This window comes from Nocardiopsis sp. iso_25 (assembly GCF_056173305.1).
The window spans coordinates 3,031,400-3,146,742 of record NZ_CM149667.1; the positions used below are offsets into that span (position 1 = coordinate 3,031,400).

Below are 115,343 nucleotides of genomic sequence, written 5' to 3' on the forward strand. Positions count from 1 at the left end.
GTTGATCTTGCTACCAGAAGCAAGGCCGACATCGGCCTTGCTTCTGGTAGCAAGATTATCGAGAACATGCCGGTCTCGGAAGCATTCGACACATTTCGGCCCGGGTTTGAGGCACTCCAGCTACGCACCCTACTTGCCTGACGACCCGGCTCCCTCGCCTGCTCCTCCGGCTGAACCCTAGCCCACCAGCGCCCTTGCCGCCGCTGTAGCGACGCAAAGAATAACCGGCCATGACATGTCCAGGCGTTGGGCGCAGGTGTGGGGAGGGCACCGGCCATAGGCCGTGTTCGTGAGGCGGATGGATGACAGCACCCTCAGAGCGTGAGACTCCCAGGGCACGGAGTGTGATCAAACTCAGAGCAGACCCTAGGGCCGTGACGAGGGCTCGGGGACCGCGAGGCCGAGCTGGAGGCGGGTGAGCTTGTCGTGGTCCAGGGTGCCCGGCTCCGCGCTGAACACGACCACACGCAGCTCGGTGCCCGGCACGGCCAGGGTCTGGCAGTCCAGGTCGAGCACGCCGAGTTCGCCGTGGTGCACGCGCTTGCGCAGCGTCGCACGCGGACGCACGTCGTGCCGCCGCCACTGCGCCGCGAACCCGGGATCGCGCTCGGCGAACTCGCCGACCAGCCGCCGCAGCGCGGAGTCGTGCGGGCGGCGGGCCAGCGCCTCGCGCGTCTGGGCCGCCGTCTGCGCCTCGAACCCGCCCGCCGACTCCGGCGGCGCCGAACACACCGTTCCGCCCAGGCGCATGGACAGCCGCAGCACATTGCGCTCGGCCGGGGCCAGCGCGGCGAAGTCCGTGATCAGCGCGGACGCCAGGCCGTTCCAGGCCAGGACGTCGTGGCGGGCGTCGCAGACGTAGGCGGCGACCGGGCCGAGCCGCTCCAGCAGGGCGAGCACCCCCGAGGGGACCTGTTCGGCCGGGCCGGGCCGTGCGGGCGGCGCGTGCCCGGCGAGCCGTGACAGGTGCGCCCGCTCCGTCTCCGACAGCGCCAGGGCCCGCCCGATCGCGTCGATGACCTGCGGTGACGGGCGCGGAGCCCGGGCCTGCTCCAGCCGCTCGTAGTAGTTCACCGAGACCCCGGCCAGGTCGGCGACCTCCTCGCGCCGCAGTCCCGGTGTGCGCCGCACGCGCCCGCGCGCGGTCTCGGGCAGGCCGACGTCGGCCGGGCGCAGGGCCTCGCGGCGGGCGCGCAGGAATCCGCCGAGTTCTCGTTTGTCCACGCCTCCAGCCTGCCACGCGCGCGGTCGGCCAACCACGGACCACTGGTCCGGGGACGACGCGGCCGTTCCCCCGCGCGGTGAACCCCGCCAGTGTGGCGGAGGACGGACCGAACGACACGGGCCGGACGAAGCAGACGCAGACGGACCGAACATCCGAAGGGACCGAAGACATGAGCATCCTCGTCACCGGCGGCACGGGCAACACCGGCCGCCCCCTCACCGAGGCGCTGCGGGCCCGCGGCGCGCACGTGCGCGTTGCCAGCCGCGGGCCCGGCCCCGGCGGCGTGCCCTTCGACTGGGCTGACCCCGAAACGCACGCCGGGGCACTCGACGGCGCGCGGGCCCTGTACCTGGTGCCGCCGCCGATGACGCTGGACCCCATGCCGACGGCCGGGCCGTTCCTGGAGGCGGCCCGGGCCGCCGGGGTGCGGCGCGTGGTGCTGCTCGGTTCGCTGGCGCGGCTGTCCGAGGCCTCCGGCGTCGCGGAGCTGGGCGAGGCCGTGCGGCCCTTCCCGGAGTGGGCGGTGCTGCGTCCGTCGGGGTTCATGCAGAACTTCACCGGGGCGCACCCGGTGGCGGCGGGCATCCGCGAGCGCGGCGAGATCCGCTCGGCGACCGGCGAGGGGAAGCTGGGGTGGATCGACGCCGCCGACATCGCGGCCGTCGCGGCGCAGCTCCTCCTGGCGCCGGGGCCGGTGGCCGACGAACACGTGCTCACCGGTCCGGAGTCGTTCGGGTACGCGCGGGCGGCGGCGGTCATCGCCGGGGCCGCCGGTCGGCCGGTGCGCCACACGCCCGCCCCGGCGGCCGAACTGGTCCGGCGCAACCTGGACGCGGGCATGCCCGAGCCCTTCGCCTCGGCGCTGGTCCGGGTGGACGCCGACATCGCCGGGGGCAGCGAGGACTTCGTCACGGACACGGTCCAGCGCCTGACCGGCCGCCCGCCCCGCGCCTTCGCCGACTTCGTCCGGGCCCGCCCGCGGGAGTGGTCCGCGGCGTGAGCGGCGTGGCGGGCCCGCGACGGGCCCGCCCCGCGGTCGGCGGTCCGGTGCCCTCGCCCGTCCCCGGGCCCGCCTCGACCCCGACCCCTCAGGCGGACCGGTGCCCCCGGGCTCGCCCCCGCACGCCGGGGCGAGGCGAGGCCATCGCGCTCAGATGCCCTGGTGTACGTTGTCCGAGGTGGTCGTGTCCGCTGCGGGCCGGTGCAGGCGAAGAGCCCCCGGCGCCGGAGCCCCGCCGGTACCGGCCGCCGCGGGACTCGTCCCGCTCCTCGAACGGACACGAGCGTTTCCGGCCTGACGGCCCTGCGCGGGCATGGCGGACACGCACCGGGTGTGCCCGCCCCGGCCGGGGCGCGTGCGGGCGGGCCCGCGAGACAAGGAGCCGCTGTGGGCGATGGTTCTGGTACTTACAGCGGTTCGGCCGGTCCGTCGGATCGGCACCGCTTCCTCATGGAGGCGCTGGACCGCGTGAACGCGGGCGTGTACGCCGTCGACGAGGGGGACCGCCTGGTCGCGGTCAACGCCACCGCTCTGCGCCTGCTGGCCCGATCGGCGGACGAGATGCTCGGGCACGACGTCCGATCGCTGCACCGGGACGCCCGGGGCCGGAAGGCCGTCGAGGAGGCGGACGACGCCTCCCACGGGAGACCCTCCGGCCCCTTCCCCCGCGCTGGGGAGTCCTGGTTCGAGCGCGGCGACGGCACGCTCCTCCCCGTGTCGTGGTCCGCCGTCCCCTGTGAGCCCGACGGTTCCCGGATCGCGGAACTGGTCTTCTTCCAGGCCGTCGAACAGGACGGGGGGAACCCCGAGCGAACCGCCTTCCCCCGCCGGACACTGTCGGAAACGGAGCGGCTGGCCCTGCTGGCCGACACCACCGCACACCTGATCAACAACGTGGACGTGGAGAAGTCCCTGCTCCGGGTGGTGGAGCTGATGCTTCCACGCCTCGCGGACTGGGCGATCATCGACCTGATCACCGAAGGCGACGAGGTCTTCCGCTCCCTGGTAGTCCAGGCGGACCAGGGCAGGCCCACGGTGCGCGAGGACCTACAGGGTCCGATGCCCCCGGTGCCCGAAACCTCCAGCATGCCCCTGTCCAAGGCACTGCGGGGCGCCGCCTCCACCCTCGTCGACCGTGAGATCTACGCCGGTCCGCCCGACACCGGTATCGCGGTGGAACAGCGCAGGCTGTTCGAGGCGACGGGCATCAACACCGCGGCCATCGCCCCCGTCCGCGGGCCCCGTGAGGTGCTGGGCGCTCTGACCCTGGGGCGCACGGGCTCGCAGCACCCCTTCACCCGCGACGACCTCGCCCTTCTGGAGGACATCGCCCGGCGCGTCGGCCTGGCCCTGGAGAACGCGCGCCACCACCAGCGCCAGCGCCAGGTCGCCGAGACCATGCAGCGCTACCTGCTGCCCCAGCTCCCACGGCTGTCGGGAGTGGAGATGACCGCCCGGTACCTGCCCGCACCGGACGTCTCGCACGTCGGCGGCGACTGGTACGACGCCTTCCCCCTGCCCAACGGCGACACGGCCCTGGTCATCGGTGACGTCGTCGGCCACGACCTGGACGCGGCGGCCGGGATGGCCCAGCTCCGCAACATGCTCCGGGCCTACACCTGGGCCCGGGAGCAGTCCCCCCACCGCACGCTCGAACGCATGGACCAGGCCCTGGAGCGCATCAGCGACGTCCACATGGCGACCCTCGTCCTGGCCCACCTGACGGTCGACGAGGCCGGACGGTGGGAACTGCTGTGGTCGAGCGCCGGGCATCCCCCGCCCCTGCTCGTCCACCACGACGGCATCACCCGCTACCTCGAAGAGGGAAGCGGGGTCCTGCTCGGCACGGGGATGGCGCGACCGCGCGCCGACGCGCGCATCGTCCTGCCTCCGGGATCGACGCTCGTGTTCTACACGGACGGCCTGATCGAAGCCCGGGGGCAGTCACTGGACACGGGCCTCAGCCGCATGCGCCAGCACGCGGCCTCCCTCGCGCACCGACCCCTGAACTCCTTCGCCGACCAGCTGCTGGAGCGCGCACGGCCGAGCGGCAACGACGACGACGCCGCCCTGCTCGCGATCCGCGTTCCGGCGGCCCCGACCGGCGGCTGAAGCGGCGGCCGCCCGGAAAAGGGGGCCGGAACCGGGGCCTCCGTCCCGCACGTGCGCACACCCGCCCGGACCCGTCCGGCATGACCACGCCGCGAGGACCTCCGACGACCCGGACGCCCCGTTCCTCGGCGGACCGGGAGGGAACGGCGTTTCCGAGACCGCGCCCACCGGGTCCCCGCAAGGCCCCCATCGCTTCTTTCGGGTCTCTCGCTCCCGTCCGCGCGAACCCGTTATCCCTCTGCGAAAACCTCGGTGACCTGGTTGTTCCCCGCCGGTTCTCCCCGGTTTAGGAGTACTGCCTTACCACTGATGTCCGTATCTGACCAGACTCTTGACGGGGTACTTCCCCTGCCATAATTTCTACTCAATCACCTGAGGGTTGAATTTGGAGGCCGAAGATTTCCGATCATCCCCCCTCGGCGTCTCCCCTGGAAGCCTATGAAGAGCTTGCCAGTCAATACGACGCGACATCGAGAACTCCTGACTACTACCGATGGATGAACCTGTTCAGTGACCTCCTGAAAGAATTCGACGCTCCCGGAGAAAGGCTGGCCGATCTCGGCTGCGGCACCGGAAACAGTTCTGTGGAACTCCATAAGAACGGATACAGGGTAACCGGAGTCGACCTCTCTCCCGCGATGGTGTCGGTAGCGGAGGGCAAAGAGGAGATGCGGGGGATCGATTTCCTCGTGGGAGGGTTGGCGGATCTCCCCCTGCCGTCCGGGAGATTCGACGCCGTGGTCTCCGCGGGCGAGGCGTTCCACTACCTCTCGGGGGACGAGGAGCTTGACGCGGCCTTCGCCGAGGCCGCGCGGGTGCTGGTGCCCGCCGGACTCCTGGTCGTGGAAGTGAACACCGAGCTGTCCTTCCGCGTGCTCTCCCAGGCTCCCAACATCCGCCGTTCCGACGACGGGTTCATCGCCTTCTCACCGCTGGCGCCGACCGGTTTCGTTCCCGGCGGATCCATCGACCTGGAGGCGGACTCCTTCGCTCGGGTGCGGGGCGGTGAACTGTGGGAACGCTCCATCACGCGGCACCGGCTGCGTCACCTGACGCATGAGCGCATCCTCGAAGGCATCGCCTCCGCCGGTCTGGAGTTCGTCTGCGTCCGGGGCTTCCACGCGGGAGCGCTGGAGGAGGGCCTGGACAACGGGAAACACCCCAAGGCTCTGTACGTCGCCAGGCGTACAGATTCCGCGGACTGACTGCGGAAATCCCCCCGTTGGATCGTGGATCCAACAGCTAAGGAGAAGACCATGATCAAGATCGAGTCCGTCGAAGAGATCACCATTATCATCGTGTTCAGCGCCAGCTAGCACGTGGCCGGAGGAGGTCGGCCCCTCGGCGGGGCCGACCTCCTCGTCTTACAGGGAGCGGTACTGTGAAGTACAGGTCGGCCAAGCACCTCGAATGCTTCTGGGACGCGTCCGGTTTCTTCGTCAAGAACCCGCTGACGAAGGCCAGGATCAGCACCGAACCGATCACCGTGAGCGTTCTCCACAGTTTTTCCGAGTTGCGATCCGTCTCCGATGTCGCGCAGGACCTGGGGCTGGAGGAGGACGTCCTGGAAAGCGCGGTTTCCTCCCTTGCCGCCCTCGGTTTCCTCGAATCCGGGGAACAGGGCGAGGCCGGAACCGGGTCGGGGGGTTTCGATGCCTGGGCGCCCTGGGGGAAGGAGGGGGTCTCATTCCACTTCTCCACCAGGGACGTCCCTTTCACGGAGAGCACCGACGAGGTCCGGGAGGAACTCACGAAGGACCCTTCTCCCCCCGTGTTCAAGGAGTACAGGGACGCGGACAGGATCTTCCTCCCCCGTCACCAGAAGGACCCCGGGCACTCCTACCGCGAGGTCCTCTACCGCAGGAGGACCCACCGGGACTTCGTCGACGCGCCCGTCAGGCGCGAGGTCTTCTCGACCCTCATGGCGATGACCTTCGGAGCGAAGGACTTCATCGACGCCGAGCAGTTCGGCGCCCTCATGCTGCGCACCAGCCCCTCCGGCGGCGCCCGGCACGAACTGGAGGCGTACGCGGTCGTCACCGACGTGGCCGGAATCGCTCCGGGGACCTACCACTACAACGTCCGGGAGCATTCCCTGGAACTGCTCCGGGAAGGCGGGTTCCGGGACCGCCTGACCCTGGCGTGCGACTCGCAGTCAGGGGTGGGTGAGGCGCCCTTCTCCGTGGTCCTGACCTCGGTCGTCTCACGTCTGAGCTTCAAGTACCGCCACCCCCGCGCCTACCGGGTCATGCTGATGAACGCCGGGCACCTCGGCCAGACCTTCGCCCTGACGGCGACGGCGCTGGGGCTGGGCCCCTTCCAGACCGCCGCCTTCAACGACTCGGCAGTCGAGGAGCTGCTGGGCGTCGACGGGGTCCGGGAGACCGCGCTGTACGTCCTCTCCGCCGGTGTCCCCGCCGTGGACGCCGACGGGGAAGCGGTTCTCACCCACCCGCCGATGAGCGTGGAGGGATACCGCAGGGCCAGGTTCGAGTAGGCGCATGGGCACCGACTCCTCACAGGCCGGGGACACCCCGTCGGTAGTGGGACTGGGGGGAGCCTTCCACCGCTTCTGGGTCGGACACACGTCGGCCAACCTCGGCGACGGCGTCCTGTTGACCCTCTTCCCGCTCATGGCCGCCGCCCTGACCTCCGACCCACTCGCGGTCTCGATGCTGACCGCGGCGGCCTACACGCCCTGGCTGCTGTTCGGCCTCCACGCCGGGGCGCTGATCGACCGGATCGACAAGCGCCGCGCCATGGTCGTCGGCAACGTCGTGCGCTGCGTGCTGCTCGGTGTGCTGGCGGTGGTCTCCTGGTTCGGTCCGGTCCCCGTCTGGGGGCTGTGCCTGTTCGTCTTCGCCCTGGCGGTCTGCGAGGTCTTCCACGACGGCTCGGCCCGGGCGCTGCTGCCCGTGCTGGTGGCGCGCGGCCTCCTGGTCACGGCCAACAGCCGCCTTCAGGGGACGCGTGTGGTGGCCTCGGACTTCCTCGGCGGCCCGCTCGCGGGACTGCTGTTCGCCCTCTCCGCGGGGACGGCGCTGCTGTTCAACGCGGGGGTGTACCTGGTGGGGGCGCTGTTCCTGCTCGCCGTGCCCGCCGCGGTGCGCTCCCCCGGCGGGGAGAGGAAGGGGGTGGAGGGCGGGCGGGCGCCGGACACGGAGCGCCACTCACTGACCCGCGAGGCGCTGGAGGGGCTCCGGTTCGTCAGGGACGACCGCGTCCAACGGGGGTTCGCCGCGGCCGCCGCCGTCTCCGGGCTCGCCACCGGCGGGGCGTCGGCCATCCTCGTCCTCTACATCACCCGGACCCTCGGCGTCCCGGAGGCGCTGTTCGGGGTCTACACGATGCTGTCCCCGGTGGGGGCGCTGGCGGCCTCGTTCCTGTGCGCCCCGTTGGGGCGGTGGTGCGGCCACGGGCCCCTGCTCATCACGGCCCACCTCCTCGGGGGCGGGGCCCTGCTGACCATGGGACTCCTTCCCGGCGTCGTCGTGGGAGCCCTCGCACTCGGCGTGTTCGGCCTGGCGGCGACGACGATCGCGGTGAGCGCGGGCTCCATCCTCCAGGCGGTGACGCCGGAGCCGATCCTGGGACGCGCGTCCATGGCCCGCATGATCTTGGCCCAGTCCTCCGTTCTCCTGGGGGTCCTCACCGGCGGCCTCCTGGGAGGGCTCGGGCTCCCGGCGCCCTTCGCGGTGGGAGGTGTCCTGCTGCTGGCCGCGCCCCTGGTGTTCGGCCGCGTGTTCCGGGAGGGAGCGGAGCGCGCCGGGGTGTGAGCGGGCCCCGGCCCGGGCCAGGGGATCCCTGAGCGCCCCGCACGCCCCCGGCGAGCGGGGCGCCGGGCCCGCTGGAGAGGTCCGCCGTCAGATATAGGTAGACTGGTCTACCTAAATACGACACCGGAGGTGCACCATGGCCAACGTCGAGGAGGCCCGGCCGCGTGCGGGCTCGGCCCGGGAGAAGCTGCTCGGCGCGGCGGCGCGGTTGTTCTACGCCCACGGCATGACCGCCACCGGCATCGACGCGGTCACCGCCGAGGCCGGTGTGGCCAAGATGAGCCTGTACAACAACTTCTCCTCCAAGGAGGAGCTGACGCTGGCCTACCTCCAGGAACGGCACCGGGAGTGGCTCGACCTGTACCGGCGCCGCCTGGAAGGGGCCGACACTCCCCGGGAGGGGGTCCTGGCGGTGTTCGACGCCTACGTCGACCACGCCTCGGCCGCCTACGAGCACGGGTTCCGCGGCTGCGGGCTGCTCAACGCCGCGGCCGAACTCCCCGCGGGCGCACCGGGCAGAGCGCGGGTGCGCGAGCACAAGGAGCAGGTCGAGGCGCTCGTGACCGGGCACCTGGAGCGGATCACCGACCCCGACACGGCGGCGCGCACCGCCCGGCACTGCTCCTTCCTGCTGGAGGGCTCCATGGCCCGGGCCGGGCTGGAGGGAGCGCCGGACCGCCTCCAGGAGGCTCGCGCGATCGCCGCGGCCCTGGTGGACGCGCTGTGAACCGCCACCGTTCGCTGGGCATCGCGGCCATCACGGTCACCTCCGTCCTGTGGGGCACCACCGGAACCGCGGCGACCTTCGCCCCGCAGGCCGGGCCCCTGGCCATCGGCTCGGCCGCCCTGGGGATCGGCGGCCTGCTCCAGGCGCTGATCGCCCTGCCCGCGCTGGCGGCGGCCCGTTCCCGTCTGCGGGACAACCTGCCCCTGGTGGCGGTGGGAGCCCTGGCCGTGGGCGTCTACCCCCTGGCGTTCTACGGCTCGATGCACCTGGCGGGGGTGGCGGTGGGCACCGTGGTGTCCCTGGCGTCGGCACCGCTGGCCTCCGGCCTGCTGGAGCTGGTGGTCCAGCGCACACCGCTGAGCCGGTGGTGGATGCTGGCCGCAGCGGTGGGCATCGTCGGCGGCGTGCTGCTGTGCGTGTCCAACACGGCCGCACCCGCCGCCTCGCCGGGCGGGACGGCGGCCGGTGTCGCGCTCGGGCTGGTGGCGGGCCTCACCTACGCCGCGTTCTCCTGGGCGGCGCACACCCTCATGGGGCGCGGCATCGACCGGGCGGCGTCCATGGGGGCGGTCTTCGGCTGCGGCGGCCTGCTGCTCATGCCGGTGCTCGCGCTCACCAGCGCCCCCCTGGTGGCCTCCGGGCAGGCCTTCGCGGTGGCCGCCTACATGGCGCTGGTGCCCATGTTCCTGGGCTACCTCTTCTTCGGCTTCGGCCTGACCCGGGTCTCGGCGAGCACGGCCACCACGGTCACGTTGAGCGAACCCGCGGTCGCGGCGCTCCTGGCGGTCCTGGTCGTCGGGGAGACGCTGACCGGCGCGGGATGGTTCGGCCTGGGGCTCATCGCCCTGGTCCCGGTCATGCTCGCCATCGCACCGGCCCCCGGCCCGGCGGCGCGGCCCGCCGAACCGGCCCGTGCGGCGGGGACGCCGGTGACCGGGGACCGCGAACCGGCGTGAGCGCCGAGTCGCGGGGCCTCACCGCGCCAGGGAGGCGATACTGCCGGTCTCCAGGGCGACCCAGACCGTTCCGTCCGCGGTGACCGCGACGCCATGGGGCTCACGGGAGGGCGCGGGTAGGTCGAACAGGTCGATGTCGCCCTCCTCCGTGATGTGCCCGACGCGGTTCGCGCCCCACTCGGTGAACCAGCAGCCGCCCGCGGGGTCGGCGGCGATGGTGTGGGGGCGCGAGTCGCGCCGGGGGAGGGGGAACTCCCGGATACGCCCGTCCGCGGTGAGGCGACCGATCTGGCCCGCGGCGGTCTCCACGAACCACAGGGCGCCGTCCGGACCCGCGGTGATACCGACGGGCCCCGCCTGGCTGGTCGGGAGGGGATGAAGGGTCACGTCCCCGCCGACGGTGACGCGGCCGACGGCGTCGGCCTGGTTGAGGGTGAAGTACAGGGCTCCGTCGGGCCCGGAGGCGATGAACGACGGGAACCCTCCCCTCGTCGGCAGGGGGAACTCGGCGACCTCCCCGTCGGTGGTGATACGACCGACACGGTCGGCGTTCATCTCGGTGAACCACAGCGCCCCGTCGGGCCCGCTCGTGATGCCGAAGGGCTGGGCGTCAGGGGTCGGCAGGGCGAAGGAGTCGGTCCCGCCGTCCGCGGTGACGCGGCCGATCCTGCCGTCCTTGGTACGGGTGAACCAGACCGCGCGGTCCGGGCCCGTGGTGATGATCGAGGGCGCGCACGCGGCCGAGTCCAGCGGGTACAGGGTGACGGAGCCGTCCGGTGCCATGCGGGCGATCCGGCCGTCGTGGACGAGCGTGGCCCACAGCGAACCGTCGGACCCGGCGGTGAGGCCGTACGGTCCGGAGCCCTGCGCGGCCACGGGGTACTCGCGTACGGAACGCTGCTGGAGGCGGTGTGCCACAGGTGTCCTCCGGTTATGCGGTGGGTCGGGCGCGCACGGTGTCCCAGATGACGTGGGCGAGTTCCCGCGGGCGGGCCATGGGCACGTTGTGGTGCGCGCGCATCTCCACGAGCGTCCGTTCCGGGCGGGCGGCGACGACGGCCCGCACCTCGTCGCGGCGCGCGGCGTAGAAGCCCCGGTCGGGAAGGACGACCGTGAGCGGGCAGGTGAGGCGCTCGTAGACGTCCACGCTGGGGTAGACGGCCGCGTCCGGCGCGGGGGCGCTGATCACCGCGATCTGCTCGGCGGGCGGACGCCGCAGCCACGTGTGCTGGTCCCTGCTGAAGGAGCGCTCCAGCACGCCGCGTACCAGGCCGGGGCGACAGTCCTTGTTGAGTTCGTCCCCGGGGGCCTCCCGCACACCGCGCTCGATGTACTCGCGCGCCTGTTCGGGGGAGGCGGACCACCCGTAGCCGAACCGGGCACGGACCCGCTCCATCGCCTCGGGTGTGGTCCACCGCTCCTGGTTGGCCACGGCCTCCTCGCGGGTGTTGAGGACGAGCCCGTCGACGACGCACACCGCGGCGGGGCGGACCAGCCCGCTGGCGGCCACGGCGGTGACGGCGTAACCGCCCAGCGAGTGCTCGACCAGGACGGGGTCCTCCCAGCCGAGGGCCCGGACCGCGCCGGCGAGGTCGCGCCAGTACTGTTCCGCGTCGTGGGAGTCGGTCCTGGTACGGCCGTGTCCGCGCAGGTCGACGGCGACGACCCGGCAGCGGTCAGTCAGGTGGGCCGCCACGTCCGTCCAGGCGGCCGCGTTGTGCCCGCTGCCGTGTACGAGGAGGACCGGGGCACCCGCGCCGCCGAAGTCCAGCGCGGCCAGGGCCTCGTGGCCGAGGTCGAGTGTGGTCTCTCGGGTCTGCACCGGATCATCCTGGGCCCGGTGCGTCCTGGCCGCAACCGTATTTCCCGTGTCGCGGCGTGGACCGCTGGCTGCGGGGCGCTGGCAGACGTCCCCGCAGGCGCCGTTCAGACCAGGCCCAGCTGCTCGACCACACGGGCCACCCGCTCCCGCTCGGCGGCGGGCAGTCCCAGGATCGGGCGGGGCAGGCAGTTGGGGGCCACCAGCCCCAGGTGTTCGGCGATCGCGGCGATCACGCGCAGGCTGCCGTGGGAGGCGAACAACTCCCACAGCGGACGCAGCCGTTCCGACTCCGCCGCCGCCCCCTCGGCGTCACCGCCCAGCGCGGCGCGGACCAGGGGCAGAGCGGCGGCGGGCAGGGTTCCGCCCACCACGGAGAACCAGGCCCGGCAGCCCGCGTTGAGCCCCGTCGCGGCGACGCCGTCACCGGAGATCCCGATGGTCACGTGGTCGGGGACGGCCGCGCGGACCGCCGCCACACGTTCGCGGGCGGCCGCCGGGTCCGCGGGCACCGGCGGGATCTTGATCGCGGCCACGGCGGGCAGGGCGGCGACGCGCGCGTACAGTCCGGTCGAGAAGGTGAAGCGCGTCGTGCCGGGGTTGTCGTAGACCACCAGGGGCACCGACAGCTCGGCGGCGACGGTCTCGTAGAGCGCGAACACGTCCTCCTCGGTGAGCGGCTGATAGCTCACCGGGGCCAGCAGCACGGCGGACGCACCGGCCTGCTGGGCGTCCTGGGCCAGCGCCTGCACGTGGGAGGTGCGCAGCGCGCCGATACCGACGACCACCGGTGTGCCGTCCGCGTGCTGTACCGCCGTCCGGGCCGCGCGGCGGCGCTCCTCCCGGTCCAGGTAGGCGTAGGAGCCGGTCGAACCCAGCGCGCCGATGGAGTCCACGCCCGCCTCCGCCAGGCGGGTGACCAGCCCCGCGTAGGCCCGCTCGTCGAAGCGGTCGTCGTCCAACGGGGTCAGCGGAAAGGCGCTCAGGCCGGTGAACATGCTGTCTCCTCATGTGTGCGGGGCGGGTACGGCGGCCGGGCGCCCGGCCCCGCCCCCTGCGGGTCGCGGGGGCTCGGCGGCGGAGAACACCTTCCGCACGGTCGTGCTACCGGGACCGCTGTTGCGCCTTCCACGCCCGGTGGAGTTCACGCCGGCGCTCGTACTCCCTCTTCGCGCGGTGCTGCGGATCGGTCTCGGGGGTCAGGGACGCCGGGCCCATGACGTGCAGGAGCGCGTAGTTGATACGGAACCCCGTCCTGTACAGCAACGAGAACGAGTCCTTCCCACGCGGCTTGTCCATCGCCGTCCACCTCACTGTTTCCTGGATCGCGGACGCGCGCCGCGAGAGAGCGGGGAGCCCATCGCCGCGAGAACCGCGGCCCTCCCCGCCCAGCAGCGTATCCGCCCGGTTTCCGCCGCCCCGTCCGACCCGCCCTGTACGGGCACGGCCCCGAACGGCTTCGCGGTTTCCGGCGCCGCGGCATTCGGTGCGGAGAGGCCTCGGACCCGTCGGCCCTCCACCGCGCCCCAGGACCCCGCCCGGCTGGCGGGGCGAAGCCCACCGGATCCTCACCCGGTGGCGGCCGGCCCACGCGGAAACGACCCCGGAGCGATGACCTCCTCGCCCTCACCCTCCGGCGGGTCGAACCTGGCCACGAAGTCCGCCAGCGCCTCCGGCGTGACCGTCAACGCGTTGGCGTCCCGGCGGCGGTTGCGCTCCGACAACCGCCGCAGCAACTCCTCGTGTCCCACGGGGAAGTACAGCAACCTCCACCGCGCCCCCGCCGACTCCACCAGCTTCTTCCACCCGGCCCGCTCAGCACGCCGCCACAGACCGTGGTCCACCACCACGTCACGGCCCTCGGACACCAGCGAGACCAGACGCTCGCGCACCCACTCCACCACCGGGGCCTGGCGCTCGAAGTACTCCCACTCCGGATAGTCCACCCCGTACCGGCCGTGCCGCCGGTGGACCTCCTCGTCCACCGACAACCGCACCACACCGCGCGGCTCCAGCACGGTCCGCGCGTAGGTGGTCTTTCCCGATCCGGTCAAGCCGACCAGCAGGAACACCACGGGGATCCGTCCCACACGTCCTCCCTCCCGGAGCAGCCGACGCACCGCTTCACCCGAGCGACCCCAGGAACCGCCATCGGACACATGCCCAAGATCGTTCCTGTTCAACGGTGCGCGCAACGTCCGAACCGCCGCCCCGGCCGTCGCGGCGTAACGGGATACCGCGGCCCCGCAGGTCCCGGTCTGCCACGTGGTGACGGTCCGTGTGCTTCAAGCGCGGTCGACGCGGTACGTCAGATGCGTCGCGTAGGGCGTGACGACAGCGTCCTGCTGTGTGAGCGGGATCTGCTCCGTGACATGGTCGAACAGTCGCGTGCCCGCTCCCATGAGGACGGGTGACAGGTGGACACGGAGTTCGTGGACCATCCCCATGGCCAACGCCTGCCCAGCGACGTCAGCTCCTCCCATGATGACGACCTCCCCGCCCCCAGCAGCTTTCGTCGCCTGGTAGACGGCGGAAGCGACGCCGTCGGTCACGAAGGTGAAGCCGACGGTGTGGCGTCTTCGGCGCGGAGCCCGATGGGTGACGACGAAGCCGGGCGGAGCCTGGGACTGGTCCTGCTCGTAGCCGTATCCGCGATCGCCCTGCCACCCGTGGGCGCCGTCGACGAAGTCGAAGGTCCTGCGCCCCATGATCACCGCCCCGGTGGCACGGAAGCCTTCCCGGAGAATGGCGGCGTCCTGGGGGGAACGCTCAGCAGACGTGACCCATCCCTGGATGGGCTGCCCGTCGCGGCCGAGTCCCTGTGCGGGGTTGGCGTCCGGTCCGGTGACGTACCCGTCGAGGGACACGGAGATGTCGACGACCACCTTGCTCATGGTCCTCCTGCTTCTGTTCTCTCAAGACCCGGATGAGGCCCGTAGCGGTGCTGAGCAGGACACGTCGCAGACTTCACGACGATGCCTTGCCTGCGGCCCGTCATGGGTAGACCGGACGGGGTGGGAGAAGTCATCGTCGGCGTGTGTCGCGAAAGCAGTGAGGGAAAGCCGACGTTCGTGCCCCGCGCGTTGATGGAGCAGTCGCCGCCCCGTGGGCGGTGCCGGGAACGCCGTCAGGACCTGCGGCGCAGGTGGGAGGTCTCATGGACGACACACTCCTGTTCGACGAGCTCGTGCGCGCACTCGACGCGGACGACGGCTCCGCCGACGGGTTCCCCGACCGGTCGGGGGTCCTGCTGCGCCGGTGGCGGGGCCGTGACCTGGACCCGCCGTACCTGCTGCACGTGGACCCGCCGATGCTGGGGGAGTGCCTGCGGTCCATGGAGGGAGTCGGTGAACTGTTCCCGGACGCCACGGCCGAGGACGGCGCACTGCGACTGTTCCTCGTCCACGTCGAGGAGGCCGTCGAAACCGCTCCGGAGGGCCACACGCACCTGGTGGTCGGCCCGGCCGGGGTGTACGCGCGGCCGGACGCCCCGTCGCGGACCGACGGCGGCGGTTGACGCGGAGCGACACCTCCGGACCGGGCTCCGGCCCCGCCCCGCCCGTCCGGTTAGCGCACCCCGCACGAACCGGGACCGGCGGGCGGCGGCAGTGTTCGGCCCCTCGGCCATGGGGCCGCGGGAGCCGGTCGGGCGAGCCTCCTAGGAGACGGCGTCCGGTGTTCCCGCACCGAGTTCCAGTTCGAGCAGCAACCGGTGCGTCGGATTCGCGAGGGCGAAACCGAACAGTTCCTGGGAACGCCGGACCCGCTTGCGCACCGTGTTCTCGTGAAGCGTCAGCTCGGAACCCACGGCCCTGACGTCCCCGAAGTTCCTCAGGTAGGAGAGGAGGGTCCGCCGGTAGTCGGTTCCGTGCTCGCCGTCGTGCGCGACGACCAGACCGCCGAACCCCGTCCGCAGCATCGGATCGGCCCGGACGGCCTCGAACAGCCGCTGCCGCACGATCTCGCCGTGCAGTTCCCGCGCCGCGTAGCTCCCGGGCCGCGCGCCCGAGTCACGCAGGTGGCTGACGGCGCGTTCCAGGTCGTCGCGGGCCTGGCGCAGCTCCCGCGGGTCCCGGACGCGTTCGCTGCGAACGAGCAGCAGGCCGGTGCGCAGCAGGCGGGTGGCCCGCTGGTGGAAGTGGTCGGCCAGGGTGGGGACGGTCACCGAACGGCCCGGCGCGGTCGTGAGCAGCACGTACAGGTGGTCCTTGACCAGGGCGACGGCCGGTTCGTGGCCCAGGGAACGGGCGTCCAGTTCGAGCAGGCCGATGGCGCGCATCAGGTTCGCCTGGTGGTCGGGGCCGCGGTCCGGGCCCCGCGTCTCGGCGACGCAGACCAGGCTCCCCGGCAGGTGGAGCGCGCCGTCGGCGTGGCCCGGCGCCCGCAACGCCGTCTGGAGGGCGGCGTTGCGTCCCTCCTGTTCGGCGTCCAGGCGCCGGCGGATGGCGAGCAGGTGCAGCGCGGCGAGCTTGGCGGAGGTGGCCAGCACCTGCTCGCAGTCCACGATCGCGCCCTCGTCCGGGAAGACCGCCCACAGCGACCCCAGGACCGCGTCGCCGGCCCGGACCACCACGGCGAGCCGGGGCAGATAACCCTCGCGCCGGATCAACTCCACGGAGTCGCTGCGCCACAGGTCGCCGCTCAGGTGGTGGGGGAGCGCGTGGTCCGGGACCCGGCGGGACAGGATGCCCACCCGCCTGGTCTCGTCGATCGGCTGGTCGGGCAGGTTGGAGTAGGCGACGATCCTCTGCTCGGTGTCCATGATCGCCACGGCGCCGCCGCAGACCGCGGCGACCGAGTTGGCGAAGGAGAACAGGTCGCCGCCGCCCGGGTCGTGGGCGGGATCCCCGCCGGTCGGCTGGGTCGCGATCAGGGTGGAGGCCAGACCGTAGAGGCGGCTCCACGGGATGTCCGGGCTGACCGCCACAACGGTGGCCCCCTCCGCCCGGGCGGACTCCACGACCGGTGGGGGCAGGGCTCCCGCGCACCTGACGGCCAGGGCCCCGGCCGCCTGGGCCGCCAGGCGCAGCGCCCGGACGACGGCCTCCGGCGAGGAGAGGTCCAGTCCGAGGGCGAGGAGGAGGCACTTCGGGGGAACGGCGTCGAGCGACCTGCCGTCCAGGAGTTCCACCCCGCCCACCGCGAGAGCGGCGTCGCCCACCGCGAGCCTGACCACTTCGGGCCGCAGCATGTCGGTGAGGTCTCCCAGCGCCATGGTGGCCATCGTCACGCCCCTGCCCGGTGTGCGGGCCGACACCCCGGAAGGGAAATGAGGGTCGGCCTCGACATTGTTTGCCATGCGGCTTTCGCCCACTGTTGTCCTACTCGGGATTTGTCCGTCCGGCAACCCCCCAGGAGGAACACCGTGACACCCCGCCACGTCGAACCGGAGTCCGGACCCCAGGTGTCCAGACACGGGGCCGACCACCCCCGGACCCCCGGCCCCCGCGGCGGCGGTGGTGAGCGCGTGCCGCTGAACGACCGGGCGGACCACGACGGCACCGACGACCTCGCCGCGGCGGTCGGCGCCGAGAACGTGCTGACCTCGGCCACCGACCTGGTCCGCTACTCCTCCGACGCCAGCCCCTACCTGCAGACGCCCCGCGTCGTGGTGCTGGCCCGCACCGGCGACGACGTCGCCGAGGTCTTCCGCTTCGCCTCCCGCAACCGCAGGCGCGTCGTCCTGCGCGCCGCCGGAACCAGCCTCAACGGCCAGGCCCAGGGCGACGACATCCTGCTGGACGTGCGGCGCCACTTCGACCACGTGAGCGTGGAGAAGAAGGGCGCGATCCTCAGGAGCGCACCCGGTGTGATCCTGAGCAGGGCCAACGCCCGGCTCGCCCCGTACGGGCGCATGCTCGGACCCGACCCGGCCAGCAGCGCGGCGGCCTCCGTGGGCGGGGTCGTCGCCAACAACGCCAGCGGCATGACCTGCGGGGTGCGGGCCAACTCCTACCGCACGGTCGAGTCCCTGCGCATCGTGCTCCCCTCGGGCACACGGGTGGACACCGCCGCCCCCGACGCCGACACCGAACTCGCCCGCGCCGAACCCGAACTCGTCGCACGGCTCCTGCGCCTCCGCGACGAACTCCGCGCCGATCCGCGCCTCGCCGCAAGGGTCAGGAGCAAGTTCGCCATCAAGAACACCAGCGGTTACCGGCTCGACGCCCTCCTCGACGGAGACACCCCGGTGCGGATCCTGCGCGGGCTGCTCATCGGCTCCCAGGGAACCCTCGGATTCCTGGAGGAGGTCACCTTCCGCACCGTCCCCAACCCGAGGTGGAAGACCACGGCCTTCCTCCGCTTCCCGGACCTGGCCGCCGCCTCGGCCGTCGTCCCCGCCCTGATGGACCTCGGCGCCCGCGCCGCGGAGCTGCTGGACAACCTCTCCCTGCGGTCCACGCGCTCGATCGCCGGAGCACCCGAGTGGACGCACGCGATCGGCGCGCACGACGCCGGACTGCTGGTCGAGTTCCGCTCCTCGGACCCGGCCGACCTCGACCGCTTCGAGCGCGAGGCGCGCGAAGCCGTCCGCGGAGCGGCCCTGGGCGGGGAGTTCACCCGGGACAGCCGCGTGTCCAACGGCTTCTGGGCCGTGCGCAAGGGGCTGCTCACCGCACTGGGCGCCAACCGGCCGCCGGGCACCGTCCTGCTCGGCGAGGACGTCTGCGTGCCCCCCGCGCGGATCGCCGAGGCCGCCGTCGCGTTGCGCGACGTCCTCGCCGCGCACGGGTTCGACGCCTCGGTCGCCGGACACGCCTCGGCGGGCAACCTGCACTTCACCCTGGTGTTCGACCCCGCGGACCCGGCCGACGTCGAACGCTACGCGCGCTGCGTGGAGGAGGTCGTCGCGCTCGTGGTGGACCGCTTCGACGGCTCCCTCAAAGGCGAGCACGGCAGCGGACGCAACATGGCGCCCTTCCTCGAACGCGAATGGGGTCCCCGCCTGGCCGGGATGATGCGCCGGGTCAAGGACGCCCTCGACCCCGACGGCATCCTCGGCCACGGCGTGCTGTTCACCGACGACCCGCGCTCCCACCTGCGCGACCTCAAGACCCTGCCCGCCGTGGCGCCCCTGCTGGACGGGTGCATCGAATGCGGCTTCTGCGAACCGGTCTGCCCGAGCCGCGACCTGACCACCACCCCCCGCCAGCGCATCGTCCTGCGACGGGAGATCGCCCGCAGAGGCGGTTCGGACGCGGAACTGGAGAAGGAGTACGGCTACGCCGCCGTCGACACGTGCGCCGGCGACGGGTCCTGCGCCACCGCCTGCCCCGTGGGCATCGACACCGGACACGCGATGAAGGACCTCCGCCACGCACGGCACGGCGCCGCGGCCGAACGGGGCGCGCTGGCCCTCGCCCGCCGCTGGGCGGTGACGGAACGGCTGGCCAGGATGCTGCTGCGCCTGGCACGGGCGTGCGCGGACGTCGTCGGCGACCGGCCGGTGCGGGCGGCCAGCCTCCTGGTCCGACGCATCCTGGGAGCGGAACTGGTACCGGAGTGGCTGGCCGCCACGCCCGGGCCCGCCCCCGCCCCGCGGCGCGGCCCCCGCGAGCGGCCCGCCGGCACCGAGGCGGTGTACGTCCCCTCCTGTGTCAACCGGATCTTCGGAGCACCCCCCGGAGCGGCCGACCCCACCACGGTGACGGCCGCGCTGGCCGCCCTGGCCGACCGCGCGGGCCGCACCCTGTGGACACCTCCCGACGTCGCCGGGACCTGCTGCGGCACCGTGTGGCAGAGCAAGGGCTACCGCGCCGCACACGCGCACACCGCCAACGAACTGGTGGAACGACTGTGGCGGTGGTCCGACGAAGGCAGGCTGCCCGTCGTGGTCGACTCCGCCTCCTGCACCCTGGGCGTCCTGCGCGAGGCCCCGGTGGTCCTGGACACCGGCAACCGCGCCCGGCACGCCTCCCTGACCGTGGTCGACGCCCTCACCTGGGCGCGCACCGAACTGCTGCCCCGGCTCACGCCCACCCGCCGCCTGGACCGCGCCGTCCTGCACCCGACCTGCGCGGCCGGCCACCTGGGCACCGCCGACGACCTGCACGCCCTCACCGCCGCCCTCGCGGAGGAGGTGGTCCAGCCGGTCACCGCCACCTGCTGCGGGTTCGCCGGAGACCGCGGCTTCCTGCGCCGCGAGCTGACCGAGAGCGCCACCCGCGGCGAGGCCGCCGAGCTCGCGGGGACCACGGCCGACGCCTACGTGAGCGGCAACCGCCCCTGCGAGATCGGCCTCCAGCACGCCACAGGACACCCCTACGAATCAGTCCTGGTGGCGCTCGACCGCGCCACCAGACCCCCCAAGGAGAAACGGAGTTCCTCGTGACGAACGCGTCGCCGTCGTCCCGGGCCATGACCCGCGAGGACCGCAGGGTCCTCGCCGGAACGCTCGCCGGGACCACCATCGAGTGGTACGACTTCTTCATCTACGCGCAGGCCGCGGGCCTGGTGTTCGGCCCCCTGTTCTTCGCCCCGGTGAACGAGCGGGCGCCCGGCCTGGCCGTGCTCATCTCGCTGGCCACCATCGGCATCAGCTTCCTCTTCCGGCCGCTCGGCGCGATCATCGCCGGCCGCTTCGGCGACCGGCTGGGCCGCAAGCGCATGCTCGTGCTGACCCTGCTCCTCATGGGTGCGGCCACCACGCTCATCGGCCTGCTCCCCACCTACGAGCAGATCGGCGTGGCGGCGCCCGTCGTCCTCGTCCTGCTGCGCGTCCTCCAGGGCTTCTCCGCGGGAGGCGAATGGGGCGGTGCCGCCCTGCTGTCCGTGGAGCACGCGCCGCGCGACCGCCGCGGGCTGTACGGCTCCTTTCCCCAGATCGGGGTGCCGATCGGGCTCATCCTGGCGACCGGTGTCCTGTGGGTCCTGACGTCGGTGACCACCCCGGAGCAGTTCCAGGCGTGGGGGTGGAGGGTGCCGTTCCTGCTCTCCCTGACGCTGATCGTCACCGGCTACCTCGTGCGGCGCGCCGTGGAGGAGAGCCCGGTGTTCCAGGAGCTGCAGCAGCGCACCAAGACCTCCTCGGCGCCGCTGCGCGACCTCTTCCGGAGCAACGCCAGGAACGTCGTGCTCACGGCGCTGGTCTTCGTGGCCAACAACGCGGCCGGATACCTGCTCATCGCCTACTTCATCAACTACGGCACCACAACGCTGGGCCTGTCCCGGCCCTCCGTCCTGCTCGCCACGGTCGCGGGGGCGGTGGGGTGGCTGGTCTTCACCCTGTACGGAGGAGTGCTGTCGGACCGCATCGGCCGGGTCCGCACCTTCCAGATCGGCTACGCCTTCGTGTTCGTGTGGATGATCCCGCTCTTCCTCCTGATGGAGACCCGCGACATCTGGCTCTTCGCGACCGCCATCGTCGTGCTGACCTTCGGCCTGGGCCTGTCCTACGGGCCCATGTCGGCCCTGTACGCGGAGATGTTCCCCGCGTCGGTGCGCTACTCCGGTGTGGCGATCGGCTACGCCCTGGGCGCCATCCTGGGCGGTGCCTTCGCCCCCACCATCGCCGAGGCCCTGGAGCAGAGCACGGGGACCCCCCTCTCCATCGGCGTCTACATCATGGTCCTGTGCCTGATCTCCCTGGCGGCGGTCTCCGTCGTCAAGGAGCCCGGCGGCACCGACCTGGGACTCGCCGACGAATCCGCCCCCTGACGCGACCGGCGGTGGGCACCCCGGACCGGGGCGCCCACCGCGCGGGGTGACCGTTGCGTGGGTCGGTGCCGCGGGCCTACGAGGTGGTCGGCGAGGTCTCACCGGTGTCCGCATCGTAGCCGTCGGCCCACTCCCCGGTCCCGAAGTCGAAGCCGACCGGTTCGCCCTCCTCGTTGGTGCGCTGGTACCACTCCGTGTAGCTCTCGTCGGTGGAGTCGATACCCGCCCCGGCTCCGTCCCCGGGCCGTGATTCCACGACCTTCAGGGAGAAGTCGTCGCCGTAGCGGTCCACTCCCTCGGTCACGGCGTTGTCCATCGCCGTGTCGATGTAGTGCATGCGCAGGGTGAGGGGATCGGTGCGCAGTTCCCTGAACCACGCGACGACGGCGAGGACCAGCACGAGCGCGAAGGGCACCGCCGTGACGATCACCAGCTGCTGCAGGCCCGTCAACGCCGTCGCATCGCCCAGAAGCAGCATCACGATCGCGATCCCCGACATGACCAGGCCCCAGAAGACGACCACCCACAGGCGCGGGTTCTGGTCCCCCTGCGTGGTGAGCATGCCCATGACCACCGACGCCGAGTCCGCGGCGGTGATGAAGAAGATCGCGAGCACCACGATCACGACGAAGGGCAGCCACTCCACGTACGGCAGGTTGTCGATGAGGGCGAAGAGCACCTCGGGCGCGGGCATGCCCTCGGTGAGACCGGGGGCGCCCTCCCGGTACATCCAGATGGAGGTGCCGCCCATCACCCCGTAGGCGACGAAGAGCAGCGATGACGGGATGATGATCGTGCCGAGGGTGAACTGGCGGATGGTGCGGCCGCGGGAGATGCGCGCGAGGAAGATGCCCACGAAGGGCGACCAGGAGATCCACCACGCCCAGTAGTAGACGGTCCACAGGGACTGGAACTCCTGCGTCTCGGGGCCCCACGAGAGCGATCGGCCCATCATGTCGAACAGGGAGCCGAAGTACTCCATGACCGCTGAGGGCAGCAGGTTCAGCAGGAACAGTGTGGGGCCGAGGAAGAGGAAGACCGCGACGATGCCGATCGTGAGCACGATGTTCACGTTCGACAGGAGCCGGATGCCCTTCGCGACACCCGAGACGGCCGAGACGACGAAGCCGACGGTCAGGACCGCGATGATGACGACCAGGGTGTTGTTGGCGAGGTCCCCGGCGCCCGACACGATGCTGACACCGGAACCGATCTGCATCGCCGCGATACCGAGGGCGGCGGCGGTGCCGAAGAGCGTGGCGATGATCGCGAAGATGTCGACGAGCTTTCCGGCGAAGCCCTCGGTGAGCCGTCGGCCGAACAGGGCGCGGAAGATCGAGGACATGAGCAGGGGACGGCCGCGGCGGTACGCGGCGTAGGCGACGGCCCCGCCGACCAGCGCGTAGATGGCCCACGCGTGGAAGCCCCAGTGGTAGTACATCTGGGCCAGGGCCGTGTGCAGGGCCTCGACCGACTCCGGCTCGTCGGTCAGCGGGGGCGGTGAGATGAAGTAGCCCAGCGGCTCCGAGGGCCCCCAGAACAGGACCGCCACACCCAGCCCGGCCGCGAACAGCATGGCCGTCCAGGAGAACGTGCTGAACTCGGGCCGCTCGCCGTCCTTGCCCAGCGGAATCCTCCCGTAGGGCGAGAACGCTATGCCCACCGTGGCGACGAGAACGACGATGGCCACGACGTTGAACATCCAGCCGAGGTTGTCGGTCGACCAGTAGAACGCCGTCTCGGCGACCCCGGCGACACTCCCCGGCGACCAGATGCCCCAGACGACGAAGGCGACCGTCAGCGAGCCGGCGATCGCGAAGACGAGCCAGTCGACCCGGTAGCTGCGGCGCTGGTCGTCGATAGAGATGCCCGGAACGAGGACCGGGTGTGTGTCGTGGGGGTACGTGGGGTGCTGGTAGTCCAGGCTTCCGAGCGCTGTGTGGCCCTTTCGGCCCGGCGAGCCCGAGGACCGGCCTTTGCCTTTCTCGTCCTCGGGTTCTTTGCCGTGGCGGCTCGTCTGCTCTTTGTCTTTGTGCGGTTTTTCGGGCATGGCGAACACAGCCTCACGAATAGTGGAGCAGGAGCGCGAACCGTGCCCGGGGGCACGAACGCACGCCGGAAAGGTCGATGGAAAGGGCGGGAGAACTGGCGACCATGTCGCCCGGTCCCGGCGGAACTAGCAGCCGATGCCGTTGGATGCGCCACCGCACAGTACGTGTGCCTCTGCGCGCACGCACTGATGTCGGAAAGCTCCGGTCACCGTTTGTCGCGATACCCGTCGGATGTCCCGGAGGGCTCCTGGCCGCGGCTCACCGTGCCTGCCCACGAGCTGTTTCCGGGGCTCGTCGTGTCGGTCGGGTCGCGAGGCGGCCGGGCCGCCGGGCGTGGTTCGGGCCGTAGGTCCTCTTGTGAGCCCGTATCCGGGTCGGCCCTGCACCAACGATGCGAATTTCGACATAAGCGATGACAGTAACTGTGCCGTAGGGAGTTGTCAACTGGAAGGATGGAGATTTGGTGTGGCGTTCGGATTGTGCAACCGCAACTGGGGATTGTTTCCCCTCGTTTACTTTTGTATTAACAGGACCTTGATGCGGGCGGGCCGCACCCTCCTCCGAATTCGTCTCCCGAGCGCAAATCAGGAACCGGAACACCGTCAGCCGCTCCCGCCGAGCCGTTGCCCGGCATGCCATCGCTCAGACATGACGACGCTCGTTGTCCCACACCAGCGCGATCGGCCCTTGGAACGAGGGGGCCCGCCCTTTGCGGACGGGCTTTGGGTCGGCTGTTCCATGCAGCCGTTGGCATGTCCTGAAGCGCCGCATATGTCTGCGCGTTCGTGTTGTGCTTCAACGCGGACTTCCGGTTCTGGATTGCTGGTCTGGTTCAGGTCCGGGTTTTTTCGAATCCGGGTTCGCGAGATGTCAGCGCTGATTGAGGTTGCATGGCAACCCCTTCGAAGCCCGCGCAGACAAGCAACGGTGCGTGCCACCGTGTTCTCCGTACCGGTAATGTTCACAAGCGAACAGGGTTCGGATCGGCAACGTGCCGAAACTGCCGGGACAACAGGGGGTCGCGGTGTCGTGGACAAGTCGGATCGCCGACGCCATCGAGTGGCGTCCGAGGAATATCGACATCGCGTGGGGCGTGATCGAGGCGCGTCTTGGCACGGCGCTTCCCGCCGACTACAAGGAGCTCTGCCGGTGTTTCGGAGTGGGGGAGTTCAGCGGTTATGTGCATGTGTACGGTGCGCCGGGGGCCGCCGACTCGCAGGTGACGGGCCGGCTGGCGTCGTTGTTGCGGACACTGGAAGAGCATCCGTTCACACGGGACGGCTTCGATCCGTACGGTCTCTACCGTCCGGGGGGACAGGGCCTGATCCCCTGGGCCATGTCGGTGACGGCCGTTGAGTTCTACTGGGCCGCTGACGCCGAAGTGCCGCCGGAGGACTGGACGGTGGTGGCGCGCGAGGAGGTCGGCGCCTGGCGGTGTTTGCCGATGTCCGCCTCGGAGTGTCTCTTCCGAGTTCTGACCGACGTCGCCTTCGAGGAGTTCACCATTGCTGACCAGGTGGAACGCCCGTACTTCACGCCGTATGAGGTCTAGCGTTCCCACGGTGCCGCACGCTCGGTGAACAGGGCGTGGGTTGCCGTCGGTGCTGTTGCACGACCTGCACCCCGGAGCGGCGACATCGGCGTTTCCCAGACGGTGTCTGATAACGCCTCGCGAGGTCTTCCACCGATGTGAGCTATCTTCCCTCGCACGGTGGAGAGGCACTCACCTCTCCGGTTTCCCCGGCCGGTGGGAGGTGGTGATCCAGACCGCGGCGAGTAGGACCACCCCGGCCGTGATCAGCGCGAACGCCCACGAGCCCACCGGAGCCATGGCCGTTTCGCACACGCCAACTCCCAGATTGGGCGGTGAAGCACTCCTTCCCCGAGGCGGGCGACGGCACCGGCCCGACCCTGTGGCTGGACTCCATCGAGCACACCGGCCACGTGGGCGGCACCGAGACCCTGCCCAAGGTCACCTTCGGCGGTACCCAGATGCCCAACCGGGTGGACTCACCCACCGACGACATCGCGCCGATGCTGCGCTGGCGCATCACCGAGATTCGCACCGAGCGGAACTTGTCAAGTCAAATGAGACGGTGACCTGGTCAAACGTTCTGTGGCGTGTGGTCCCGGCGGTGGGCTGGATCGTTGATCCACACGGTCTCGGGAACCTGGGGCGGTCGCGGTGGACGCGAGAACCGCTCCGGACGGGCGGCATAGGCCTGGGCCAGGGTGGCGGCCCGCTGGTCGCGGACCTGAGCGGCCGTACCGAAGTGCACCGAGGCCGGGGTGTGGTAACCGATCCCTGAATGGCGGTGCTCGTGGTTGTAGTAGGCCATGAACCCGTCCAACCACTGGCGGGCGTGTGCCAGGGAAGCGAACCGGTCCGGGTAGTCCGACGTGTACTTGAGGGTTTTGAACTGCGCTTCTGAGTATGGGTTGTCGTTGGACTGCTTGGGGCGAGAGTGCGAGCGCTCGATGCCCAGGTCCAACAACAGTTGGGAGACCTCCTTGGAGGTCATCGCCGCACCCCGGTCAGCGTGCAGCACTGCCGGGGCGATGCTGCTGGCCTTGGCCAGATCCGCGATCAGCTCCGCGGCCCGCTTGCCGGACTCGGCTCGCTCCACGGTGTGCGCGGCCACGTAGCGCGAGTAGATGTCGATGATGACGTAGGCGTGGAAGTACGCGCCCCGCCCAGGTCCTTTGAGGCGGGTGATGTCCCAGGTGAAGACCTGCCCGGGCCCGTCCGCCCGTAACTCGGGGACCGTCTTGGGCGGGCTGGTCGGCGCGGACGGGCCGTGTGGCGGGCTCGGTGGAACCCGCGTCGTTGATCCCTGGAACGGCTCTGGTCAGGGCGGTGGCCGGAACGGGGCTATGTCGGGCGTATCGGATGGGCGGGCGGGGGTGTGCACCCATCGGAGGACGTTCCTGCTGAATCCGCTTGACCACCTCTACGAGGTCGAGCGTGGATGCGTGGTACCCCGCCACACGCGGGGCCGTACGCCGTATCCGCGCAGTTCAGAGGTGGTGGCGAGGTGGGTCGTGTGGGTGTGAGTGCTCCGGACACGGCGGTCGAAGTCGGCTCATTGCCGAGGATTGGCGGGTGTGGTGTACGTAGGGAACGAGACGAAGGTGAGGCTGTGCATGGCCGCGCGTGAGGGGTCCACGTTCAAACGGTGCGGATGCCGCGACGAGAACACCGGCAGGGCACTGGGGGTGAGGTGCCCACAGCTCAAACGCCGGACCGGGGGCTGGAACCCGGCCCATGGGGCGTGGGCGTTCCAGTACGAGCTTCCCCCGACCAGTCAGGGTGGGCGCCGCCAAGCCCGCCGCGTCGGCCTGCCCTCCCAGGAACAAGCCCGTAAAGAGCTCGGGCACGTCAAGGCGTTGATCGCCCTGGCGGAGAAGGGCCCCACGGTCGAAGTGCAGATCGCTGACCTGGTCCAGGCGGCGTTGAAGCAACGCCGCCCGCTCCCCGACCTGGAAGAGGTACGTAAACGGGTCGCGATGGCAGTGGACGTACGCACCGAACCCCCCACCCTCGCCGCATGTCTGGGGGAGTGGTTGAAGAGCAAACCCGATCTGGCCGCGGGAACCCGGACCTCCTACGCCGGACACATCCGCACCTACCTCGTCCCGCACCTGGGCCAACTCAGGCTGGACAAGCTCCATGCCCGCCACGTCGAGACCATGTTCAATCTCATTGAGGAAACCAACGCTCACATCCTGGAGTGCCGCGAGTCCGACGACCCCCAAGTGCGGGCCTCGGTCAGGGGACGGCGGGTGATCTCGCTGTCCACCAAGCACCGCATCCGCGCGACTCTCCGGAGTGCGTTGTCGGAGGCGGTGCGCCGCCCGGACCTGCCCGTGTCGGTGAACATCGCCTCGCACGTACGGTTGCCGTCGTGTCCGAGGAAGCGTCCTTTGGTGTGGACACCGGACCGGGTGCGCCAATGGGCCAAGGACGGGGCAGTGCCGGGGGAGGTGATGGTGTGGACCCCGGAGCAGACCCGCACCTTCCTGATACACGCGAGGAAGTACCCGTCGCTGTATCCGATGTTCCACCTGATCGCGGTCAAGGGCCTACGCCGAGGAGAAGCGGTCGGGCTGCCCTGGGCCAACACGAGGTTGACCGATGGGTAGATCGACATCCGCGTCCAGGTCGTACAACTCGCGTGGGAGACGATCACCTCCACCCCGAAAAGCGCGGCAGGCCAGCGCACCATCACTCTGGACACCGACACCATCAAGGTGCTGCGGGCCTGGAAGCGGTTCCAGAACGAAGCCCGTCTCAAAGCCGGAGCGGCGTGGACGGACAGCGGCCTGGCCTTCACCCGTCAGGATGGTTCGGGGTGGCATCCGGGGCAGGTCAGTGACTGGTTCCTACGCATCGCCAGGGCCGCCGGGCTGCCGCCGATCACGTTGCACGGGCTCCGCCACGGCGCCGCCTCACTGGCGTTGGCCGCCGGGACGGACGTGAAGGTCGTCTCAGCCGAGTTGGGGCACGCGACCACCCACTTCACCCAGGACACCTACCAGTCGGTGTTCCCGGACGTGGCCAAGGCGACGGCCGAGGCCACCGCCGCGCTGCTACGAGGCCCGACTCCGGTGACGGTCGGGTAGCCGAACTGGCGAGCACACCAGGAGCCATACGGCGTCACCGACCCCAGGCCAGCGCACGGGTTCACCCCGGCTGGCCTGGGGTTTCCTCATGCCCGGGTCCGGTGACCGATCGGATCAAAGGTCCCCTGGGCGCCGGATTCCCTGCGCCGCCAGTGAACTCTCCTGAATCTCAGGGGAGTCCCGGGGTGTTCCCCTGACACGACCACATGCGGAACCGCCGAACCCGGCACGAGGACGAGGGGCAGCCCGGTGCGTTCGGCGAGGCAGAGACGCCCCGGGCTGTACGAAGGACCATTGCCTTGGCCCGGTTCACCCGGCCCGGCGCCGGGTGAGCCTCGGGCGTCCACGTGCACCGAACGACGCTTCCCTAAGGGAGAAACCAGGGAACACGTGCCCGCATTTCAGTACTGAAAGTATTCAATACTGAAAGTTTGCTACTGTTCGCGCCATGGCAAACACGGACGAACGGCCGCAGGGGCCGATCCCCCGCACACCGCGCGAAGAGGTACGGCAACGGCTGCTGGCCGCCGCAGCCAAGGTCTTCGCAGAACGCGGTTACGCGAACAGCCGCCTGGAGGACATCGCTCGCGAGGCGGGGTTCACCAAGGGGGCGATCTACTCCAACTTCGGAAGCAAGCAGGAACTCTTCGGCTCCATCCTCAGAGAGGGGGCAGACGTCGAGCGCACCGCGGTGATGAACGAGTTCCACACCCGAGGCGATACCGCCACCATGCCCCGACGGGCCGCACGGATCGTCGCGCGACGCATCACCGAGGACAGCGAGAGGGGACAGCTGGGCCTGGAGTTCGCGGCACTCGCCGCACACGACGCCAGGACGAAGGAGGTCGTCACGCCGCTCCGCCGGAGCCAACGAGAAGCGGCCGCCCGATCCATCGCCGAGATCGCGCAGGCGGACGACATCACCCTGGCCGTTGCGCCGGAGCTGGCCGGCCTGATCCTCCACTGCCTGAGCAACGGCCTGTCGATGGAGCACATCGTCGATCCGGAGGCCGTGGACCAGGACACCGTCGAACAAGCTGTTTCCGCCGTGATCACGGGGCTGCTGGCGCTCGCCCCGACTGACCGATGAGGTGTGCCATGGATGACGCGAACACCGCCTCCGAACTCCGTAGCCCCGAACGCCACGGGCGTCACCAGACCATGTGCCTCAACCCCTTGCGTATGCCCGCCCTGCTCATAGCGGTGCCCCTCGTGCTCACGCTCGTGGCCGGTTGCACCTCCTTGGACGGAACGGAACCGGAGGAACGCACCTTCGGTCCGGTCCAGGACCAAGTCACGATCCTGCTGAACAGCGGAGACCTCGACGTGAGACCCGCGGACGTCGAGGCGCTCCAGGTCACCCGGTGGTTCACCGAGGGAATCGGCCTCGGCGGGCGATCGGAGACATCCTGGGAGTTCGACGGCCACGACCTGGTTCTGGACACCGACTGCGCGGTGATCGATCTCGGTGGTTGCCGGGTCCGCTACGAGGTGCTCGTCCCCGAGGGCGTCGCCCTGACGGTCGAGGGCGCCAACGGTGAGATCACGGCCGCCGGATTCAGCACGGAGCTGCGTATCAGCTCCGACAACGGAGGAGTGGAGGTCGACGGGGTCTCGGGACCTTTGAGCATGTCCAGCTCCAGTGGTCGGATACGCGCCACCGCCCTCGCTTCGGACCGCGTCGATGCCGAGTCCGAGAACGGGGAGGTGCGGATCTCCTTTGCCGATGCCCCCGACGAGGTGACCGCGAGGACGGAGAACGGTGCCTTGACCGTGCAGGTCCCCGACGGTGAGTACGACGTCAGCGTCACGACGGACAGCGGCAGTGTGGACTCCGACGTGACGGACACCCCCGGCAGCCCTCATGCGATCACCGCCACCACCGACAACGGATCGATCAACCTGAGAAGGAACGGCTAGGTTCTGTTTTCTGGTTCGTGGTCCAGCCAGAGCAGGGCGCTGACCAGCACGACCCCGGCCCGGTAATGCGTGGCGAGCTTGTCGAAACGCGTAGCTATCCCCCGGTAGTGCTTGAGACGGCCGATGCAGCGTTCGGCCAGGTTGCGGCGCTTGTAGACCTGCCGATCGAAGGCGGGCGGGCGCCCACCGTAAGAGCCGCGCCGATGCCGCCAGGCCTTTTGATCGCTGCGCTCGGGGATAGTGCATCCGATCCGGCGGCTGCGCAGCAGCCGCCGAAGGTCACGTGAAGACGGCGAGGAACCGGACGGCGAGGATTCTCACCGCCCGGACCACACACCTCGGGGTGGGGAGGAGACCACGTCTGGACTGAAAAAGCCTGCGGCGTAGAACGTCTCACGGAGGATGACGTTCTCGGGGCCTCCCGCTTCGGGGAGACCTGCCAGACGGTGTTCCCGGGCGCGGCCAGGGAGGCGGCCGCAGCGGCGCGGCCTCGTCCCGGTCGGTCTGGCCGTGTCCCCCCGGTCGGGGAGGCCTCCGGTCGATGGCTGTACATACTGATAGGTACAATTTGGTCATGGAGACTCGAGAGCGCTTGATAGCCGCGGCCCAGGAGCTGTTGTGGGCGCGCGGCTACGCGGCGACCAGCCCGAAGGACATCCAGAAGGCGGCCTCGGCTGGCCAGGGCAGTATGTATCACCACTTCCAGGGCAAGGAGGACCTGGCGGTCGCGGCGCTTGAGGAGAGCGCCCGGCGCATGCGACGCGACGCTGAGGCCTTGCTGTCCGGACCGGGAACCGCACTGGAGAGGCTGGAGGGCTATCTGCGCCGCCAGCGGGACAGCCTTCGCGGTTGCCGGATGGGACGGATGACCTACGATGCCGACGTTCTGGCGTCCCCGCCGTTGATGGCTCCTGTGACGACGACACTGGACTGGCTGGTGGACGCCGTCGCCGCTGTCGTCCGTCAAGGCATCGAGAACGGTGAGCTGCTCGACGACATCGACCCGGCGGCTCTGGCCTGCACCATCGCCGCGGTCGTGCAGGGCGGTTACGTTCTCGCGAGAGCTCACGGCGACGCCTCGCGCTTCGACGCGGCCGTCGAAGGCGCTGTGGGCCTGCTGGAACGCGCCGCGGCGTGAGCGTCCCCGGCCAAGCGGCGTTCACGGGCCGCGTTAGCGCGAAGGTAGCGCGCTCCGCAGACGAGGGTTCGAGGCCGGTCGCGTACGAGGTCATCTCCGCAGCGGACGTCCGCACCCACTGGCGCGGGTCCGGAGCATGGGGACCGATGGCGCATGCCGCCACGCGGGAAGCCGCGGCCGACGGCGGCACCGCGGTCTGGAACGCACCCGTCTCGGATGCTGCCTACGACGGCTACCAGACAATGATGGGGAAGGGAACTCTCTGATGTATGCCATGCAGTATTCGGTCCCGCTGCCAGCTGACTACGACATGCGAATCATCCGCGATCGCGTCGCTCGAACCGGCCATCTGCTCGACGGCTTCTCAGGCTTGGATTTCAAGGCGTACCTGATCCGGGAGAAGGCGAACGGCGCGCCGGTCAACGAGTACGCCCCGTTCTACGTATGGAACGACATCGACGGGATGAGGGCGTTCTGCTGGGGCGAGCCCGGATACTCCGCGATCGTGCGTGATTTCGGGCGACGCCCGATCCAGGACTGGACCCTCATCGGCCTCGTCAGCGGCCCTCGCCGCCTTGACGAAGCCCGGTCGATGTCGATCTCGACGAGGCCGCTGCCTGCCGGCGTCGCCCCCGTCCACGTGGTCCAGGACCTTACCGGCGGCTTCCTCTCCCCGGCCGGTTCGTCGACCGTGCACAGGGTGGCGGCAGTCGATGTCACGACCTGGACCCTGCTGCTGGCCGAACTGGGCGCCGATCAGCCGACGGTCGACGGAGAGGCGAGCAGTTACGAGGTGTTGCACGTTTCACCCGGACCCGAGAGCTGAGTCGTGACCTTGTCCGGGACGCGGTGCTCACCGACACCATCCTCCGGGTCCACACCGCGTCCAACGGCGTGTACGGGGTGCGGCGGGCGCACGCCGGGCCGACCCCTCCGTCGCGGGACGCGCGTCCGGTACGCGGGCCGTGGCGATGCTGGCGTCCCGGGTCGGCCTTCAGGGCAGCCGCAGGCCGTTGTTTCGTGCCGGGTGAGATGGAGGTGGCATGTACCGGCTTCGGTGGAGCCGTATTTTCGGATTCTCAGGCCACGGTGCTCGGTAGTCTTTTCTCGAACTCTACGGGTGTCAGCCAGCCGATCGCCGAATGCCGCCGTTGCCGGTTGTGGAAGATCTCCAAGTACTCGAAGATCGCGTTGGCCAACTCCAGCCGGGTCCGCCACCTGCGCCGATCCAACAGTTCGACCTGCATGCGCGGGCGTGTTCCTCGGACGGATGGCGGTGTGAAGGACTTCCATCCAACCGGATCGGACACGCCCGCACCGCTGCCCGACTTTGCCGGAGCCCGGGGTCCAGGGCTGATGCCATCAGGTTGTGGCGCGGAAGGTCCCATGGGGTGAGGGGTTTCGGCTGGAGCAGCCATATGCGGTCGATGGGGCGACGGGCGTGTCCGAGGCCCTGGGGTGCCCACGCGGGCGGGTTGGGGCGGCTGCGGGGCGCTGGTGGGCGGACGCGGGTCACTCCAGCGCGGGCCGCCATGGTCACGGGACGGCAAAGTGCTCCGCGAGGTGGGCGCCCACCTGTACTGGACCTTGTACTGGGGAGCACACATGGAGGATTTCAGGGCCCCAACGACGCCGAGGACCTCCTCGGAGATCCTCGCGCACCCCGTCTGACCTGGGGTTTTGTGGCGCACCCGGCAGGATTCGAACCTGTGGCCATCGGATTAGAAATCCGGTCCTTTCGTGCCTCTACGTGCCACAGGGCGCCGTTTCGTCCTTATCCATCCGATCACCGCCATCGTTTCGTGTCAAGAGGTGTCGCCCGGTGTCGTGCCAGTCCGGAACTGCGGAGCACAAACGGAGCACACACCGGCCCCTGGTGGCGTCCGATGGCACCTCGCGAGGTCCTCCATAAGCGGGGAGCGGGACCGGGGTGCTGTGGCGGTTGAAGGGGCTGGCCGAGACCGACCCCGTCCGGCTTCGGGTGCGTATCGAGGCGTTCAACGGGTCCCTGCGCGTTCGCGGCGACGAGGGTCAGGGCGCATGGAAGACGCTCATGCTGGGCGTCGATGGCCTGGGGTCCGGTGGTCTGTTTTTGCTTTCGTCCTCATAAGTGGGATGCGTTCGTCGGGGAACGACATGGGCCCGCGCTGAGCTGCGGTCCTTTGGAGCGCACGAAAGGGGGCAGTCCTGTGAACAGGCTTTTTCCAAGCCAAACGAGAGGGAAGTGGCCGGATGCGGCCAACATGGTGCTGAGTTCCCTATCTGTGGCTGAATGTGCATGTCGTGCACTCGTGTTCCACATGTTGTGACGTGTGACACTCTCGTGTTGTTTCCTTCGGGCTGCTAACTTCCCGTTCGGTCCCAGGACAACCACCACCCGTGCCCCCATGACACGGAACCCCTGCGGTGATCCCCCAACCTGGGTTAGAGAGCTCTGCCATGCCCCGCCATGCGCGAGTACTCGGCGCTGCCCTCACGGCGTCGTTGCTCCTCATGCCTGCTCTGTCCACCCCCGCCTACGCGGACGAGGAGCCCGAGCCCGGCCCCTCCGTCTCGACCGCCGATCTGACCACCGACCGGGAAGCCCTGGTCCTGGCGCAGGAGACCGGCGAACCCGTCGAGATCACCGCCGCCACCACCGAGACCACCCGGCACCTGGCCAACCCCGACGGCAGCTTCACCATGGAGCAGAGCGCCTTCCCGGTGCGGGTCAGGAACCAGGGCGGCTGGACCCCCGTGGACACCGACCTGGCCGTGGACTCCGACGGTCGCCTCCGACCCAAGGCGGTCAGCGCCGACATCGCCTTCTCCGGCGGCGGGGACCAGGCCCTGGCCAGCATCGGCATCGGCTCGAACTCCGTCGACCTGGGCTGGCACGAGGACCTGCCCGCACCCACTGTCGATGGCCCCCAGGCCACCTACGCCGACGTCTTGCCGGACGTGGATCTGGTGCTGACCGCGGGTGTGGACGGGTTCGGACAGGTGCTGGTGGTGCACACCCCCGAGGCGGCCCAGCACGAGGACCTCGCCGAGCTGGAGATGGCACTGGCCACCACCGGTGTGACCATGCGCCTGGCCGAGAACGGCACCCTGGAAGCCATCGGCGACCTGGGACAGGAGAGCGTCTTCACCGCGGTGGCTCCGGCGATGTGGGACTCCGCGGGCACGGAGGAGACCGGCGAGGACCCCACATTGATGGCCCCGATGGGCGCGCGCACCGAACTCCTGGGCGTGGACCTGACCACCGACAGCATCCGCCTGGTCCCCGACGCCGCCATGCTCGACGACGCCGAGACCGCCTACCCGGTCTACATCGACCCCTCGCTGTCGGTGAGCCGGGTGGGGCGCACCTACGTCGACGCCAACTACCCGAGCCAGTCGTACTGGAACTACTCCACCTCCCACGACCCGGGCGTGGGCTACGAACCGAGCGACGGCAGCACCAAGCGCGCGTTCTGGCGCTTCAACGTCGACTCGCGCACCCGCAACGCCGACATCACCCGGGTCACCTTCCGCCCCAGGGTCACCCACGCCTACGGGTGCACCAACGCGCAGATCCAGTTGTGGCGCACCGACTCCATCTCCTCCTCCACCACCTGGAACAGGCAGAACACCTCGGCTTTTTGGAACACCAGGCTCGACACCCGCACCATCAACGCCGGCCGCTCCAACTGCCCCGGGGGCACCTCGCCGACAGTGGAGTTCGACGCCACCGACGGGTACGTGCACAGCCGCGACGCGGGCCACACGACCACCACCCTGGGCCTGCGCGGCAACGAGAGCAAGTCCTCCAGTAACTGGGACTGGCGCCGCTTCGACTCCAACCCGACCCTGCAGGTGGACTACAACAACCCGCCCGAGGTCCCCACCAAGGTCTCGGACTCCCACGGCGGCAGCTGCGCCACCGACCCGGACAACCCGCGCCTGATCAACGAGACCAGGCCCACCTTCACCGCCTACGTGCGCGACCGCGACTCCACCTCGGCCAACCGCCAGAAGGTCAAGACCCGCTTCGCCTGGTGGGTGGACGGTACGCGAACCGGCGAGGTGGACACCTCCTCGACCAACGTGGCCGTGTGGTCCTCGGGCTCCTACCAGTCGGTGCGCTCCGGCGCACTACCCGAGGACGTGCTCATCGGCTACCGGGCCAACGCCCACGACGGCACCTCCTGGTCGGGATGGACCGGCTACTGCTACCTGATGGTCAGCACCGCACGCCCCGACCAGGGCCCCGCGGTCACCTCCACCGACTACCCCGCCGGGGACGAGTTCCACGGTTCCCCCGGCCTGCCCGGGCGGTTCACCCTCTCCAACAACGGTATCGAGAACGCCGAAAGCTACTTCTACGCCCTCAACGACGACTCCTGCGTCACCGAGGCCGAACCCGAACAGCCGGGCGGTGAGGTGACGGTGACCCTCACCCCCCGCCTGGAGGGCCCCAACTGGGTCTACGCGCGCACGGTGGACGCCTTCGGCAACTCCTCCGACTGCGTGCTCGCCTACTCCTTCCTCGTCGCCGCGCCCAGCGACCCGGTCGCCCACTACACCTTCGACGAAGGACAGGGAAACCGGGCCGCCGACACGGCCAATCCCGACCAGGGCGCCACCCTCTCCGGCGGGGTGGACTGGATCCGCGGACGCGTCGGCTCGGTGGACAACCCCGACACCAACCCCACGCCCCGGCTGGAGGGCACCGCCGTCCACACCAGCGGCTACACCAACGGAGATCCCGGCCCCTACGACGAGATCACCGCTGACGGCTCCGCCGTGGACACCTCCGGGACCTTCTCCGTCTCGGCGTGGGTCAAGCTCGACCGCGCCTACGCCCACCACACCGCCGTCGCCCAGGAGGGCGAGCAGCAGAGCGCCTTCCACCTGGGCTACCAGGGCAACACCGGCCAGTGGGTGTTCAAGATGTCGTCCGAGGACGAGTACTGGAACGGCTCCCGGAACTGGGACATGGTGACTTCCGCCGACTCCGCCGAGGTCGGGGTGTGGACCCACCTGCTGGGCACCCACGACCAGCAGACCGGTGAGATGACCCTGTACGTCGACGGTGTGAAGCAGGGCACGGACACGCTCGTCGGAGGGTGGAACGCCACCGGACCGCTGACCATGGGACGCGCCCTCTTCCAGGGCGTCGGCAACTACTACTGGCCCGGCGCGATCGACGACGTGAAGGTCTGGGACCGGCTGGTGCTGAACGAGACGGTCTCCGACACCGAGACCTCCTCCGAGACATGGCGCCTGGCCAACCAACCGGTCGCCGCCCAGGGCCGGTGGATGCTCGACGAGTACGAGGGCGCCGCGGTGGCCGACTCCACCGACCACGGACTCGACGCCGTCCTCAACGCCGACCCGGCCACAGCGTGGAACCTGGCGGAGAACTCCTTCACCGCCTCGCCGGGAGTACGGCTCAACGGCGTCGACGAGTACGTCGAAGCACCCGGACCGGTATTGCGCACCGACCGGAGCCTCAGCGTCTCGGCATGGGTGCGTCTGGACGAGACCGGTGCGGCGGTCAACACCTCCGCGGTGAGCCAGGCAGGTGCGTTCCAGAGCGGATTCCACCTCGGCTACCAGGGCTCGAACAGCTCCTGGGTGTTCAAGATGGCCCCGCACGACGACGAACCCACCTCAGGCTCGACCGGATGGACCTACGCCTACTCCACTACCGCCGCCCGGCTGGGGGAGTGGACCCACCTGGCCGGTGTCCACGACCACACCAGCGGTGAACTGGTGCTCTACGTCAACGGTTTCGAGGAGTCCCGTGTGGCGGTCGACCACTCCTGGCACGCCGACGGCCCCTTCCGGATCGGTAGCGCCCAACACAGCGGTTCGAACACCTACCACTGGACCGGCGATATCGACGACGTCCACACCTACCAGGGCGTACTCAACGACCAAGGCCTGTTCCGGGTGTACGCGGGGGAATTCCCCGACACCCAGAGCTGACAACGCTTTCGACATCCCCCTGCCCCTGTGATCGTCCTTCACCCGACCGGTGGAGGACAGGAGGACTGCTGTGACCCCGCACAGTGACACCCCCACCCGCCCCGGCCCGATCCGCCGCGGCATCACCTACTCGGTCGGCCTCGTCCTCGTGGCCGGACTGCTCAATGCCCTACCAGCGTCCGCCACGGCCTACAACCCGCGCCCGGAGGTGGAGGACCTGTCCTCCGTCGAGGGGCAGGACCTGGTTGCGGAACCCCTTGAGGGAAGCAACGCCGTCGCCGAGGCTGCTGTGGCCGCACCTCAGGAGGTTGACTGGCCCGAGGCCTCGGCCGCCGATGTGGACCTGGGCGGGGGACAGGCGCGGACGTTCGGAGCCCAGGAGCAGTCTCCGGTCACGGTCACGGCTGTGGCGGGAGACGACCTCGCCGACTGGGAGGTCCCCGAGCATTGGCAGGAGTGGGAACCTCAGGTTCCCAAGGACGACATACCGGAGGACGAGCCTTCCGCGTCGGATGAGACACCCTCGGCGGACGAACCACCGCGCGTGGACCCTCCGAAACGGGAGCCCGATGCGGACACCGCCGAGGAAGCCGCGGAAGAGGCGCCGGAGGCCACGCAACCCTCTCCGGACAGCAGTCCGTCCCCCGGCCGCAACGAGATGCGCAGAGAGCCCGTCACCCCGAACGAGCCCGAGGTGGACGCCTTCTCCGTCCCCGAGCCCGTCGAGTCGGTCCAGGTTGAGATCCTGGACCAGGCCGACGCTCAGGCGGCCGGAGTACACGGCCTGCTCGTCAACATCACCCGCACCGACGACTCGCCCACCCTCGCGCCGGTTCAGATGGAGGTGGACTACTCCGAGTTCGCCGCGGCGTTCGGCGGCGACTACGCCTCTCGCCTGCACGTCGTCGAGCTCGACCCCTGCGTCCTGGACGACTCCTGCTCGGCGGAGGACACGGTCGCCTTCGACGCCCCCCAACTCCTGGACAACAACATTCCGGAGCAGAGCCTGTCCGCCGTCGTGGGAGCTGCGCCCGCTCAGGGATCGCTGTTCGCGGTCACCGCCGCCTCTTCCGGCGGCAACGGCGACTACGGTGCCACCCAGCTGTCAGCCTCCTCCAGCTGGAACGTCAACACTCAGTCCGGTGACTTCTCCTGGTCCTACGGGGTCACCACACCACCCGCTCCCAGCCAACTGTCCCCCGCGGTGGGATTGAGTTACTCCTCCGGTGGGATCGACGGCCGTATCGCCACCTCCAACAACCAGACCTCCTGGATCGGTGACGGGTTCTCCTACGCCCCCGGTTCCATTGAGCGCCGCTACGCCGCCTGCGTGGACTCCGGACACGAGACCGGTGACCTGTGCTGGAACACCGACAACGTCACCCTGTCCATGAGCGGACACTCCGGCGCGCTCATCAAGCACGACGACGGCAGCTACCGGTTGTCCAACGACGACGGGACCAAGGTCGAAAGGCTCACCGGCGCCACCAACGGGGCGCACGAGGGCGAGTACTGGAAGGTCACCACCCCTGACGGCACCCAGTACTTCTTCGGCCGCAACCGCCTGCCCGGCTGGTCCAATGGCGACCCCGAGACCGACTCCGCACAGACCATGCCCGTCTACGCGGCAGAGTCCGGGCAGCCCTGCTACGACTCCACCTTCGCCGAATCCTGGTGCCAGCAGGCCTACAAGTGGAACCTCGACTACGTCGTGGACGTGCACGGCAACGTCATGACGTTCTACTACGACGCCGAGACCAACCACTACGGCCGCAACCTCACCAACACCGCCACCCCCTACGTGCGCGCGGCCAACATCGAACGCATCGAGTACGGGCTGCGCAGCGACGACGTGTACGCCACCGCCCCGGCGCGCGTGGCCTTCTCCACCTCCGAACGCTGCCTGGTCACCGACTCCTTCGACTGCGCCGCCGACGAGCGCACCTCCGACAACGCCGAGCACTGGCCCGACGTCCCCCTGGACCAGGACTGCGAGTCCGGTGCCTCCTGCGCGGGCAAGCACTCGCCCACCTTCTGGTCCACCAGGAAACTCGACGCCATCACCACCCAGGTCCACAACGGCGACGAGTACACCAAGGTCGACTCCTGGGCGCTGGAGCAATCCTTCCCCGAGGCGGGCGACGGCACCGGCCCGACCCTGTGGCTGGACTCCATCGAGCACACCGGCCACGTGGGCGGTACCGAGACCCTGCCCAAGGTCACCTTCGGCGGCACGCAGATGCCCAACCGGGTGGACTCGCCCACCGACGACATCGCGCCGATGCTGCGCTGGCGCGTCACCGAGATCCGCACCGAGTCCGGTGGACAGCTCGATATCACCTACTCCGCACCCGAGTGCGTGCACGGCGAGACTCCTGAGCCGCACGACAACACCAAGCGCTGCTATCCGGTCAAGTGGACCCCCGAAGGCGGGGTGGAGCTGACCGACTGGTTCCACAAGTACGTCGTCACCGAGGTCAACGAGGTTGACGGTGTCACCGACCAGCCGACACTCACTACCAGCTATGACTACGTGGGAACCCCGGCCTGGCGCTACACCGAGGCCGACGGCATGGTCAAGGACAAGTACCGCACCTGGGGGGATTGGCGAGGCTACGACCGCGTGATCGTGCGTACCGGCCACGCCAGCGAGGAGCGGACAGAGACCGAGTACCTGTACTTCCAGGGCATGGACGGCGACAAACAGCCGAGCGGAACCAGGGACGTCTCGGTCACCGACTCACGCGGAGTCGAGCACACCGACCACAAGGAACTCAACGGCACCCTGCTCGAGGTCACCACCCGGGATGGCGAGGGCGGCGAGGTCATCTCCCGGGAAATCACCAAGCCCTGGCTGAAGGAGACAGCCGAGGTCACCCACTCCTGGGGCAGCCAGAGCGCGCACATGATCCAGACCGAACAGGTCGTCAAGTTCGCGCGAAAAGAGGACGGGAGCTGGTACCAGACCCGTGTCGACAACACCATCAACGACCAGGGCGCCGTCACCCAGGCACGTGAGCACGGCGACGTGGACGTATCCGGTGACGAAAGGTGCGTCCGTACCGACTACGTCGACAACACCAGTGCGTGGATCCTCAACCTCGCTTCCCGGACCGAGACCCTTGCGGTGGACTGTGAGGAGACTCCTGACCGTCCCGCCGACGTCATCACCGACGAGCGGGTGTTCTACGACGGGGGGACGCACGGCGCGGCCCCGACCACGGGCCTACCCACCCGCACGGAGAAGCTGGACTCCTACTCCGGCGGCGAGCCCGTCTACCAGATGGTGCAGGAAGCCGAGTTCGACTCCTTCGGCAACACCGTCTCCGAGACCGACGCCGCCGGAGGTGTGACGACCACCGAGTACGCCTTCACGAGCGCCGGACTCCCCGAGGCCACCACCGAGACCAATCCCCTCGGACACACCACGACCACACGGGCCGATCCTGCCCGTGGCCTGCCCGTCTCCGAGACCGACGCCAACAACCGCACCATGCACATGGCCTACGACCCCCTCGGTCGTCTGACCAGCGTGTGGCTTCCCGGTCGCGACCCCGAGACGGAAACTCCGACCAGCAAGTTCGAGTACCACATCCGTCAGGACGCGCCCACCTCCATCGTCACGCACTCTCTGCGTACCTCGACCGAGTACACCACCAGCTACGAGATCTTCGACGCGTTCCTGCGTCCGCGCCAGATCCAGAGCCCGGGCGTGAACGGTGGACGACTGATTACCGACACCTTCCACGACACGCGTGGACAGATTGTCAAAGAGCGCGAGGCTTACTACAACACCGAAGACCCCAGCGACACTCTGTTCGTAGCCGCCAATGACGGTGATATCCCTCGCCAGACCAGGACCCTCTATGACGGAGCCGGGCGTTCCACCGACGTCGTCCACGTCGGCTTCGGTGAGGAGCGTTGGCGCACCACCACCGAACACCACGGCGACCGATTCCTCATCACCCCGCCGGACGGTGAAACGGCGACCACCGTCGTCAATGACGCCCGCGGACGGATGATCGAGACCCGTACGCACCACGGTCCCCTCCCGGAGGGCGACTACGACTCGATCACCTACACCTACGCCAAGAACGACGAACTCGCCTCGGTCACCGACCCCGAGGGCAACACCTGGGCCTACAGCTACGATCTCCGCGGTCGTCTCGCCCAGACCGAGGACCCCGTCGCGGGCACCACCACGATGTCCTACAACCAGCTCGACCAGTTGGCCACCAAGACGGACGCCCGTGGTGAGACGCTCGCCTACACCTACGATGCCCTCGGGCGGCAGACGGGCCTGTACGACGACAGCCCCGAAGGGTCTCCGCGTGCACGCTGGGTCTACGACACCCTGGCCAAGGGGCACCCGACCTCCTCCACCCGGTATGTGGACGGCAGCGCTTACACCAGCCGGGTCGTGACCTACGACCAGTTCTACCGGCCCATCACGACGGAGATCCTCATCCCCTCCAGTGAGGCCGGCCTTTCCGGACGCTATCGCTCCTCGACTCAGTACAACTTCGACGGCACGGTCCGAGCGGTGACGATGCCCTCCGCGGGTGCACTCGGCCAGGAGACGGTGGCCTACTCCTTCAACGATCTGGGCCTACCGGTACAGATGTCGGGCTTTTCTGACTACGTCACCAATGTGGTCTACAACAGCACCGGTGAGCTGCGCCAGCGCACCATGGACATGGACGTCTCGGGTACGCACGCGACCTACCTGACCCGGCACTATGACCAGGCCACCGGACGCATGGCCGAAACCACTCTGGTCCCTGAACTCGGCATCACCGGCTCACTCGCACACCAGCACTACGCCTACGACGACGCGGGCAACGTACTGAGCCTGCGCAACGAACCCACCGCAGACCACCTCCAGGCTGACGTACAGTGCTTCGCCTACGACCACATGCGCCGGATGACGGACGTATGGACACCGGACGCCACCGGCGAGCAGGCCTGCGCGACCGAACCCTCGACCGATGACCTGGGCGGTGCGGCCCCCTACTGGCACTCCTACACCTATGACACCCTGGGCAACCGCGTCACCGAGACGCGCCACGACCCGGTGGCCGACACCGTGCGCACCTATGCCCATGGAGGCCAGGAGGGGATAGCCCCTCAGGCCCTGGCGCAGGTGACCGAGACCGGGCCCGCGGGCGACCGGCTGGAACAGTACGCCTACGACGAAGCCGGCAACATGACCGGCCGTACCACCGCTGTCCGGGACCAGGAGCTGGAGTGGGACGCGGAGGGAAAGCTCGCACGTGTGGTCGAGGAGAACGGATCCGCCACCTCCTTCGTCTATGACGCCGACGGACAGCGCCTGATCCGCCACGCCCCAGACGCCTCCACCCTGTACCTGCCGGGTATGGAGCTGCGCTTGGACCGGCAGAGCCTGCTCAAGGAAGCGACACGGTTCTACACCTTCGCTGACGAGACCGTGGCGGTACGTGACAACGAGGGAAACCTTTCGTGGATCCACTCCGATCACCACGGCAGCGGACAGATCGCGGTCAACGCCCGTACCGGAGAGGCCACCCACCGGTACATGACGGCTTTCGGTCAGGCACGGGCTGGTCAGGGCCAGTGGCCGGCTGAACGCGGGTTCGTGAACGGGACCGTTGACGAATCCACAGGGCTGACCCAGCTCGGGGCGCGCTCCTATGACGCGTCGTTGGGGCGCTTCATCTCGGTGGACCCGGTTATGGATGTGACCGACCACCAGCAGATGCACGGCTATACCTACGCCAACAACAACCCCGTTTCCTTCAGTGACCCCGATGGCCTCTTCTTCAAGCAGCTCGCCAATTTCATCGGCAGCACGATCAGGCTCGCGTTGAATATCGCGGCAACGGCGGCACGGGGCTGGGGCTTTGACGTCACCACTCATCCCACGTGGCGGAGCCTCATGGGCTGGGCCAACAGGTTGTCGCCCAGGGGTGGTTCTGGAGGTTCTTCGGGGAGCACTTATCAGGGTCAGCAGTATCAGGCATACCAGGACGCCAAGAGGGAGAAGGAAGAAGCCAAACAGAAACTGATCAAGGCAGCCACTGGGCTGGCCCAACTGGTCGCGGACGAGCTCGGTATCACAGCGGGGCTCGAGTGCTTCACCACCGGTGACCTGGGGGCGTGTGGTGAGACCGCTGTCAACATCGCGCTCATGTTCGTGGGCGGTCTGCCAGCCAAGATCGCGGCGAAGTACGGGCTGAGGTGGGGCAAGGCCGCGGAGTTGGGGCGGGAGATCACCAGGCTCGGCGGTGACCTCATCGACGGTGTCGACGACCTGGTCGATGCCAACAAGAGGGTCGACGGCCTCTGCTCAGGCAGAAACAGTTTTGTGCCCGGCACGGGTGTGGTGATGGCCGACGGGTCGACCAAACCGATTGAAGACGTTGATGTCGGTGAGAAGGTGTTGGCCACCGATCCGGAGACCGGTGAACAGACCGCGCGGACGGTGCTGGCCACCATCATCGGGTCGGGCAGCAAGCACCTGGTGGAGATCACGGTGGACCCGACCACCGAACGCGAGGCGGCCGGTGGGAAGTCTGGTTCTGAAGCTGAAGCTGAAGCTGAAGCTGAAGGTGAGCAGGTCGAGCAGTCGGGTGTCCCTGGCCCGGTAACAGCGGGGGACGTGGTCATCGCGACCGACGGGCACCCGTTCTGGGTGCCCGACCTGGAGCAGTGGGTTGACGCGGTTGACCTGGCTCCGGGGATGTGGTTGCAGACCTCCTCGGGCACCTGGGTGCAGGTCTCCGCGGTCCAGGCCTGGACGCAGGCCGCGACGGTCCATAACCTGACCGTCCAGGGCGTCCACACATTCCACGTGGGTGCGGGATCGCTAGATCTCCTCAACCACAACTGTGAACCAGCCTTTTTGGATGATGTTTCAGAAAAGTATGTCCGTGATAAGCATACTGAAAGTGGGTCAATGAGGGATGAAACCAAAGGCTACTTCTATGACAGTGAAGATCTGTATGAACTGGCAGATCGGTCTGAGTCCTTTGGCGCCGAGGTTCAATTGAATGGTAATTGTGTGCGCGTATGTGACGCCGGTCGGCCGGTTGGCACGGAGGCGCCTACGGACGGCGGGGCTCCTACATCGACCTACACCGTTATATCTGACAAGTGGGGCGGCGTTATTACTATGCATCCCGGGGGGCCCAGGTGATGATTCCTTTTCTCATGGCCGATGTGGAGGTGCTCTAGTTGTCGGTCAGCGTTCTGGTGTGCGAATACGGCGGTGCCGTCGTGTCTCGCTGTGTTCGTCAGAATATTAATGAATTCTTGCGAAAGCTAGATTCGCGCAAAGAGTACCCTATGTTGGGTCATGTGGATCTTTATGGTGATACCATATTCAACTCTCGTCAGGTTGGAGTGGTGCTGGAAGAGCTTTGCTCTGCGTATCGATCCTTCGGGGACGGTGAAATGGCCCCTATGATTCAGGAGCTGATCGAGTTGGCTGAGTTGGTGCCTTTGCGGCCGCATAGAAAGCTTATTTTCTCCGGAGATTGAAAACTTTTGTCCGAGCGTTCAGTCTGAGTGCCTGATCCTGTTGGATCTCTGTTGTTTGGTTGGGCTAGGGGCTTCTCGGTAAATTGTGTCTCCATGTATTGTTGAGGGTGAGGTCGGCTTGGGTGAACTCTGCGATCCTGCTCGGGCTCAAGGTGACGTGCTTCAGTGCCAGCCAGCGCTGATTTAGCTGGAAAGCAGCCCGTTCACCCGGACCAGTTCCGCCGAGCGCATTCACTGCTGCCTCACCCCACCTGGGCAATGTGCCGTTGGAGGAGCTGACCCCAGCCCGGATACAGAAGGCCCTCGAGTAGATCTCGCAGGGCGTGGCGTCTGCATGAGCGCCGTCGCCTGCGGCGACGGTGCAGCGGATCCGCGCCACGTTGCGGGCGGCGTTGAACTGTCTCGTGCCGGGATTGTCTTCTGTCACTCGTCTTCTCTGATCCTCAGGGTGAGACTGGGGCTGGAGGTGGTGGTGATGTTGGGGTCTGGTTCGGTGTTCAAGCGGTGCGGGTGTCGGAGGGCCGGTACGTCGAGGAGGCCCGGGAGTGGTTGCCCGCGGTTGCGCTCCCGTGGGCATGGAAGCTGGTACTTCTCGCTCGAGTCAGACCAGACCTCGGGTGGTCGGTGCCGGGTGCTTCGCTTCCCGTGAGGCCGCACGCGTGGCCCTGCGCAGGGCCCAAGGCGATGAGCAGGGTGCGGAGCCCGGTGGTGTGGACGGTGGCCGCGTGGCTTCAGCACTGGCTGGAGGGGCGGACCCGGTTGCGTGCGCGCACCCGTGTCAGTTACGCCGAGCACATCGACCGCTACCTCATCCCGCACTTGGGCGAAGCGGTTCTGGAGGAGTTGACGCCCGCCCGGGTACAGCGGGCCTTCGAAGGCATCGCCGAACACGCCACGCCCAGGGGCAGGTCAGTGGCTATGGCGACGGTGCAGTGGGTGCGGTCCACGTTGCGGGCGGCGTTGAACACCGCGGTGCGTAGCGGTTGCTGCCCTCCAACCTCGCTCGAGGCCTGCGGTTGGAGCCGGGGGTGGGTACGCGGCCGGTGGTGTGGACCGACCAGGCGGTGGCCAAGTGGACCCATAGCCGGATGCGACCGGCGGTGGCGGTGTGGACGGTCGAGCAAACCCGCGCTTTCCTGGACTTCGTGTCCGACCACTGGCTGTACGCCCTGTTCCACCTGCTGGTGATGATCGGGCTGCGGCGGGGCGATGTGGTGGGTGTGCGGTGGGAGGACATTGACCGGGCCCGGGGCACGATGCGCATCGCCCGGCAGCTCCAGTCGAACCGGGGCCACCGACCAGGCGAGCGTGGAGCACTCCTACAACGGCCGCGGCGACCTGCTCGAAACCGTGCGCACCGACTCGGCCGGGAGCGAGAGGACCACCTACGCCTACGACGCCGCGTTCCGCCTCACCTTGATCACCGACCACACCGGCACCGAGACCACCTTCACCAACGACGCCAACAACCGCCGCACCGAAATCTCGCACCCCGACGGAGCCGTGGAGGAGCGCACCTACGACGACTCCGGGCGCCTGACCGGCATCACCACCACCGGGGCGGCTGGTCAGAGCTTGGTAGAGGCTTCCTACTCCTACGACAACGACGGCGCTGACAGCGACCAGTTGCAGTCGCGCACCATCGACGGTGAGACCGAGACCTTCACCTACGACGGCCTGGACCGCCTGACCAGCAACGGTGAGATCGACTACGCCTACGACGACGCCGGGAACCTGACCAGCGCAGGCGGGGAGGAGTTGGCCTACAACGACGCCGACCAGGTCACCGACGCCCGCGGCGAAGAGGTGGGCCACGACGAGGCTGGGAACATGACCTCCCGGGGCGGCCGGGTGCTGGAGTACAGCCTCACCAACCAGTTCCTCCAGGCGGACGAGGACGCGGACCTGGCCACCAGCATCAGCTACGACACCACCAACCAGACCCAGATGCGCGGCATCACCGACGTGCACGAGGGCGAGCGGGTCGACCGTCAGTTGTCCAACACCGCGCTCGGGGTCACCAACGTCGCCTCCGAGGGTGAGCGCACCAGTTTCGTGCGCGACGCCAACGGTGAGCTGATCTCGATGGTGGCCTGGGACGGACAGGAGCGGTTCCACTTCACCACCGACCACCAGAACACGGTGCTCGCGATCACCGCCGAGGGTTCCGAAGCCGAAAGTCCGGACGTGGTCTATGACTACACACCCTTCGGCGAGCGGTCCGTAGACGCCTCCGGCCAGAGCGGGGCGGCGTCGTTGAACCCGTTCGGGTTCACGGGCGCCTACCAGTTCCAGGACGGCACGGTGCATCTGGGCTATCGGTTCTATGACACGAACACGCTCAACTTCACCCAGCCGGATCCGTCCCGGCAGGAGATGAACAACTACGCCTACGGCATGGGCGACCCGATCAACAACACCGACCCACTCGGACTGATGTCGGCCTCCGAGGCGGGCAACCTTGGCGCGGCGCTTGCCGGGCTCGGCTTCGCCGCCGTTGCGGTCTCCTGTGGCATAACCATCGCATGCGCCGGAGCGATGATGGCAGCTGGTGCTGTTGTCGGCGCCGCAGGAGGAGCCGCAGGCGCTGGTCTAGCAGGAGGAACAGGTGGCCAAGTCGCGCGGTCTGCTGCGTGGGGAGCCGCAGGCGGCGCCCTTACCGGGCCGCTTCCGCCTGGCCCTGGTATGTGGGGTGGGTTGGCTTTCAACCTTCTTACGGCATAGGTACTTCTGGAGTGGGGAGGTTGATAGAAGATTCACTCGAACACCAGCCTCCCCACTGCAGACCTGAAATGGATGCGTATATGCAACAAGAGCGATCAAGTTTCGGTCGTATGATGATGGTGCTCGCTACCAGCCCGTTTCTCACGCCGAAAGCTACTGGTGGGCGCCTAACTGAGAATTCCTCTATGAAAGACGTGCGAAACATGGCTATCATCCCCTTGATGGCTGTACCCCCGCTCGCCGCACTTGGACTGATGTCTGTCTACTGGAGAGACAGCATCGCAGGTGGAGTTCTGAGTGTCATCCTTATTATATTCTGCGTTCTCTTGATGTCCGCCCCGAAGTGGTATCTCCTTTTTGAAATGAAGAGAAGGCGGAGATGATGGCTGGGGCTTGGAAGGCTCCTGCTTTCAGGGCCGACATGGCGAATCCTGGGTGGCCGCCCAAGGGGGCGCATGTCTCGTCCTCGTGAGAAAGTCGAGACGAGGGGCACTGGCTAAGCCAGAGATGCGAACGGAGGGACGCGTGTTCCATCGGTCATCATCTGATTTCGTCGAACAATTGGCCAGGGCCAGGTTTCTCCTTCCTTTGGGGTACAAGGAGTTTCCGGAAAACCCGACTAGTCACGACTGGCGAACTCTCATCGTCGGCTTGGGCTTGGTTCCGCTGATGATGCTCGCGGTGGCTGTGTGGACCGGACTTTCTGGACAGGAGAACTCGGCGGTCGGTTTCACTGTAATGGCTGCCGTTTTCTCTGTTGTCTGGATACTTCCAAAGATCGTTCTCTGGGCGCGTGTGCGCAAGCGCGATCAAGGAGGCGAAAGTGTCGAGTAGCTAGACAGGAGGGTGCTTCGCTCTGGTGTCATCCTGGGCATGCCTTTAGCGGAGGTGCCAGGGCGGAAGCCGCCGCGTGTTTCTTTTGGCGCGGCTTGACGGCCTCTACTTTTTTGTGCTCCTTCTGGTTTCCTGGTCATGTCCGAGATGGTTGATTTAAAAATCCTTCTTGTTTGTAGAAGGGTGGATTTTTTCGTGCCTCTGCTAAGGAATGCAATGGGGAAAACTTTTCCTTCTGGCGTTACAGTCGCCACCGTGGTCGCTTGTGTAGCGCTGCTCCTTCCCGCGGCGGTCAGTGCCGCTCATGCTGGAACCGCTCTTCCCAACGATGTGGACGGTGACGGCTACGCGGACCTGCTCGTCGGCGCTCCCGAAGGGGTCGGTGGCAACGGTGTACGCGGTGGCTACGTCGCGGTGGTCCCCGGTGGGTCGGGCGGTGTGGACACCGGTGCGGGCTCCCAGGTCGACCAGGCCTCGACCGGTGTTCCCGGTACCCCGGAAGCGGGGGACCGGTTCGGGCAGGTACTGCGCTCGGCCGACGTGGACGGGGACGGTTACGCCGACCTGATCGTGGCCGCCCCGGACGAGGACGTCGAGGAGCACACCGACGCCGGTCTGGTTCAGGTCGTCTTCGGCTCCGCGGACGGGCTGTCCGAGACCGCGATCGGTTTGCACTCGCCCCGTCAGGAGCGGGGCGACACCGGCTTCGGCCACGCTCTGGCGGTCGGTGACCTCGACGGCGACGGCTACGCCGACGCGGCCATCAGCGCCCGGGACCACATCGTGGTCCTGTCGGGCCGCGCCGACCTGAGCGAGGCCGACGACCCTTCGGTGAGCGCGTTCTTGGCCACTCCCAGCCCCGGCGACAACGTCCAAGCACTGGAATCCGCCGACATCGACGGTGACGGACATCTGGACCTGGTGGTCTCCAGCTCCCGCCAGAGCGAGGACGAGGCCGGGGACGTGTCGGTGTTCTCCGGTTCGGCCGACGGCCTGACCACCCGACCGCTCAACGAGCCCCTCACCCTGGAGGACTCCACCGCAGTGATCGCGTCCGGAGACGTCAACGGTGACGGCTACGCCGACGTGGTGGCCGTCCCCGGTAGCGGTCATACCGCCCGCGTCCTGGCGGGCTCGGTCGCTGGCCTGACCGAACGGGGCGCTGAACTGGACGAGGAGTGGGGATCGGACTCGGTCGCGGTGGGTGATATTGACAACGACGGCTACGCCGACATCGTGCTGGGCGATGCCACCGTGCAGGCCTCTGACGGCGGCGCTGACGCGGGCGGAGTAGGTGTGCTCTACGGCGGCCCCAACTGGCTGGATGGGCGCGAGCAGTCCCTCACCCAGGACTCCCCGGACGTGGCGGGGGTCTCCGAGGCCGGGGATGAGATGGGCGCGCAGGTGACGTTGATCGACGTCAACGGTGACGGGTACCGGGACCTGGTGGCGGGGGTGCCGGGCGAGAATGACGGCAACGGCGCCGTCACCCTGCTTTACGCCACCGCCGACGGCCTGACCGGGCAGGGCTCGCTGACCTTCGGCGGCGCCACCCTGGGCCTGGACGGGACCGAGGCTGAGTTCGGTCGGGGTCTGTCCCGGTAGGTGTCCATCGTCGGTGTGCGGTGGGCCGTGGTTCCCAACAGGGCCCGGCCCACCGCGCTGGTCGTGGTGGGCCGGAGGTACGCGAACACGCCCTTGACAGGAGGACCAAGGTCACGGGACGGCAAAGTGCTCCGCGAGGTGGGCGCCCACCTGTACTGGACCTTGCACTGGGGAGCACACGGGGAGCATTTCAGGCCCCGATCCGGGCCCGGCGCCTCGTCTGTTCGACTCGCGCACCCCGTCTGACCTGGGGTTTTGTGGCGCACCCGGCAGGATTCGAACCTGCGACCATCGGATTAGAAGTTCGCTGGTTTCGTGTCACCACGTGTGGCTTCGTGTTGTTCTGTCCCGCACCATCCGATCCGTCGTGCCGTCCGGTGCCGTGTGGTGACGCCCGATGTCGCCCCAGCCCAGAACTGCGGAGCACGAACGGAGCACACGCGGGCCGTTGGCGGCGTCCGATGGCACCTCGTGAGTTCCTCGCCGTATGGCCGACGATCTGTGTCTCCGCCTGGAGAGTTCGGAATACCTCAGGAGTAGGGCTGCATGGCCGGATCGTGCCAAGGAGTTCTTTCTGCTGACACGGTCAGTGCTGGAGACGTAGCCTGAGCGTCCGATTACAGAACAGAGGTTGAGAGGATGCGCTCGGTGCCCGAGATCCCCGCCCCCACAGGGCGATCCGTCACCATCGACGACGTGGCCAGGTCTGTTGTGGCTCGTGTCGCTCCGGATGAGATCACCGCTTACCCGCGCGTCCGCGACGAGTACTTCGCGCGTGGTAGAGCCAACCTTGCAGAAGACAACCCGCTGGGGTTCGGCGAGATCGTCATCGGGGTCGTCACCGGCGTTGTGCTCACTGTGCTTCATGACTTGACGGTCGAATCGCTCACCGCTGTGGCCCGGCCGTGGTGGGAGCGGGCCTGGCAGTGGGCGGGACGAGTGCTGCGGCTCCGAAGGCGACCGAAGGTCGAATCCAGTGCCGTCGTGCGTGCTTTGTCCCCGCAAGAGGTCCCGGCCGTTATCGCGTCCGTCAACGACCACGCTGTGCAAGCAGGTCTGCCGCCGGAACAGGCGGAGCGGCTGGCGCAGGCGATCATCGCCGAACTTTCATCCCCGGATCAGCCCGATGGCGGTGCCGGTGCAGACTCCTCTGGCTGAGGCCATAAGCACCGTCCCTGGAAGCCCTCGAGGCTACAATCCGTTCCTGCTGCCCAGCGCGACCAGCATCCGGTTCTCCCTGATCATCCTGGTCGCCGCAGTGAGTTCCATGTACATCGCGTACTGGTTCGCGCCGATCCTGCCGCTCCTCGGCGCGGATACGACGGGCAGCGCCGCCAGAGCAGTCTGTACCGACCAGGCCCGCGCAGGTATTGACCGGCTCTCCGACCAAGCCCTCCTCAACGGCTTTGTCGACTGTGTCGCAGCCGCGGACCGTCAAGTCATGCTGTGGATGGTCGCTCCCGGGCTGGTATGGGCGTTCCTGACAATCGTCGTCTACGCGCTGTACCCGATTCGTCTCCAAAGGCGGCTGCGCCCGATCCGACTCCCGAAGGACAGCGGAGTGCGGGCTGCTCAACGAGAGGTGGATGCCGCTCTGGGCGGTGTCCGTAAGCGGATCAAGCTCCTCCCCACTCAGGGAACTGCGGGCGGGGCACGTGTCTTCGGAGCGTTCGGCCGGTATCGCATAGCTGTCGATACCTCCCTGCTCGTCCTACGGGAGAGCGGAGAACTCGACGAGCGTGCTCTGGCGGTGATTCGGCACGAGGTGGCCCATCTACGCAACCAAGACGTCGATATCGCGTATCTGACGATGTCCTCATGGTGGGCCTTCGTCGTTTTGACCACCGGACCGCTGGCCCTCTACATGTTCGCTGCCCTGTACTCCATCGCTGTGCTCGGCTCTTCGACCATCCTGCTCAGCAACGCACTACCGGGGTTGCTCCTCACGGTCCTTGCCCTTCTACTGCTGCAATCGGCCCGGGCCCGTATCCTGCGCACACGCGAGCACTACGCCGATGTGCGCGCAGCGGAAACCAGTCGAGTCGAGAAGGGTCTACGCGACCTCCTAGCCCGATCGGGGCGAACGCGGTCAGGCCTCCGGTTGCGGAGATGGCAGCACAAGCGACACAGGTACCACCCCTCCCATCGTTCACGGTTGGACGTACTCGACGACCCGAGACGGCTCACCACGGTCAGCGGTGTCGATCTGGCTATCGCGGGTTTGACACTGGGCGCTGCCCACCTGCATTTGAGTGCAGCAGGGGGCATCGGCATCTCCCAAGGTTCGGAAGGGGGAATTTCCACAGCCGTGCTCATGGGCATGCCGGTAGGCGCCCTCATCACAGCGATCGTATGGAATGCGGTCCATGCGACCCCAGATGGCGCCCAACGCTGGGGAAGGGCGGCCACGGCACTGACAGCTGGCATTCTTCTCGGTCTCCTGCCTCCCATTCAATTTGGCCTCTCATGGCTCGTTTTGCTGTTGTCCAATCCCCTGTTTGCCGTGGTCTCAGTATTTGTGCTGTGGGGGGTGTGTCTACTGTTCCTGCGGTGGGCCGCGTTGTGCGCGGGAGCATGGCTGTCCACCGCCCGAAACCAGCAAGCTGCCTGCTTTATGGGAATGCTCTGTGGAGCAGTCGTGTTCGGCTGCGGGTTCGGGATATGGGTCCATTTCAATGGAATTCTCGGGGCTGAAGCCAGTGGAGGCTTAGCCGGCCTGTTGGGAGCCCCGGTCGCTGCCTTCATGGCGAGCTGGCGCTTTCCCGCAGCCGTCGGCTGCGCGACCGTGTTCGCTTTCATCGGTCTGATCCGCGGATCACGCGTGCAGGGGCTGACCCGTCACCCCCTCACACCTTTCGTGGTTGGGTGCGCGCTCACCGGCTTGTACGCGGTGCTGCTCCTGGTCGCGGTCGTTGTGGGCCGAGGCGGAGGGTTCCTGTCTCTCGCCCTCATCCTGCTTCTCGTGCTGCTGGCCGCAGTGGCTGCGAGCATCGCACTGGGGGCATGGTCATCGTCTAGGGGGTATAGCCTCCGGGGCACAGGGACGTGTCTGGCTGCCGCGGTCGTGCTCACACTGTTGGCGTTGGAGCCCCTCACATACGCAGTGGTGTTCGAGGGAATGGTGTGTCTTCTGACAGAAGCGCCATCAGAATGCCCGGGTGTCACGACACGATCCTTTTCGGACGGATATGCCGAGGCGACCTTCAGCCAGGTGAGTCTGCCTGTGTTGCTGCTGCTGTGTGGTATCGGGGCGTCCGCTGGCTCGTGGTTGCGTTCGGTGGTCGGAGCGCGCAGGCACGCACCCGGCGGATTGAAATCCACCGTTCCTTGGCAAAGGAGGCACACTGTCGCGGTTTTGGCAGTGGCCGCGGTAGCCACAGTTGTTCTTGGTTCGGCGGTGGTCACCGTCGCCCAGAGGGAGGCGCCGCGTATTGATATCGGTGCGCGTCCATTTTTGCTCTCTCAGGTGGAACCCAACGCTCTGAGTCGGGACGACACTTGCACAGATACCGAGACCAGCATGAACCTGCGGGTTGACGATAGTGAGTCTGCGCTACTGTCCAGCGACGCCGAGGCCGGAGCTGTCACCTTGGCCTCGAGCAGCGATCAGGTCCTGGCCGCCTTCGGCCGGGCCGCTTTGGGCGAATCCGGCTTTCCCAGTCGACGTCTGTTCGACGCGGTGCGCTCCTACTGTCAATGGAACTGACCGGAGTGGCACGTGCAAGGTTCTGCGTGTGCGGGGATCGCCTCCCGCCACCTGACCTGTGACCTGGACTCCCGGTGAGACCTATAGCTTGTGCGTCGCCTGTGCCGCCGCACATCAGAATCAGAGCACCGTCCCGTAGAACATTCTGAGTTGCGAGAGAAGACAGCCAACGGCAACGGATGCAGACCAAGGCAGGTTCACCTGGCTGGGGTCAGGCGGTGGCCGTCGTGGGTGCGGACGTGGGGGGTGTTCGGGTCCAGAGCGTCCAGGAGGCGGATCGCGTAGACCTCACCCATGTGCGCGGACACCTCGTCGGGGGTGAACCAAGCGACCTCGGTCGACTCCGGGGAGGGACGTTCGCTGCCGCCGGAGGGCTTGCAACGAAAGACCAGGGCGACGACGCCCCGGACCGTGTTCTTGTAGACGCCGGTGAGCCGGTCCACCTCCACGTGGATGCCGGTCTCCTCCCAGACCTCCCGGCACACGCCGTCCTCTGGGGTCTCTACGATTTCCAGGACCCCGCCGGGCAGTTCCCACCGACCGTTGTCGGCGCGGCGGATCACCAGGAACCGGCCGTTGTCGTCGATGACGGCCCCGGCCACGGACACCGAGTGCAGCGGCGTTGACGGCCTGTCTCCGGTGCTGTTACTCATATACAGGAGCATAGGAGGTACGGAAGGACTATGGCGAGCAGTGCAGGGGCGCGGTCCGGTAAGCCGCGGTATCTCCAGATCGCGGACGACATCGAGGAGCAGATCACGACCGGACGTCTGACTCCCGCCGCGGAGATCCCGAGCGAGACGGCGCTGATGGAACGCTACGGCGTCTCCTCCGGCACTGTGCGCAAGGCCATCGCCCAGTTGCGAACCGTCGGACTGGTGGAGACCTTCCAGGGCAAGGGCTCGTTCGTGAAGTCGCGTCCTCCGGTCACCCGCAAGTCCTCCGACCGGTTCCGACGCTCTCATCGCCGTGCGGGCAAGGCGGCCTACATCGCGGAGACCGAGCAGGCCGGGGTGAGGCCCACCGTCCAGGTGCTGTCGATCGGCCCGGTCCCCGTTCCCGCCGAGATCGCCGAGTGCCTGGGCGTGAACAAAGGTGACAAGGTCCTCGCCCGTCGACGCCTCTACTTCAGCGACGGCACGGCCACGGAGGAGGCCACGTCGTATCTGCCGTGGGATGTGGCCCGGGACATCCCCGAGTTGTTTGAGGAGAATCCCGGTGGCGGCGGTATCTACGCAAGGCTTGAAGAACACGGGCACGAGTTCGCCGAGTACACCGAGACCGTGCGGGCACGGCTGGCCACCAAGCAGGAGGCCAGCGCGTTGGGGCTGAGCCCTGGTTCTGCGGTCATCCATCTGACACGCAACGCCGTGACCACCTCAGGGCGGGTGGTGGAGGTGTGCGACACGATCATGGCGGCGGATCAGTTCGTGCTCGACTACCGCATTCCGGCCAGGGACTGACAGGCTTTCGAGCTTCTTCGCCCACAGGGTTGACTCATGTACATGAGTGGGGCAACCTATTCTCAATACTCATGTACATGAGTGCATGGGCCAAACACATGGACATGTGGTGGCTCCTCGCTCGTCACGGCCCCTTGGAGCGTGCGTCATGAATGCTGCTGCCGTCCCGCTGCCGGATCCGACCCCCACGCACGACGGTGTCTCCCCGGCTCCGTCCCCCGTCTCGACCTCCGGATGCGTCAGCAGGGACAACACGAAAGCCCCGCGTGGGTCGAGTGAGTTCGGTCCGTTGCTGTCCCCGCCCCGGGCCGATGACCCGGTGGGGCACGGGTACACGGCTTTCCAGGTGGTGCGGTTGGCGGTGTGGGCGGCCCGGGAATGCCGATGGGTGGACGCCATGGACCCCGTGCACCGCGCGGAGACCGCCTGGGAGGCCATCACCGAGCACCTCCAACTCGCCCCCCAACGCCCGCAGGAGACCGAGCTGATCGCCCTGGGCTGGAAGGCGATGAAGGCCCAGCACTACCAGGACCTCAAAGTCCGCGGACTGGGCGGCAAGGACAAAGCCCTGCTCTCCCGAGCGTTCGTGCGCTACTGGACCAGCGCCTCGGCCCCCGCCCACTCCCACGAGGACCACATCGTCGACCGCCTGGCCCTAGGCACTGTTTTGTAGAAGTGGGTGTGTGGTAGGTCCTGCTCTGACAGGGTTGTGTCATGGCCGGTCGTCATGAACTCTCCGATGCCGAGTGGGCCCTGCTCGCCCCGCTCATGCCCGCCGACCCTCACAAGGGCAAGAAGTGGGCCGACCACCGCAAGGTCATCAACGCCATCCTGTTCCGCGCCCGTACCGGCATCCCCTGGCGGGACCTGCCCGAACGCTACGGCCCCTGGGAGACCGTCGCGGGCCGTCACCGCCGCTGGTCCATCGACGGCACCTGGCAGAGAATCGCCGACCGGCTGCGTATCGACGCCAACAGCGGCGAGGAACTCATCGTCGGCATCGACTCCACCACGGTGCGGGCCCACCAGCACGCCGCCGGAGCGGCGAAAAAGGGGAGATAGCGCGGGACGAACCGGACGGGGCCGAGGCCCTGGGCCGCTCCCGGGGCGGGCTGACCACCAAGGTCCACCTGCTCGCCGACTCCCGCCTGCGGCCCCTGGTGCTGGCCACCACGCCGGGCCAGCGCGGGGACAGCCCGATGTTCGAGCCGTTGATGGCCGCGTTGCGGTTGCCCCGCAGCGTGGGCAGGCCCAGGACCCGCCCGGACCGGGTCCTGGGCGACAAGGCCTACTCCAGCCGCGCCAACCGGGCCCTCCTGCGTCGGCGTGGGATCAAAGCGACCATCGCCCAACCCCGCGACCAGCGCGAGCACCGCAAACGCAAAGGTTCGGCGGGCGGCAGGCCCCCGGCCTTCGACCGGGCGGCCTACCGCGACCGCAACACTGTCGAGCGGTGCATCAACCTGCTCAAGCAGAACCGGGCGGTCGCGACCCGCTATGACAAGCGGGCCGTGATCTTCGACGGGACCGTGCAGGTGGCCTCGATCCGGATCTGGCTTCGAGACCTGACCCGTTCAAAAAACAGTGCCTAGCCCAGATCTGGACCGCACTGAAACCAGCCCACCGCCAGGTCCTCACCGCCCTGGCCGAACACGAGGACCGGCGCCGCGCCGAACGTTCGCTGAACATGGACCCGCCTGCCTTCACCCGCGCGCTGGGGCGGGCCCGCCGCGCGTTCCTGGCCTTGTGGCACGAGGGCGAGACCCCCTCCCAGATGTGGGGTTACGACCGGCCCGGGGCACGGCACCAGAACGTGATGTACCTGGTCCGGCTGCGCAAACGCCGAGCCCTGCAACGCAAGGCCCAAGGAGGCGTCCTCTCCCGCTGACCTCTCCCGCCCCAGGACCTGGAAGTGAACGACGCCTTCGACCGGTCCGGGCGCACGCGTGGCCAGCAGTGACGGACGCCCAGTGAACAGGGGAGGGATGTATTTCGTGGCTGGGGTTGAAGGTGCTCGCCCACCCAAGGGAACATCGACCACCCTCAGCGAAAAAGGACACCTATTCGCTGATCTTTGGATGCTTCGTGACTAATTGTGCGGTGTGGGTGAGAAGCGCAGTTTCGGGGGCGTATGACCTCGGGGCCATTGACACTCACCTGCGGCCGCACAGGAAGAACCGTCCTCGTTCACGAGGCCGCTGACAAACATGACGAAGGGTGCCCCGAACCGGTGCTGAGAACACCGGCCCGGGGCGTGATTCCCACCTGAGTACACCAGGAGGAAACCATGGAGAAGCATAACGGGCGGCACCGCAGGCGCCGCCAGGGTTGGGGCGAACAGGTGCGCTGGGTCCTCGGGGTGGTGCTCGCCGCGCTGTTCTGCGGCCCCACCGGCCCGAGTACACGACTGGCGGCCGAGGTCCGCCCACCGCTGCCCTCGCGGCGTGTGCGGGGAGACCGTGAACCGGTCTCGGTGCGGGCTGCGGCCAAGGGGAGCGCGAATGTTCCTCGGCCCCGGCCCGGAGAGGAACAGCCGAGGGAGGCTCCGGTGCGGGTGCCGCCGCAGCAGACCCCGTACACGGGACCACGTGGGTGGTGCGAGGACGACGAAGGGGTGCGCGGGGTGCGCCCTTACCTCGCTCGGCACGAAGACCGCGTCGTCCGCACGTATGCCAGGGGAGACGTGCGGGCGAACCGAGGTGGGGAAGCGGCGGGTGGTCGAGGCCCGGCGACATCATCGCTTTCTAGCCCTGGGGGCGGTGGCAAGGGTGAGTTCGCTGAACTGGCTCATCTGGTGCGGCGCTGGCAGGCGATCTCCACCTGAGGAGTAAGAACTCACGCCGGGGTGGTGCTGACCGTGATCACGGGTTGGCGCCGCCCCGGCCTCACGTGGCGGAGGTCAGAAGAACCCTGTGTCAGGGCAAGGGCCGTTGAGGGGCCTGTGACTCCGCCGGTGACGGGGCCTTTCCGGGGGCCTGTGACTCCGCCTGTGCCTCCGCCTGTAGGTGGGCCGCTTTGATCGGCCCACCTCGCGGGCGTTATCAGTGCAGGTCAAAGGCCCTGTGGGTGGGCCGTTGGAAAGCCAGACTTATACCCAGTGGGTAGTCCTCTTCACGTAGGCGGGCGGGCCCGCCCCGACAAGCGGGGGCGGACCCGCCCGCCTACGTCTACCGTGGCCCTCGCTCACCTGTGCCTGTCCCATCCCTCCGCTGCGTCTCCTCCCTGATCACCTCGTCTGCCCTCTCTCCCTCTAGAGCCAGACCAGAGGCACGCGAGTTCTGTCACCTGCCACGCGCGGGCTTCCCCTGGACGAAGAAGCCATGGAAGAAGGGCTCTTCTCCTCTCAGATGGCATTCGCGATCCCTTCCCATGAAGAGTTGGCCTGGTGTGGTTGAGGTGGCCGGAGCGCTCTCACCTGCCGTGTGCCAAAGCGCAATTTCCTGTGCCTGTGAGAATTGTATGGGCGCTTTTCCTCCGGATTCCTTGGAAGCGGGGAGGTGGGGTGTGAATCTGCACTGAACCCGAAGTGAACCCCTGGCCAGCGCATGGGCCACTGACTGGGCCAGCGGGTGGGCCACTTTTAGCTGGCCCACCCCTGCTCGTGCTGCTGTGCAGGTCAACGCCCCTGTGGGTGGGCCAACGGGCGTCCAGACTTATACCCCAGTGGGTAGTTCTCGTCACGTAGGCGGGCGGGGCGCCCTCACTCACGGGCGAGCGCGCCCGCCCCGCCCGCCTCCATGGGCGCTCTACTTGTGCGGCATCCCTTCTTTCTTCATCTCTTTCTCGACGAAATTCTTTCGGCTTCATCATGAGATAAGAATTTAATCCCTTGCTCCTGCGCAGGCTCCAAGATCGTCCCACTCTGGGTGTCGCATAACAGAGCTCTTTCCCCACCGGCCGTGCGTTTTTTGTTGTCCCGAGCCGCGCTGCACGCAACCTCGTCTGCCAGCGGTACACGGTGGCGGAGGCCGAGCCGCGTGAGGTTCTGAGGTCGGGTGTCGCATCTTCAGTTGACGCGTCTTCATAGGGGTTCATCAGGGCGAAGAGGCCCGAGACGACGTCGGGGGAGGGCTGTGGCGTGGTGGCGAGGAGAAGCGCCGCTCGGGAACGGGGCGGTTCGCGGCGGGTTCCAAGCCCATGGTGCGGCCCCGGGACGCGGGCGGGCGGTGTGGGGCTGTCAGCGCCCCGACATCGGCCCCACCGCGCGGCAGGGCCCCAGGCGTCCTGGGGCGGGCCGGTCGGCGCGGACGGGCCGTATAGCGGGCTCGGTGGGCCCCGCGTCGCTGGCTCCCGGGTCGGCCCGGGGTGGGGCGGTGGCAGGAAGGGGGAGATGTCGGGCGTATCGGACGGCCTGGTGGGGTTCTGCGCCCATCGGACGACGTTCCTGCTGAATCCGCTTGACCACCTCTACGAGGTCGAGCGTGGATGCGTGGTGCCCCGCCACACGCGGGGCCGTACGCCGTATTCGTCCAGTTCAGAGGTGGTGGTGAGGTGGGTCGTGTGGGTGTGAGTACTTCGGTCGCGGTGGCCGAGGTCGGCTCACTGCCGAGGGCTGACGGATGTGGTGTGCGTGGGAAGCGAGACGAAGGTGAGGCCGTGCATGGCCGCGCGTGAGGGGTCCACGTTCAAACGGTGCGGATGCCGCGACGAGAAAACCGGCAGGGCGTTGGGGGTCAGGTGTCCGCAGCTCAAGCGCAAGACTGGGGGTTGGAATCCGGCCCATGGGGCGTGGGCGTTCCAGTACGAGCTTCCCCCGACTGGTGAGGGCGGGCGCCGCCAAGCCCGCCGGGTCGGCCTGACCTCCCAGGAACAAGCCCGTAAAGGCCTGGAGCACGTCAAGGCGCTCATCGGCCTGGCGGAGAAGGATCCCACGGTCGAAGTGCAGATCGCTGACTTGGTCCAGGCGGCGTTGAAGCAACGCCGCCCGCTCCCCGACCTGGAAGAGGTGCGCAAGCGGGTGGCGATGGCGGTGGATGTGCGCACCGAACCACCCACCGTCGAGATGTGGTTGGGGGAGTGGTTGGCGGGCAAACCCGATCTGGCCGCGGGGACCAGGGCCTCCTACGCCGGGCACATCCGCACCTACCTCGTCCCGCACCTGGGCCGGCTGCGGGTGGACAAGCTCCAGGCCCGCCACGTCGAGACCATGTTCGCGGCTATCGAGGAGACCAACGCTCACATCCTGGAGTGCCGCGAGTCCGACGATGTGAAGGTGCGGGCCTCGGTCAGGGGGCGCCGGGTGATCTCGCTGTCCACCAAGCACCGCATCCGCGCCACCTTGCGCAGTGCGTTGTCCGAAGCCGTCAGGCGTCCGGACCTGCCGGTGTCGGTGAACATCGCCTCGCACGTACGCCTGCCCTCCTGTCCCAGGAAGCGTCCGCTGGTGTGGACACCCGACCGGGTGCGCCACTGGGCCAAAGACGGGACCGTGCCGGGGGAGGTCATGGTGTGGACCCCGGAGCAGACGCGTACGTTCCTGGTGCACGCGAGGAAGTATCCGTGGCTGTATCCGTTGTTCCACCTGGTCGCGGTCAAGGGCCTACGCCGAGGAGAAGCGGTCGGGCTGCCCTGGTCCAACACGAGGTTGACCGATGGGCAGATCGACGTCCGCGTCCAGGTCGTGCAGTTGGCGTGGGAGACGATCACCTCCACCCCGAAGAGCGCGGCGGGCCAGCGCACCATCACCCTGGATACGGACACCATCAAGGTGCTGCGGGCCTGGAAGCGGTTCCAGAACGAGACCCGTCTCAAGGCCGGAGCGGCGTGGACGGACACTGGCCTGGCCTTCACCCGTCAGGATGGTTCGGGGTGGCATCCGGGGCAGGTCAGTGACTGGTTCCTGCGCGTCGCCAGGGCCGCTGGGTTGCCGCCGATCACGTTGCACGGGCTGCGCCACGGGGCCGCCTCGCTGGCGTTGGCCGCCGGGACGGACGTGAAAGTCGTGTCCAGCGAGTTGGGGCACGCGACCACGCACTTCACCCAGGACACTTACCAGTCGGTGTTCCCGGATGTAGCGAAGGCGGCGGCCGAGGCCACCGCCGCGCTGCTGCGTGGCCCGGCTCCGGTGAGGGCCGGGTAGCCGAACCGCCGAGCACACCAGGAGCCACACGGCGTCACCGACCCCAGGCCAGCGCACGGGTTCACCCCGACTGGCCTGGGGTTTTCTCACGCTCAGGGCCGATAGCCGATCGGATCAAAGGTCCGAAGGATAGGTTTTGAGTGGATTAGGGGGATCTCAGACATTAGAAAGATGAGCAGCCGCTAATCGGCAGGATTTCAGCGGCCGTCGTCTCTAGTCCGCCGCCTCTTGGATATAGATGATTTCGGTGTGAGAGTTGAGTTCGCTTTCAGGTAAATTCGACGAAATAAGAACCTTCTCGTATGGTAGGAAGTGTTATGATCCATATTCCCTTAGTAGGGCGATCATGTGTCGAATCATTCGAACTGCACCTTCGGGTGGCGGCTCGGGATTGAAGTGCATCAGGTTATTTCTGATTTCACGCAGTTCATCAAGGCGTTCGATGAATATTTTTCGATCCAGTTCCCATCCGAGGTTTCTCCATGATGCCTTATTTTCGAGAATGCGCTTGTAGTCTCCGATTGATAGATCCTCGTATGATTCTATATCTCGGTCTCCTGTGGGGTCGCATAGGGTTCGAATGGTGGAGATGTCAAAGTTCGATATGATGGTTTGTCGTAGTCGCTGGTCAAGTTCTCCAATTAGGAAAAAGGGGGTGGCCATATCGCCGTATGCGGCGACCATGTCGCTTGCAGTTACAATCCCAGCAATTTCCCTGGCTTGGTCACGAACAAGTGCAAAATCTGATTCTATGAGAATTGGAAGAATGTCAATGAGGTCTGTGTCGTATGCAACCTCTTGGGTGGGGATTATTGCTTGAGAAAGCTTCGGATTTTCGTAGGCGTGGCGTGCTCGGGTGATCGATTTCCATGTGACGGATCCGCGCACATCTCGTCCGGATACCACAGGGATTTGAGAGTAGTCGTTAATGACCATGTGGGTAATGGCTTCGTTGAACCCTGCTGACGGAGATATCGAGACTATGCCACCGAGGGCGGAGGGCAAATTTCCAACAGTCAAGCCGACTCCTGAAATTGTGCTCTCCTCGCCTGAATTGAGGTGTTTCTTTGTTGGTTCGGATTGTGCTGCTTTGGTTTCGCGGAAGCCTAGCTGGTAGTTCGTAATAAGCTTTACGCTAGTGGTCGATGGTACCGAGCCAAAATCGGGGTAGGTGCTCAGGCTGTGATTTGCTAGCTCTGCATACACTGCTTCGCGAACATGGGAGCCGCGTTGTTTTATTTCCCACCAATTAATTAGTTCCTTTGCGGTGATTGTCATTGGGTTTCCTTTTTCTGCCTCCTCTCTTGCTTTCTTGAGATGGGTGTGGCGCTGGTTGGCGGTCATGGATCCGGAATCTTTTGGTCTGGGTATCCCGGGGGCTGGGGTTTCTAGAAACTGTTGGCGAATTTGATCGAGTGTAGTTCCATTTTTCAGTTTCCATGTGGTCCAGCTGTCAAAATATTCCCCGGTGGCTGCTGCGGTGGCTTGGTCGGGGAATTCGAATTTCTGATTATTGTTTAATTCGATCCGCCCTGGAGGTGTGATTGTTGCTGTGTGAGTGGTGCCTGCATGTTTCAGGATGAGTTGCGTTCCATTTTGGAGCAGACCTTCATTGAAAAGGTCGACGAGAGATACGCGTTTTCCGGGTATGAGGTATCGAGGACGTTCTATATATCTTTCCAGGCTGAGATCGTAATCTCGGGAGATAATTTCTGCCTTGGGGACACAGAAGCTCTGGTCTGTGCGAGCACGGTCCTGCTCACTACCGTCTCGGCGTGACCACCGGGTGAGTAGGTCGGGGAGGTTATTCTTCTCGTGCTCGGTTCCGTTCAGGTTTTTGGCGAGAGCGCCGATCTTGTCCTCGGGAAGCAGAGGGGTACGTTTATCATCGAGGCTGTACCCGTCAGCCGCGACATCGTAGAACCAGACGTTTTCGGTGTCACCGGCGTTTGTCTTGGTGAAGAACAGGATCGCGGTAGAAACACCCGAGTATGGTTTGAAAACACCGCTGGGGAGCTTCACCACGGCCTCCAGCTTCTGGTCCTCCACGAGGATCTTGCGGATGGATTTGTGAGCTTTGGTGCTGCCGAACAGCACGCCTTCCGGCACGATGACGGCGGCACGACCACCCGGCTTCAGAAGACGCAGGAAGAGCAGGAGGAAGAGCAGCTCCGTCTTCTTCGTCTTAATTATCTGATGGAGGTCCTTGGCCGTGCTCTCGTAGTCCAGGCTTCCGGCGAAGGGAGGATTGGCGAGGATGAGCGAGTAGCGCTCCGCCTCGTTCTCGATGCTCTCGGCGAGCGAGTCGCGGTAGCGGATGTCGGGTTGCTCCACACCGTGCATGAGCATGTTCATGCTGGCGATCCGCAGCATGGTGCTGTCGAAGTCGAAGCCGTGGAACATGCTGTGGTGGAAGTGCCGCTGATTGGCAACTTCCAGGAGAGCGTCACTGTGCTCGGCGCGCAGGTGCTCGGAGGCGGCGACCAGAAAGCCTGCCGTACCGCAGGCGGGGTCGCAGATCTCGTCCTGAGGGCCGGGGTTCATCATCGCCACGATGAGCTGGATGATGTGCCGGGGAGTACGGAACTGCCCATTGTGCCCGGAGGTGGCGATCTTGCCGAGCATGTACTCGTACAGGTCGCCCTGCACGTCGCTATCACCGAGAGGCAGTTTGTCGATCATGTCGACTGCCTTGGTCAGCAGGTTGGCGTTGGGGATGGTGAACCGCGCATCCCGAATGTGGTGCGCGTACGTGGACTCATCACCGCCGAGCCTGCGCAGCCAGGGGAACACCCCGTTGCTCACACGCTCATACAGGTCGTCGGGGGAGAGCTCTAAGAGTCGGGACCAGCGAACCTCGTCGGTCCCGGCAGTGTAGACAGGGTTCTCGATGGGCCGGCCCGTGTGCTGGTGCTTCTTCTCCTTGGCCGTCTGGACGTCCTCCAGTCTGCGGACGAACACCAGGTAGGTGATCTGCTCGATCACTTCGAGGGGGTTGGAGATGCCTCCGGACCAGAACGCGTCCCAGAGACGATCGATCTTGCTCTTCAGCTCGCTGGTAATCACGACCATCAGCGTAACGGAAGGCTGCGACGCTCCCCGGGTAGTTATCGGAACCGATGCCCTACAAAAACGATAAGCCCTGATGGTGTCCGTGTGTCTTGTTACGTGTCCCGTGCCCCTGACGAACTCCGAAGGAAGGGAGGGTCGCTTACCGGAACGCACCGGGAGCGAGGATAGATTCGGAGAGTTCCTGCTTGACTGGTTGAGGGACTGGAGCTGCTCGTGTCCGGTGCCGAGGAACACTCCTTCTCGTTAAGGGACCAGCCCAAAGTTGACGTGGACCTCGCGAACTTGAGCTTCACCGAGATACATGAGTCGTGGAATCAGCGACCACCGTACTCGGCAATCCCCCCGCGACCTGGCGATGTCCTACTTCCGTCTGTGCGACGTGTCCGGCTCGGAGTTTTTCGGCTCTGCGAGCCCGAGCGAAGCGGTCGGCTGAAGGAGGCGTTGTATCCCGCCATCGAAGATGAGGGATCCGAGAACCTTGATGATGGACATAGGCCTAAGTATGCCCCTGACCTCAGGAGGAGTCCTTGAAGAGGGGATCGAGGGCTGTGTAGACCGTATCGGAGTGTCAGGCTGCTGACTGAAGGCAAGTCATAACGCAGCACCAGGAACTCTAAGCAACTGGGGAAGTTTAGTATCCAGGCTGTGGTAGTTCGAGGTGAACTCGGTGTTTCATGCAGGGCTGTAGGGCGCTGGTGGGTGAGCACAGGGCAGCCCCGGACGTGGCGGGGGTCTCCGAGACCGGGGATGAGATGGGTGCGGAGGTGACCCTGATCGACCTGAACGGTGACGGGAACCGGGACCTGGTGGCCGAAATGCCGGGGGAGAACACCGGCAACGGCGCCATCACCCTGCTCTACGCCACCGCCGACGGCCTGACCGGGCAGGGCTCGCTAACCTTCGGCGGGGCCACCCTGGATTTGGACGGGACCGAGGCTGAGTTCGATCGGGGGCTGTCCCGGTAGGTGTCCATTGTCGATGTGCGGTGGGCCGTGGTCCCGCGCTGAGGGCCCGGCCCACCGTGCTGGTCGTGGTGGGCCGGGGGCACGCGAACACGTCCCCGCCCAAGGTCACGGGACGGCAAAGTGCTCCGGGAGATGGGCGCCCGCCTGTACTGGACCTTGCACTGGGGAGCACACGGGGAGCATTTCAGGCCCGGATCCGGGCCGCACGCCTCGTCTGTTCGACTCGCACACCCCGTCTGACCTGGGGGTTTGTGGCGCACCCGGCAGGATTCGAACCTGCGACCATCGGATTAGAAGTCCGGTGGTCTGTCAAACGAGCTAGAGGCACGCGACATCTTCGTCCGGGGCGCATCCCGCGCAGTGCTGTTGCCGCCCCTGGTGGCCTATCCGCGAGCCCTACGCCGAGGTGTCCTTGTGTGCCGCAGGGCGGGGAGAGCAGCCCGTGGTCCCGGCCAGGGACCAAAGCTGAGGCCGTGACCACGGGAGCGCGGCAGACGGTGCGGCGGCGCCCCCGGGCGGTCGTGCGGACCCGTCCGCCCCCTCAGAAGCGGCTGCCGGGCCTGGCCACGCTCACCGGGCCGGAGAACCCGCGTGCCGCGTGCTGGGCGCCCTCCTCCCACATGCCGGGGTCGGCGAAGTGGGTGAGGACCAGGTGGTCGACCCCTGCCTCGGCGGCCAGGTCACCGGCCATCGCGGCGGTGAGGTGGCCGTGGCCGGTCAGGGCCTGGTCGTCGGCCTCCAGGTAGGTCGACTCGCACACGAACAGGTCGGCCCCCTCGGCCGCGCGCACGGCGGCCTCGCAGTACCCCGTGTCGGAGGAGAAGGAGACCACCCTGCCGCCGTCGGGGTCCTCGAACCGCAGCGCCGCCGAGGGGACGCTGTGGTGGGCCCGGAAGGAGCGGAAGGAGGTCCCCGCCGCCTCGTAGCGGGTCGTCCCGTCCATGGCCATCTCCTTGGGCTCGAAGGACTGGGCGATGGGGCTGTTCATCGTGGGCAGCGTCGGGATGCCGAAGACCGCGTCGAAGGCGGCCAGGCGCTCGGCCTCCCCCTCCGGGTAGTACAGGGGGATGCGCGGCAGCACATCGGGGAAGGTCCACCGGTAGGCCCAGGCCATGAGGTCCAGGCTGTGGTCGGCGTGCAGGTGCGTCACCACGATCCCGCGCAGCCGGTCGAGCCCGTAGCGCGCGCAGTAGGCCAGCAGGGACCCCGGCCCGGCGTCGACCAGCAGGATGCCGTCGTCGGTGTGCAGCAGGTAGCAGGAGGCGGGGCCCTCCGCGGTGGGCGCCGTGGCGTTGGAGCCGAGGATTTCGAGTTCGAGCATGGGTTTCTCCGTCGTGGGGTGGTCTGGTGCCCTCAGGGGCGGAGCCGGGTGGTTGCCTCAGGAACAGGACCGAAGCGGTGGCCTTAGCGGGCGGAGCCGGAACGCCCGCTATCAGGCCGCGGGGACGAGCAGGGTGGCGCGGCCGGGAACGACCGCCAGCGACACGGAACGGCCGATCCGGGCATCGGGCGGAACCCGCACGCCGAACACGTGGCCGTGCGCGTCGACCGTGAGGCGGACGGCGTCGCCGACGAACTCGGCGTGCGTGACCTGCGCGGTCACGGCTCGGGCGTCGTCGTGGTCGGTGACGGTGAGGCTGTCGTCGCGCAGGAGCAGGCGGGTGCGGCCGTGCCGGGTCGGCCCGGTCCGCAGGTCCGACGCGGGGATCCTCCACCGGCCGCCGAGCACCGCGGCTTCGCCCTGGGAGAGTTCGGCGTCCAGCAGGACCGCGTTGGCCAGGAAGTCCGCGACGAAGGCGTCGGCGGGGTCCTCCCACAGTTCCCGGGGCGTCCCGAACTGCACCAGTGACCCCTCGCGCATCAGGGCGATCCGCGACCCCAGGGACAGGGCCTCGCGCTGGTCGTGCGTGACGATCAGCGTGGCACACCCCGAGGAGGAGAGCATGGCGGACAGCTCCCGGCGCAGGCCGCCCCGCAGCTGCGGGTCCAGGGCCGCCAGGGGCTCGTCCAGGAGCAGGACGTCCGGTTCGACGGCCAGGGCCCGGGCCAGGGCCACGCGCTGGCGCTGGCCGCCGGAGAGCTGGTCGGGACGCCGCTCCGCGAGCTCGGTGAGCTGCGTCAACTCCAGCATCTCGGCGACCCGGCGGCGCCTGCGGTCGGCCGGGAGCCGCCGGGCGCGCAGGCCGTAGGCGATGTTGCCCGCCACGCTCAGGTGCGGGAACACCGCGTAGTTCTGCGGGACCAGGCCCACGCCCCGGCGGGCCGGATCCAGGTGCGTGATGTCGCGTCCGCCCAGGCCGATGCCTCCTTCGGCGACCGGGGTGAGTCCGGCGACCGCGCGCAGGGTGCTGCTCTTGCCGCAGCCGGAGGGGCCCACGACGGCCACGGTCTCGTCGGGCAGCACCTCCATGGACACCCCGCGGACGGCCTCGGTGTCGCCGTAGCGGATGGTCAGGTCGGACACGGTGAGGCCGGACGCGCGGGCGGCGGGGCCGGGCGCGGGAGCGGCGGGGTCGGACGCGCGGGTCCCGGGTTCACGGAGATCGGTCACGGAGTGCTCCTCAGGGCGTGCCGCCGGGCCAGCACGATGGCCGTCAGCACCGGGGCGACGAAGGCGATGAAGATGATCGACTGCGCGGACGCGGGTTCGAGCCTCTGGGTGGAGTAGGAGTCGAACAGGGCGAACGGCACGGTGGGTGTGGCGGGCGGGTTGACGAAGAAGGAGATGTTGAACTCGCCGAAGGACAGGGCGAAGACCATCGTCATCGCCTGGGTGATCGCGATGAGGCAGCCGGGGACGGTGACCGTGGCCAGGGCCCTGGCGGGTCCGGCCCCCAGGCTGCGGGCGACCTGCTCGTTGAGGCGCAGGTCGTCGTCGGCCAGCGCGGGCACCAGGGCGGCCAGGGTGAAGGGCAGCGTGAACACCACGTGGCCCATGACCAGCAGGATCCCGCTGGGGCGCAGCGCCGCGTAGGCGCTCACCAGGGCGACGCTCAACGCGATGCCGGGCACGGCCAGGGGCACGTTGACCAGGTATCCCGTCAGCCGGGTCAGCGGCGAGGGGTGGCGGGCCACCCACCAGGCCAGCGGGCCGCCCAGGGCGAGGTTGAGCACCACCACCAGCGCCGCCACGGCCAGGCTGCGGCCGATGACGGGGGCCAGCGGGGGCCAGGCGTAGGCGAACCAGTCCAGCGTGAACCCGCCGCCCCAGGGGCCCTGGGAGAAGTCGACGCTGGTGGCCACCACCAGGGTCGCCAGGATCGGGACGAGGACGAAGGCGCAGACGGCCCAGGTGACGACGCGGTTCACGAGGCCACCGCCCGTCCGACCAGGCGGCCCAGGCCGCGGCCGAGCACCAGCGCGGCGACGGCCATGGCCGCCAGCAGCACCGCCAGGGTGGAGGAGGCGGCCAGGCGGTAGCCGGTGGTCAGTTCGTTGGCGACGTTGAGCGGGAGCAGGCGGATCCCCTCCGAGAGCGTGGCGACCGTGCCGTACCCGCCCAGGGCGATCGCCGCCGCCGTGCCCCCGGTCTCGATGAGCGCGGGCAGCAGCAGGGGCAGGGTGACCGTGAACAGCACCCGCACCCTGGAGGCGCCCAGGGTGCGGGCGCTCTCGGTGAGCGAGGGCGCAAGCCCCGCCGCGGCGGCGCGCAGCGGCCCCAGGACCCGGGGCAGCGAGAAGTAGACGTAGGCCACGAGCAGGCCGGGCAGGGTGTAGGCCAGCCCCGCGAAGCCCTCCCACAGCGGCGCGAGCAGGCCGGTCCTGCCGTTGAGCACGATCGCGAAGAACCCGATGATGATGCCGGGCAGGGCGATCGGCAGGGTGAGCAGGGCGTCGGTGGCGGCCCCGCCGCCCCCGGAGCGGTCCTGCCGCGCCTGGTGCAGGACGACGGGGACGGCGATCACGAGCGTGGCCAGGACCGCCACCCCGGCGACCAGCGCCGACGCGGCCAGCGACTCGCGCACGGCCGCCGAGGACAGGGCGTCGGCGTAGTGCTCCAGGGTGGGGCCCCCGTCGGCCGGGGACCGGCCCAGGCCCAGGGAGTTGGCCACCAGCACCACGACCGGGTAGGCGCTGAACAGGCAGACGAGGGCGAGCGCCGGGAGCGCCGCGGACCACGGGGGCGGCGCGGCGCGGCGCACGCGCGCGGTACCGGGGGACACTAGAAGCCGACCTCGCTCTGGTACAGGTCGATGAACTCCTGCTGCCGCTCGCCCTGTTCGAGATAGTCGATGGTGATCGCGCGCTCGTAGTCGGACTCGGGCAGGACCTGATCGGCGAGCTCCTCGGGCATCTGGCCGACCACCGGGCGCATGTAGCCGTCCGCGAAGAGGCCCTGGCCCTGCTCGGAGAAGTAGAAGTCCAGCAGCTCCCTGCCGTTCTCGGCGTTGGGCGAGCCCTCGACCAGGCCGACGATGTAGGGGATCTGCAGCGAGCCCTCCTCGGGGATGACGACGCTGACGTCGGCGCCCTCGTCGCGGAGCTTGTAGCCGTTGAAGTCGGTGTCGATGAGGATGGGGATCTCGCCCTGGGCGACCTTGGCGGTGGCGGTCTGCGCGGAGGTGGAGGCGCCGTTCTCCTTCAGCTCGGCCAGGTAGTCCAGTCCCGGCTGCCAGTCGGACAGGTCGCCGCCGAGCGCGTGGTTGACCGCCGTCGCGGCCGAGTAGCCCACGGCCGCCTGGGTGGGGTCGAGGTAGCCGACCTTGCCCTCGTAGGCGGGGTCGAGGAGGTCCTCCCAGCTGCTCGGCACGGGCGCGCCGTCCAGGTGGTCCTCGTTGACGATGAAGGCGATGGTGCCGGTGTGGACGGCGGTCCAGTTCCCGTCGGGGTCGCGCAGGTCCTCGGGGACCTCCTCCGCGCCCTCGGGCACGTAGGACTGCAGGACCCCGGCCTCCACGAGCTGTCCGGCGAAGGCGATGCCGGTGTAGGCGACGTCGGCGACGGGCGCGCCCTTCTCGGCCTGGAGCGCGGCCAGGGCCTGCCCGGAGTTCTTCGGGTCGTTGGGGGCCTGGATGCCGGTCTGCTCGGTGAAGGCGGCCAGGACCTCGCCGTAGTTGCCCCACTCGGCGGGGGAGTTGTAGGTGATGACGGTGCCGCCGTCGCCGGTGGCCGCTGCCTGGGGCAGGTCGGCGTTGCCGCAGGCGGTCAGGGCGAGGACGGACGTGATCGCGGCGGCGCTCAGGACGCCGCGTCCGCGGGTGAGGGTCATGGGGACTCCGGGATCGGGTCTGCGGTGCCTGCCGGACACCGCTGTGCGGAAGTGCGTGATTAAACGATTAATCAGTGCGGTGACCTGTTGTTTCGCAAACGGTGACCGGAGGTCGAACACCGGTGGAACAGCGTCCCGCGCCGTCGACCCGCCGGTGCCCGCCCCGAGCGGGCGCACGGTACTTTCGAGTCCACGGTCACAGTCCCCCCGAGGAGAGCCATGCCGGAACCGACCAAGCGCGCGACCCTGCGGGACGTCGCGGCCGGTGCGGGCGTCTCGGTCGCCCAGGCCAGCTTCGCCCTCAACGGCACCGGCCGCGTGGCCGCCGCGACCGCCGAGCGGGTCCGCCGGATCGCCGCGGAACTCGACTACCAGGCCGACGGCCGGGCCCGGGCGCTGCGCACCGGCCGACGTTCCGCCTACGGCGTGGTGATCCGCAACATGCGCAACCCCTTCTTCCTGGACGTGTTGCGCGGCATGGAGACCGTCGCGCACCGCGAGGGGGCGCTCCTGCTGATCATGAGCTCGGACTACGACCAGGAGCGGGAGAACGCCGCGCTGCGCAGGCTCGCCGCCGAGGCGGTCGCCGGTATCGCCATCGCGCCCATCGGGCGGCGCGACCGCCTCCTGGAGTGGATGGACCGCCACACCCACGTCCCGGTGGTGGCCTTCAACTGCACACCCGAACCCGACCGTGAGGGCACCGCCGGCCGCCTGTCCACGGTCGGCCCCGACGACGAGGAGGCCGTCGCCCGGGCCGTGGAGCACCTGGCGGAGCGGGGCCACCGCGAGGCCGCGCTCCTGATGGCCCCCGAGCACCTGGCCGCCGACTGGGGGCGCGAGGAGGCCTTCCACCGCCACTGCGCCCGGCACGGGATGACCGCGTCGGTGGCACGCGGCCCCCTGGACTACGAGGCGGTGGCCCGCAGGTCCGCTCAGATGATGGCGCGCCCCGGGCACCGCGCTCTGATCGTCAACTCCGACCACCTGAGCGCCGCCGTCTACGACGCCGCCCGCTCCCTGGGCCTGCGCGTGGGGCGCGACGTCAGCGTGGTGGGCCACGACGACCTGCCCACCTCGGCCCTGCTGGACCCCGGCCTGACCACGATCGCCGTGGAGCGCGAGGTGCTGGGGGAGCGGATCATGGGCCTGCTCGTTGAGGGGCCCGGCAGCGCCGTGCGGCTGCCCGTGCGCCTGGTGGAGCGGGGGTCGGTCGCGGTCCTGGCGTGAGGCCGCTGCCCGCGCCCTCCTGACATCGCGGACCGCCGACGGCTTCCCGTTCCCCCCGCCGTCCGCGCCCTCCTGCCGTCCGCGCCCTCCTGCCGTCGTGGACCGTTCTCCGGGCGGTGACCACGTCCGCGGCCTGCCCGGCCGGACGATCGCTCCCGGGGCGGCGGAACTTCCGAAGCGCTCCTGGCCGCGGCTGACAGCATGGCTGACGCGGTGCTGACAGCTCTATGGCGCGCTGTCAGGGAAGGACGCTGTCAGCCGGGGGAGGACGGCTGTTCGCCGTGTCCAGGGTGTTCGCCGGGGTGTTCGTCTAAGCGTGCGAACAGGGTGGGTGGCGCTGACAGGGCAGGTCAGGGCCGGTTTCGGGTGTTCGTTCTGACGCCCCGACTTACAGCGTTTTTCCCTCTGTTGTCCGTGCGGGGGAGGGGCGGGCGAGACCGGTCCCTCCTAAGGTGAGGCCCACGTCGTTTGACGAGCGCGACGCGAAGCGGCTTCCCGCACCCGTCAGCGGTCCTGCGGCACAGTGGAGGAGGCGGACACCGCGAAATCCGTCGGAAAAAGTCGCCGCGGGATGTCGAGAACCCGCGCACGGCTCCGTCCCCGGAGTGAACACGGCCCGCGACGGGGCCGCACAGCACCCGGCCCGCACGGGCCACGAGAGCGACCCACGGAGGACATCATGGCCAAGTACCTGCTGCTCAAGCACTACCGGGGCGCACCGGCATCGGTCAACGACGTGCCCATGGACCAGTGGACGCCGGAGGAGGTCTCGGCCCACATGCGCTACATGCGGGACTTCGCCGACCGGCTGGAGGGCACCGGCGAGTTCGTCGACGGCCAGGCGCTCTCCCCGGAGGGCGCGTTCGTCCGCTACGACGGCGAGGGGCGGCCGCCGGTCACCGACGGCCCGTTCGCCGAGACCAAGGACCTGATCGCCGGGTGGATGGTGATCGACGTCGAGAACTACGAGCGGGCGGTCGAACTGGCCGGGGAGCTGTCGGCGGCGCCCGGGGCGGGCGGGAAGCCGATCCACGAGTGGCTGGAGGTGCGCCCGTTCCTGACCGCGCCCCCGACCATCACGGAGTGACACACCATGGATGAGGCCCTTCTGCGGACCCTCACCCCCACCGTGATCGGAATCCTCGGCCGCCGCGGAGCGGACTTCGCCGCGGCCGAGGACGCCGTGCAGGAAGCCCTGGTCGAGGCAGTGCGCGTGTGGCCGGACCACCCGCCGCACGATCCCCGGGGCTGGCTGGTCACGGTGGCCTGGCGCAAGTTCCTCGACACCGCCCGCGCCGACACCTCCCGACGGCACCGCGAGGTACGCGTCGAGGCCGAACCCGCACCCGGTCCGGGCGAGGCGGTGGACGATACGCTCCGGCTGTACTTCCTGTGCGCGCACCCGTCCCTGACACCGGCCTCGGCCGTGGCGCTCACGCTGCGCGCGGTCGGCGGCCTGACCACGCGTCAGATCGCGCGGGCCTACCTCGTGCCGGAGGCGACCATGGCCCAGCGCATCAGCAGGGCCAAGCGGACCGTCTCGGGCGTCCGGTTCGACCGGCCCGGCGACGTCGCCACCGTGCTGCGGGTGCTCTACCTGGTCTTCAACGAGGGCTACTCCGGAGACGTCGACCTCGCCGGTGAGGCGATCCGGCTCACCCGCCAGCTGGCGGCCGGAACCGACCACGAGGAGGCCGCGGGGCTGCTCGCGCTCATGCTGCTGCACCACGCCCGGCGCCCGGCGCGGACCGGACCCGACGGCAGACTCGTGCCCCTCGCCGAGCAGGAGCGCGGCCTGTGGGACACCCGCATGATCGCCGAGGGCGTCGGCGTGCTCCAGGCGGCCCTGGCCCGCGACCGCCTGGGCGAGTACCAGGCCCAGGCCGCGATCGCCGCCCTCCACGCCGACGCCCGGACGGCAGAGGAGACCGACTGGACGCAGATCGTCGAGTGGTACGACGAACTGGTGCGCCTCACCGACAGCCCCGTGGTCCGCCTCAACCGGGCCGTCGCGGTCGGTGAGGCCGACGGTCCGCGGGCGGGGCTGGCCGTCCTGGCGGAGCTGGACCCCTCCGTTCCCCGGCACGGCGCCGCCGCCGCGTACCTGCACGAGCGCGACGGCGACCCGGCCACCGCGGCGCGGCTCTACGCCGAGGCCGCCCGGTCGGCGCCCAACCTGCCCGAACGCGACCACCTCATGCGCCAGGCCGCACGGCTCAACGCCCGGCTGCGCGGTTGAGCGTCCCCCGGGGGCGGCGGGCGTGCAGCGACCGGGCGGGGGAGAGCCGCCCGCCCCGCCGTTGGGTCGGCCGGACCGTGCCGTGCGAAGGCGGCGGTCAGTCCAGGAGCCGTTTCCGGAGGGCGGCCAGGTCCTCCTCCGCGACCCCCGCCGCCAACAGGTAGGCGTGCGCGTCCAGCCCGCGCAGGGCGTCCAGGACGGTGTCGCGCAGGGTCAGGCCGCGCTCGGACAGCACGGCCTCGATCACGGGGCCCTGGTCCGGTTGCCCCATCGCGGCGAAGAGCGGGACGAGCTCGGTCGTGGACAGCTCGTAGTCGTCGGCGATCGCGTCGGCTCCGACGTCGGCCAGGGCGAGCAGCAGCAGCGCGACCAGACCGGTGCGGTCGCGTCCGGCCCCGCAGTGGAACAGGACGCCGCCCGGCTCGGCCCGGGCCAGGGCGGTGACCACCGCTGCGCAGCGTTCGGCCTTGCGGTCCAGGAAGGGGCGGTAGTAGAGCGGGCTCCCGTTCAGCCGTCGGCGGTTGACGTCCTGCCAGAACCCGACGTCCTCGACGTGGTCCAGGGCCACCTCCAGGCGCGTCATCCCCGCGGGCAGGGGAGTGGGGGCCGTCTCCGCGGGGAAGGCGGCGGACCCGCCCCGGCTCGTCGGGCCCTCACCCGGAGCCGGCCGGATCTCGTCCGGGTTGCGCAGGTCCACGACGGTGCGCACGCCCGCCTGGTAGGCGGCCCGCCAGCCCCTGTCGGTGACGAAGCGCGGGTCGGCGGAGCGGATGAAGGCGCCCCGGCGGACGCTGCGTCCGTCCCGGCTCGGCAGGCCGCCGAGGTCGCGGGTGTTGAAGAAGCCCTCCCAGGTGATCCTTCTGCTGTCGCTCATGGACGAAGGGGTACTTCACCTGACGGAGGAAGAAAAGTTCCTTGGTCCCTTGCCGGGCGGCGGTCAGACGGTCGGTGAGGATGCCCCCGAGGCCGCGATGTGGTCCGCGAGCTGCTCGGCGGCGCTGCGGGGCTCGCGGCCGAGCAGCTCGGTCAGCAGCGGGTGGTGTCCCGCGAAGTACCCGTCGCGGGCGGCCCGCGACATCATGAGCGTCAGCCCGACCACGTGTTCGGGGACGCCGCTCGCGATCTGGTCGGCGCTCCACCGCTCGTCGTCCACGACGACGCGTTCGATGTCGCGGCCGGTGAGTTCGGAGGCGATCCGGGCGAAGTCACCGAGGGTGACGGGCTCGGGCGGAGTGAGGGTGACCGGGCCGTCGAAGGAGCGCTCACCGGTGAGGATGACCGCCGCGGCCTCGGCCAGGTCGGCGCGATCGGCCCAGGGGAGGGGGCCGTCCGCCGGTTTGGCGATCACCCCGGTCCGCTGCCACGGGCCGAGCAGGAGGTCGAGGCTGCCGAAGAACCCGTAGCGCAGCGCGGTCCAGGCGGTCCCCGACTCGGCGAGGACCGCCTCGGTGGCGGCGTGCAGGCGCGCCGGGAGGTAGGGGCTGTCGGCGGCGGCGCCGTGCTGGCTGGTGTAGAGGATCCGCCGGGCGCCGGCCGCGACGGCCGCCTCGATCGCGACGCGGTGCTGTCCGACCACGTCGGACTCCGTGTCGCTGGAGGACACCAGGAGCACCTGGTCGGCTCCCTCGAAGGAGTCGCGCAGCGCGGCCGGGTCGTCGTAGGAGCCCTGGCGCACGCGCACCCCGCGGTCGGCGAGGTGCCGTGCCCTGGTGACGTCGCGCGCGCTGACGCCGATCCGGTCGGCTGGGACGCGCCTGAGGAGGTGCTCGACGGTGGCTCCGTTGAGTGCGCCGGTGGCGCCGGTGACGACGATCATGTCCGTGGTCCTCTCCATGTGTGTTCGTGCCCGCCCCGGTGGGCGGGTCGCGGCGACGGGAATCCGGTGCACCGACGGGGTGCGCGTACGGCGGTCCCCGGGCCCGGGCGGAAGCGGCCCGGACGCGGCGGTCGGGCATCCGCACTTAAGTTGACTGGCATGGTCAACTTCGCTCGCGCCAACGACATTAAGTAAACTGACCAAGTGAGTCAAGTTGTTGTGTCGGCAACGGGGGACGGTGGGTGGCCATGACCGGTGCGGCGGCTTCGGGGCCCCGTCTGCGGGCGGACGCCAAGCGCAACGCCGAGCAGATTCGGCGCGCCGCGATCGACGCCTTCCAGGGGCGGGGCCTGTCCGTGCCGCTGGAGGAGGTCGCCCGGGCGGCCGGGGTGAGCAAGGCCACGATCTTCAACCGGTTCGGCGGCAGGGTCGGCCTCATCGAGGCCGTCGTCGAGGAGGTGGTCGCGGCCGAGCTGTACGCCGCCATCGACCGCACCCGGGCCCTGGACGACGCCGGGGAGCGGATCGCCCACTACGTCACCGCGATGCGCGACCTCCTGTACCGCCAGCCCGCCGCGGTCGACCTGCTGTTGCAGGCGTATCCGCACTCGCGGCGGCTCCTGGAGATCTGCCGGGCCGCGGGGGAGATCAACGGCGAGCTCGTCGCGGCGGGCCGGGCCCGCGGCGCACTGCGTCCGGAGTTCGAGGAGGACGACCTCCACGCGATCGTCGTGGACACCGCGCTCGCCCTCAAGCACGGGACCCGCCCGCCGCGGGAGGACTACGACCGCCGCACCGCCTTCCTCCTCGACGGGATACGCGGGCGCCGGGAGTCCGCCTGACCCCCGGGGCGCATGCCTCGGGGGCGAGGGGGCGAAACGCCCGAGCGCGCGGGGTGCGGCGCGCTCGGGCGATCTTATGAATCTACGTCGTAAAGGCCGCGGTTCTCAATATCCGGCTTCATCCGAACCCCATGTCCCTCACTCCAGAACGCCGAAGGCCTGCCCGTCCTCGGGCAGCACCTGGCCCCCGTCGACCACGATGCTCTGCCCGGTGATGAAGGAGGCGCCGGGACCGGCCAGGAACAGGCAGGCCGCGGCGATGTCATCGACCTCGCCGATGCGGCCGAGGGGGATCGCCGCGCGCATGCGCTCCAGGTAGTCCGGCCCCAACTCCTCCAGGCCCTCGGTGCGCACGTTGCCGGGCAGCACCGCGTTGACGGTGATACCCCGGGGCGCGAGTTCCACCGCGGCGCTGCGCATGAACCCGAGCTGGGCGGCCTTGGTGGCACCGTAGTGGGACCAGCCCGCGTATCCGGTCAGGGGTCCGGTGATGGAGGAGGTGATCACCACGCGCCCCCGCCCGGAGGCCGTCAGGGCCTCCACGGCGGCGCGCACCGTCAGCACGGTGCCCTTGACGTTGGTGTCCACGACCCGGTCGAGTTCGCCGGGGTCCATCGACACCAGCGGGGACGAGGGGAAGATCCCGGCGTTGGCGCAGACCACGTCCAGACCGCCGGTGCGCCGCACGGCCTGCTCCACGACGCGTTCGCAGTCGTCGGCCCTGGCCACGTCGCCGACCACCCACTCCGCCCCCGGGACGCCCCGGGCGGCCTCGCGCGTCCGGGCCTCGTCGCGGCCGACGATCACCACCCGGTCCCCGGCCTCGGCGAACCCCTTGGCGATACCGAGCCCGATGCCCCGGCTCCCGCCGGTCACCAGAACTGATCTGTCCACGGTCGGCTCCTGCCCTCAGGTCGAACGCTGCTCCGTCCCGTCCAGGATTCCGTACGGGGGCGCGCTCTCACCCGGCTTTCCGGTGATCGGACGAGGGCTGTGCGCTGCTCCCGCCGCCGACCCCGGCCCCGACCGGCCGCGGTCCGCCGAGGGACGCCTGAACCACCGACGCCCGGCTTCCGGCGCACGGACTCCCGCCACCCCGGCTCACGGCAGAGCGGCCGGTGAACGCCGGACAGCCGGACCCCGCGTCAGCCGCGGGCCGCGCGCGGCGGCGCGAGGGAGTCGGTGATGCGCACCTCGGTGGGCAGCCTGCGCCCCCGGGGGCGGGCCCCCGCGGGCCCGTCGACCAGCTCGACCAGTGCCGACACCGCCGCGCGGCCCAGCTCGTCCGCCGGGGCCAGCACCGCCGAGATCGGCGGCCCCGGCAGGTCGGCCAGGGCGATGTCGTCGGCCGCGGCCACACTGATGTCCTCGGGCACCCGCACTCCCATGCGGCCGAACTCGAACATCGCTCCCAGCAGCAACAGGCTGTTGTAGACCAGCATCGCCGTGCAGCCCGAGTCCACGATCTCCCGCGCCGCCGCGGCCCCCTCGGCGAAGGCCGGTCGCACGGGCCCGAAGACCCGCACCCGCAACCGGGACCGGGCGGCGTGCTCCACCAGCTCCTCGCGCCTGCGCCGGTCCATCCACGAACTGGGCGGCCCCGCCAGGTAGGCGACGTCGCGGTGACCCAGCTCCACCAGGCGGTCGTAGACGGTGCCCAGACCGCCGGGGGTGTCCACGGTGAACGAGGTCAGTCCGGGCACGCGGCGGTTGATCACCACCAGCGGCTTGCGCCGGTGCGCCTCCTTCAGGTCGGCGGCCGAACCCACCGGTGACTGGAGCGCGAACCCGTCCACCTGGCTCTCCAGCTCGCCGAGCACCTCGGCCTCGCGGGCCGCGTCGCCCCCGGTGACGGCGATGATCACCCGGCGTCCGCTCCTGCCCGCCAGCTCCTGCGCGGCGGTGGCGGTGGTGGAGTAGAAGGGGTTGTCCAGGTCGGGGACGAGCAGGGCGAAGAAACCGCTGCGGCCCGTGGTCAGCGCCCGCGCGGCCGGGTTGGCCCGAAAACCCAGCCGTTCCGCGGCGGCGCGCACCCGGAGCAGGGTGGGCTCGGAGACCATGGACGGCCGCGACAGGGCCCGCGAAACGGTGGACGCCGACACACCGGCCTCCCTGGCCACGTCGTCCAGACTCGCCATTGCAGCTCCTCACACCCGGCGGTGCCCCCTGTCACACTCGCGACCCGGGGGTTGGCTCATGTCCCCGACACAGGCTACGGTGTGCAAGCGCTTGCAGATGTTTCCGCAGATGAACCGCTGTTCGGATCAGGCATCGTGCAGACGAATCCTCGCGCAGACACGGCACCGCGCAGCTCGGGCGCCGTGCCGAACCCAGACCGTCCCCTCGACAGCGACCGGGAGTGGAATTGCCCCGCCCGTCACCCACCGTCGGCGCCGACGCGGCCGCTCCGCGCCGCGGCCGCCTTCCACGACCACCCGTCACGGTCCTGCTGGTCCCGGGGCTGGCCGTGGTCCTGTTCGCCTTCTGCTACCCGGTCGTGGCCACCCTGGCCTGGCCGCCCGACGGCGACCCCGCCACGGTCGCGCGCGAGACGGGCGGCTTGCTCACCGACCCCTACCTGCTGCCCGTGGTCGCCCGCACCGTCCGCGTCGCCGTGGTGACCACCGCGCTGTGCCTGATCATGGGCTTCCCGGTGGCCTACCTCATCTCCCGGGCCCCCGGCCGCTGGCCCGGCCGCCTCCTGGCCCTGGCGATCTTCCCGCTGCTGCTCAACACCGTCGTGCGCACCTACGGCTGGATCATGGTCCTGGGCGGCAATGGCCTCATCAGCGGCGTCAGCGAGGCCCTGGGAATGGGCCGGGTCCAGCTGCTCTACACCGAGACCGCCATCGTGCTCGGCCTGGTCCAGCTGTTCCTGCCGCTGATGATCCTGTCCTCCTACTCCAGCCTCGCCCAGCAGGACCACCGCCTGGAGGACGCCGCCCGCGGCCTGGGCGCCTCGCCCGGCCGGGCCTTCCGCACCGTGGTCTTCCCGCTCGCCCTGCCCGGCGTGCTCGTGGGCTGCACGCTCGTCTTCGCGGGCGCGGTCACCGCCTTCACCACGCCCCAGCTGCTCGGCGGGCCGCGCGAACGCCTTCTGTCCACCCTGCTCTACAGCCGGGTCAACGTCAGCCTCGACTGGCCCTCCGCCAGCGCCGTCGCCCTGGTGATGACGGTGCTGGTGCTGGCGGTCAGCGCGCTGTCGGGCCGGCTCGGCAAGATCGGGAGCACCACCTCATGATCCTGAGACGCCCCTTCCTGTCGCTGCTCGCGGCGGCGGCCTTCGTCCTCATGCTCGGCCCCGTGGTGATCCTGATCGGGGTCGCCTTCACCGCCGGGAGCACCCTGGCCTTCCCGCCCGAGGGCCTGTCCCTGCGCTGGTTCGCCGCCGCCCTGGACTACGGGCCCTTCATCGACTCCTTCGGTACCAGCGTCGCCGTGGCGCTGGCCTCCACCGCGATCGCCCTGCTCCTGGGCGTTCCGGCGACCCTGGCTCTGCACCGGGGCAACCCGCGCGGGCGCAGGCTGATGGAGAACCTCTTCTTCGCCCCGATCGTGGTCCCCGAACTGGTCCTGAGCCTGGCCCTGTTCCAGCAGCTCATGGTGGGCATGCGCGTCACCGCGCTGGGCGCGCTGATCGTCGGCCACACCGTCCTGCTGCTGCCCTACACCGTCCGCGTCGTGGGCGCCTCGCTGTCGCTGGCCGACGCGCGCCTGGAGGAGGCCGCACGGGGGCTGGGCGCCGGGCCGGTGCGGGCCTTCTTCACCGTGACCCTGCCGGTCATGGCGCCGGGCATCCTGTCCGCCACCATCCTGGCCTTCATCACCTCCCTGAACAACGTTCCCCTGTCCCTGCTGCTCACCGGCCCGGGCGTGGCGACGCTGCCGGTGGAGATGCTCAACTACGTCCAGTCCTCGTTCGACCCGGTGGTCGCGGCGGTCAGCGTGCTGCTCCTGGTGCTCAGCGTCGCGGTCGCCTTCGCCACCGAACGCATGGTCGGTTTCACGAAGGTCTTCGGCCGCTAACCGGGAAGAGAAGGACACCACATGACACCCGTCGTCGAACTCGACCGCGTCACCCACCGCTTCGGCGGACGCAAGGGCAAGGACGGCCCCGCCGCCGTCGCCGACCTGGACCTGGCCGTGCAGCGCGGCAAGTTCACCACGCTGCTGGGTCCCAGCGGCTGCGGCAAGACCACCACCCTGCGCATGATCGCCGGGTTCCTCCAGCCCACCTCCGGCAGGATCCTGCTGGAGGGCGAGGACGCCACCCGCACCCCGCCGGAGAAGCGCAACATCGGCATGGTCTTCCAGTCCTACGCGCTCTTCCCGCACATGACCCTGCGCGACAACGTCGGCTACGGGCTGCGCACCCGAAAGATCGCCGCCCAGGAGGTGACCAGGCGCGCCGGTGAGGCGCTGGACCTGGTGGGCCTGGCCCACCTGGCCGACCGCAAGCCCGCCGAGCTGTCCGGCGGCCAGCAGCAGCGCGTGGCCCTGGCCCGCGCCGTGGCGATCCGCCCCTCGGTGCTGCTGCTGGACGAGCCGCTGTCCAACCTCGACGCCCAGCTGCGCGTGCAGATGCGCCGCGAACTGCTGCGGGTCCAGCGCGAGACCGGGCTGACCGCCGTCCTGGTCACCCACGACCAGGACGAGGCGCTGGAGCTGTCCGACACCATGGTCATCCTCAACGAGGGGCGCCTGGAGCAGCAGGGCGCGCCCCGGGAGGTCTTCCCCGCACCCGCCAACCGCTTCGTCGCCGAGTTCCTGGGCTACGACAACTTCCCGCGGGTGCCCGGGCACGGAGCCGTCACCATCCGGCCCGAGCACGTGCGCCTGCTGCCCGCCGGAACCCGTGAGGGCGAGGGCGAGACCGGCCTGGACGGCACCGTCGGCGAGGTCACCTTCCAGGGCAGCAACTGCCTGGTCGAGGCCCGCATCGACGGTGTGGAGGGGCCCGGGGCGGTCCTGCGCTCCCTGCACCCGGCCGACGACCTGCGCCCCGGCGACCCCGTGCGTATTGCCCTGCCCCACCGCCACCTGGTGGAACTCGCCGAGGAGACCGGATGAGCCGCCCCGCACGCACGCGCCGCGTGCTCGCCGCGCTCGCCGGGACGGCGGCGCTGGCCCTGGTGAGCGCCTCCTGCGCACCGGTGCGCGATGACGACCCCGACACGCTGGTGGTGAGCACCTTCGCCTTCGCCACCGAGGAGTTCACCGAGGTGGTGGCCGACCCCTTCAAGGCCGAGACCGGTATCCGGGTGGTCCTGGACACCGGCAACAACGCCGGGCGGCTCACCAAGCTCAGGATCAACGCCGAGACGCCCGACACCGACGTCGTGCTCATCTCCGACTACTACGCCCAGATCGGCAAGGACATGGGGCTGTTCGCCCCCGTCGACCCCGCCGACGTGCCCAACCTGGACGCCATCCAGCCCTGGGCGGTGGACCCGGACGGGTACGGCCCCGCCTACACCTTCCAGCTCCTGGGCCTGCTCTACCGCACCGACCTGGTCGAGGAGGCCCCCGACTCCTGGGACGACCTGTGGGCCAAGCCCGAGGCGGGGTACGTGCTGCCCGACATCTCGGTCTCGGCCGGTCCGATGTTCGTCCTGGCCGCGGGCGAGCACTTCGGCTCGGGCCCCTCCGACCCCGACGCCGGGTTCGAGGCGATGGGCCGCATCGGCTCCGGCGCGCTCCAGTTCTACACCGGCTCCACCGAGCTCACCAGCCTGCTCGAACGCGGTGAGATCGCCATGGCGCCCGGCCTGGACAACTTCGCCATGGGCTCGGTGGAGGCCGGGCAGCCGATCGGCTTCGCCGCGCCCGAACAGGGCCGGGTGATGACCGCCAACACCGTCCAGGTCGTCAACGGCGCGCCCAACAAGGCCGGGGCCCTGGCCTTCGTCGACTTCCTGCTGCGCCCCGAGATCCAGGAGGGGATGGCCGAGGCCCTCTACGACAAGCCCGTGGCGCTGGAGGCCGACCCCACCCCGCTCATGGAGCGGGTGTCGGGGCAGGCCGCCTCCTCCCCGTCCGACAGCGGCTACCACCAGGGCGACCTGGCCCTCATCGCGCAGGAGCGCTCCACCTGGCTGGACCGCTTCACCGAGGAGGTGGCCCGGTGAGCGTCCCCGTCGTGATCGACTGCGACCCCGGCGTCGACGACGCCCTCGCCCTGCTGCTCGCGCTGGCCTCCCCGGAGCTGGAGGTGCGGGGGGTGACCACGGTGGCCGGGAACACTTCCCTCGCCGACGTGGACCGCAACGCCGCGCACGTGCTGGACCTGGCCGGCGCCCCGGCCGACCTGCCGCTGGTGTCGGGGCTGGCCGGGCCGATCTCCCGGACCGCGCGCCTGCGCGACGAACCCATGCACGGGGCCGGCGGCCTGGGCGGGCTCGTCCCCGCCTCGCCGCCCCGGGCGTTCGACCCCGGCCACGCGGTGGACTGGCTGGCGCAGCAGGCCCTGGGATCGCCGGGGGAGCTGACCCTGGTGGCGATCGGCCCGCTGTCCAACGTGGCCGCCCTGCTCGCCCGCCACCCGCAGGCCGGACCTGCGTTGCGCGAGATCGTCGTCATGGGCGGCGCCGCCTTCGCACAGGGCAACATCACCCCGGCCGCGGAGTTCAACTTCCACGCCGACCCCGAGGCCGCCCGCTACGTCCTGGAGTCGGGCCTGCCCGTGCGGATCGTGGGCCTGGACGTCACCCGCGCCGCCCTGTACCCGCTGAGCCGGGCCGAGGAGCTGGCGGCGCTGCCCGGCACCGCCGGGATCGCCGGAGCACTGCTGCGCGACTACGCCCTGCGCTACCTGGACCGCTTCGGCGTCGCCGCCGTGCCGGTGCACGACGCCCTGGCGGTGGCCGCCGTCGCCCACCCCGAGCTGCTGGGCTGGGAGGAGGGCACCGCTTCGGTGGAGTGCGCCGGGGAACTCACCCGCGGCGCCCTCGTGGCCGACCTGCGCACCCCCGGACGCGCACGCCACGTGCGCGTGGCCCGCACCGTGGACGCCGACGGGTTCGCCGCCCGCCTCACCGAGGGCATCGCCGCCTACGCCGCAGAACCGAACGACAGCGCGCGGACGCCGTGAACCGCGACCGCGCACCGGAAGGGGAACCGACTCCGATGCTCACCGCAGACCTGCTCATCCGCGGCGGAGACGTCGTCTCCGTCCACACCGGCCAGGTGTGGCGGGCCGACGTCGCCGTGGTCGGCGACGCGATCCGCGCGGTGCTGCCGCCGGGCACCCCGGTCGAGGCCCGCCAGACCGTCGACGCCGACGGGCTCGTGGTCGCGCCCGGGTACGTGGACGCGCACATGCACATCGAGAGCTCCCTGCTGGCCCCGGCCGAGTTCGCCCGGGTCACGCTCGCGCGCGGCACCACGACCGTGCTCGCCGACGCCCACGAGATCGTCAACGTCGCCGGGCGCGAGGGACAGGCGTGGATGATCGCGCAGGGCGAGTCCACCGGGCAGACCATGCGCTGGGCGGTTCCCTCGTGCGTGCCCGCGCTCGACGGGTTCGAGACGGCCGGGGCCCGCCTGGACGCCGACGACGTCGCCGAGATGCTGGACTGGGAGGGGGTCACCACCCTCGGCGAGGTGATGGACTACCGCGCGGTGGTCTCCGGCGACCCCAGGATGGGCGCCATCATCGCCGCCGCCCGCAGCCGGGGCGTGCGCCTGGACGGGCACTGCCCCAACCTGTCCGGCGCCGAGCTGGGCGAGTACCTGTGGGCCGGGATCGACTCCGACCACTGCAAGAACACTGCCGAGGTGGCGGTGGAGAAAGCCCGCCTGGGCATGCTGCTGATGCTCCAGGAGAAGTGCCTGACCCCCCAGGTCGTGCGGGCGCTGCTGGAGCTGCCGCACCTGCCCGACTTCTGCCTGGTCACCGACGACATCGTCGTGGACGCGATCGTGAGCACCGGCCACCTGGACCGGGTGGGGGCGGTGGCACTCGAACGCGGACTGCCGCCGCTGGCGGTGCTGCGGGCGCTCACGCTCCAGCCCGCGCGCAGGCTCGGCCTCGACGACCGGGGGACCGTCACCCCGGGCAAGCGCGCCGACCTGGTCCTGCTGCGCTCGCTCACCGAGCTGACCCCCGTGGTCGCGATCGCGGGCGGCGAGGTCGTGGGCCGCGACGGCGCCCCGCTCACCGGTCCCGGAGCCGCGCCGGACCACCCGTTCGGCGGCACGGTGCGCATCAGCGCTCCCGACGCGCAGGCGGCCCGCTGGCGGGTGGACCTGCCCGACGGCGACCACGCCTTCCGGGCGCTGCGGGTGAACCCGGTGGACACCTACACCGAGCCGGACGAGGTCGTGCTGCCCGTGCGCGGGGGAGAGGTGCGCTGGCAGGGCCGGACCGCGGTGGTGGCGGTCTTCGAGCGCCACACCGGGGCGGGCGGGGTGGCGTTCGCGCCGGTCACCGGGCAGGAACTGGGCGCGGGGGCCTTCGCCACCACCTACGCCCACGACAGCCACAACCTCACCGTCGTGGCCACGAGCGAGGAGACGCTGCGTGAGGCCGCCGCGCGGGTGGTGTCCTGGGGCGGCGGCATGAGCCTGGTCCGCGAGGGCGGCGAGGGCGCCGGGATCGCCCTGCCCGTCGGCGGGGTCATGTCGGAGCGGCCCGCCGACGAGGTGGCCCGGGCCACCCGGGAGCTGCGCGCGGAGCTGGCGGCGTGGGGCTGGGACAACCGCAACGCCTTCATGAGCCTGTCCACCCTGACCCTGGCGGTGTCCCCGAGCGTGAAGATCACCGACCGGGGCCTGGTGCGCGTGGTCGAGCGCGCCTGGGAACCGGCGACGGTGGGCTGACGCCCGCCCGTGGAGCCGCGCCCCTGCCCGGGGCGCGGCTCCACGGGTGCGGGCCTCTCCCGCGGGCAGGGGATCGGGACGGCGGCCGTCGCACGGCCCGCCTGATGCCGCGCTTCGCCCGGTTCGCGAGCCGCGTCGTCCTGCCGAGCGCTCTCAGCCCTCGTTCCCGCCCGTGCCGCGGGGCAGGGCTGTCAGACGCGACTGCCCCACCGCGAGATAGAAGGGGGAGGGCACGACCGGGCGCCTGCCCCGTAGCAGGCGGCGCACGTTGAACTCGGCCCACTTCGGGGCGTCCCTGGCCGCGGTGCACAGCAGCACCGCCTCACCGGCCCCCTCCAGCGCGTGCAGCGCGGGCCCGTACACACCACGCGCCATCCACTCCGGCGTATCCGCGTGATCGGTGTCCAGCACACGCACCGGGGCCGTCCACCCCGACCGTTCCGGGACGAGTTCGGCGGCCGTGGTGATCCACAGGCCCTGGTCGGGGAAGTGCGGTGTGCCGTGCAGGTTCGATCCCCGGGCCAGCACCATGACCCACCGGCCGTCCACGCGGTGGACGGCGTTGTCGAAGAATCCCTCCTCGGGCCCCGCGAAGACCTTCGGCGCCGACCACGACAGGCCGTCGGTGCTCTCGGTGACCCGGAGTTCGTAGTCGGGCAGCTCGCCCGGTCCGATCTCGTGCGGGTTCGCCTGGAACCACATCAGGTAGCGGCCCCGGTCGTGGACCACGAGAGGTTCCAGCACACTCATGCGGGGCGCGCTGCCGCGCAGGACGGGCTCCGCGCGGCGCTCCCACCGTCCCCCGCGGTACTCCAGGACCCCGATCGCGTAGCTGCTGCGGCTCCCGTAGTGCCGGAGCGAGGCGCGCCCGGTGTAGTAGAGGCGCGGCGGGTGGCCGTCGACGCCGGGCACGAACGAGGGCGTGTGCATCCCCGCGCGGTCCCATCCGTCACGGGGAGGGTCCACGACCAGCGGCCTCACCCGGCCGCGCGCGTCGGTGTCGAACACCCACCATCCGCTGTCCAGCGCCTGACCGGGTGCCAGACGCGCACGGTAGAGACGGTTGCGGAACGTCGTGGAGAAGCCGCCCAGGTACATCGTCGGGACGCCGTCGATCACGTGTACATCGGGGTCGCCGGCGCCCAGCAGCCCGCGCGGCATCGGCCCGTCGACCATGTCCCACAGTGCCGTGGACTGACCTGGAGCATTGATCGGGAACATGCCTGCCTCCGGGGATCGGGCACGCCGAACGGCGCGGACTCCCCCGGGGATCAGGTAGGTCGTTGCCCCGACGGTAACAGCGTCCACACGAGAAGGCCAGGGGTGTTACCACCCCTGCCGCCACCGCTCCGGATGCCGCGACGTCTCCGGGCGGCGGTGGGCCCCTCTCAGGGGAGGGCCGTCTGGGAGCCGAGCGGTCCCGCGACCTCAGCCGGTGCGGCCGCCCGGGGCCCTTCCGGCCGGGTCGGCGGGCCGGGCCCCTCCGGGGGCTTGCGCCTCCCGGTGTCCCAGGGCGCGCAGCAGGTAGGGCAGGAGCCGGTCGGCCATGTCGTGGCCCGGGGAGGCGCCGGGCGCGGGCGGCACCAGGAACGTGTGGCTGACCATCGGGCCGATCACCATCTCCGCCACCACCAGCGGGTCCTGCACCGGCGGGATCTCCCCGCGCGCGACGGCGCGCTCCACCACCGCCAGCACCCGCTCCTGGAGCGGCACCACGAAGTCGCCGAAGAGCGCGTCGGCGAGCGCCTGGTTGTGCGCCGCCTCGCCCAGCACCGCGCGCAGCAGCCTCCCCGAGGACCCCTCCAGGGCGGCGGCCTTGTCGTGCATGAGCCGGGACAGGTCCGAGCGCAGCGCGCCCGTGTCCAGGTCGGGCCCCAGGTTCTCCGCCCAGTCCCGGGCGGCTCCTAGCACCAGGTCCTCCTTGGAACGCCAGCGGCGGTAGAGGGTGGCGGTGGAGACACCGGCCCGCCGGGCGACGGCGGCCGTGGTCAGACCGCCGTACCCGTGCAGTTCGAGCTCGGCGAGGGTGGCGTCCATCAGCGCGCGGTCCCGGGAGGCGTCGCGCGGTCGGCCCCGTTGGGGGGCGCGCGAGGCGTCGGGCAGATGGTCGGTGGTCATGCCCGAATCCTATGTGAGCGGGGTCTGGGGAAACGAAAGCGTTTCGTTTAGTATCGCTCCATGACCGAGACCCAAGGCGCTCCCGCCGCCGAGGCCGCCCCCCGGCCCCCCGCCGAGCCGCTCACCCTGACCACCGAGATCCCGCCGGTGGTCGCCCGCCTGCGCGCCGCCTTCGCCTCCGGCCGCACCAAGCCGGTCGCCTGGCGCCGCGCCCAGCTGCGCGCGCTGCGCCGCATGCTCACCGAGGAGCGCACCGCGTTCGAACGCGCGCTCGGGGCCGACCTCGGCAAGAGCCCCATCGAGTCCCACACCACCGAGATCGGCTTCGTGGTCAACGAGATCGACCACACCCTCAGACACCTGGCCTCCTGGCTGCGCCCGCAACGGGTGCCGGTGCCCGTCGCCCTGGCCCCGGCCAGGGCCCGCCGCGTGCGCGAGCCCCTGGGCACCGTGCTGATCATCGCCCCGTGGAACTACCCGGTGAACCTGTCCCTGGCGCCCCTGGTCGGCGCCCTCGCCGCGGGCAACGCCGCCCTGGTCAAGCCCAGCGAACTGGCCCCGGCCACCTCCGCCGCCCTGGCCGAGCTGCTGCCCCGCTACCTGGACACCGAGGCGGTCGCGGTGGTGGAGGGCGGCATTCCCGAGAGCACCGCCCTGCTGGACGAGCGCTTCGACCACATCTTCTACACCGGCAACGGCGCCGTGGCCCGCATCGTCATGGCCGCCGCCGCCAAGCACCTGACCCCCGTCACCCTGGAGCTGGGCGGCAAGAGCCCGGCCATCGTCGAACCCGGCGTGGACCTGGCCACCACCGCCCGCCGCCTGGCCTGGGGCAAGTTCACCAACACCGGCCAGACCTGCGTGGCCCCCGACTACGTGCTCGCCGTCGGCGACACCGCCGAACCGCTCCAGCGCGAGCTGGCCGCCGCCATCACCGAGATGTTCGGCGAGGACCCCTCGCGCAGCGCCGACTACGGGCGCATCGTCAACGAGCGCCACTTCGCCCGGATCACCGCCCTGCTGGGCAGCGGCACCGTGGTCACCGGCGGACAGCACGACATCGACCGCCTCTACGTCGCCCCCACCGTCCTGGGCGACGTGGCCCCCGACTCCCCGGTGATGTCGGAGGAGATCTTCGGCCCCGTCCTGCCGGTCCTGCGGGTCCCCGACCTGGACGCGGCCATCGCCTTCGTCAACGAACGCGACAAGCCGCTGGCGCTGTACGGCTTCACCGACTCCGAGGAGACCAAGCGCCGCCTGACCACCGAGACCTCCTCGGGCGGACTGGCCTTCGGCCTGCCGGTCGCCCACCTGGCCGTCCCCGACCTGCCCTTCGGCGGCGTGGGGGACAGCGGCATGGGCGCCTACCACTCCGCGGCCTCCCTGGACACCTTCTCGCACACCAAGTCGGTGCTGGACAAGTCGCTGTTCATGGACACCATGCGCATCGCCTACGCGCCCGTCACCGAGCTCAAGCAGAAGCTGCTGCGCCGGTTCCTCTGAGTGGGGGAGCGGGAGCGGGGGCGGGCCGCGGTGCCCGCCCCCCGCCCGCGCGGGTCAGCGCCTCGGGGCGGCCTCCCCGCGCCCGGCCTCGTCCAGGGCGCGCGCCGCCACGTGCGGGTGGTTCAGGTCGAACGCGGGACGCTCGGAGCGGATCCGCGGCAGCGACGTGAAGTTGTGCCGCGGCGGCGGGCAGGACGTGGCCCACTCCAGCGAGCAGCCGTAGCCCCACGGGTCGTCCATCCCCACCTGGGGGGCGTTGCGCGCGGTCACGAAGACGTTCCAGAAGAAGATCAGCGTCGAGGCCGCCAGCACGAACGAGGACACCGAGGAGATCTGGTTCAGCTCGGTGAAGCCGTCACCGGGCAGGTAGTCGGCGTAGCGGCGCGGGAAACCCGCCGCGCCCAGCCAGTGCTGCACCAGGAACGTGCCGTGGAAACCCAGGAACAGCAGCCAGAAGTGGAACTTGCCCAGACCCTCGTTGAGCATCGTCCCGGTGAACTTGGGCCACCAGAAGTAGAAGCCCGCGAACATCGCGAACACCACGGTGCCGAACACCACGTAGTGGAAGTGGGCCACCACGAAGTAGGAGTCGGTGACGTGGAAGTCGATCGGCGGGGAGGCCAGCAGCACACCGGTCAGACCGCCGAACAGGAAGGTCACCAGGAACCCGATCGAGAACAGCATCGGCGTCTCGAAGCTGATCTGGCCTCGCCACATCGTGCCGATCCAGTTGAAGAACTTCACTCCGGTCGGGACCGCGATGAGGAAGCTCATGAACGAGAAGAACGGCAGCAGCACCGCGCCGGTCGGGAACATGTGGTGCGCCCACACCGTCACCGACAGCCCGGTGATGGCGATGGTCGCCGCCACCAGCCCCTTGTAGCCGAAGATCGGCTTGCGGCTGAACACCGGCAGGATCTCGGTCACGATGCCGAAGAACGGCAGCGCGATGATGTACACCTCGGGGTGGCCGAAGAACCAGAACAGGTGCTGCCACAGGATGGCGCCGCCGTGCTCGGCGTTGAACACCTGCGTGCCGACCATGCGGTCCGCGCCCAGCGCGATCAGGGCCGCCGTCAGCACGGGGAACGCGATGAGCACCAGCACGCTGGTCAGGATGATGTTCCAGGTGAAGATCGGCATGCGGAACATCGTCATACCGGGCGCGCGCATGCACAGGGCAGTGGTGATGAAGTTGACCGCGCCCAGGATGGTGCCCAGACCCGACACCACCAGCCCCATGATCCACAGGTCGCCACCCACCCCCGGTGAGTGGACCGCCGAGGACAGGGGTGTGTAGGCGAACCAGCCGAAGCTGGCCGCGCCGCCCGGCGTGAGGAACCCGGCCGAGACGATCAGCCCGCCGAACAGGAACAGGTAGTAGCCGAAGAGGTTCATCCTCGGGAACGCCACGTCGGGCGCGCCGATCTGCAACGGCATGATCACGTTGCCGAAACCCACGAACAGCGGGGTCGCGAAGAGCAGCAGCATGATCGTGCCGTGCATGGTGAACATCTGGTTGTACTCTTCGTTGGACATGATCTGCATGCCCGGAAAGAACAGTTCGGCGCGGATGAGCACCGCCAGGATTCCGCCGAAGACGAAGAAGGCGAAGGCGGTGATGATGTACATGTACCCGATGACCTTGTGGTCGGTCGAGGTCAGCCAGCTCACGATGATCGACCCTTTGCGGGTCTTCACGGAGGACTCCTCTGCCTCGGTCTTGGCTGGTGCCACTGCTCGTGCCTCCGTGCGGAAGATGGGTACGGGCGAATAGGAAAAAAGAGGCTTTTCCTTTTTGGGAGTGATCCGGGAAGGGAATGTACCGGGCCCCGGAAACGCAACCTAGCCCATCGGGTCCACCGGAGCCGGTGACCGCCACCAGCGTTTTCTCTAACGGGTGGAGAATGTCCTCTTTGTTGACGGAAGGGGTCGCGGGGAGGTCCCCTCGCCAGCGCCCTCCCGGCTGTCGGCCGCGGTCCTGCGGGCGCCGCCCCGGGCGCGGCGAGCGCCCGCCCACGGCTCCGCGGGCGCACCGTCCCGGCGCGGGCCGCCGCCGCGCGGACCCCGGCCGGGACCTCCTCCCGGCCGGGGAACCGCCGCCGCGCGGGCCCGGGGCCTACGAGAGCCGCGCGTCGGTGTACACGTCGCCCGACTCCATGCCCCGGTAGCCGAAGATGTCGGTGACCGTCACGAAGTGGTAGCCCCGCCGGTGCAGCCCTTCCAGCACGTCCGGGATCGCCTCCACGGAGGTCTCGTGGATGTCGTGGAAGAGCACCACGCTCCCCGGCACGGTGTTGCCCAGCGCCGCCGCGCTGACCTCATCGGTGTCACGGCTCTTCCAGTCCAGCGTGTCCACGTCCCACAGGACCAGGGGCTGTTCCACCGTCTTGCGCACCGTCCCGTTCAGCGACCCGTAGGGCGGCCGGATGGTCGGCGGCTCCACCCCGGTCACCTCGCGCACGGCCGCGTTGGTGCGTTCGATGTCCTTGCGGATCTCGTCGGCCGACATCTTGGCCAGGTCGTCGTGCTTCCAGGTGTGGTTGCCCAGCTCGTGGCCCTCCTCGGCCATGCGCTCCACCGGTGCGGGGAACTCGTCCACGAGCGAGCCCAGCACGTAGAACGTGGCGCGGGCGTCGTACTCGGCCAGGCTGTCCAGCAACTGGTCGGTGTGCTCGCCCGGCCCGTCGTCGAAGGTCAGTGCCACGCACTTGAGGCGCTCGCAGTCCAGGGTGTGCCCCTGGGAGCTCAGGCCCCCCTCGTCCTGCGAGAGGTCGTCGCCCAGGCCGTCCCCGTTCAGGGCCGCCTCCCGGGCCAGGTAGCCCAGTTCGGACAGCAGCCCCTCGACGTCGGCGGCCTCCACCGGGACCAGCACCTCGCCGACCCGGCCCGCGCTGGGCACCGCGTCGGGGTCCATGCGCACGGCCAGGCCGCCCGCCGTGCTGAAGGCCAGGTCGCCCAGGGGCGAGCCCGCCCAGCGCTCGGCGGCCTCCCGGGCCTGGTCGGGCTCGGACAGGTCGAGCGGCTCGGAGCCCCCGTCCGCCTCCCCGCCGCCGGGTTCCCCGGCCGCCTCACTGTTGGAATCCCCGGCCGCCCCACCGTTGGTCGTCCCGCCCCGCCCGTCGGCGGACGCGCCGCCCTCCGGCGCCGACCGCTCGCCCGAGGCGACCTCGCCGACCAGCCCGGGCAACTGGCGCTCGGGCAGGTTGTACCCCTCCTCCAGGACCTCGGCCAGGGCCAGGTGGGCCCGCTCGATCGCCTCCTCGTCCCGGAACAGCGAGGTCCAGGGCAGCACCTCCCCGCTGTCGGCGTCGTACCACAGGGTGTCGGCCTCGAAGGTCTCGTCCCCGCCCGCGGAGGCGGTCGCGGTCAGCCGCGCGCCCACCACCTCCGGCGAGGCGGCGAGGATGGCCGTGTCCTGGTGCAGCTCGGGGGAGCCGCCCTCCGGCAGGTCCTCCAGGAAGGCGGTCTGGCGCGCGGCCATGGCGGTGCGCGCCTCCACCGTCAGCGGGTGGTCGCCGCCCAGCCGCGGGTAGCGGTAGCTCACCGCGCTGTCGTCGGTGGTCACCGACACGGTGCTCGCCTCCATCCCCGCCAGGTCGTCGGGCGAGGAGCGGACCGGCTCGGCGTAGGGCAGCTCCTGTTCCACGGCGTGGCAGCCGGGGACCAGGAGCAGACCCACGGCCGCGCTGACGGAGAGTTTGCGTCGTAGTGAGGTGACAGCCACGAGGGGGACCATATCCGAGCCGCTCACCTCAGCGTGAATCGCCTCGCAGGCGTGCGCGTACTCAGCGTGTCCGGTGTGCGGTCACGCTCCGTTCACCCGACCCGCCTCAGGCGGACCGCATGCCGCCTCCGGGAAGGCCCGTGGGGAGGGTCGCGCCGCCGTGTCCCCGGTGGACCCGGGGTCCGGCTCCGGACCCCGGGTCCGGGGCTTTGCGGCCACCTGCCCGCACTGTCCGAAACCCGGTGCGGGCGCGGGTGCGCCGGTCCCCGGCGGGTCCGCGTTCCGGCCATACTGATTCCGAAGGGGCGTACACGGTGTTCCCCCGCGAACCCGGATGCCGGTGACACGCCCTCCCCCGTCGGAGCGCCCGCTCCGTCCACCCTGAAAGGCACCCATGAGTTACGGTCCCGGAACCGGCGGCTACGTTCCCCCGAACGGGGGGAGCGGTGGCCACCAGCCCCCTCCCGGAGGAGGCGGAGGCTATCCGCCGCCCGGCGGCGGCCTCCCCCCGCCCCCCGGAGGCTGGTACGGCGGCCCCGGCTTCCAGCCGCCGCCCCCGCCCGCGAGCCAGGGCTCGGCCATCGGCGCGCTCATCGCCAACATCTTCGGCCTGTGCCTGTGCTGGATGCTGTCGATCGTCGGCCTCATCCTGGCCATCGTCGCGCTGACCATGACCGCCACCAACCCCCAGTCGGCCAGGACCTGCACCATCATCTCCTGGGTGCTCTTCGGAGTCGGGACCGCGCTGTACGCCGTCCTGTTCTTCTTCTACGGGGCTGCGGGGCTCATGAGCGTCTTCGCGGCCGACCCGTCCTACTGAGACGGGCGGGAGCGCCCACCACCAGCGCCCGGCGGGGGTGGGGGTCAGTCCTCCCCCGGCTCCTGTCGGGGCCCGGCCGCGTCGGCGGCCACGGCCGCCACGATCCGCCGGACCTGCGCCAGGACCGCGGCGTTCTCCCCCGGGGAGGCCACCTTGGGCAGGTGCACGTGCCCGGCCGCGATCCGCCGCCCCGCCCGGTCCCGCAGCAGCGTGTTGCGGTAGGCGATCTCGTTGGACAGGTAGTCCCCGCCGCCCCCGCGGCGCGCCGCCGACCCCTCCGTGGGGCCGCCCGGGCGCACCACCACCCCGCGCCCGTCCGGCGCTGCCTCGGCCACCTCGGTGTTGACCACCACCGGGTAGGGGTCCTCCCTCACCGCCGCCAGGATCCGCTCGTGGGGCAGCGAGGAGAGCGTCCACTCCGGGGCGCCGGGGCCGGGCACCGGCGCCCGGCCGGTGCGCGACACCCGCAGGTTGTCCTCGCCCCCGCCGCGCCAGACGCCGTTCCACACCTCCAGGTCGAAGCGGCCCGCACGCCCGCGGCTGAGCGTGACCACCGCGTCCGCGCGCCGGTGCTGCTCGGCCAGCGCCTCCTCTACCAGCCCGGCGTCGAAGTCCGCCCAGCGCACCGGGAACACCGCGGTGCGCACCACGGCCGTGCGCCCGCCCACGGGGAAGGTCCACCCGTTCAGGTCCAGCGCCGCCGCGCCGGAGGGGTTGGAACACGCCGGGTCCTCGTCCAGGCGGAAGGGGTCGAAGCCGGTCACGACCACCCGCACCCACCGGTCGCCCGGCGGGAAGTCGAGGTCGGCGATGCCGCGCGAACCCGTCTCCAGCAGGTGCAGCAGGTCGGCGCGCTCGGCGTCGGAGACGGCGAAGCCCGGCCGCCAGGAGCGCAGCCGGGCCGAGAGCACTAGTCGCGCCCAGTACAGGGGGCGGTCGTCGGCGCCGTCGCGGGCGGCCTCGGTCCACAGCCGGGAGGCGTGCGAGGCGACCGCCTCCCGCGCCTGGGCGAGGTCGGTGCTCGCCCGCAGGTCGGCGCTGAACAGGGGCTCGGCCGCGCCGAAGCCGGAGCGGGTCAGGACCAGGCGGGGCTCGGCGAGACCAGCGCGGTCCTCTTCGGGAGTGGTGTGGTGGTGCACGGGGGTCGCTGTCCGTCTCAGGGGCGTCGGGAGGGCCGCCGGGGGAGGGGCCAGCCGAGTCTAACGCCGCCCGGGACCGCCCCGGGGACGGGGCGTGCGGCGCGTCCGGCCGACGAGACACGGGGGCTGGACCGGCGGGGTCGGACTTGGCAGGGTGTGAGGTGACCGCCCGTTCCTCTCAACGGAGAGAGCAGCACATGCCGACTTCCGCCCTCCCCACCACCGCCTCCCTCGCCGACCGCGCGCGGGCCGCCCTGGACCGGTGCCGCGTCCCCGCGCCCCGGGAACCGGCCGGGGCCGGCGGTGCGGCCAGGTCGCCCATCACCGGCCAGGACCTCTTCGCGCTGGGCCACGAGTCCGCCGCCGACGTCGGGCAGGCCGTCACCGAGGCCCGGGAGGCCTTCGCCGCCTGGCGCGACACCCCCGCACCGGTGCGCGGGCAGCTCGTCCACAGGCTCGGTGAGCTGCTGCGCGAGCACAAGGCCGACCTGGCCGAGCTGGTGACCGTCGAGGCGGGCAAGATCCGCTCCGAGGCGCTGGGCGAGGTCCAGGAGATGATCGACATCTGCGACCTGGCCGTGGGCATGTCCCGGCAGCTGTACGGGCGCACCATGCCCTCCGAGCGGCCCGGCCACCGGCTCATGGAGACCTGGCACCCGCTGGGCGTGGTCGGTGTGATCACCGCCTTCAACTTCCCGGTGGCGGTGTGGTCGTGGAACACGTGCGTGGCCCTGGTGTGCGGCGACACCGTGGTCTGGAAGCCCTCGGAGCTGACCCCGCTCACCGCGCTGGCCTGCCACGGCCTGCTCATGCGCGCGGCCCAGGAGGTCGGCGCGCCCGCCGAGGGCCTGCACCGGGTCGTGCTGGGCGGCCGCGAGATCGGCCGGGCCCTGGCCGACGACCCCCGGGTGGCCCTGCTCTCGGCCACCGGCTCGACCGCCATGGGCCGTGAGGTGGCGCCCCGGGTGGCCGCCCGCATGGGCCGCTACCTGCTGGAACTGGGCGGCAACAACGCGGCCGTGGTCGCCCCCTCCGCCGACCTGGACCTGGTGGTGCGCGGCAGCGTCTTCTCCGCCGCGGGCACCGCGGGCCAGCGCTGCACGACGCTGCGCCGCCTCATCGTGCACGAGGACGTGGCCGAGGAGGTCACCCGGCGGATCGTGGACGCCTACAAGCAGCTGCGCGACCGCGTCGGCGACCCCTTCGCGGAGTCGACGCTGGTGGGTCCGCTGGTGGGCGAGCGCGGGTACGCCGCGATGCGCTCGGCGCTGGAGCGCGCCGAGGCCGAGGGCGGCCGGGTGCTGGTCGGCGGAGGCCGCGTCCTTGAGGAGGAGGCCGCCGACGCCTACTACGTCGAGCCCGCGGTAGTGCGCATGCCCGGCCAGACCGCCGTCGTGCGCGAGGAGACCTTCGCGCCGATCCTGTACGTGATGCCCTACCGCACGCTGGAGGAGGCGGTGGAGCTGCACAACGGCGTGCCCCAGGGGCTGTCGTCGTCGATCTTCACCCAGGACCAGTCCGAGGCCGAGCGGTTCCTGTCCGCGGCCGGTTCCGACTGCGGCATCGTCAACGTCAACATCGGCACCTCCGGCGCGGAGATCGGCGGCGCCTTCGGCGGCGAGAAGGACACCGGCGGCGGCCGCGAGTCGGGTTCGGACTCCTGGAAGGCCTACATGCGCCGGGCGACCAACACCGTCAACTACGGCGGCGAGCTGCCGCTGGCCCAGGGCGTGAGCTTCCTCTGAGGGCCCCGGTGCCCGCGTCCGGCCGGACGCGGGCACCGGCCACCGAGACACACCAAAAAAGTTGCGCGCGATCATGTTGCGCGCAATTGAATTCTGTTACGGTGGTGCCCACCGAACGGTTCCGCACGGGCAGGAGGGAACACCGTGGTCGACGAGCAAGGGGAGAACCCCCTCGCCCTGGACAACCAGCTGTGCTTCTCCCTCTACGCGGCCTCCCGGGCCATGACCGGGCTCTACCGGGAACTGCTGGGCGACCTGGAACTGACCTATCCCCAGTACCTGGTCATGCTCGTGCTCTGGGAGCGCGGAACGCTCACCGTCAAGGAACTCAGCCGGGCCCTGCACCTGGACTCGGGCACGCTCTCGCCGCTGCTGCGCCGCCTGGAGTGCGTCGGGCTCCTGAGCCGCGAACGCGGTTCCGCCGACGAGCGCGTCGTCGAGGTCTCGACCACCCCGAAGGGCGACGCGCTGCGCGCACGCGCCGAGGAGGTCCCCGAACGCGTCATGTGCTCGGCCGGGCTGCCCCGGGAGCGGGCCCGGGAGCTGCAGGAGGCGCTCGGGCTGCTCACGCGTTCGGTGGAGACCGCCTCCCGCAGGCGCAGCCCGTGCTGAACGGGGCCGCAGGCCCCCATCCGTACCACCACACCGAACACGGACCACGAAGGAAAGAGGCAACCATGGCCTACGACGTGATGTACACCGCCAACGCCACCGTCACCGGAGAGGGCCGCAAGGGCAACGGCCGCACCGACGACGGCCGCCTGGAGGTCGACCTGTCCGTGCCCAAGGGCATGGGCGGCGACGACGGCCCCGGCACCAACCCCGAGCAGCTCTTCGCGGTCGGCTACGGCGCCTGCTTCCACGGCGCCCTCAAGGCCGTCGCCCGCAAGGAGAAGGTCGACGTCGACGGCTCCACCATCGACGCCCAGGTCAGCCTGGGCAAGGCCGACGACGGCATGACCCTGGCCGTGGCGCTCACCGTCACCATCCCGGGCGTGGACCAGGCCAAGGCCGAGGAGCTGGTCGAGGGCGCGCACCAGATGTGCCCCTACTCCCGCGCCACCCGCGGCAACATCGAGGTGACCCTGACGGCCAAGACCGCCTAGGTTCTGTTTTTTGAACCGGTCTCAGCTTGTGGGGGTTGGTTCGGGCGCCCACGGGGTTCTGGAGGTGGCGGAGGCGGGTTCGTGAGGAACGAGCGAACCCGCCGGAGACACCGAAGGTTCCCGTTCTCCGGGCGCCCGAGCACGGACCGAAGCGGAGCGGAGGTCCAAAAAAACACCGCCTAGCGACACCTGCGCGGAGCCCCCCGGGAGCCATCCCGGGGGGCTCCGCCGCGTCCGGGCCCGAGGACGACGGGACCAGGGGGAGGGCGCGCACCGCGCCCTGCCCCTTCGCGCCCGCGCGTCCCGGTCTCCGGGACCGGCCCGCGCACACGCACGAGGGGCCGGGAGGGGCAGATCCCCCTCCCGGCCCCTCACGGCCTCACGGCCCCGCTCAGGCGGCCGTGTCCAGCAGCAGCAGGCGGTCCAGGATGTCCTGGAGGGTCACCAGGCCGATCACCTCGCCGTCCGACTCCACCAGGGACAGGTGGCTGCGGCTCTCGCGCATGATGCCCATCGCCGCGTACATCGGCGTCTCCGAGGCCAGGGTGAGCACCGGCCGCATCAGGTCGGCCGCGGTGGTACCCTCCGGGCTCGTCAGCGCCTCGCGCACGTGCAGCACGCCCACGGGCTCGGCGCCGTCCATCACCACCAGGCGCAGGTGCGTGGACTCCCGCGACACCTGCTTGATGTCGTCCACCGTCGAGTTCGGGGACACCGACGCGATCTCCTCGCGCGGCGTCACGATCTCGTTCAGCGGGCGGGAGTTGACCTCCAGCGCCGTGGCCAGCTGGGCGCGGCGCTCGGGGTCGAGCGCACCGGCCTTGGCCGAGTGCTCCACCAGCTCGCGCACGTCGTCGGGACCGTGACCGGAGGACATCTCGTCCACCGCCTCCACGCCCAGCCGGTGCAGGCACCAGTTGGCCATGCCGTTGAGCATGAGCAGCAGCGGGCGGGTGAACCACATGAACGCCCGCATCGGCACGGCCAGCATGATCGCCGACTTCTCCGGGTGCGAGATCGCCCAGGACTTGGGCGCCATCTCACCCACCACCAGGTGCAGGAAGGTCACCACGATCAGCGACAGCACGAAGGAGAGCACGTAGCCCACCGTGTCGGGCAGGCCGCCGAACAGCGGCTCCAGCATGTGGTGGAAGGCGGGCTTGGAGATCGCGCCCAGCGCCAGGGCGCACAGGGTGATCCCCAGCTGCGAACCGGCCAGCAGCAGCGACAGGTCGCGGGCGCTCCTGACCGCGGCCCGTGCCGAGGCACTGGACTCGGCGGCCTCCTCCAGCCGGTAGCGGCGCGCCGCCACCAGGGCGAACTCGATCGCCACGAAGAAGGCGCTCAGCGCGATGATCACCGCGGTCAGCGCGAGCGCCACCCACACGTTCATGTCACTCATGCCGACGCCTCCTGCGACTCGTTGCCCTGGACCTCGTGCAGGCGCAGCTCCACGGTGTGCGGAACGTGCCTCTGCACCGCGCTGACGATCATGGTCAGCCCCATGTCGGGGTCCTCGTCGTGCGCGCTGGGCGGCCTGGGCAGGGCGATGGAGACGGTGTCACCGGCCTCGGGGAGCCGGTGCAGCTCGTGCACCACCAGACCGCCCAGGGTCTCGTAGTCCCCCTCGGGCAGGTCGTGGCCGAGCAGCCGCTCGACCTCGTCGATGTGCAGCGCGCCCGGGACCAGGTAGGAACCCTCGCCCTCCAGGTAGGAGGGAGACTCCTCCACGGGGCTGTGCTCGTCGGCGATCTCGCCGACCAGCTCCTCGGCCAGGTCCTCGGTCGTGATGACCCCGGCCAGGCCGCCGTACTCGTCCACCACGCAGGCGAACTCCTCGCCCGCCTCGCGCAGCTGGCTCAGCGCGGAGGGCAGCGGCAGCGACGCGGGAAGCATCACGGTGCGCCGTGCCACCTCGCTGACCTTGGTGTTGGCCAGGTCCCGGTCGCCCAGCGCGAGCACGTCGCGCAGGCAGATGACGCCGACGATGTCGTCCACGCCGTCACCCAGCACCGGGAAGCGCGAGTGGTCGGAGGCCATCAGCTCCACGACCCGGCTGACCGGGTCGCCCTCCTCCACGGTGGCCACCTCCGGACGCGGGATCATCGCGTGCCCGGCGGTGCGCTCGTGGAAGTCCAGGGTGCGGTCCAGCAGGGTGGACAGCTCCGGCGGCAGGTCGCCGCTGGCCTTGGACTCGGCGATGATGCTCTCCAGGTCGCGCGCGGTCGCCGCGTGCTGGACGTCCTCGACCGGTTCGATCCGCACCGCCTTGAGCAGCAGGATCGCCGCCTGGTCGAACAGCCAGATGACGGGTCCGAAGATCTTCAGGTAGATCCCCGTGGACAGCGCCAGCCAGCGCGCCACCGGCTCGGGCCGGGCGATGGCCAGGTTCTTGGGGAAGAGCTCTCCGAAGACCATCTGCACGACGGTGGAGAACAGCAGGGCCAGGACGGTGCCGATGGCCACGCCCGTCCCCGTGGGGATTCCGGCGAGGCCGAGAAGCTCGCCGACGCCCTCGCCGATCATGGGCTCGGCCACGTAACCCACCAGCAGGGCGGTCACGGTGATGCCCAGCTGGGCACCGGAGAGCATGAAGGACGTCCGGTTGGTGATGCCCAGGGCCCTCTGGGCCCCGGCGTCCCCGGCCGCCGCCTTCGCCCGCAGTCGCGAGCGGTCCACGGCCATGTAACCGAACTCCTGGGCGACGAAGTAACCCGTCGCCACGGTGATCAGGAAGACCACCACGATCCCGAAGGCGATACTGAGGATGGTGCTCATCATCGGGCACGCACCGCCTGGTTCCGCTTCGGGTTCGGACTCCTACGAGGGTGCGCACCCTTCGTAGAAGGGGGCTCGTCGTCTGTGTCGCAGCGTCCACTCAGGACGCTGCCGGTACTTCGGGACGGGTCCACTGTTCCTCTCTCTGCGCCTGTTGCGCTTTGTGGTGATATGTGACTACCAGGGATAAAGACGATCGGCCTGGGGCGATTGTTCCCCGGCGGTCGGTGTCTCCGGGCGGTCAGCTCCCGGCGGGGGCGTCGGCCTCCCCGCCCAGTCCGGCCCACTCCCGGCGGCGGGCCTCGGCGAGCGCGATCGCGGTGGCCACGGCCACGTTGAGCGATCCCACCCGTCCGATCTGGGGAACGTAGGTGACGGCGTCCGCGCCCGCCAGCAGGGCGGGGGAGCAGCCGTGGTCCTCGGCGCCCACGGCCAGGCACACGTCCGGCTCCAGGGGAGCCGCGTGCAGCGGCAGCGCGCCGGAGGCCAGCTCGACCGCGACCACCCGGTACCCGTCCGCGCGCGCGGCGGCCAGGGCGTCCGCGGTGGAGGCCATCCGGGTGTGCTCGACCTTGGCGGCGGTGCCCAGGGCGGTCTTGCCGACCTTGGGATCGTCGGGGTCGGCGCTGTTGCCGGTCAACCAGAGCTGGTCGACGCCGAAGGTCGCAGCCGTGCGCAGGATCGAGCCCAGGTTGTAGGGCTGGGTGACCGATTCGACGAGAAGGGCGAGTCGCCCCTCGGTGCGCCTGCGCCACTGGCGGTTCAGGCGTTTGACGTCCGTGGGACGCAACTGCGTGCTCAACTGCGGTGTTTTCCTCGGCGGGTGTTCCCGGGCTGGTCCCGGAGGCCATCTGTTCGCCACAGAGTACAGGTCACCGTGCGTGGGCGCACGCATGACCTGTGACACACCACGGCAAAAGCCGCGTCAAGCCACGGAACGGCGCACCGCGAGCACCCGGAAACCCGCCCGGGAGGACACCCGTTCGGTCGGCAGGCCCTGCCCGTCCAACCACTTCTGCAACGAGTCCGAGCCCAGGTGGCGCTGGACCACGAGGTGGGCGACGCCCTCGGGGGTGAGCCGCCCCAGCCACGTGCGCAGCATGGAGTGCAGCACGTCCTTGCCGACCCGGATGGGCGGGTTGGACCACACCGCGTCGAAGGGGCCCAGCAGGTCCCGGGCGGCCACCTCCTCCCGCGCCGGCGCGTCCTCCCCGGACGCGCCCCGCTCCACCGACAGCCCGCCCTCGGGCCCCACCACCGCGAACCGCGCGTTGTCCAGCCCGTGCTCGGCGGCGTTGCGCCGCGCCAGCCCCACCGCACGCGCGTTGACGTCCACGCCCAGCACCCGCGCCCCCGGCGCGCGCGAGGCCATCGTCAGGGCGATGGGCCCGTAGCCGCAGCCCAGGTCGAGCAGGCGCCCGCCCCCGGGCGGCGCGGGGACCGACTCCAGCAGCACCCGTGTGCCGAGGTCGACCTTGTCGGGGGAGAACACGCCCCGGTCGGTGCGCAGCCGCAGGTGCAGGTCCGGCAGGACCAGGTCGGCGGTGGAGGGGCGGCTGGCGGCGCCCGGATCGGAGTCGAAGTAGTGCTGAGCCACGCCGTGACGCTACCAGGGGCGGCCCCGACCACGGCACACGGCAAAAACCTCCCAGCCCCGCGCCAACAAAGGCCCAACCCCGGCGCCGAGGGGCGCCGGGGTGCCGAAGATGGAGGTATCCGACGTTTGCGGGGGAACCCATGCGAGCACACGTAGGAGACCAGCTGGTGGTCGAGAGCCCGCGCGCCGACGCCCACCGCAGGACGGGCGTCGTCACCGGCGTCGGGGGATCCGACGGGGAGCCCCCCTACCGGGTCCACTGGACCGGCGCCGAACAGGGCCACGACGACCTGGTCTACCCGGGTCCGGACGCGCACATCGAACACCCGCCCGGCCGCACGGGCGCCAACGCAGAGGGGGCCGATGCCATGCAGACGACCAAGCGCTGGAACGTCGACGTCGTCGTCGCCGAGGAGAACGAGGGCGACAGCGCGCGCACCTGGGCCGAGGTCGGCCTGGTCGCCGACGACGGGACGGCGCTGCGGGGACACGGGATGGCCCGCAAGCACCCCACGGACCTGGACGTTCCCGAGATCGGTGAGGAGCTCGCGGTATCGCGCGCCCTGTCCGACCTCTCACGCCAGCTCCGCCAGGTCGCGGCGGAGGACATCACCGACAACACCGGAACGCCCTGGCGCCCCACCTGAACCGGTGGCGGCCCCGCGGCCGACCGCGGGGGACGGGAGCGGGCGCGGGCCCGGACCGGCGAGGGCCGGTCCGGGCCCGCCGCGCTGCGCCGGGGCGCCCGCGCCACCGCGCGGACACCGTACGGACCGATACCGGCCACCTTCGGCATGACGGGACTGCTCCCGGTGGTCACCGGGATCGGGCACACTCGGAAGTCGGACACGACCGCCGCCCCGGCGGCGCAGCCGAGCCCCGGCCCCCGAAGCGCCGGAACCTCGCGTCGTGTCCGGTCAGGCCGCGACGGGGGAGGGTGCGCCAGCCGGGCACACGAGGTCCGCCGTCACGTCCCGAGGTACCGCTGTGCTTTACCGGAGGCGTCCGGGGAAGGGAGCGTTGCCGCCCGGCGCGAGCCGGGAGTACTCACGCAAGGGAGACCCCGTTGACCACCTCCTCCTCCGGCCCCCAGGCCAGACCCGCCCGCGTCCTGGGCACCGTCGACGCCGTCGCCATCGGCGCGGGCGCGATGCTCGGCGCCGGGGTGTTCACCGTCTTCGCCCCTGCCGCGCTCGGCGCGGGCGCCTGGCTGCCCGTGGCCATCCTCATCGCGGGGATCGTCGCCTACTGCAACGCCGTCTCCTCCGCCAGGCTCGCCGCCCGCCACCCCGAGTCCGGCGGCGCCTACGTCTACGGCCGCGAGCGCCTGGGCGAGCTGTGGGGCTACCTGGCGGGCTGGTCCTTCGTGGTCGGCAAGACCGCCTCCTGCGCGGCCATGGCGCTGACCTTCGGCGCCTACCTCCTCCCCGGCTGGGAGAAGGCCCTGGCGGCGGCCACCGTGGTCGCGCTCACCGCGCTCAACTACCGCGGGATCCAGCGCTCCACGATGGTGATCAAGATCCTGCTGGCCGCGGTCCTGGCGGTCCTGGCCGCCGTGTGCGTGGCTATGCTCCTCAGCGGTCGCCTGGCCGCCGTCGCCCAGGTGGAGGGACTGGGGCCCTGGCCCGGTTCCTTCGGCGTGCTCGGCGCCGCCGGGATGATCTTCTTCGCCTTCGCCGGGTACGCCAGGGTGGCCACCCTGGGCGGCGAGGTGCGCGACCCCCGGACCACGATCCCCCGCGCCGTCAACATCGCCCTGGCCGGTGTACTGGTGCTCTACCTGGTCATCGGCACCGGGCTGCTGATCGTGCTGGGCCGCGAGCGCCTGTCCACCACCGACACCCCGATGGTCGACGCCGTCCGGGTGGCCGGGTTCGATTGGCTGGCCCCCGTGGTGGTCGCGGGCGCGGCCGTGGCCAGCCTGGGCGCCCTGCTCTCCCTCATCCTCGGGGTCTCGCGCACCACCGCCGCGATGGCCGCCGACGGGCACCTGCCCCGCTCCCTGGCCTCGGTCCACGAGCGCCACGGGGTGCCCCACCGCGCCGAGCTGCTGGTCGGCGCCGTCGTCATCGCCCTGGTCCTGGTCACCGACCTGCGCGGCGCGATCGCCTTCTCCGCCTTCGGCGTGCTGGTGTACTACGCCATCACCAACGCCTCGGCGCTGCGCCTGGGTCCCGACGAGCCCCGCCCGCCGCTGCTGGTGCCGCTGACCGGGCTGGGCGGCTGCGTCGTGCTGGCGTGCAGCCTGCCGCTGCCCACGGTCATCACCGGGATGGCGGTCCTGGGAGCGGGAGCCGGGCTGTGGTGGCTGCGCGAGCGCTTCGACCTGCGCTTCTAGTAGTACTTCGTTAACTTGTGTCGGGTGGGTGCTGCTGTGCGAGTGGTCGGTGACAGGTGTGGCACACGCCGGTCCAGCACAGCAGCACCCGTTGGAGCTCCTCCAACACCTGGTACAGACTCAGACCGACGTCCGACTTTTTGGGTCCAGCCTCCGCAGGGTCAGGAACGCTTGGGCCGCGCTGACCAGCGTGACGTGGTGGTGCCAGCCCCGCCAGGTCCGTCCCTCGTAGTGATCCAACCCCAGACCGTGCTTGAGCTCGCGGTAGTCGTGCTCGATCCGCCACCGGATCTTGGCCAACCGCACCAGATGCCGTAGCGCGGTCTTCGTATCCAGGCTGGTCAACCAGTAATCGGTCGGCGCCTGCTCATACGGGGGCCACTGGGCGATCAGCGTCTGAGCGGGCAGCACCCCGTCCCAACCACCCCGGCCTCCTGCCCGGGCCAGAGCCGCCTCGCGGGCGGACTTACCCGCCAAACGCACGTCCATGACCAGGAACCGGCCCCGCATCGCCCCACGTGAGCCCTGCCGCCAGGTGCACCGGCGCAAGGCCCCACGCCCCCGCTCCAGCGCCAACTCCTTCAGCGTCCGGGCCGGGGTCCGATAGCGCGGCAGACGCGGACCCGGACCAGGCCGCTCGGGTGCCTGGGGCACCACCCCACCGGGGTGGGCGTTGAGATCACCGCGTACCGCGACCACGTAGTCCAAACCGCGCTCGGCCAGACCCTGCCGGAAGCCGTGGATCTGCCCGTACCCCGCATCGGCCACCACCACCTGGTCCTCAAGCCCCCAGGAGCGGGCCTGATCCACCATGTCCAGGGCCAGCCGCCACTTCTCCCGGTGGCCCACCTGCTCGGGCACACCCGTTTTGGCGCGGCGCTCATCGGCGGGGTTGGCCCACTCCTTGGGCAGGTAGAGCCGCCAGTTCAGCGGCACCGACGCGGTGTCGGTGACCGCGTGCAAGCTGACCGCGCTCTGGCACACCGCCTGCTTGCCCAGGGCGCCGCACCACTGGTGGGCCGCTCCCACCGACTCGGTGCCCGCTTTGGGGATACCGGAGTCATCGATCACCCACGCATCCGGATCGATGGCCCGGCTGGCCTTGGTGGCCACGCGGCGTTGGACGGGGACGTGGTCCCAGGGGGACTGGCCCACGAACTGCTGCAGCGCTTGCATGTTGCCGTCGGGCAGGCGCTCGGCCATGGGTTGGATGGACTTGCGTCGCCCGTCCAGCATTAATCCGCGCAGGTAGCAGCTGCCCCAGGCCCGGGAGTCCTTACGGGGGATGGAGGCGAGGACCTCGGCGCAGAACGCGTCGAGGTCCTCACGGAGTTCTTCTACAGCGGTCAGGTCCACGGGTCCATGATGGCGGAACCAGACCGCGAAATCATAGACTTAACGAAGTACTACTAGGGGTGCGGGCAGGGAACACGCCACCAGGCCGACCGAACCGCGGGAGTGCCGGTGGACGGGGTTCAGGTGCCGTCGCGACTGGTGCCGCCTTCATCGACGGCGCCCGCACACGCGGCATCGTCCGACAGCCCGGGTAGGTGGCGCGCGCGTTCCTCCGCGGTGACGTCCCGGCCGAAGGCACCGCAGATCCGCGCCACGGCCTCCTCCGCGTCCGGGATATCCACGTCCCAGACCCGTACTTCGTCGTCCGTGCCCGTGGAGGTGGCCAGACGGGTTCCGTCGGGGCTGAACGCCAGGAGCTCCACGAATCCGTCGGAGGAATCGGGGAAGGTCCGGCGCAGCGCTCCGGTGGCCGTGTCCCACAGGTGTGTGGCGCCCCCATTGCCGACACCGACACCGGTGGCGAGGAGGGTTCCGTCGGGGCTGAACGCCATGGACGACACCGAGCCCTCGTCCAGGGTCAGGGTGTGGAGCCTCTCACCGGTGGCCGCGTTCCACAGGTACAGGGTCCCGGAACTGGTTTCGGTGGCGAGCAGGGTGCCGTCGTCGCTGAACTCCAGTACCAGCACGTCCTCGTCGTAGCCGGTCAGGGTGTGGAGCCTCTCGCCGGTGGCCGCGTTCCACAGCCGGACCACGGTCTGCCCGTGTTCCTTGTGTTGAACCGTCGCGAGCGTCTCCCCGTCCGCGCTGAGCGCCGTGTGCGCCACCGGCTCCTCGCCGAGGACGAAGGTGTGGATCTGTTCGCCGGTGGCCGTGTCCCACAGCCAGACGGCACCGTACTCGTGGGTGAGGGCGAGGGCGGAGCCGTCAGGGCTGAAAGCCTCGAAAAGGACGTCGTCGTCGGAACTGAAGGCCGGGTCGAACACCTCGTTGCCGCGGCCGGAGAAGGAGCGGCGCCTCTCACCGGTGGCCGCGTCCCACAGGTGGACGGTTGCCTCGCCGACGTTCTCGGTGGTGACGAGGGACGAGCCGTCAACACCGGTGAAGAAGATCCCGTCGAGTTCGTGGCCCGTGAGGGTGTGGTGCTCCTCTCCGGTCGACGCGTCCCAGAAGCGCACGGTGCTCCTCCAGCGGGACTCCCGGGTGCCGGTCTCGTCCCAGGTGCCGTCCCAGTTGGCATCCCGGAAGGTGGTGGTGGTGAGGTAGGTGCCGTCGGGGCCGAAAGCGACATCGCTTCGACCGGCGTCGCCGACGTCGAGGACGTAGCGTTGCGCGTCGAAGGCCGCGTCCCACAGGTGGGCGGTACCGTCATCGAGACCGCCCGTCGCGAGACTGGTCCCGTCTGGGCTGAAGGCCAGGTCGAACACCGGGTCGAGGCCGCTGACGAGGGTTCGGGGCGACGCGGTGCCGCTGGTGTCCCACAGCCGTACCCTGCCGTCGGTCAGGCCGTAGGCGAGGGTGGCCCCGTCGGGGCCGACCGTCACCGTGTCGACCAGGGTGCGGCCGGTGGTGGTGAGGGTCTGGACCTGCGAGCCGTTCCGCGTGTCCCACAGCGACACGGTGGTGGTCGTGTTGGTCACCAGGACGTCGCCGCCGGAGCCGAAGACCACGTCGTACACCGGGAGGTCGTCGCCGGGGTCGATGGCATGCCGCTCCTCGTGGTCGGCGGTGTCCCACAGCCGTGCCGTGCCGTCCGCGCTCCCCGTGGCGAGCGTGGCGCCGTCGGGGCTGAACGCCACGTCGAACACCTCCCCGTGGTCGTCGGAGAGGACGTGGAGCTGTTCGCCGGTGGCGGTGTCCCACAGCCGTGCCGTGCCGTCCGCGCTCCCCGTGGCGAGCGTGGCGCCGTCCGGACTGAACGCCACGGCGTTCACCCAGCTCCCATGGCCGGTGAGGGTGTGGAGTAGATCGCCGCTGGTGTTCCACAGGTGTACGACGCCTTCCTCGTCGCCCGTGGCGAGCGTGGTGCCGTCCGGGCTGAACGAGGCGTCGATGACCGTGTCGTAGCCGTGGAACGTGTTGATCATCTCGCCCGTGGCCGCGTCCCACAGGTGAACGTCGCCGCTGATGCTGCCGGCGGCACCGGTAGCCAGGGTGGCGCCGTCGGGGCTGAAGGCCACCGAAGCCACTCCGTCGGAGTCGGTGTCGAAGCTGCCTTCGAGGCCTGTGTCCGCGGCGTTGTAGAGGCTGGCCGTGGCCTCCCGGGTGGGGCTGGTGCGGTACGCCTGGACGGCCAGCAGCGAGGCGAGTTCGCGGTCGGCGTCGAACACCGCCCGGGACTGGGCGGCCAGTTGGCGGGACTGCGCGGCCCGTTGGTCGGACCGTGCGGTGAGCACGGACTGGCGTTGCCACACGGCCAGTCCGGTGGCGATGAGGGTGAGGGCGACCAGCCCGGCCAGGACGGCGTTGCGACGCCGGGGGCTGTGCGCGGACTGCCGGTCCCGGCTCTTCCCTGCGGCGAGGAACACTGCGGCACCGCCGATCCGCGTGTAGGCGTCGCGGGTGAGACGGCCGTCCACGCGACGCTCCCACAACCGGTTCAACACCAGCGCCAGCGGCGGCAGAAGAGTCGCGGACACCTGCCTGTCCGGAGCGGAGGCCCGGTGCAGGTCCTCGGCGACCTCCTCCGCCAACCCCTCCTCCACCCGGGCGCCCGCGGTCTCCGCGGGCCGGGTGATGACGGCCTTCAGCTCAGTGTCGGTGAAGGTGGCGGGCATGTTGACGAGCCCGGGGATCGCGGCGCCCAACAGCTCCGGGCAACGGGCCGCCAGGCGAGGATACGCGTCGTCGCGCATGACCAGGAGAAGACGCGTCGCCGGATGAGTGCTCGTCAGTGCCACCAGTTCGGCGGCGACGCCCTCAGCTGTGGGGTGGGAGAGGAACTCCTCGAACTGGTCGACGACCAGCAGCAGGTGGTCGTGGTCGGGCGCGTCCGCGAGGCGCTGTTGGGCCGCGCGGCCGATGCCCTCGCTCGCGGCTCCGGGAAGGCCGCTCCGTTCCAGCTCCGCCGACAGGTCCCGGCCCGGTCGGACCAGGACGGTCAGCCACTGCTCGCCGCCCGGCAGGGAGCCGTCCGCGAGGGCCGGTAGCACCCCGGCCCGGACCAGGGACGACTTGCCGCTGCCCGACGGGCCGAGCAGCAGCACCAGCCGCTGGCCGCGTAACGCCGCCAGCACACAGTCCACCGCGGCTTCCCGGCCGTGGAAACGAGCCGCGTCCTCCTCGGTGAACGGATGCGGCCCCGGGTACGGAGACGATGCCTGGGCGCTCGGCCCCTCTTCGTCGTCTCGGTCCGCCGCCTGGTGTCGTACGTTGTCGCTCATGAGAACCTCTCTCGGTCACACGGGAAACGCCTTCGAGGGCACCGGGAGCGCGTCGGACAGAGTCCGGCCCACGGGATCGCCCCCCGGCCTCGCCGATGCCCCCGCACCACAGGTCACCGAGCGGGCTACCGCCGGGTCGGGCTACCGCCGGGTCCGGCCCGCCCGTCCGGGCGCACGGTTGTCTCCTCCGTCCCCCGAAAGCCGCAACGAGGAGGCGGGTTCGGGGGTGTGGATCCTTCGACGCGGATTCTCCTTCCGCGGGTCCGGTCAGGCCCTGTCCGCTTACGGTCATCTCCTGTAGCGGAGACTCGCGGCCCACTAATGTCGTTCTCGCACACCTCTCAGGGGAGACCGAGGCGCCGCTGTGGCAAGTCGAAGGAAGAAGCGTCCACCGAAGAGGAGCAGGCCCGGCCCCGCGGCCTCCTCCCGTGGCCACGAGGTGGGCCCGAGCGCTCGTTCCCGGTCCGGGCACCGCACGTGGGGGCCCCTCCTGCGCTGGCTGCGCGGCCCCCGACACGCGACGCGCCCGGAACGGAAGCGGCCACGGAGTGAGGTCCAACGCGGGGCTGACAAGCCGACCACCCTCGATGTCCTGCAGGCGCGGTTCTTCCCCGAGGGCCGAGGGGCGTCGACCCGGGTCCGCGTCCGGGCCTGGGCGATCTCCGCCGTGATCGCCCTGTTGGTCACCGCGGGAGGCTTCGCGGGCACCTACGCCTACGACCTGTGGTCCGCGGAGGCCCGGCTACGCGAGGAACGGGCTGCCCAGACCACGATCGACCGGGGAAGCCCCCCGTTCACCAACGCGGTCGCCTACGACACTTCGCTCCCGGAAAGCTTCGAAGTGGTCCTGGACCGCCCCTTGACCACGGAGCAGGCCGAGGAGCTGGGAACCCTCGAACGTGTCGAAGCCTGGGATTTCCTGGAGGCGTTGGGAGGGCGCCTGATCCCGGGCACCTTCACGACGGGGCACCTCACCCCGCCGGGCGGATGGTCCTGGGAGGGAACACCGACGACCACCCGGGTCGGCACGGCCGTGTTCACCATGACCCTCATGTCAGCGCGCAGCTCCCAGGTGAGCATCGTGGACATGGAACCCGTCAACATCTCCTGCGCGGAACCGACGGCCACGACCGTCGTGGACTTCCCGACAGCCGGTGAGTCCGCCTACTCCGGTGTGGTCGTCGACCTCACCCACGACGATCCGCTGCTGTTGATCTCCGACGAAGGACTCGAACAGGGCCAGCCCTACTTCAGCCGCCGACGTATCGACGTCGGCGGCGGGCTCGAACCGGGCGGGCTCCGTGTGGAGGCTCTCACCGCGGGACAGACCTGCGAGTGGGAGCTCCGGGCGCACCACATCGACGCCCGGGAGAACTCCGGCGAGGTCGTCCTGCGCGACGGGGACAAGCCCTTCCGTGTGGAGGCTTCCCCCGAGAACCCCGAACAGTACTGGGCCATGTCGATAGGACCGCGGCCCGTCCGAGTCGTGGCCTGCCACGAGACACCCGAAGCGGTGGAATGCCCGAACCCCGGATGAGGCGACGACCATGCGGGCGGCCCCCGTGCTCGACGGCGCCGCTGCTCTCCAAGCCCTCTCCGACCGGTCGCCGGGGCCTCATCCGCGTTCGCGCAGGTACGCCTCCAGCTCGGCGGCCCCGGACAGCATCGCCCGCCCGCGCGCGGACAGCCGGGCCCGCCAGTCGCGCAGCGCGCCCTCCAACGGCTCCAGCCCGCCTGCCGAGCGCACCTGGGCGATCAGCGGGGAAATCTGTTCCAGAAGGTAACCGCCCCGTCTGAGCTGGTGGACCAGCAGGGCGTCGCGCACGTCGGCCCCGCGGTAGACGCGGTACCCCGTCCGCGGGTCGCGGCGCGGGCGCACCAGCCCGGCGCGCTCCCAGGCGCGCAGCGTCGCGGGCCGCACGCCGAGCCTGTCCGCCAGCGGCCCGATGAACGTGGCGCCGGGCTCCTCGTCCGGTCGTGGGGGCGCGGCCGCCCCGGCCCGCCCGCCCGAGCCGGTCCGGCCACCGGACGCGGCCGGGCCGGCGGACCGGGGCCGCGCGCCGCCCTCCAGGCCGCGCAGGGCGCCCTCCACGGCCCGCAGGGTCCGCCGGTCCTCCAGGAGCTGGGCGTGGCCCTCGTCGATCAGGAGCAGCGCCTCCTCCGTCCGGCCCCCGTTCACCGCCCGCATGATCGAGGCCGCCCCCTGGTGGCCGTGGCCGGGCACCAGGGCCGTGAACGCGCTCAGGGCCCGGGCGTGCAGCGGGGTGTAGGTGCGGTAGCCGTGGCGCGTGCGGTCGGCCTCCGGGAGGATCCCGTCCTCCTCGTAGTTCCTGACCGCCTGCGTGGACAGACCGTGCCCGCGCGCCAGGTCGATCGGCCTGAGCCGATCACCGCTTTGAAGGTTCTTAGCCATATCCCCGCCGCTGTACCGAAAAAGCCTCAACCGTTACTTCAACGATACCGTTGAGGGTATGGACACTGTCACCAGGGACACCGCACACACCTTCGAGGCAGCCGCCGTCATGGGACTGCTCCCGAACCGGCCGCGACTGCTCGCCCTGGGCGAGCCCACCCACGGCGAGGACTCGCTGCTGGACCTGCGCAACGACCTCTTCCGTCAGCTCGTCGAACGGGAGGGCTACCGGACGATCGCCGTCGAGAGCGACTGCCTGGCGGGCCTGGCCGTGGACGAGTACGTCACCTCGGGCACGGGCACCCTCGACCGGGCCGTGGAGCACGGGTTCAGTCACGGGTTCGGCGCGTCGGCGGCCAACCGCGAACTCGTGCGCTGGATGCGCGCCCACAACGAGGGCAGGCCCGCCGCCGAACAGGTGCGCTTCGCCGGTTTCGACGGCCCGCTGGAGATGACCGGCGCCCAGAGCCCCCGGCGGGCCCTGACCGCCCTCCACGACTACCTCGCGCGCTGGGTGGAGGCGGACCAGCTCCCGTGCGACGCGCGGACGCTGGACCGCCTGACGGGCGAGGACGCACGGTGGACCAACCCCGACGCGATGCTGGACCCGGCCGAGTCCGTGGGGCGCTCGGACCAGGCCCGGGAGCTGCGCATGCTCATCGACGACCTGGCGGCGCTGCTCGACGCGCACACGCCGCGCCTGGTCTCGGCGACCTCGCGCGAGGAATGGGACCGGGCGCGCCTGTACGCGCGCACCGCCACCGGCCTGCTGCGTTACCACTTCTGGATGGCAGACACCTCCTCGCGGCGCATGACGCGGCTGGAGGACGTGGGGATGACGGTCGACACCTCGCCGAGCCGGATGACGCGGCTGCTGGGCCTGCGCGACCAGATGATGGCCGACAACCTCTTCGCCCTCGCCGAGCGGGGCCCGGTGCTGGTCCACGCCCACAACACCCACCTCCAGCGCGGCGAGAGCACGATGCGCATGGGCGGGCCGCCGCTGCACTGGTGGGGCGCCGGGGCGATCGTGGGCGCCCGACTGGGACCCGAGTACGCCTTCCTGGCCACGGCCCTGGGCACCATCCGGCACCGGGGCGTGGACACCCCGCCCCCGGACACCGTCGAGGGCCTCCTGTACGGCCTGGGGGAGGAGCGCTGCGTGGTCGACGCGCCCCGGCTGGCCGCGGACCCGGGCAACGCGCGCCTCACGCCCCGCGTGTCCGCCTGGTTCGGCTACGCCCCGCTCGACCCGTCCCGCCTGGCCGACAGCGACGGGATCGTGTTCGTCAGGGACCTGCCGCGGAGCTGACGGCCCGTCCCGGGCGCCACCGGTGCGACGCACCGGAGCCGGCGCCGGGCCGCGGGCTCAGGACGCGCCGGAAAGGCCCAGGTAGGCCAGGCCGCGCCGGGCCGTGGTGGACAGCCGCAGCCCGGCGACCTCACCGGGGGCGAACCAGCGCGCGTCGGCGGTCGATCCGTTCTCCTCCAGCACCCGGGCCGGGCCCGGGGCGGAGACCAGGACGCGGAAGAACGCCCACACCGCGTAGATGTCGTGGCCGCCGGAGCCCTCACGGCGGTGGCTGGACACGGTGACCAGCTCCCCGACCAGGCCGTTCTGGCCGGTCTCCTCGACCACCTCGCGGCGCAGCGCCGCCCGCACGTCCTCGCCCGCGTCCACGCCGCCGCCCGGCAGGTGCCAGGTCCCGGCGCCGGGGAACCCCTCGGCGATCAGGCTCAGCAGCACGTTCCCGCGGGAGTCGGTGACGATCCCGTAGGAGGCGAACCGGCGCAGCGGCGTCAGCCCGTTGCCGGGCGCGGACTCCTCCCCGGCCAGTTCGGCGGGGGAGGGCCGCAGACCCGCGTTCGCGGCCGAGGGCCAGGAGGCCTCCGACCCGGCCTCGGCGAACACCACCCGGTCGATGTGCAGCGGGGCGCCGCCGGGCGCGGACGCCAGCTCGGTGAGCACGTCCAGCGCGCGCAGGGGAGCGTCCGGGGCCAGGCCGCCCAGGCCGCGGACCACGTCCGCGGGGTCCTGGCCGAACAGCACGCGCGCCCCGAGCACCGCGGACTCACCGGCGGCGACCAGGTGCGCGGTGACGCGCCGCCCCGGAACGGCCGGGGAGGCGGCGGTCACAGCGAGCCGGCGGCGGGGGCCGCGCTGGGCAGGCCCACCAGACGCAGCAGTTCGTCCAGGTTGGCGATGGTGGTCACCGACTCGAAGCGCTGGTGGCCCCGGCGGTCGATCATGATCGGGCGCATGCTCGCGGCGGCGGCGCCCACGCCGTCGGCCTGGATCTGGTCCCCCACGTGCCAGCACGCGGTGGGGTCCACGCCCAGGCGCTGGGCGGCGGTGTGGAAGATGCGCGGGTCCGGCTTGCCCGTTCCGACCGTGTCGGTGCACACCACGGCGTGGAAGTAGGGGGCCAGCTCCATGGACTGGAGCTTGGCGTGCTGGAGGGACTCGATGCCGTTGGTCACCACGGCCAGGCGGTATCCGGCCGAGGCCAGCGCGTTCAGCGACGGGATCGCGTCGGGGAAGACCTGCCACGCCGAGCGGTGGGCCTCCAGGTAGATCCGGTACAGCTCGTCGCAGTGCTGGTCGGCGAGGTCGGAGTGGCCTGCCTGGACGGCCAGGGCCCGGATGCGCTCGCGGCGCTGCTGCTCCAGGTTCAGGCGTCCGCGCAGGTAGGAACCGAAGGAGATCTCGGTCTGCACGTCCCACAGACTGCGGGCTGCTCCGAAGTCCGGGTGGCCGAGCCGATCCATGACCGCGCGGAGCCCCGTGGACGACGCGGCGAGATCGTCGATCAGGGTGTCGTCCAGGTCAAAGCAGATCGCCGTCGGCACTGCGGGTGTGTTCGGCATCGTTCCTCATGTGATGGGCAGGACAAAACATGCCAACGCTAACCCGTGGACATAACAGGAACGGTGTAAACCCCACCTAAAGGGATGTGTCCCACGTCACCAGAGGCCGGTGGGGGAGGGGACCCGCGGACCCCCTCCCGCTCACGGGAGCCGCTGGAACCACAGGAGTGACGTCACCGCGGTGGCCATCGCCAGGACGATCGCCACCAGCACGAAACGTGTGACGATTTCCTCGTGCACCAGCTCGGTGCCCAGGGACGAACCGATGTCCTCGTAGACCTCGTCCAGCTCCGTCTCGCTCTCCGCCTCGTAGAAGTGCCCCCCGGTGTCCGAGGCCAGACCGCGCAGCGCCTCCTTGTCGATGTCGGCGGGCACCTGGTAGCCGTCGATCTCGATCATCGCCGCCCCCGTGCCGAACGCGATCGTGGAGACCGGCACCTCCTGCTCCGCCGCCATCGCCACGGCCTGCGAGATGTCGCGGCCGCTGGTGTTCTCCCCGTCCGAGAGCAGCACGATCGCCGACGGCGGCGGGTCCACGTCCGCGTCCTCGTCGAAACTGCTGATCGACTCCAGCGAGGCGAACACCCCCTCGCCGATCGCCGTGCCCGGACCCAGCTGGAGGTTCTGGATCGACCCGATCACCGCCTGGTGGTCATGGGTGGGCGAGGAGACCACCGTCGCCGTCGAGGAGAAGGCCACCAGACCCACGTTGAACCGGTCCGGCAGCGTCTCCACGAACCCCTGGGCCGACTTCTTGGCCGCCTCCAGCCGGTTGGGGTCGATGTCGTTGGCCGCCATCGACAGCGACACGTCCACCGCCACCATGATCGTCGCCCGCTCCCGCGGCTGCTGCACCGGCATCGCCGGCAGCGCCATCGAGGCGATCAGCACCCCGATCGTCACCGTGAACAGCACCGCGGGCACGTGCCTGCGCACGTCCGGCCGGTGCGGCGCCACCTGGTCCAGCAGCGCCAGGTTGGTGAAGCGCATCGTGTACTCGCGCCGCCGGGTCTGCGCGAACACGTACGCGGCGACCAGTACGACGACGAGGAGCAGCCACCACAACCTCTGGGGCTCCAGGAAGGTCATGACTCAATCCCCCGTGCCTCGGCTCTGTCCCGCGGGTCCGCGCCCGCGCCCTCGTTCGGTCCCTCGGTGGGGCCCGCCGCGCTCACCGGGGCGTCCCCGGGGTGTGGCGGGCCAGGTGGTGCGCGGTACGCCTCTGGTGCATGACGAAGCGTGCCGTATCCAGTACCCAGTCCCGGTCCGTCCGCAGCGTCAGGTGGTGCACCCCGCACCGGCGCAGCGCGTCGCGCACCGCGCGGCGCTGCCCCTCGGCCGCCTGGCGGTAGCGCTCGCGCACCGCCCGCGTCAGCCGCACGTCGCGCACCATGCCCGTGCGCGGATCGCGCAGCGTCACGTCGCCCACCT

At 70.0% G+C, this 115,343-nt stretch carries 87 protein-coding genes and 3 pseudogenes (1 of these 90 cut by a window edge); 51 read left to right on the forward strand and 39 right to left on the reverse strand.

Going from position 1 to position 115,343, the window contains the following annotated elements; all coding sequences use genetic code 11:
• Nucleotides 1–366 precede the first annotated feature (366 nt).
• The gene (locus AC0VX6_RS13105) at nucleotides 367–1,224 is read right to left on the reverse strand and encodes a helix-turn-helix transcriptional regulator (protein WP_475468904.1); all 858 of its coding nucleotides are present in this window, start codon (nucleotides 1,222–1,224) and stop codon (nucleotides 367–369) included.
• 170 nt (nucleotides 1,225–1,394) lie between these two features.
• On the opposite strand from AC0VX6_RS13105, the gene AC0VX6_RS13110 reads away from it, so the two are divergent.
• The 7 genes from AC0VX6_RS13110 (at nucleotide 1,395) to AC0VX6_RS13140 (ending at nucleotide 9,796) form a co-directional block, all read left to right on the forward strand.
• Nucleotides 1,395–2,225 (forward strand): Rossmann-fold NAD(P)-binding domain-containing protein, encoded by an 831-nt coding sequence (locus tag AC0VX6_RS13110; protein ID WP_475468906.1) that lies wholly within the window; start codon nucleotides 1,395–1,397, stop codon nucleotides 2,223–2,225.
• A 387-nt stretch (nucleotides 2,226–2,612) separates the two neighbouring features.
• Complete coding sequence (locus AC0VX6_RS13115; protein WP_475468907.1) at nucleotides 2,613–4,337, forward strand: SpoIIE family protein phosphatase; 1,725 nt, start codon at nucleotides 2,613–2,615, stop codon at nucleotides 4,335–4,337.
• A 497-nt stretch (nucleotides 4,338–4,834) separates the two neighbouring features.
• Complete coding sequence (locus AC0VX6_RS13120; protein ID WP_475468909.1) at nucleotides 4,835–5,542, forward strand: class I SAM-dependent methyltransferase; 708 nt, start codon at nucleotides 4,835–4,837, stop codon at nucleotides 5,540–5,542.
• 176 nt (nucleotides 5,543–5,718) lie between these two features.
• On the forward strand, nucleotides 5,719–6,834 hold the full coding sequence (locus tag AC0VX6_RS13125; protein WP_475468910.1) for a SagB/ThcOx family dehydrogenase: 1,116 nt from the start codon (nucleotides 5,719–5,721) through the stop codon (nucleotides 6,832–6,834).
• Nucleotides 6,835–6,838: 4 nt separating this feature from the next.
• The gene (locus AC0VX6_RS13130) at nucleotides 6,839–8,113 is read left to right on the forward strand and encodes an MFS transporter (RefSeq protein WP_475468912.1); all 1,275 of its coding nucleotides are present in this window, start codon (nucleotides 6,839–6,841) and stop codon (nucleotides 8,111–8,113) included.
• A gap of 136 nt (nucleotides 8,114–8,249) precedes the next feature.
• A complete protein-coding gene (locus AC0VX6_RS13135) occupies nucleotides 8,250–8,840 on the forward strand; it encodes a TetR/AcrR family transcriptional regulator (protein WP_475468914.1) in 591 nt (196 codons plus the stop codon).
• Nucleotides 8,837–9,796 (forward strand): EamA family transporter, encoded by a 960-nt coding sequence (locus AC0VX6_RS13140; RefSeq protein WP_475468915.1) that lies wholly within the window; start codon nucleotides 8,837–8,839, stop codon nucleotides 9,794–9,796. The genes AC0VX6_RS13135 and AC0VX6_RS13140 overlap by 4 nt, the downstream gene beginning before the upstream one ends.
• 18 nt (nucleotides 9,797–9,814) lie before the next feature.
• Here AC0VX6_RS13140 and AC0VX6_RS13145 read toward each other — a convergent pair whose 3' ends face one another.
• The 6 genes from AC0VX6_RS13145 to AC0VX6_RS13170 all read right to left on the reverse strand — a co-directional run bounded on the left by AC0VX6_RS13145 (nucleotide 9,815) and on the right by AC0VX6_RS13170 (nucleotide 14,509).
• Nucleotides 9,815–10,714 carry a Vgb family protein gene (locus AC0VX6_RS13145; RefSeq protein ID WP_475468917.1) on the reverse strand — a complete coding sequence of 300 codons (900 nt, stop codon included), beginning with the start codon at nucleotides 10,712–10,714 and terminating at the stop codon, nucleotides 9,815–9,817.
• Between the two features lie 13 nt (nucleotides 10,715–10,727).
• Nucleotides 10,728–11,618: an alpha/beta fold hydrolase gene (locus AC0VX6_RS13150; RefSeq protein ID WP_475468919.1), complete on the reverse strand. Its 891-nt coding sequence runs from the start codon at nucleotides 11,616–11,618 to the stop codon at nucleotides 10,728–10,730.
• A 104-nt stretch (nucleotides 11,619–11,722) separates the two neighbouring features.
• A complete protein-coding gene (locus AC0VX6_RS13155) occupies nucleotides 11,723–12,613 on the reverse strand; it encodes a dihydrodipicolinate synthase family protein (RefSeq protein WP_475468921.1) in 891 nt (296 codons plus the stop codon).
• Nucleotides 12,614–12,719: 106 nt separating this feature from the next.
• Complete coding sequence (locus tag AC0VX6_RS13160; RefSeq protein ID WP_013152937.1) at nucleotides 12,720–12,914, reverse strand: hypothetical protein; 195 nt, start codon at nucleotides 12,912–12,914, stop codon at nucleotides 12,720–12,722.
• Between the two features lie 269 nt (nucleotides 12,915–13,183).
• Complete coding sequence (locus tag AC0VX6_RS13165) at nucleotides 13,184–13,705, reverse strand: ATP-binding protein (protein WP_475468923.1); 522 nt, start codon at nucleotides 13,703–13,705, stop codon at nucleotides 13,184–13,186.
• 195 nt (nucleotides 13,706–13,900) lie between these two features.
• Entirely contained in the window at nucleotides 13,901–14,509 is a 609-nt protein-coding gene (locus AC0VX6_RS13170; protein ID WP_475468925.1) for a dihydrofolate reductase family protein, read from the reverse strand.
• Between the two features lie 263 nt (nucleotides 14,510–14,772).
• On the opposite strand from AC0VX6_RS13170, the gene AC0VX6_RS13175 reads away from it, so the two are divergent.
• Complete coding sequence (locus AC0VX6_RS13175; protein ID WP_475468927.1) at nucleotides 14,773–15,132, forward strand: hypothetical protein; 360 nt, start codon at nucleotides 14,773–14,775, stop codon at nucleotides 15,130–15,132.
• Between the two features lie 141 nt (nucleotides 15,133–15,273).
• On the opposite strand, the gene AC0VX6_RS13180 is transcribed toward AC0VX6_RS13175, so the two are convergent.
• Nucleotides 15,274–16,830, reverse strand: a complete 1,557-nt coding sequence (locus tag AC0VX6_RS13180; protein ID WP_475483720.1) for a helix-turn-helix domain-containing protein — start codon at nucleotides 16,828–16,830, stop codon at nucleotides 15,274–15,276.
• Between the two features lie 150 nt (nucleotides 16,831–16,980).
• On the opposite strand from AC0VX6_RS13180, the gene AC0VX6_RS13185 reads away from it, so the two are divergent.
• Nucleotides 16,981–19,947, forward strand: a complete 2,967-nt coding sequence (locus tag AC0VX6_RS13185; protein ID WP_475468930.1) for an FAD-binding and (Fe-S)-binding domain-containing protein — start codon at nucleotides 16,981–16,983, stop codon at nucleotides 19,945–19,947.
• 26 nt (nucleotides 19,948–19,973) lie between these two features.
• Complete coding sequence (locus tag AC0VX6_RS13190) at nucleotides 19,974–21,272, forward strand: MFS transporter (protein ID WP_475469331.1); 1,299 nt, start codon at nucleotides 19,974–19,976, stop codon at nucleotides 21,270–21,272.
• 76 nt (nucleotides 21,273–21,348) lie between these two features.
• Here AC0VX6_RS13190 and AC0VX6_RS13195 read toward each other — a convergent pair whose 3' ends face one another.
• Nucleotides 21,349–23,322 carry a BCCT family transporter gene (locus AC0VX6_RS13195; RefSeq protein WP_475468932.1) on the reverse strand — a complete coding sequence of 658 codons (1,974 nt, stop codon included), beginning with the start codon at nucleotides 23,320–23,322 and terminating at the stop codon, nucleotides 21,349–21,351.
• Between the two features lie 992 nt (nucleotides 23,323–24,314).
• On the opposite strand from AC0VX6_RS13195, the gene AC0VX6_RS13200 reads away from it, so the two are divergent.
• The gene (locus AC0VX6_RS13200) at nucleotides 24,315–24,875 is read left to right on the forward strand and encodes an SMI1/KNR4 family protein (protein WP_475468934.1); all 561 of its coding nucleotides are present in this window, start codon (nucleotides 24,315–24,317) and stop codon (nucleotides 24,873–24,875) included.
• Nucleotides 24,876–25,046: 171 nt separating this feature from the next.
• On the opposite strand, the gene AC0VX6_RS13205 is transcribed toward AC0VX6_RS13200, so the two are convergent.
• Nucleotides 25,047–25,169: a hypothetical protein gene (locus tag AC0VX6_RS13205; protein WP_475468935.1), complete on the reverse strand. Its 123-nt coding sequence runs from the start codon at nucleotides 25,167–25,169 to the stop codon at nucleotides 25,047–25,049.
• 20 nt (nucleotides 25,170–25,189) lie between these two features.
• On the opposite strand from AC0VX6_RS13205, the gene AC0VX6_RS13210 reads away from it, so the two are divergent.
• Nucleotides 25,190–25,423, forward strand: a complete 234-nt coding sequence (locus AC0VX6_RS13210; protein ID WP_475468937.1) for a hypothetical protein — start codon at nucleotides 25,190–25,192, stop codon at nucleotides 25,421–25,423.
• A gap of 5 nt (nucleotides 25,424–25,428) precedes the next feature.
• Here AC0VX6_RS13210 and AC0VX6_RS13215 read toward each other — a convergent pair.
• A pseudogene (locus tag AC0VX6_RS13215) lies at nucleotides 25,429–26,055 on the reverse strand (transposase); the annotation flags it as partial.
• Between the two features lie 412 nt (nucleotides 26,056–26,467).
• Here AC0VX6_RS13215 and AC0VX6_RS13220 point away from each other — a divergent pair.
• The 5 genes and pseudogenes from AC0VX6_RS13220 to AC0VX6_RS13240 all read left to right on the forward strand — a co-directional run bounded on the left by AC0VX6_RS13220 (nucleotide 26,468) and on the right by AC0VX6_RS13240 (nucleotide 31,830).
• Nucleotides 26,468–27,946: pseudogene (locus AC0VX6_RS13220) on the forward strand (tyrosine-type recombinase/integrase).
• A gap of 448 nt (nucleotides 27,947–28,394) precedes the next feature.
• The gene (locus tag AC0VX6_RS13225) at nucleotides 28,395–29,036 is read left to right on the forward strand and encodes a TetR/AcrR family transcriptional regulator (RefSeq protein WP_274977816.1); all 642 of its coding nucleotides are present in this window, start codon (nucleotides 28,395–28,397) and stop codon (nucleotides 29,034–29,036) included.
• An 8-nt stretch (nucleotides 29,037–29,044) separates the two neighbouring features.
• Nucleotides 29,045–29,866: a DUF4097 family beta strand repeat-containing protein gene (locus tag AC0VX6_RS13230; protein WP_274977817.1), complete on the forward strand. Its 822-nt coding sequence runs from the start codon at nucleotides 29,045–29,047 to the stop codon at nucleotides 29,864–29,866.
• Between the two features lie 574 nt (nucleotides 29,867–30,440).
• On the forward strand, nucleotides 30,441–31,004 hold the full coding sequence (locus AC0VX6_RS13235) for a TetR/AcrR family transcriptional regulator (RefSeq protein WP_274977818.1): 564 nt from the start codon (nucleotides 30,441–30,443) through the stop codon (nucleotides 31,002–31,004).
• 265 nt (nucleotides 31,005–31,269) lie between these two features.
• Nucleotides 31,270–31,830: a DUF4865 family protein gene (locus tag AC0VX6_RS13240; protein ID WP_475468939.1), complete on the forward strand. Its 561-nt coding sequence runs from the start codon at nucleotides 31,270–31,272 to the stop codon at nucleotides 31,828–31,830.
• Between the two features lie 253 nt (nucleotides 31,831–32,083).
• Here AC0VX6_RS13240 and AC0VX6_RS13245 read toward each other — a convergent pair whose 3' ends face one another.
• Nucleotides 32,084–32,251, reverse strand: a complete 168-nt coding sequence (locus AC0VX6_RS13245) for an IS3 family transposase (protein ID WP_274977820.1) — start codon at nucleotides 32,249–32,251, stop codon at nucleotides 32,084–32,086.
• A 1,246-nt stretch (nucleotides 32,252–33,497) separates the two neighbouring features.
• Between AC0VX6_RS13245 and AC0VX6_RS13250 the strand changes: the two genes are divergently transcribed.
• The 9 genes from AC0VX6_RS13250 (at nucleotide 33,498) to AC0VX6_RS13290 (ending at nucleotide 53,349) form a co-directional block, all read left to right on the forward strand.
• Nucleotides 33,498–36,959 (forward strand): LamG-like jellyroll fold domain-containing protein, encoded by a 3,462-nt coding sequence (locus AC0VX6_RS13250; protein WP_475468941.1) that lies wholly within the window; start codon nucleotides 33,498–33,500, stop codon nucleotides 36,957–36,959.
• A 70-nt stretch (nucleotides 36,960–37,029) separates the two neighbouring features.
• Complete coding sequence (locus tag AC0VX6_RS13255; protein WP_475468943.1) at nucleotides 37,030–44,136, forward strand: RHS repeat-associated core domain-containing protein; 7,107 nt, start codon at nucleotides 37,030–37,032, stop codon at nucleotides 44,134–44,136.
• Nucleotides 44,137–44,174: 38 nt separating this feature from the next.
• A complete protein-coding gene (locus tag AC0VX6_RS13260; protein ID WP_274977823.1) occupies nucleotides 44,175–44,480 on the forward strand; it encodes a hypothetical protein in 306 nt (101 codons plus the stop codon).
• A 684-nt stretch (nucleotides 44,481–45,164) separates the two neighbouring features.
• On the forward strand, nucleotides 45,165–45,668 hold the full coding sequence (locus tag AC0VX6_RS13265; RefSeq protein ID WP_274977824.1) for a tyrosine-type recombinase/integrase: 504 nt from the start codon (nucleotides 45,165–45,167) through the stop codon (nucleotides 45,666–45,668).
• Nucleotides 45,669–45,788: 120 nt separating this feature from the next.
• Nucleotides 45,789–47,204 (forward strand): RHS repeat-associated core domain-containing protein, encoded by a 1,416-nt coding sequence (locus AC0VX6_RS13270; protein WP_475468946.1) that lies wholly within the window; start codon nucleotides 45,789–45,791, stop codon nucleotides 47,202–47,204.
• Between the two features lie 525 nt (nucleotides 47,205–47,729).
• Nucleotides 47,730–48,038, forward strand: coding sequence for a hypothetical protein (locus tag AC0VX6_RS13275; RefSeq protein WP_475468947.1), 309 nt, complete (start codon nucleotides 47,730–47,732; stop codon nucleotides 48,036–48,038).
• Between the two features lie 255 nt (nucleotides 48,039–48,293).
• Nucleotides 48,294–49,643 carry an FG-GAP-like repeat-containing protein gene (locus AC0VX6_RS13280; RefSeq protein WP_475468949.1) on the forward strand — a complete coding sequence of 450 codons (1,350 nt, stop codon included), beginning with the start codon at nucleotides 48,294–48,296 and terminating at the stop codon, nucleotides 49,641–49,643.
• A 648-nt stretch (nucleotides 49,644–50,291) separates the two neighbouring features.
• Nucleotides 50,292–50,801, forward strand: coding sequence for a hypothetical protein (locus AC0VX6_RS13285; RefSeq protein ID WP_253794689.1), 510 nt, complete (start codon nucleotides 50,292–50,294; stop codon nucleotides 50,799–50,801).
• A complete protein-coding gene (locus AC0VX6_RS13290; RefSeq protein WP_475468951.1) occupies nucleotides 50,770–53,349 on the forward strand; it encodes a M48 family metalloprotease in 2,580 nt (859 codons plus the stop codon). The genes AC0VX6_RS13285 and AC0VX6_RS13290 overlap by 32 nt, the downstream gene beginning before the upstream one ends.
• A gap of 197 nt (nucleotides 53,350–53,546) precedes the next feature.
• On the opposite strand, the gene AC0VX6_RS13295 is transcribed toward AC0VX6_RS13290, so the two are convergent.
• Entirely contained in the window at nucleotides 53,547–54,002 is a 456-nt protein-coding gene (locus AC0VX6_RS13295) for an NUDIX hydrolase (protein WP_358416822.1), read from the reverse strand.
• A 30-nt stretch (nucleotides 54,003–54,032) separates the two neighbouring features.
• Between AC0VX6_RS13295 and AC0VX6_RS13300 the strand changes: the two genes are divergently transcribed.
• From AC0VX6_RS13300 to AC0VX6_RS13320, 5 genes and pseudogenes are all read left to right on the forward strand, one after another.
• Nucleotides 54,033–54,812: a GntR family transcriptional regulator gene (locus AC0VX6_RS13300; protein WP_475468952.1), complete on the forward strand. Its 780-nt coding sequence runs from the start codon at nucleotides 54,033–54,035 to the stop codon at nucleotides 54,810–54,812.
• 397 nt (nucleotides 54,813–55,209) lie between these two features.
• Entirely contained in the window at nucleotides 55,210–55,485 is a 276-nt protein-coding gene (locus AC0VX6_RS13305; protein WP_475468954.1) for a hypothetical protein, read from the forward strand.
• A 41-nt stretch (nucleotides 55,486–55,526) separates the two neighbouring features.
• Nucleotides 55,527–56,404: pseudogene (locus tag AC0VX6_RS13310) on the forward strand (IS5 family transposase).
• 95 nt (nucleotides 56,405–56,499) lie between these two features.
• Entirely contained in the window at nucleotides 56,500–56,700 is a 201-nt protein-coding gene (locus tag AC0VX6_RS13315) for a hypothetical protein (protein ID WP_475468956.1), read from the forward strand.
• Between the two features lie 2,712 nt (nucleotides 56,701–59,412).
• Complete coding sequence (locus AC0VX6_RS13320) at nucleotides 59,413–60,891, forward strand: tyrosine-type recombinase/integrase (protein ID WP_475468958.1); 1,479 nt, start codon at nucleotides 59,413–59,415, stop codon at nucleotides 60,889–60,891.
• 315 nt (nucleotides 60,892–61,206) lie between these two features.
• Here AC0VX6_RS13320 and AC0VX6_RS13325 read toward each other — a convergent pair whose 3' ends face one another.
• Entirely contained in the window at nucleotides 61,207–63,957 is a 2,751-nt protein-coding gene (locus AC0VX6_RS13325) for an N-6 DNA methylase (protein WP_475483721.1), read from the reverse strand.
• Nucleotides 63,958–64,637: 680 nt separating this feature from the next.
• Between AC0VX6_RS13325 and AC0VX6_RS13330 the strand changes: the two genes are divergently transcribed.
• Nucleotides 64,638–64,928, forward strand: coding sequence for a hypothetical protein (locus AC0VX6_RS13330; RefSeq protein WP_475468961.1), 291 nt, complete (start codon nucleotides 64,638–64,640; stop codon nucleotides 64,926–64,928).
• Nucleotides 64,929–65,469: 541 nt separating this feature from the next.
• Here the strand turns inward: AC0VX6_RS13330 and AC0VX6_RS13335 are convergent.
• The 5 genes from AC0VX6_RS13335 to AC0VX6_RS13355 all read right to left on the reverse strand — a co-directional run bounded on the left by AC0VX6_RS13335 (nucleotide 65,470) and on the right by AC0VX6_RS13355 (nucleotide 70,137).
• Nucleotides 65,470–66,249, reverse strand: a complete 780-nt coding sequence (locus AC0VX6_RS13335) for an MBL fold metallo-hydrolase (RefSeq protein ID WP_475468962.1) — start codon at nucleotides 66,247–66,249, stop codon at nucleotides 65,470–65,472.
• Between the two features lie 111 nt (nucleotides 66,250–66,360).
• Entirely contained in the window at nucleotides 66,361–67,479 is a 1,119-nt protein-coding gene (locus tag AC0VX6_RS13340; RefSeq protein ID WP_475468964.1) for an ABC transporter ATP-binding protein, read from the reverse strand.
• Nucleotides 67,476–68,237 (reverse strand): ABC transporter permease, encoded by a 762-nt coding sequence (locus AC0VX6_RS13345; RefSeq protein WP_019607421.1) that lies wholly within the window; start codon nucleotides 68,235–68,237, stop codon nucleotides 67,476–67,478. Before AC0VX6_RS13345 ends, AC0VX6_RS13340 begins: the two co-directional genes overlap by 4 nt.
• Nucleotides 68,234–69,091, reverse strand: a complete 858-nt coding sequence (locus AC0VX6_RS13350) for an ABC transporter permease (RefSeq protein WP_274977857.1) — start codon at nucleotides 69,089–69,091, stop codon at nucleotides 68,234–68,236. Before AC0VX6_RS13350 ends, AC0VX6_RS13345 begins: the two co-directional genes overlap by 4 nt.
• Nucleotides 69,091–70,137, reverse strand: a complete 1,047-nt coding sequence (locus AC0VX6_RS13355) for an ABC transporter substrate-binding protein (RefSeq protein WP_274977858.1) — start codon at nucleotides 70,135–70,137, stop codon at nucleotides 69,091–69,093. The genes AC0VX6_RS13350 and AC0VX6_RS13355 overlap by 1 nt, the downstream gene beginning before the upstream one ends.
• A gap of 219 nt (nucleotides 70,138–70,356) precedes the next feature.
• Here AC0VX6_RS13355 and AC0VX6_RS13360 point away from each other — a divergent pair, with 219 nt between their 5' ends.
• The 3 genes from AC0VX6_RS13360 (at nucleotide 70,357) to AC0VX6_RS13370 (ending at nucleotide 73,606) form a co-directional block, all read left to right on the forward strand.
• Nucleotides 70,357–71,367 (forward strand): LacI family DNA-binding transcriptional regulator, encoded by a 1,011-nt coding sequence (locus tag AC0VX6_RS13360; RefSeq protein ID WP_475468966.1) that lies wholly within the window; start codon nucleotides 70,357–70,359, stop codon nucleotides 71,365–71,367.
• 679 nt (nucleotides 71,368–72,046) lie between these two features.
• The gene (locus AC0VX6_RS13365) at nucleotides 72,047–72,454 is read left to right on the forward strand and encodes a YciI family protein (RefSeq protein WP_274977860.1); all 408 of its coding nucleotides are present in this window, start codon (nucleotides 72,047–72,049) and stop codon (nucleotides 72,452–72,454) included.
• Nucleotides 72,455–72,460: 6 nt separating this feature from the next.
• Nucleotides 72,461–73,606, forward strand: a complete 1,146-nt coding sequence (locus AC0VX6_RS13370; protein ID WP_475468969.1) for an RNA polymerase sigma factor — start codon at nucleotides 72,461–72,463, stop codon at nucleotides 73,604–73,606.
• A 97-nt stretch (nucleotides 73,607–73,703) separates the two neighbouring features.
• Here AC0VX6_RS13370 and AC0VX6_RS13375 read toward each other — a convergent pair whose 3' ends face one another.
• Together AC0VX6_RS13375 and AC0VX6_RS13380 are read right to left on the reverse strand one after the other, a co-directional pair.
• The gene (locus AC0VX6_RS13375) at nucleotides 73,704–74,480 is read right to left on the reverse strand and encodes a tyrosine-protein phosphatase (RefSeq protein WP_475468970.1); all 777 of its coding nucleotides are present in this window, start codon (nucleotides 74,478–74,480) and stop codon (nucleotides 73,704–73,706) included.
• Between the two features lie 63 nt (nucleotides 74,481–74,543).
• The gene (locus AC0VX6_RS13380) at nucleotides 74,544–75,422 is read right to left on the reverse strand and encodes an NmrA family NAD(P)-binding protein (protein ID WP_475469334.1); all 879 of its coding nucleotides are present in this window, start codon (nucleotides 75,420–75,422) and stop codon (nucleotides 74,544–74,546) included.
• A gap of 248 nt (nucleotides 75,423–75,670) precedes the next feature.
• Between AC0VX6_RS13380 and AC0VX6_RS13385 the strand changes: the two genes are divergently transcribed.
• The gene (locus AC0VX6_RS13385; protein WP_475469336.1) at nucleotides 75,671–76,264 is read left to right on the forward strand and encodes a TetR/AcrR family transcriptional regulator; all 594 of its coding nucleotides are present in this window, start codon (nucleotides 75,671–75,673) and stop codon (nucleotides 76,262–76,264) included.
• Between the two features lie 138 nt (nucleotides 76,265–76,402).
• Here AC0VX6_RS13385 and fabG read toward each other — a convergent pair whose 3' ends face one another.
• Nucleotides 76,403–77,158 (reverse strand): 3-oxoacyl-ACP reductase FabG, encoded by a 756-nt coding sequence (gene fabG, locus AC0VX6_RS13390; RefSeq protein WP_475468972.1) that lies wholly within the window; start codon nucleotides 77,156–77,158, stop codon nucleotides 76,403–76,405.
• A 251-nt stretch (nucleotides 77,159–77,409) separates the two neighbouring features.
• The gene (locus AC0VX6_RS13395) at nucleotides 77,410–78,402 is read right to left on the reverse strand and encodes a LacI family DNA-binding transcriptional regulator (protein WP_212639963.1); all 993 of its coding nucleotides are present in this window, start codon (nucleotides 78,400–78,402) and stop codon (nucleotides 77,410–77,412) included.
• A gap of 221 nt (nucleotides 78,403–78,623) precedes the next feature.
• On the opposite strand from AC0VX6_RS13395, the gene AC0VX6_RS13400 reads away from it, so the two are divergent.
• The 6 genes from AC0VX6_RS13400 to AC0VX6_RS13425 are packed head-to-tail and all read left to right on the forward strand — an operon-like array spanning nucleotide 78,624 to nucleotide 85,084.
• Nucleotides 78,624–79,505, forward strand: a complete 882-nt coding sequence (locus AC0VX6_RS13400) for an ABC transporter permease (RefSeq protein WP_475468974.1) — start codon at nucleotides 78,624–78,626, stop codon at nucleotides 79,503–79,505.
• Entirely contained in the window at nucleotides 79,502–80,290 is a 789-nt protein-coding gene (locus tag AC0VX6_RS13405; RefSeq protein WP_274977865.1) for an ABC transporter permease, read from the forward strand. Before AC0VX6_RS13400 ends, AC0VX6_RS13405 begins: the two co-directional genes overlap by 4 nt.
• Nucleotides 80,291–80,311: 21 nt before the next feature.
• The gene (locus tag AC0VX6_RS13410) at nucleotides 80,312–81,334 is read left to right on the forward strand and encodes an ABC transporter ATP-binding protein (protein ID WP_475468976.1); all 1,023 of its coding nucleotides are present in this window, start codon (nucleotides 80,312–80,314) and stop codon (nucleotides 81,332–81,334) included.
• On the forward strand, nucleotides 81,331–82,392 hold the full coding sequence (locus AC0VX6_RS13415) for an ABC transporter substrate-binding protein (protein WP_475468977.1): 1,062 nt from the start codon (nucleotides 81,331–81,333) through the stop codon (nucleotides 82,390–82,392). Before AC0VX6_RS13410 ends, AC0VX6_RS13415 begins: the two co-directional genes overlap by 4 nt.
• Complete coding sequence (locus AC0VX6_RS13420; protein ID WP_475468979.1) at nucleotides 82,389–83,354, forward strand: nucleoside hydrolase; 966 nt, start codon at nucleotides 82,389–82,391, stop codon at nucleotides 83,352–83,354. The genes AC0VX6_RS13415 and AC0VX6_RS13420 overlap by 4 nt, the downstream gene beginning before the upstream one ends.
• 35 nt (nucleotides 83,355–83,389) lie before the next feature.
• Nucleotides 83,390–85,084 carry an adenine deaminase C-terminal domain-containing protein gene (locus AC0VX6_RS13425; RefSeq protein WP_475468981.1) on the forward strand — a complete coding sequence of 565 codons (1,695 nt, stop codon included), beginning with the start codon at nucleotides 83,390–83,392 and terminating at the stop codon, nucleotides 85,082–85,084.
• Between the two features lie 153 nt (nucleotides 85,085–85,237).
• On the opposite strand, the gene AC0VX6_RS13430 is transcribed toward AC0VX6_RS13425, so the two are convergent.
• Together AC0VX6_RS13430 and AC0VX6_RS13435 are read right to left on the reverse strand one after the other, a co-directional pair.
• The gene (locus AC0VX6_RS13430) at nucleotides 85,238–86,305 is read right to left on the reverse strand and encodes a hypothetical protein (protein WP_475468982.1); all 1,068 of its coding nucleotides are present in this window, start codon (nucleotides 86,303–86,305) and stop codon (nucleotides 85,238–85,240) included.
• A gap of 207 nt (nucleotides 86,306–86,512) precedes the next feature.
• Entirely contained in the window at nucleotides 86,513–87,202 is a 690-nt protein-coding gene (locus tag AC0VX6_RS13435) for a TetR/AcrR family transcriptional regulator (protein ID WP_475468983.1), read from the reverse strand.
• Nucleotides 87,203–87,262: 60 nt separating this feature from the next.
• On the opposite strand from AC0VX6_RS13435, the gene AC0VX6_RS13440 reads away from it, so the two are divergent.
• Nucleotides 87,263–88,705, forward strand: a complete 1,443-nt coding sequence (locus AC0VX6_RS13440; protein ID WP_274977872.1) for an aldehyde dehydrogenase family protein — start codon at nucleotides 87,263–87,265, stop codon at nucleotides 88,703–88,705.
• A gap of 54 nt (nucleotides 88,706–88,759) precedes the next feature.
• Here AC0VX6_RS13440 and ctaD read toward each other — a convergent pair whose 3' ends face one another.
• Both ctaD and AC0VX6_RS13450 read right to left on the reverse strand, forming a co-directional pair.
• Nucleotides 88,760–90,406, reverse strand: a complete 1,647-nt coding sequence (ctaD, locus tag AC0VX6_RS13445; RefSeq protein ID WP_302475395.1) for an aa3-type cytochrome oxidase subunit I — start codon at nucleotides 90,404–90,406, stop codon at nucleotides 88,760–88,762.
• Between the two features lie 418 nt (nucleotides 90,407–90,824).
• Nucleotides 90,825–92,444 carry a polysaccharide deacetylase family protein gene (locus tag AC0VX6_RS13450; RefSeq protein ID WP_475469337.1) on the reverse strand — a complete coding sequence of 540 codons (1,620 nt, stop codon included), beginning with the start codon at nucleotides 92,442–92,444 and terminating at the stop codon, nucleotides 90,825–90,827.
• Nucleotides 92,445–92,826: 382 nt separating this feature from the next.
• Between AC0VX6_RS13450 and AC0VX6_RS13455 the strand changes: the two genes are divergently transcribed.
• The gene (locus AC0VX6_RS13455) at nucleotides 92,827–93,252 is read left to right on the forward strand and encodes a DUF4190 domain-containing protein (RefSeq protein WP_274977874.1); all 426 of its coding nucleotides are present in this window, start codon (nucleotides 92,827–92,829) and stop codon (nucleotides 93,250–93,252) included.
• 44 nt (nucleotides 93,253–93,296) lie between these two features.
• Here the strand turns inward: AC0VX6_RS13455 and AC0VX6_RS13460 are convergent, their stop codons facing one another.
• Nucleotides 93,297–94,391 (reverse strand): C15 family peptidase, encoded by a 1,095-nt coding sequence (locus AC0VX6_RS13460; protein ID WP_274977875.1) that lies wholly within the window; start codon nucleotides 94,389–94,391, stop codon nucleotides 93,297–93,299.
• 197 nt (nucleotides 94,392–94,588) lie between these two features.
• Here AC0VX6_RS13460 and amaB point away from each other — a divergent pair, with 197 nt between their 5' ends.
• The 3 genes from amaB to AC0VX6_RS13475 all read left to right on the forward strand — a co-directional run bounded on the left by amaB (nucleotide 94,589) and on the right by AC0VX6_RS13475 (nucleotide 97,242).
• Complete coding sequence (amaB, locus tag AC0VX6_RS13465) at nucleotides 94,589–96,136, forward strand: L-piperidine-6-carboxylate dehydrogenase (RefSeq protein WP_274977876.1); 1,548 nt, start codon at nucleotides 94,589–94,591, stop codon at nucleotides 96,134–96,136.
• A 144-nt stretch (nucleotides 96,137–96,280) separates the two neighbouring features.
• Nucleotides 96,281–96,748, forward strand: coding sequence for a MarR family winged helix-turn-helix transcriptional regulator (locus AC0VX6_RS13470; protein ID WP_475468987.1), 468 nt, complete (start codon nucleotides 96,281–96,283; stop codon nucleotides 96,746–96,748).
• 65 nt (nucleotides 96,749–96,813) lie between these two features.
• On the forward strand, nucleotides 96,814–97,242 hold the full coding sequence (locus AC0VX6_RS13475) for an organic hydroperoxide resistance protein (protein ID WP_017567433.1): 429 nt from the start codon (nucleotides 96,814–96,816) through the stop codon (nucleotides 97,240–97,242).
• Nucleotides 97,243–97,633: 391 nt separating this feature from the next.
• Here AC0VX6_RS13475 and AC0VX6_RS13480 read toward each other — a convergent pair whose 3' ends face one another.
• From AC0VX6_RS13480 to AC0VX6_RS13495, 4 genes are all read right to left on the reverse strand, one after another.
• The gene (locus AC0VX6_RS13480) at nucleotides 97,634–98,644 is read right to left on the reverse strand and encodes a hemolysin family protein (RefSeq protein ID WP_274977878.1); all 1,011 of its coding nucleotides are present in this window, start codon (nucleotides 98,642–98,644) and stop codon (nucleotides 97,634–97,636) included.
• Nucleotides 98,641–100,023: a hemolysin family protein gene (locus tag AC0VX6_RS13485; RefSeq protein ID WP_274977879.1), complete on the reverse strand. Its 1,383-nt coding sequence runs from the start codon at nucleotides 100,021–100,023 to the stop codon at nucleotides 98,641–98,643. Before AC0VX6_RS13485 ends, AC0VX6_RS13480 begins: the two co-directional genes overlap by 4 nt.
• A gap of 238 nt (nucleotides 100,024–100,261) precedes the next feature.
• The gene (locus AC0VX6_RS13490) at nucleotides 100,262–100,822 is read right to left on the reverse strand and encodes a TrmH family RNA methyltransferase (protein ID WP_248770342.1); all 561 of its coding nucleotides are present in this window, start codon (nucleotides 100,820–100,822) and stop codon (nucleotides 100,262–100,264) included.
• Between the two features lie 123 nt (nucleotides 100,823–100,945).
• Entirely contained in the window at nucleotides 100,946–101,617 is a 672-nt protein-coding gene (locus AC0VX6_RS13495; protein WP_274977880.1) for a class I SAM-dependent methyltransferase, read from the reverse strand.
• A 140-nt stretch (nucleotides 101,618–101,757) separates the two neighbouring features.
• Here AC0VX6_RS13495 and AC0VX6_RS13500 point away from each other — a divergent pair, with 140 nt between their 5' ends.
• On the forward strand, nucleotides 101,758–102,264 hold the full coding sequence (locus tag AC0VX6_RS13500) for a dsRBD fold-containing protein (RefSeq protein WP_274977881.1): 507 nt from the start codon (nucleotides 101,758–101,760) through the stop codon (nucleotides 102,262–102,264).
• 419 nt (nucleotides 102,265–102,683) lie between these two features.
• On the forward strand, nucleotides 102,684–103,955 hold the full coding sequence (locus AC0VX6_RS13505) for an APC family permease (protein WP_274977882.1): 1,272 nt from the start codon (nucleotides 102,684–102,686) through the stop codon (nucleotides 103,953–103,955).
• 120 nt (nucleotides 103,956–104,075) lie between these two features.
• Here the strand turns inward: AC0VX6_RS13505 and AC0VX6_RS13510 are convergent, their stop codons facing one another.
• Together AC0VX6_RS13510 and AC0VX6_RS13515 are read right to left on the reverse strand one after the other, a co-directional pair.
• Nucleotides 104,076–105,311: an IS701 family transposase gene (locus tag AC0VX6_RS13510; RefSeq protein ID WP_475464928.1), complete on the reverse strand. Its 1,236-nt coding sequence runs from the start codon at nucleotides 105,309–105,311 to the stop codon at nucleotides 104,076–104,078.
• A gap of 119 nt (nucleotides 105,312–105,430) precedes the next feature.
• Nucleotides 105,431–108,631, reverse strand: a complete 3,201-nt coding sequence (locus AC0VX6_RS13515; RefSeq protein ID WP_475468990.1) for an nSTAND1 domain-containing NTPase — start codon at nucleotides 108,629–108,631, stop codon at nucleotides 105,431–105,433.
• Between the two features lie 667 nt (nucleotides 108,632–109,298).
• Between AC0VX6_RS13515 and AC0VX6_RS13520 the strand changes: the two genes are divergently transcribed.
• Entirely contained in the window at nucleotides 109,299–110,168 is an 870-nt protein-coding gene (locus AC0VX6_RS13520; protein WP_475468991.1) for a hypothetical protein, read from the forward strand.
• Nucleotides 110,169–110,246: 78 nt separating this feature from the next.
• Here the strand turns inward: AC0VX6_RS13520 and AC0VX6_RS13525 are convergent, their stop codons facing one another.
• Nucleotides 110,247–111,044 carry a TioE family transcriptional regulator gene (locus AC0VX6_RS13525; protein WP_475468993.1) on the reverse strand — a complete coding sequence of 266 codons (798 nt, stop codon included), beginning with the start codon at nucleotides 111,042–111,044 and terminating at the stop codon, nucleotides 110,247–110,249.
• Between the two features lie 58 nt (nucleotides 111,045–111,102).
• On the opposite strand from AC0VX6_RS13525, the gene AC0VX6_RS13530 reads away from it, so the two are divergent.
• Nucleotides 111,103–112,356 (forward strand): erythromycin esterase family protein, encoded by a 1,254-nt coding sequence (locus tag AC0VX6_RS13530; protein ID WP_475468995.1) that lies wholly within the window; start codon nucleotides 111,103–111,105, stop codon nucleotides 112,354–112,356.
• 57 nt (nucleotides 112,357–112,413) lie between these two features.
• On the opposite strand, the gene AC0VX6_RS13535 is transcribed toward AC0VX6_RS13530, so the two are convergent.
• The 4 genes from AC0VX6_RS13535 to AC0VX6_RS13550 all read right to left on the reverse strand — a co-directional run.
• Nucleotides 112,414–113,181 carry an NUDIX hydrolase gene (locus tag AC0VX6_RS13535; RefSeq protein WP_475468997.1) on the reverse strand — a complete coding sequence of 256 codons (768 nt, stop codon included), beginning with the start codon at nucleotides 113,179–113,181 and terminating at the stop codon, nucleotides 112,414–112,416.
• Nucleotides 113,178–113,912, reverse strand: a complete 735-nt coding sequence (locus AC0VX6_RS13540; protein ID WP_274977886.1) for an HAD family hydrolase — start codon at nucleotides 113,910–113,912, stop codon at nucleotides 113,178–113,180. Before AC0VX6_RS13540 ends, AC0VX6_RS13535 begins: the two co-directional genes overlap by 4 nt.
• 141 nt (nucleotides 113,913–114,053) lie before the next feature.
• Nucleotides 114,054–115,001: a VWA domain-containing protein gene (locus AC0VX6_RS13545; RefSeq protein ID WP_274977887.1), complete on the reverse strand. Its 948-nt coding sequence runs from the start codon at nucleotides 114,999–115,001 to the stop codon at nucleotides 114,054–114,056.
• A gap of 82 nt (nucleotides 115,002–115,083) precedes the next feature.
• On the reverse strand, nucleotides 115,084–115,343 hold the 3' end of the coding sequence (locus AC0VX6_RS13550; RefSeq protein ID WP_274977888.1) for a DUF58 domain-containing protein. The gene runs 709 nt beyond the window's last position; 260 of the gene's 969 nt are visible here — the last part of the coding sequence; its start codon lies beyond the right edge, outside the window; it ends in the stop codon at nucleotides 115,084–115,086.

Excerpts from the sequence above, each read along its gene's own strand:
- AC0VX6_RS13355 (WP_274977858.1), bottom strand. The coding sequence starts at position 70,137 with ATGACCCTCACCCGCGGACGCGGCGTCCTGAGCGCCGCCGCGATCACG.
- AC0VX6_RS13375 (WP_475468970.1), bottom strand. The coding sequence starts at position 74,480 with ATGAGCGACAGCAGAAGGATCACCTGGGAGGGCTTCTTCAACACCCGC.
- AC0VX6_RS13305 (WP_475468954.1), top strand. The coding sequence starts at position 55,210 with ATGGACCCCGTGCACCGCGCGGAGACCGCCTGGGAGGCCATCACCGAG.
- AC0VX6_RS13425 (WP_475468981.1), top strand. The coding sequence starts at position 83,390 with ATGCTCACCGCAGACCTGCTCATCCGCGGCGGAGACGTCGTCTCCGTC.
- AC0VX6_RS13395 (WP_212639963.1), bottom strand. The coding sequence starts at position 78,402 with ATGGCGAGTCTGGACGACGTGGCCAGGGAGGCCGGTGTGTCGGCGTCC.
- AC0VX6_RS13475 (WP_017567433.1), top strand. The coding sequence starts at position 96,814 with ATGGCCTACGACGTGATGTACACCGCCAACGCCACCGTCACCGGAGAG.
- AC0VX6_RS13415 (WP_475468977.1), top strand. The coding sequence starts at position 81,331 with ATGAGCCGCCCCGCACGCACGCGCCGCGTGCTCGCCGCGCTCGCCGGG.
- amaB (WP_274977876.1), top strand. The coding sequence starts at position 94,589 with ATGCCGACTTCCGCCCTCCCCACCACCGCCTCCCTCGCCGACCGCGCG.
- AC0VX6_RS13300 (WP_475468952.1), top strand. The coding sequence starts at position 54,033 with ATGGCGAGCAGTGCAGGGGCGCGGTCCGGTAAGCCGCGGTATCTCCAG.
- AC0VX6_RS13175 (WP_475468927.1), top strand. The coding sequence starts at position 14,773 with ATGGACGACACACTCCTGTTCGACGAGCTCGTGCGCGCACTCGACGCG.
- AC0VX6_RS13450 (WP_475469337.1), bottom strand. The coding sequence starts at position 92,444 with ATGGTCCCCCTCGTGGCTGTCACCTCACTACGACGCAAACTCTCCGTC.
- AC0VX6_RS13320 (WP_475468958.1), top strand. The coding sequence starts at position 59,413 with ATGGCCGCGCGTGAGGGGTCCACGTTCAAACGGTGCGGATGCCGCGAC.
- AC0VX6_RS13180 (WP_475483720.1), bottom strand. The coding sequence starts at position 16,830 with ATGGCGCTGGGAGACCTCACCGACATGCTGCGGCCCGAAGTGGTCAGG.
- AC0VX6_RS13405 (WP_274977865.1), top strand. The coding sequence starts at position 79,502 with ATGATCCTGAGACGCCCCTTCCTGTCGCTGCTCGCGGCGGCGGCCTTC.
- AC0VX6_RS13545 (WP_274977887.1), bottom strand. The coding sequence starts at position 115,001 with ATGACCTTCCTGGAGCCCCAGAGGTTGTGGTGGCTGCTCCTCGTCGTC.
- AC0VX6_RS13195 (WP_475468932.1), bottom strand. The coding sequence starts at position 23,322 with ATGCCCGAAAAACCGCACAAAGACAAAGAGCAGACGAGCCGCCACGGC.
- AC0VX6_RS13265 (WP_274977824.1), top strand. The coding sequence starts at position 45,165 with ATGAGCAGGGTGCGGAGCCCGGTGGTGTGGACGGTGGCCGCGTGGCTT.
- AC0VX6_RS13385 (WP_475469336.1), top strand. The coding sequence starts at position 75,671 with ATGACCGGTGCGGCGGCTTCGGGGCCCCGTCTGCGGGCGGACGCCAAG.
- AC0VX6_RS13380 (WP_475469334.1), bottom strand. The coding sequence starts at position 75,422 with ATGATCGTCGTCACCGGCGCCACCGGCGCACTCAACGGAGCCACCGTC.
- AC0VX6_RS13235 (WP_274977818.1), top strand. The coding sequence starts at position 30,441 with ATGGAGACTCGAGAGCGCTTGATAGCCGCGGCCCAGGAGCTGTTGTGG.
- AC0VX6_RS13230 (WP_274977817.1), top strand. The coding sequence starts at position 29,045 with ATGGATGACGCGAACACCGCCTCCGAACTCCGTAGCCCCGAACGCCAC.
- AC0VX6_RS13160 (WP_013152937.1), bottom strand. The coding sequence starts at position 12,914 with ATGGACAAGCCGCGTGGGAAGGACTCGTTCTCGTTGCTGTACAGGACG.
- AC0VX6_RS13120 (WP_475468909.1), top strand. The coding sequence starts at position 4,835 with ATGAACCTGTTCAGTGACCTCCTGAAAGAATTCGACGCTCCCGGAGAA.
- AC0VX6_RS13130 (WP_475468912.1), top strand. The coding sequence starts at position 6,839 with ATGGGCACCGACTCCTCACAGGCCGGGGACACCCCGTCGGTAGTGGGA.
- AC0VX6_RS13245 (WP_274977820.1), bottom strand. The coding sequence starts at position 32,251 with ATGCAGGTCGAACTGTTGGATCGGCGCAGGTGGCGGACCCGGCTGGAG.
- AC0VX6_RS13360 (WP_475468966.1), top strand. The coding sequence starts at position 70,357 with ATGCCGGAACCGACCAAGCGCGCGACCCTGCGGGACGTCGCGGCCGGT.
- AC0VX6_RS13250 (WP_475468941.1), top strand. The coding sequence starts at position 33,498 with ATGCCTGCTCTGTCCACCCCCGCCTACGCGGACGAGGAGCCCGAGCCC.
- AC0VX6_RS13315 (WP_475468956.1), top strand. The coding sequence starts at position 56,500 with ATGGACCCGCCTGCCTTCACCCGCGCGCTGGGGCGGGCCCGCCGCGCG.
- AC0VX6_RS13435 (WP_475468983.1), bottom strand. The coding sequence starts at position 87,202 with ATGACCACCGACCATCTGCCCGACGCCTCGCGCGCCCCCCAACGGGGC.
- AC0VX6_RS13410 (WP_475468976.1), top strand. The coding sequence starts at position 80,312 with ATGACACCCGTCGTCGAACTCGACCGCGTCACCCACCGCTTCGGCGGA.
- AC0VX6_RS13525 (WP_475468993.1), bottom strand. The coding sequence starts at position 111,044 with ATGGCTAAGAACCTTCAAAGCGGTGATCGGCTCAGGCCGATCGACCTG.
- AC0VX6_RS13295 (WP_358416822.1), bottom strand. The coding sequence starts at position 54,002 with ATGAGTAACAGCACCGGAGACAGGCCGTCAACGCCGCTGCACTCGGTG.
- AC0VX6_RS13540 (WP_274977886.1), bottom strand. The coding sequence starts at position 113,912 with ATGCCGAACACACCCGCAGTGCCGACGGCGATCTGCTTTGACCTGGAC.
- AC0VX6_RS13155 (WP_475468921.1), bottom strand. The coding sequence starts at position 12,613 with ATGTTCACCGGCCTGAGCGCCTTTCCGCTGACCCCGTTGGACGACGAC.
- AC0VX6_RS13455 (WP_274977874.1), top strand. The coding sequence starts at position 92,827 with ATGAGTTACGGTCCCGGAACCGGCGGCTACGTTCCCCCGAACGGGGGG.
- AC0VX6_RS13110 (WP_475468906.1), top strand. The coding sequence starts at position 1,395 with ATGAGCATCCTCGTCACCGGCGGCACGGGCAACACCGGCCGCCCCCTC.
- AC0VX6_RS13335 (WP_475468962.1), bottom strand. The coding sequence starts at position 66,249 with ATGCTCGAACTCGAAATCCTCGGCTCCAACGCCACGGCGCCCACCGCG.
- AC0VX6_RS13515 (WP_475468990.1), bottom strand. The coding sequence starts at position 108,631 with ATGAGCGACAACGTACGACACCAGGCGGCGGACCGAGACGACGAAGAG.
- AC0VX6_RS13440 (WP_274977872.1), top strand. The coding sequence starts at position 87,263 with ATGACCGAGACCCAAGGCGCTCCCGCCGCCGAGGCCGCCCCCCGGCCC.
- AC0VX6_RS13240 (WP_475468939.1), top strand. The coding sequence starts at position 31,270 with ATGTATGCCATGCAGTATTCGGTCCCGCTGCCAGCTGACTACGACATG.
- AC0VX6_RS13500 (WP_274977881.1), top strand. The coding sequence starts at position 101,758 with ATGCGAGCACACGTAGGAGACCAGCTGGTGGTCGAGAGCCCGCGCGCC.
- AC0VX6_RS13170 (WP_475468925.1), bottom strand. The coding sequence starts at position 14,509 with ATGAGCAAGGTGGTCGTCGACATCTCCGTGTCCCTCGACGGGTACGTC.
- AC0VX6_RS13190 (WP_475469331.1), top strand. The coding sequence starts at position 19,974 with ATGACCCGCGAGGACCGCAGGGTCCTCGCCGGAACGCTCGCCGGGACC.
- AC0VX6_RS13225 (WP_274977816.1), top strand. The coding sequence starts at position 28,395 with ATGGCAAACACGGACGAACGGCCGCAGGGGCCGATCCCCCGCACACCG.
- AC0VX6_RS13485 (WP_274977879.1), bottom strand. The coding sequence starts at position 100,023 with ATGATGAGCACCATCCTCAGTATCGCCTTCGGGATCGTGGTGGTCTTC.
- AC0VX6_RS13135 (WP_475468914.1), top strand. The coding sequence starts at position 8,250 with ATGGCCAACGTCGAGGAGGCCCGGCCGCGTGCGGGCTCGGCCCGGGAG.
- AC0VX6_RS13530 (WP_475468995.1), top strand. The coding sequence starts at position 111,103 with ATGGACACTGTCACCAGGGACACCGCACACACCTTCGAGGCAGCCGCC.
- AC0VX6_RS13365 (WP_274977860.1), top strand. The coding sequence starts at position 72,047 with ATGGCCAAGTACCTGCTGCTCAAGCACTACCGGGGCGCACCGGCATCG.
- AC0VX6_RS13480 (WP_274977878.1), bottom strand. The coding sequence starts at position 98,644 with ATGAGTGACATGAACGTGTGGGTGGCGCTCGCGCTGACCGCGGTGATC.
- AC0VX6_RS13370 (WP_475468969.1), top strand. The coding sequence starts at position 72,461 with ATGGATGAGGCCCTTCTGCGGACCCTCACCCCCACCGTGATCGGAATC.
- AC0VX6_RS13330 (WP_475468961.1), top strand. The coding sequence starts at position 64,638 with ATGCAGGGCTGTAGGGCGCTGGTGGGTGAGCACAGGGCAGCCCCGGAC.
- AC0VX6_RS13430 (WP_475468982.1), bottom strand. The coding sequence starts at position 86,305 with ATGTTCCCGATCAATGCTCCAGGTCAGTCCACGGCACTGTGGGACATG.
- AC0VX6_RS13290 (WP_475468951.1), top strand. The coding sequence starts at position 50,770 with ATGGCGGTGCCGGTGCAGACTCCTCTGGCTGAGGCCATAAGCACCGTC.